At 72.1% G+C, this 115343-nt stretch carries 87 protein-coding genes and 3 pseudogenes (2 of these 90 cut by a window edge); 48 read left to right on the top strand and 42 right to left on the bottom strand.

What is annotated here, in order from left to right; translation table 11 throughout:
• Positions 1-1105, top strand: partial view of a non-reducing end alpha-L-arabinofuranosidase family hydrolase gene (locus tag P8T65_RS41630; protein ID WP_316730629.1) — the 3' portion only. Its footprint begins 371 nt before the window's first position; only the last 1105 of its 1476 coding nucleotides appear in the window; the start codon falls outside the window, past its left edge; the stop codon is at positions 1103-1105.
• A 211-nt stretch (positions 1106-1316) separates the two neighbouring features.
• On the opposite strand, the gene P8T65_RS41625 is transcribed toward P8T65_RS41630, so the two are convergent.
• Positions 1317-2534, bottom strand: coding sequence for an acyl-CoA dehydrogenase family protein (locus tag P8T65_RS41625; protein ID WP_316730627.1), 1218 nt, complete (start codon positions 2532-2534; stop codon positions 1317-1319).
• 119 nt (positions 2535-2653) lie between these two features.
• Between P8T65_RS41625 and P8T65_RS41620 the strand changes: the two genes are divergently transcribed.
• The 7 genes from P8T65_RS41620 (at position 2654) to P8T65_RS41590 (ending at position 10264) form a co-directional block, all read left to right on the top strand.
• Entirely contained in the window at positions 2654-3490 is an 837-nt protein-coding gene (locus P8T65_RS41620) for an enoyl-CoA hydratase/isomerase family protein (RefSeq protein ID WP_316730625.1), read from the top strand.
• A gap of 109 nt (positions 3491-3599) precedes the next feature.
• Positions 3600-4217 carry a hypothetical protein gene (locus P8T65_RS41615; protein WP_220650333.1) on the top strand — a complete coding sequence of 206 codons (618 nt, stop codon included), beginning with the start codon at positions 3600-3602 and terminating at the stop codon, positions 4215-4217.
• Positions 4214-6823 carry a putative PEP-binding protein gene (locus P8T65_RS41610; RefSeq protein WP_316730624.1) on the top strand — a complete coding sequence of 870 codons (2610 nt, stop codon included), beginning with the start codon at positions 4214-4216 and terminating at the stop codon, positions 6821-6823. The genes P8T65_RS41615 and P8T65_RS41610 overlap by 4 nt, the downstream gene beginning before the upstream one ends.
• Positions 6820-7938, top strand: a complete 1119-nt coding sequence (locus P8T65_RS41605; protein ID WP_316730623.1) for an acyl-CoA dehydrogenase family protein — start codon at positions 6820-6822, stop codon at positions 7936-7938. The genes P8T65_RS41610 and P8T65_RS41605 overlap by 4 nt, the downstream gene beginning before the upstream one ends.
• An 18-nt stretch (positions 7939-7956) precedes the next feature.
• Complete coding sequence (locus P8T65_RS41600; RefSeq protein WP_220650330.1) at positions 7957-8391, top strand: Zn-ribbon domain-containing OB-fold protein; 435 nt, start codon at positions 7957-7959, stop codon at positions 8389-8391.
• Positions 8388-9542: a thiolase family protein gene (locus P8T65_RS41595; RefSeq protein WP_316730621.1), complete on the top strand. Its 1155-nt coding sequence runs from the start codon at positions 8388-8390 to the stop codon at positions 9540-9542. The genes P8T65_RS41600 and P8T65_RS41595 overlap by 4 nt, the downstream gene beginning before the upstream one ends.
• Positions 9539-10264 carry an SDR family NAD(P)-dependent oxidoreductase gene (locus P8T65_RS41590; RefSeq protein ID WP_316730620.1) on the top strand — a complete coding sequence of 242 codons (726 nt, stop codon included), beginning with the start codon at positions 9539-9541 and terminating at the stop codon, positions 10262-10264. The genes P8T65_RS41595 and P8T65_RS41590 overlap by 4 nt, the downstream gene beginning before the upstream one ends.
• A gap of 6 nt (positions 10265-10270) precedes the next feature.
• On the opposite strand, the gene P8T65_RS41585 is transcribed toward P8T65_RS41590, so the two are convergent.
• Positions 10271-10948, bottom strand: a complete 678-nt coding sequence (locus P8T65_RS41585) for a TetR/AcrR family transcriptional regulator (RefSeq protein WP_316730619.1) — start codon at positions 10946-10948, stop codon at positions 10271-10273.
• 140 nt (positions 10949-11088) lie between these two features.
• Here P8T65_RS41585 and P8T65_RS41580 point away from each other — a divergent pair, with 140 nt between their 5' ends.
• A complete protein-coding gene (locus tag P8T65_RS41580; protein ID WP_316730618.1) occupies positions 11089-11694 on the top strand; it encodes a helix-turn-helix domain-containing protein in 606 nt (201 codons plus the stop codon).
• A gap of 369 nt (positions 11695-12063) precedes the next feature.
• On the opposite strand, the gene P8T65_RS41575 is transcribed toward P8T65_RS41580, so the two are convergent.
• From P8T65_RS41575 to P8T65_RS41560, 4 genes are all read right to left on the bottom strand, one after another.
• Entirely contained in the window at positions 12064-13515 is a 1452-nt protein-coding gene (locus P8T65_RS41575; RefSeq protein WP_316730617.1) for a dihydrolipoamide acetyltransferase family protein, read from the bottom strand.
• 5 nt (positions 13516-13520) lie between these two features.
• The gene (locus P8T65_RS41570; protein ID WP_316730615.1) at positions 13521-14555 is read right to left on the bottom strand and encodes an alpha-ketoacid dehydrogenase subunit beta; all 1035 of its coding nucleotides are present in this window, start codon (positions 14553-14555) and stop codon (positions 13521-13523) included.
• A complete protein-coding gene (locus tag P8T65_RS41565) occupies positions 14552-15562 on the bottom strand; it encodes a thiamine pyrophosphate-dependent dehydrogenase E1 component subunit alpha (protein WP_316730612.1) in 1011 nt (336 codons plus the stop codon). The genes P8T65_RS41570 and P8T65_RS41565 overlap by 4 nt, the downstream gene beginning before the upstream one ends.
• Positions 15563-15644: 82 nt before the next feature.
• Positions 15645-16151: a VOC family protein gene (locus tag P8T65_RS41560; protein ID WP_316730611.1), complete on the bottom strand. Its 507-nt coding sequence runs from the start codon at positions 16149-16151 to the stop codon at positions 15645-15647.
• A gap of 293 nt (positions 16152-16444) precedes the next feature.
• On the opposite strand from P8T65_RS41560, the gene P8T65_RS41555 reads away from it, so the two are divergent.
• The 4 genes from P8T65_RS41555 (at position 16445) to P8T65_RS41540 (ending at position 20703) form a co-directional block, all read left to right on the top strand.
• Complete coding sequence (locus tag P8T65_RS41555; protein ID WP_316730610.1) at positions 16445-17710, top strand: aromatic ring-hydroxylating dioxygenase subunit alpha; 1266 nt, start codon at positions 16445-16447, stop codon at positions 17708-17710.
• A complete protein-coding gene (locus P8T65_RS41550; RefSeq protein WP_316730609.1) occupies positions 17707-18531 on the top strand; it encodes an SDR family NAD(P)-dependent oxidoreductase in 825 nt (274 codons plus the stop codon). Before P8T65_RS41555 ends, P8T65_RS41550 begins: the two co-directional genes overlap by 4 nt.
• A gap of 32 nt (positions 18532-18563) precedes the next feature.
• Positions 18564-20300: a PEP-utilizing enzyme gene (locus P8T65_RS41545; protein ID WP_316730607.1), complete on the top strand. Its 1737-nt coding sequence runs from the start codon at positions 18564-18566 to the stop codon at positions 20298-20300.
• 88 nt (positions 20301-20388) lie between these two features.
• Complete coding sequence (locus tag P8T65_RS41540; RefSeq protein ID WP_316730606.1) at positions 20389-20703, top strand: putative quinol monooxygenase; 315 nt, start codon at positions 20389-20391, stop codon at positions 20701-20703.
• A gap of 142 nt (positions 20704-20845) precedes the next feature.
• Here P8T65_RS41540 and P8T65_RS41535 read toward each other — a convergent pair whose 3' ends face one another.
• Genes P8T65_RS41535 through P8T65_RS41520 form a run of 4 tightly spaced genes read right to left on the bottom strand, consistent with a single transcriptional unit; the run spans position 20846 to position 23818 of the window.
• The gene (locus P8T65_RS41535) at positions 20846-21871 is read right to left on the bottom strand and encodes an NADP-dependent oxidoreductase (RefSeq protein WP_316730604.1); all 1026 of its coding nucleotides are present in this window, start codon (positions 21869-21871) and stop codon (positions 20846-20848) included.
• A 4-nt stretch (positions 21872-21875) separates the two neighbouring features.
• Positions 21876-22091 (bottom strand): transposase, encoded by a 216-nt coding sequence (locus P8T65_RS41530; RefSeq protein ID WP_316730603.1) that lies wholly within the window; start codon positions 22089-22091, stop codon positions 21876-21878.
• A gap of 6 nt (positions 22092-22097) precedes the next feature.
• Positions 22098-22424, bottom strand: coding sequence for a 2Fe-2S iron-sulfur cluster binding domain-containing protein (locus P8T65_RS41525; protein WP_316730602.1), 327 nt, complete (start codon positions 22422-22424; stop codon positions 22098-22100).
• Positions 22409-23818 (bottom strand): aromatic ring-hydroxylating dioxygenase subunit alpha, encoded by a 1410-nt coding sequence (locus P8T65_RS41520; protein WP_316730601.1) that lies wholly within the window; start codon positions 23816-23818, stop codon positions 22409-22411. Before P8T65_RS41520 ends, P8T65_RS41525 begins: the two co-directional genes overlap by 16 nt.
• Positions 23819-24187: 369 nt before the next feature.
• On the opposite strand from P8T65_RS41520, the gene P8T65_RS41515 reads away from it, so the two are divergent.
• From P8T65_RS41515 to P8T65_RS41500, 4 genes are read left to right on the top strand one after another with little or no spacing between them, the layout of a single operon-like run.
• Positions 24188-25330, top strand: a complete 1143-nt coding sequence (locus P8T65_RS41515) for a substrate-binding domain-containing protein (RefSeq protein WP_316730599.1) — start codon at positions 24188-24190, stop codon at positions 25328-25330.
• Complete coding sequence (locus P8T65_RS41510) at positions 25327-26838, top strand: sugar ABC transporter ATP-binding protein (protein ID WP_316730598.1); 1512 nt, start codon at positions 25327-25329, stop codon at positions 26836-26838. The genes P8T65_RS41515 and P8T65_RS41510 overlap by 4 nt, the downstream gene beginning before the upstream one ends.
• Before the next feature lie 27 nt (positions 26839-26865).
• Entirely contained in the window at positions 26866-27966 is a 1101-nt protein-coding gene (locus tag P8T65_RS41505) for an ABC transporter permease (protein ID WP_316730597.1), read from the top strand.
• Entirely contained in the window at positions 27963-29027 is a 1065-nt protein-coding gene (locus tag P8T65_RS41500; protein ID WP_316730596.1) for an NAD(P)-dependent alcohol dehydrogenase, read from the top strand. Before P8T65_RS41505 ends, P8T65_RS41500 begins: the two co-directional genes overlap by 4 nt.
• Before the next feature lie 107 nt (positions 29028-29134).
• Here the strand turns inward: P8T65_RS41500 and P8T65_RS41495 are convergent, their stop codons facing one another.
• From P8T65_RS41495 to P8T65_RS41485, 3 genes are all read right to left on the bottom strand, one after another.
• Positions 29135-29920 carry a ThuA domain-containing protein gene (locus P8T65_RS41495; protein ID WP_316730595.1) on the bottom strand — a complete coding sequence of 262 codons (786 nt, stop codon included), beginning with the start codon at positions 29918-29920 and terminating at the stop codon, positions 29135-29137.
• A gap of 3 nt (positions 29921-29923) precedes the next feature.
• Positions 29924-30688: an SDR family oxidoreductase gene (locus P8T65_RS41490; RefSeq protein WP_316730594.1), complete on the bottom strand. Its 765-nt coding sequence runs from the start codon at positions 30686-30688 to the stop codon at positions 29924-29926.
• Between the two features lie 89 nt (positions 30689-30777).
• Positions 30778-32016, bottom strand: a complete 1239-nt coding sequence (locus tag P8T65_RS41485) for an acyl-CoA dehydrogenase family protein (RefSeq protein WP_316730593.1) — start codon at positions 32014-32016, stop codon at positions 30778-30780.
• Between the two features lie 195 nt (positions 32017-32211).
• Here P8T65_RS41485 and P8T65_RS41480 point away from each other — a divergent pair, with 195 nt between their 5' ends.
• The 6 genes from P8T65_RS41480 (at position 32212) to P8T65_RS41455 (ending at position 40912) form a co-directional block, all read left to right on the top strand.
• Entirely contained in the window at positions 32212-33750 is a 1539-nt protein-coding gene (locus P8T65_RS41480) for an AMP-binding protein (protein ID WP_316730592.1), read from the top strand.
• 89 nt (positions 33751-33839) lie between these two features.
• On the top strand, positions 33840-34454 hold the full coding sequence (locus P8T65_RS41475; RefSeq protein WP_316730591.1) for a histidine phosphatase family protein: 615 nt from the start codon (positions 33840-33842) through the stop codon (positions 34452-34454).
• A gap of 21 nt (positions 34455-34475) precedes the next feature.
• Positions 34476-35666, top strand: coding sequence for an acetyl-CoA C-acyltransferase (locus P8T65_RS41470; RefSeq protein ID WP_316730590.1), 1191 nt, complete (start codon positions 34476-34478; stop codon positions 35664-35666).
• Positions 35667-35685: 19 nt separating this feature from the next.
• Complete coding sequence (locus tag P8T65_RS41465; RefSeq protein ID WP_316730589.1) at positions 35686-36684, top strand: PDR/VanB family oxidoreductase; 999 nt, start codon at positions 35686-35688, stop codon at positions 36682-36684.
• 92 nt (positions 36685-36776) lie between these two features.
• Entirely contained in the window at positions 36777-40007 is a 3231-nt protein-coding gene (icmF, locus tag P8T65_RS41460; RefSeq protein WP_316730588.1) for a fused isobutyryl-CoA mutase/GTPase IcmF, read from the top strand.
• Between the two features lie 44 nt (positions 40008-40051).
• Positions 40052-40912: a 3-hydroxybutyryl-CoA dehydrogenase gene (locus P8T65_RS41455; protein WP_316730587.1), complete on the top strand. Its 861-nt coding sequence runs from the start codon at positions 40052-40054 to the stop codon at positions 40910-40912.
• A gap of 56 nt (positions 40913-40968) precedes the next feature.
• On the opposite strand, the gene P8T65_RS41450 is transcribed toward P8T65_RS41455, so the two are convergent.
• The 6 genes from P8T65_RS41450 to P8T65_RS41425 form a co-directional block, all read right to left on the bottom strand.
• Positions 40969-43509, bottom strand: coding sequence for a tryptophanase (locus P8T65_RS41450; RefSeq protein ID WP_316730585.1), 2541 nt, complete (start codon positions 43507-43509; stop codon positions 40969-40971).
• Positions 43510-43843: 334 nt separating this feature from the next.
• Positions 43844-45184, bottom strand: coding sequence for a cytochrome P450 (locus tag P8T65_RS41445; RefSeq protein WP_184897000.1), 1341 nt, complete (start codon positions 45182-45184; stop codon positions 43844-43846).
• Positions 45185-45197: 13 nt separating this feature from the next.
• Positions 45198-45791 (bottom strand): ATP/GTP-binding protein, encoded by a 594-nt coding sequence (locus tag P8T65_RS41440; RefSeq protein WP_013005331.1) that lies wholly within the window; start codon positions 45789-45791, stop codon positions 45198-45200.
• Positions 45766-46143: a DUF742 domain-containing protein gene (locus tag P8T65_RS41435; protein WP_184896998.1), complete on the bottom strand. Its 378-nt coding sequence runs from the start codon at positions 46141-46143 to the stop codon at positions 45766-45768. The genes P8T65_RS41440 and P8T65_RS41435 overlap by 26 nt, the downstream gene beginning before the upstream one ends.
• The gene (locus P8T65_RS41430; RefSeq protein ID WP_316730580.1) at positions 46140-46541 is read right to left on the bottom strand and encodes a roadblock/LC7 domain-containing protein; all 402 of its coding nucleotides are present in this window, start codon (positions 46539-46541) and stop codon (positions 46140-46142) included. Before P8T65_RS41430 ends, P8T65_RS41435 begins: the two co-directional genes overlap by 4 nt.
• A complete protein-coding gene (locus tag P8T65_RS41425; RefSeq protein ID WP_316730579.1) occupies positions 46538-47743 on the bottom strand; it encodes an ATP-binding protein in 1206 nt (401 codons plus the stop codon). Before P8T65_RS41425 ends, P8T65_RS41430 begins: the two co-directional genes overlap by 4 nt.
• Positions 47744-48275: 532 nt before the next feature.
• On the opposite strand from P8T65_RS41425, the gene P8T65_RS41420 reads away from it, so the two are divergent.
• Both P8T65_RS41420 and P8T65_RS41415 read left to right on the top strand, forming a co-directional pair.
• Complete coding sequence (locus tag P8T65_RS41420; RefSeq protein ID WP_316730577.1) at positions 48276-49772, top strand: FAD-binding protein; 1497 nt, start codon at positions 48276-48278, stop codon at positions 49770-49772.
• Between the two features lie 200 nt (positions 49773-49972).
• Positions 49973-51235, top strand: coding sequence for a SpoIIE family protein phosphatase (locus P8T65_RS41415; protein WP_316730575.1), 1263 nt, complete (start codon positions 49973-49975; stop codon positions 51233-51235).
• Between the two features lie 52 nt (positions 51236-51287).
• Here P8T65_RS41415 and P8T65_RS41410 read toward each other — a convergent pair whose 3' ends face one another.
• From P8T65_RS41410 to P8T65_RS41385, 6 genes and pseudogenes are all read right to left on the bottom strand, one after another.
• Positions 51288-52457 (bottom strand): substrate-binding domain-containing protein, encoded by a 1170-nt coding sequence (locus P8T65_RS41410; protein ID WP_316730574.1) that lies wholly within the window; start codon positions 52455-52457, stop codon positions 51288-51290.
• Between the two features lie 397 nt (positions 52458-52854).
• Positions 52855-53979 carry an ABC transporter permease gene (locus P8T65_RS41405; RefSeq protein ID WP_316730572.1) on the bottom strand — a complete coding sequence of 375 codons (1125 nt, stop codon included), beginning with the start codon at positions 53977-53979 and terminating at the stop codon, positions 52855-52857.
• Positions 53976-55559, bottom strand: a complete 1584-nt coding sequence (locus tag P8T65_RS41400) for a sugar ABC transporter ATP-binding protein (RefSeq protein ID WP_316730571.1) — start codon at positions 55557-55559, stop codon at positions 53976-53978. The genes P8T65_RS41405 and P8T65_RS41400 overlap by 4 nt, the downstream gene beginning before the upstream one ends.
• A 181-nt stretch (positions 55560-55740) precedes the next feature.
• Positions 55741-58788 carry a SpoIIE family protein phosphatase gene (locus tag P8T65_RS41395; protein WP_316730569.1) on the bottom strand — a complete coding sequence of 1016 codons (3048 nt, stop codon included), beginning with the start codon at positions 58786-58788 and terminating at the stop codon, positions 55741-55743.
• Between the two features lie 124 nt (positions 58789-58912).
• Positions 58913-59836 (bottom strand): cyclase family protein, encoded by a 924-nt coding sequence (locus P8T65_RS41390; protein WP_316730568.1) that lies wholly within the window; start codon positions 59834-59836, stop codon positions 58913-58915.
• Positions 59837-59944: 108 nt separating this feature from the next.
• A pseudogene (locus P8T65_RS41385) lies at positions 59945-60322 on the bottom strand (MarR family winged helix-turn-helix transcriptional regulator); the annotation flags it as partial.
• A gap of 210 nt (positions 60323-60532) precedes the next feature.
• Here P8T65_RS41385 and P8T65_RS41380 point away from each other — a divergent pair.
• Complete coding sequence (locus P8T65_RS41380) at positions 60533-63667, top strand: beta-N-acetylglucosaminidase domain-containing protein (protein WP_316730566.1); 3135 nt, start codon at positions 60533-60535, stop codon at positions 63665-63667.
• Positions 63668-63681: 14 nt separating this feature from the next.
• Here P8T65_RS41380 and P8T65_RS41375 read toward each other — a convergent pair whose 3' ends face one another.
• Positions 63682-64470 (bottom strand): SIS domain-containing protein, encoded by a 789-nt coding sequence (locus tag P8T65_RS41375; protein ID WP_316730564.1) that lies wholly within the window; start codon positions 64468-64470, stop codon positions 63682-63684.
• A 170-nt stretch (positions 64471-64640) separates the two neighbouring features.
• On the opposite strand from P8T65_RS41375, the gene P8T65_RS41370 reads away from it, so the two are divergent.
• From P8T65_RS41370 to P8T65_RS41345, 6 genes are all read left to right on the top strand, one after another.
• Entirely contained in the window at positions 64641-65525 is an 885-nt protein-coding gene (locus P8T65_RS41370) for a MurR/RpiR family transcriptional regulator (RefSeq protein ID WP_184896979.1), read from the top strand.
• Positions 65526-65654: 129 nt separating this feature from the next.
• The gene (locus P8T65_RS41365; protein WP_316730561.1) at positions 65655-70043 is read left to right on the top strand and encodes an NEW3 domain-containing protein; all 4389 of its coding nucleotides are present in this window, start codon (positions 65655-65657) and stop codon (positions 70041-70043) included.
• Entirely contained in the window at positions 70040-70684 is a 645-nt protein-coding gene (locus P8T65_RS41360; protein WP_316730560.1) for a peptidyl-prolyl cis-trans isomerase, read from the top strand. The genes P8T65_RS41365 and P8T65_RS41360 overlap by 4 nt, the downstream gene beginning before the upstream one ends.
• A gap of 181 nt (positions 70685-70865) precedes the next feature.
• Positions 70866-72239 carry an extracellular solute-binding protein gene (locus tag P8T65_RS41355; RefSeq protein WP_316730559.1) on the top strand — a complete coding sequence of 458 codons (1374 nt, stop codon included), beginning with the start codon at positions 70866-70868 and terminating at the stop codon, positions 72237-72239.
• 2 nt (positions 72240-72241) lie between these two features.
• Positions 72242-73261 carry a sugar ABC transporter permease gene (locus P8T65_RS41350; protein ID WP_316730557.1) on the top strand — a complete coding sequence of 340 codons (1020 nt, stop codon included), beginning with the start codon at positions 72242-72244 and terminating at the stop codon, positions 73259-73261.
• On the top strand, positions 73258-74169 hold the full coding sequence (locus P8T65_RS41345; RefSeq protein ID WP_399102312.1) for a carbohydrate ABC transporter permease: 912 nt from the start codon (positions 73258-73260) through the stop codon (positions 74167-74169). Before P8T65_RS41350 ends, P8T65_RS41345 begins: the two co-directional genes overlap by 4 nt.
• Here P8T65_RS41345 and P8T65_RS41340 read toward each other — a convergent pair.
• Together P8T65_RS41340 and P8T65_RS41335 are read right to left on the bottom strand one after the other, a co-directional pair.
• Positions 74159-76504, bottom strand: a complete 2346-nt coding sequence (locus tag P8T65_RS41340; protein WP_316730556.1) for a glycoside hydrolase family 3 N-terminal domain-containing protein — start codon at positions 76502-76504, stop codon at positions 74159-74161. The two genes, P8T65_RS41345 and P8T65_RS41340, sit on opposite strands and share 11 nt — an antisense overlap.
• 96 nt (positions 76505-76600) lie before the next feature.
• Positions 76601-77749, bottom strand: coding sequence for a BadF/BadG/BcrA/BcrD ATPase family protein (locus P8T65_RS41335; RefSeq protein WP_316730554.1), 1149 nt, complete (start codon positions 77747-77749; stop codon positions 76601-76603).
• 298 nt (positions 77750-78047) lie between these two features.
• Between P8T65_RS41335 and P8T65_RS41330 the strand changes: the two genes are divergently transcribed.
• The gene (locus P8T65_RS41330) at positions 78048-79328 is read left to right on the top strand and encodes a glycosyl hydrolase (RefSeq protein ID WP_399103371.1); all 1281 of its coding nucleotides are present in this window, start codon (positions 78048-78050) and stop codon (positions 79326-79328) included.
• Positions 79329-79708: 380 nt separating this feature from the next.
• Here P8T65_RS41330 and P8T65_RS41325 read toward each other — a convergent pair whose 3' ends face one another.
• From P8T65_RS41325 to P8T65_RS41315, 3 genes are all read right to left on the bottom strand, one after another.
• On the bottom strand, positions 79709-81202 hold the full coding sequence (locus P8T65_RS41325; RefSeq protein ID WP_316730553.1) for a glycoside hydrolase family 3 N-terminal domain-containing protein: 1494 nt from the start codon (positions 81200-81202) through the stop codon (positions 79709-79711).
• Positions 81203-81299: 97 nt separating this feature from the next.
• On the bottom strand, positions 81300-81938 hold the full coding sequence (locus tag P8T65_RS41320) for a DUF6629 family protein (protein WP_316730551.1): 639 nt from the start codon (positions 81936-81938) through the stop codon (positions 81300-81302).
• Between the two features lie 43 nt (positions 81939-81981).
• Complete coding sequence (locus P8T65_RS41315; RefSeq protein WP_316730549.1) at positions 81982-83250, bottom strand: transposase; 1269 nt, start codon at positions 83248-83250, stop codon at positions 81982-81984.
• Between the two features lie 194 nt (positions 83251-83444).
• Here P8T65_RS41315 and P8T65_RS41310 point away from each other — a divergent pair, with 194 nt between their 5' ends.
• Positions 83445-83825, top strand: a complete 381-nt coding sequence (locus P8T65_RS41310; RefSeq protein WP_316730548.1) for a hypothetical protein — start codon at positions 83445-83447, stop codon at positions 83823-83825.
• A gap of 346 nt (positions 83826-84171) precedes the next feature.
• The gene (locus P8T65_RS41305; RefSeq protein WP_316731883.1) at positions 84172-85269 is read left to right on the top strand and encodes an SGNH/GDSL hydrolase family protein; all 1098 of its coding nucleotides are present in this window, start codon (positions 84172-84174) and stop codon (positions 85267-85269) included.
• Positions 85270-85316: 47 nt separating this feature from the next.
• Here the strand turns inward: P8T65_RS41305 and P8T65_RS41300 are convergent, their stop codons facing one another.
• Positions 85317-85838, bottom strand: coding sequence for a hypothetical protein (locus P8T65_RS41300; protein ID WP_316730547.1), 522 nt, complete (start codon positions 85836-85838; stop codon positions 85317-85319).
• A gap of 226 nt (positions 85839-86064) precedes the next feature.
• Here P8T65_RS41300 and P8T65_RS41295 point away from each other — a divergent pair, with 226 nt between their 5' ends.
• On the top strand, positions 86065-86628 hold the full coding sequence (locus tag P8T65_RS41295; RefSeq protein WP_316730546.1) for a hemerythrin domain-containing protein: 564 nt from the start codon (positions 86065-86067) through the stop codon (positions 86626-86628).
• A gap of 31 nt (positions 86629-86659) precedes the next feature.
• A complete protein-coding gene (locus P8T65_RS41290; RefSeq protein ID WP_316730545.1) occupies positions 86660-87511 on the top strand; it encodes a sugar nucleotide-binding protein in 852 nt (283 codons plus the stop codon).
• Between the two features lie 29 nt (positions 87512-87540).
• Here the strand turns inward: P8T65_RS41290 and P8T65_RS41285 are convergent, their stop codons facing one another.
• The gene (locus P8T65_RS41285) at positions 87541-88722 is read right to left on the bottom strand and encodes an aminotransferase class V-fold PLP-dependent enzyme (protein ID WP_316730544.1); all 1182 of its coding nucleotides are present in this window, start codon (positions 88720-88722) and stop codon (positions 87541-87543) included.
• A 20-nt stretch (positions 88723-88742) separates the two neighbouring features.
• The gene (locus P8T65_RS41280; RefSeq protein WP_316730543.1) at positions 88743-88883 is read right to left on the bottom strand and encodes a hypothetical protein; all 141 of its coding nucleotides are present in this window, start codon (positions 88881-88883) and stop codon (positions 88743-88745) included.
• A gap of 166 nt (positions 88884-89049) precedes the next feature.
• On the opposite strand from P8T65_RS41280, the gene P8T65_RS41275 reads away from it, so the two are divergent.
• The 6 genes from P8T65_RS41275 to P8T65_RS41250 all read left to right on the top strand — a co-directional run bounded on the left by P8T65_RS41275 (position 89050) and on the right by P8T65_RS41250 (position 100255).
• On the top strand, positions 89050-90612 hold the full coding sequence (locus tag P8T65_RS41275; RefSeq protein WP_316730541.1) for an acyl-CoA carboxylase subunit beta: 1563 nt from the start codon (positions 89050-89052) through the stop codon (positions 90610-90612).
• 151 nt (positions 90613-90763) lie between these two features.
• Positions 90764-92515 carry a fatty acyl-AMP ligase gene (locus P8T65_RS41270; RefSeq protein ID WP_316730539.1) on the top strand — a complete coding sequence of 584 codons (1752 nt, stop codon included), beginning with the start codon at positions 90764-90766 and terminating at the stop codon, positions 92513-92515.
• Positions 92512-97005 carry a type I polyketide synthase gene (locus P8T65_RS41265; protein WP_316730538.1) on the top strand — a complete coding sequence of 1498 codons (4494 nt, stop codon included), beginning with the start codon at positions 92512-92514 and terminating at the stop codon, positions 97003-97005. Before P8T65_RS41270 ends, P8T65_RS41265 begins: the two co-directional genes overlap by 4 nt.
• 21 nt (positions 97006-97026) lie before the next feature.
• The gene (locus tag P8T65_RS41260) at positions 97027-98079 is read left to right on the top strand and encodes an alpha/beta hydrolase family protein (RefSeq protein ID WP_316730537.1); all 1053 of its coding nucleotides are present in this window, start codon (positions 97027-97029) and stop codon (positions 98077-98079) included.
• 122 nt (positions 98080-98201) lie between these two features.
• The gene (locus tag P8T65_RS41255; RefSeq protein ID WP_316730536.1) at positions 98202-99434 is read left to right on the top strand and encodes a helix-turn-helix domain-containing protein; all 1233 of its coding nucleotides are present in this window, start codon (positions 98202-98204) and stop codon (positions 99432-99434) included.
• Between the two features lie 176 nt (positions 99435-99610).
• Positions 99611-100255 carry a cutinase family protein gene (locus tag P8T65_RS41250; protein ID WP_316730535.1) on the top strand — a complete coding sequence of 215 codons (645 nt, stop codon included), beginning with the start codon at positions 99611-99613 and terminating at the stop codon, positions 100253-100255.
• Between the two features lie 90 nt (positions 100256-100345).
• Here the strand turns inward: P8T65_RS41250 and P8T65_RS41245 are convergent, their stop codons facing one another.
• The 3 genes and pseudogenes from P8T65_RS41245 to P8T65_RS41235 form a co-directional block, all read right to left on the bottom strand.
• Positions 100346-101650 carry a hypothetical protein gene (locus P8T65_RS41245; RefSeq protein ID WP_316730534.1) on the bottom strand — a complete coding sequence of 435 codons (1305 nt, stop codon included), beginning with the start codon at positions 101648-101650 and terminating at the stop codon, positions 100346-100348.
• 190 nt (positions 101651-101840) lie between these two features.
• Entirely contained in the window at positions 101841-103571 is a 1731-nt protein-coding gene (locus P8T65_RS41240; RefSeq protein WP_316730533.1) for a hypothetical protein, read from the bottom strand.
• 111 nt (positions 103572-103682) lie between these two features.
• A pseudogene (locus P8T65_RS41235) lies at positions 103683-103867 on the bottom strand (hypothetical protein); the annotation flags it as partial.
• A gap of 141 nt (positions 103868-104008) precedes the next feature.
• On the opposite strand from P8T65_RS41235, the gene P8T65_RS41230 reads away from it, so the two are divergent.
• Together P8T65_RS41230 and P8T65_RS41225 are read left to right on the top strand one after the other, a co-directional pair.
• Positions 104009-107191, top strand: a complete 3183-nt coding sequence (locus P8T65_RS41230; protein ID WP_316730532.1) for a glycoside hydrolase — start codon at positions 104009-104011, stop codon at positions 107189-107191.
• A gap of 1 nt (position 107192) precedes the next feature.
• Positions 107193-107321, top strand: a complete 129-nt coding sequence (locus tag P8T65_RS41225; RefSeq protein WP_316730531.1) for a hypothetical protein — start codon at positions 107193-107195, stop codon at positions 107319-107321.
• Here P8T65_RS41225 and P8T65_RS41220 read toward each other — a convergent pair.
• Complete coding sequence (locus tag P8T65_RS41220; protein ID WP_316730529.1) at positions 107314-108987, bottom strand: cellulase family glycosylhydrolase; 1674 nt, start codon at positions 108985-108987, stop codon at positions 107314-107316. The two genes, P8T65_RS41225 and P8T65_RS41220, sit on opposite strands and share 8 nt — an antisense overlap.
• A 285-nt stretch (positions 108988-109272) precedes the next feature.
• On the opposite strand from P8T65_RS41220, the pseudogene P8T65_RS41215 reads away from it, so the two are divergent.
• From P8T65_RS41215 to P8T65_RS41205, 3 genes and pseudogenes are all read left to right on the top strand, one after another.
• A pseudogene (locus P8T65_RS41215) lies at positions 109273-109473 on the top strand (substrate-binding domain-containing protein); the annotation flags it as partial.
• 355 nt (positions 109474-109828) lie between these two features.
• On the top strand, positions 109829-111889 hold the full coding sequence (locus P8T65_RS41210; protein WP_316730527.1) for a discoidin domain-containing protein: 2061 nt from the start codon (positions 109829-109831) through the stop codon (positions 111887-111889).
• A gap of 31 nt (positions 111890-111920) precedes the next feature.
• A complete protein-coding gene (locus P8T65_RS41205) occupies positions 111921-112526 on the top strand; it encodes a TetR/AcrR family transcriptional regulator (protein ID WP_230224601.1) in 606 nt (201 codons plus the stop codon).
• A gap of 383 nt (positions 112527-112909) precedes the next feature.
• Here the strand turns inward: P8T65_RS41205 and P8T65_RS41200 are convergent, their stop codons facing one another.
• The 4 genes in view from P8T65_RS41200 to P8T65_RS41185 are tightly spaced (at most 48 nt apart) and all read right to left on the bottom strand, a layout consistent with a single transcriptional unit that may run on beyond the window.
• Positions 112910-113491, bottom strand: a complete 582-nt coding sequence (locus tag P8T65_RS41200) for an ATP/GTP-binding protein (RefSeq protein WP_184896929.1) — start codon at positions 113489-113491, stop codon at positions 112910-112912.
• Positions 113478-113834 carry a DUF742 domain-containing protein gene (locus P8T65_RS41195; RefSeq protein WP_230224600.1) on the bottom strand — a complete coding sequence of 119 codons (357 nt, stop codon included), beginning with the start codon at positions 113832-113834 and terminating at the stop codon, positions 113478-113480. The genes P8T65_RS41200 and P8T65_RS41195 overlap by 14 nt, the downstream gene beginning before the upstream one ends.
• 1 nt (position 113835) lies before the next feature.
• Complete coding sequence (locus P8T65_RS41190) at positions 113836-114264, bottom strand: roadblock/LC7 domain-containing protein (RefSeq protein ID WP_020114533.1); 429 nt, start codon at positions 114262-114264, stop codon at positions 113836-113838.
• Positions 114265-114312: 48 nt separating this feature from the next.
• On the bottom strand, positions 114313-115343 hold the 3' portion of the coding sequence (locus P8T65_RS41185; protein WP_316730520.1) for a nitrate- and nitrite sensing domain-containing protein. The gene runs 1396 nt beyond the window's last position; the window shows 1031 of its 2427 coding nt (coding positions 1397-2427); its start codon lies off the right edge, out of view; it ends in the stop codon at positions 114313-114315.

Below are 115343 nucleotides of genomic sequence, written 5' to 3'. Positions count from 1 at the left end.
CAACCAGCAGTGGCGGCTGGCCGACAGCTCGGACGGCTACGTCCGGCTCATCTCGCGCCACAGCAACAAGGCCCTCGAAGTGCAGGGCTCCTCCACCGCGGACAACGCCAACATCGTCCAGTACGACGACTGGGGCGGCACCAACCAGCAGTGGCAGCTCGTCAAGGTCGGTGCCGGCACCCCCGGCCAGTGCGACCTTCCGTCGTCGTACCGCTGGTCGTCGACGGGCGCGCTGGCCCAGCCCAAGGCCGGGTGGGCCTCACTCAAGGACTTCACCGTCGCCCCCTACAACGGCAAGCAGCTCGTCTATGCGACGACACACGGCGCCGCGGGAACGGGAAGGGCCTGGGGCTCGATGAACTTCACCCCGTTCACCAACTGGTCGGAGATGGCCTCGGCCAGCCAGAACACGATGTCGACTTCCACCGTCGCACCCACGCTCTTCTACTTCGCGCCGAAGAACATCTGGGTGCTCGCCTACCAGTGGGGCAGGACCGCCTTCTCCTACCGGACGTCGAGCGACCCGACCAACCCCAACGGCTGGTCCGCCGAGCAGCCGCTCTTCACCGGAAGCATCTCCGGCTCCGGAACCGGCCCCATCGACCAGACGCTCATCGCCGACGGGACGAACATGTACCTGTTCTTCGCCGGCGACAACGGCAAGATCTACCGGGCCAGTATGCCGATCGGGAACTTCCCGGGCAGCTTCGGATCCTCGTACACGACGATCATGAGCGACACGACGAACAACCTGTTCGAGGCCCCGCAGGTCTACAAGCTCCAGGGCCAGAACCGCTACCTCATGATCGTCGAGGCGATCGGCTCGCAGGGCCGGTACTTCCGCTCGTTCACGGCCACCAGTCTGAACGGCTCCTGGACACCCCAGGCCGCGACCGAGAGCAACCCCTTCGCCGGCAAGGCCAACAGTGGCGCCACCTGGACCAACGACATCAGCCATGGCGAACTGATCCGCACCAGCGCCGACCAGACCATGACCGTCGATCCCTGCAATCTGCAGTTGCTCTACCAGGGGCGCAACCCCAACTCCGGCGGCGACTACGGCCTCCTGCCCTACCGTCCGGGTCTGCTGACACTGCAGCGCTGACGGCGTGACACGAGTCCGGCTCCGGGAGGAGGGAGCCGGCGTGGCGGGCTCGGTGGAAGGCCGAGCCCGCCCGGGTCACGCGACCACGTCAGCGCTCCAGGCGCACCGGGTCACCTGGTGCGCCACGGCGGACGAGCCGGGCTTCGGTGATGCGGGGAAACATCACCTCGGTCGACCGGGCAAAGCTCCCGTCAGGCGCCCCGCGGCACGGTCAGCCGTCGGCGGTGGTCGGGCGTGGCTGTCGGTAGGGCCGTACCGCGCGGCGCGCGATGGCGAAACGGTGGGTCTCCGAGGGGCCGTCGTAGATCCGGAACGGCCGGACCTCCCTGTAGAGGCGGGCCAGCGGGGCGTCGGCGGCCGAGATGCCGAGCGCTCCGCAGATCTGCACCGCCCGGTCCACCACCCGGTTCACCGCCTCCGCCACGAAGGTCTTGGACACCGAGGTCAGCTGAGAGGCGGCGGCGGAGCCGGTGTCCAGTTCCCAGGCGGTGCGCAGGATCAGTGCGCGGCTCGCCTCGATGTCGATCTCGGAGTCGGCCAGCATCTGCTGGACCATGCCGAGGTCTCCCAGCGCCGAGCCGAAGGCCATCCGGCTGCCCGCCCGCTCCAGTGCGACGTCCTGGGCGCGGCGGGCGGCTCCCAGCCAGCGCATGCAGTGGGTCATCCGGGCGGGTCCGAGCCGGACCTGGGCGCCTTCGAAGCCGCGGTCCACCGCGCCGAGCACCTGGTCCTCCCCCACCACGCAGTCCTCGAAGAGGATCTCGCTGTGTCCGGCGAAGAGCGACTCGTCCAGGGTCTCGATGGACCGGACGAGACGCATGCCGGGGGTGTCCGCGTCGACCAGGAACATGGTGGCGCCGCCCGGGTCGCCGGGGCTGCCGGAGGTCCGGGCCATGACGATGGCGAAGTCGGCGCCGTGGGCACCGGTGATGAACCATTTGCGCCCGTCGATGCGCCAGCCGCCGGGCACCCGGGTCGCGGTGGTCCGCAGGGCGCGGGGATCGGCGCCGGCTCCCGGAGCGGGTTCGGTCATGGCGAAGCAGGAGCGGGTCTCGCCCGCGGCGAGCGGAGCCAGATACCTCTGCTTCTGCTCGTCGGTGGCCACCTTCTCCAACAGGTGCATGTTGCCCTCGTCGGGGGCCGCGCAGTTCAGCGCCAGCGGTCCGAGCAGCGAGTAGCCCGCCGCTTCGAACACCACTGCCTGGCCGCGCAGGTCGAGCCCGTGTCCGCCCCAGCGCGTGGGTACGTGCGGAGCGAACACTCCCGCCTCCCGGGCGGCTTTCTGCAGAGTTTCGCGCAGTGCCTCGGGGGCGTCGTGCACGGACCCGCCGCACTCGCGCTCGGCCGGAATGACGACCTCGCGCACGAACTCGGCGGTGGACGCGGCGAGATGCGCGACAGCCGGATCGATATCGAACTGGATGGGCACGTGGCCTCCCGCCGACGGGCGTACGGGCATCGGTGCCCGCCGCGTCCTGGAAACTGTATAGCGTCTTCAGTATCTTGCCGGGAAGCACCCGGCGACGGGAAGACGGCAGGAGAAGCGTGATGAGCGTCCCAGCGAGTACCGAGCCGGTCCGGATCGTCCGGCACCCCGACGGGGTCGTGGAGTTGAGGCTGGACGATCCCGGCCGGGGAAACGCCCTGGATCTGGGGACGGCCGAGGCGCTGCGGGACACGGCCGCCGAGGTGGCCGCGGACCCGGGCGGCGCGGTCCTGCTGCGGTCGACGGGCGGCAGCTTCTGCGTGGGCGGTGACCTGCGCGCCTTCGCCGGTCTCGGTGCGGGGACCGGCGCCTACGTGCACGCCGTGGCGAGCGCCGCGCACGCCGCGATACAGGCCCTGTACGAACTGCCGGTGCCGCTGGTGACGGCGGTGCGCGGAGCGGCCGCGGGCGGGGGGATCGGCCTCGCCGTGGTGGGTGACATCGTTCTGGCGGCTCGCTCGGCACGGTTCCGGCTGGCGTACACGGCGATCGGACTCACACCGGACTGCGGGGCCTCGTGGCTCCTGCCACGGCTGCTGGGCCCCCGCAGGGCGGCGGACCTGATCCTGACCAATCGCGTCCTGACCGGCGACGACGCCGAACTCTGGGGCCTGGTCTCCCGGTCGGTGGACGACGGGGAACTGGACGACGCGGCGCATCGGATCGCGGCCGATCTGGCCGCCGGCGCCGGGGACGCGCTGCGGGCCTCGAAGGGCCTGTTGCGCGTCGGCACCGGCGAGGAGCTGCGCCGCCACCTCGCCGAGGAGGCAAGGCTGATCGCCGCCCTCGCCGACGGCCGTCAGGCGCAGGACCGCATGGCGGCGTTCCTCGCCGCGGGCAGCCGCCCGAAGGCCGCTGACGGCCGGGCCGGGACCAGGCAAGCGGAAAGTGTTTCTTGAGTCCCTCTTCACTAACGGGCCCGCCGGGGCGTAACCTCCGGGCAACACAGGACCGAGGAACCGGTCACCACAGAACCGGGGAAATGGTGTGGCGATGCAATCTGCTGCCGTGGACGTTCCGGACGCATTCGACGAGACCCTCACCGAAGGCGCCGTCGACCTCGTTCTGCGCGGTATGTGGCGTGGCCGGCCGGAGTCCGAGCACCGCCCGCTGGTCGACGCCGGACTGGCGATGGTGAAGGGGCCGGTGGTGCTGCCGACCGAGCGCGCCAAGACCGTCGCCGCGCGGATCCTGCGGGTCCCCCCGGGCTCCGAGCAGGAGGGCCGGATCACCGCGGCGTACGAGGCGTTCCTGCCGGTCAACCGCAAGATCCGCGACGTCTGCACGGCCTGGCAGTGCCGCCCCGACGGCTCGGTCAACGACCACTCCGACGAGGTGTACGACGCCGGGGTGCGCGAGTCGCTGGAAGACGTGCACGAGGCGATCCAGCCCGTGCTGCGCAGGCTGGACCCGGTGCTCGCCGGCAGCGGACGGTACCTGACGGCCCTGGAGGAGGCCCTCGACCGCTTCGACGACGGCGCGCCGCAGTGGCTGGCCTCGCCGCTGTGCGACTCGTACCACACCGTGTGGATGCGGCTGCACCAGGAGCTGCTGCTCGTCCTGGGCATCAGCAGGGCCGAGGACGAGGCTCTCGAAGAGGAGCTTGTCACAAGGAGCAGAGGGTGAGCGTCACCGACCGCGAAGTAGGGCCGCTCGCACAGTCCCGGATGTCCGTCGCGCCGTCCGGAACCCCCGGCCGGCTCATGGTGCCCTACGGACAGGGACGCACCCGGGGCCTCGAAGCCGACGAACTGGGCGCGCACGGGGCGGCGGTGGACGGCCTGGTGGCCCTCGGTCTGCCGGTCGTGCCGGGGCTCACCGTGCCCGCCGGCGCCGCCGCGTCGCTGTGCGATCCCGACACCGCCCAGGCCGCCGTGGACCTGGTCGAACAGCTCTCGGGCCGGCGTATCGAGGACGCGGCCCGGCCGCTGCTGCTGCGCCTGTCGGCGAGCGCGCCGACCGAGATCGCCGGACTGCCGCCCGACCTGGCCTGTCTCGGCGTCACTCCCGCCCGTGCCGACGACCTGTGCGCCCTCATCGGGCGTGCGGACGCGCTGTACGAGGTGTGGGCCGCCACCGTACGCATGATCGCCGAGTACGCCCTGGACGTGCCCGGCGCGGTGCTCGACGACGCCCTCCTGGACACGCCGACGCCACGGGTACGGGTGGAGGCACTGCTGTCGCTGACGGCGGAACACGGCTCCGGCCCCTTCCCCGACGAGCCGGCGCAGCAGCTCGCGCTGGCCGCCCGTGCCCTCCTCGCCCGGTGGGACTCGCCGCGTGCGAGAAGATCCCGCCGCGCCCAGCGGCTCCCCGCCGACCTGGCCGTCGCCCTGCATGTCCAGGCCCTGCGCATCGGCCCGGCCGACCACTCCGGCTACGGCACGGCGACCAGCCGCGACCCCGAGACCGGGCGTCTCTCCCCGCAGGGCTCCTTCTTCCGAGGAGTGCGCCGCAGCGCCCCGCCGCCGAACACCGGAGAACCACTGGACCGGCTCGCGGGTGGCACCGCACTCCTTGAGCACTCCCTGCTCACCCTGGAGCGGCATCTGCGCGCGCCGGTGTCGGTCGACTTCGAGGTGCGCGACGACGAGATCTCCCTGCTCGCCGCCTCGCCGCAATCCCGCCCGCCGCTCCGGGCCTCGGTGTGCCTGGCCACGGACCTGGCCCGGGACGGGGCGCTCGGCCGCGAGGAGGCCGTCCGGCGGATCACGCCCGCGCAGGTGCAGGAACTGCTGCACCCCCAACTACGGCTGACCGGTGGGGAGGAGCTCCTGGCGAAGGGGCTGCCCGCGTCCCCGGGGGCGGCGACCGGCGCGGTCGTGCTGTCCAGTGAACGTGCCCTCGAACTGGCCGCGGACGGCACGCGGGTCGTGCTCGTGGCCGGTGAGACGACCCCGGCGGACGTCCCCGGGATGCTGGTCTCCGCCGCCGTGCTGACCGGCAGTGGCGGTATCGCCTCGCATGCCGCCGTCGTGGCGCGGGGAGCCGGCACGCCCGCGGTGTGCGGCGCGGAGGGGCTGCGCGTGGACCTCGCCGCCGGGACGGTCCGCATCGGGGAGCGGGTACTGCGTGAGGGCGACCCGATCTCGCTGGACGGCCGCAGCGGCGCCGTGTACGCGGGGACGCTGCGAGTCAGTGTGGCCGGACCGCCACCCGAACTGTCCACCTTGCTGGAGTGGGCGGACGGCATGCGCCGACTGGGCGTGCGGGTCAACGCCGACACGGCCGCCGAGGTGGACACGGCCCTGGCCCTGGGCGCGGAGGGTGTGGGGCTGTGCCGTACGGAGCACCAGTTCCTCGGCGAGCGGCTGCCGCTGATCAGGCGAGTGCTCCTGGCCGCCGACCCGGCCGCCCGCGACGAGGCGCTGACGGCGCTGGAGCGCGCCCAGCACGAGGACTTCCGCGCGCTGCTGGCCGCGGTCGGGAACCGCCCGGTGACCGTGCGCCTGCTGGATGCCCCGCTGCACGAGTTCCTGCCCGCCCCCGGGCAGGCCCTGGACGCGGCCGAGGAGCAGCGGGCCGCCGCGCTGCGCGAGGCGAACCCGATGCTCGGGCTGCGCGGTGTGCGGCTGGCACTGCTGCACGAGAGGCTCTACCCGGCGCAGGCCGAGGCCCTCTTCGCCGCCTGGGCGGATGTCGCCGCCACCGGGGTCCGGCCGGAGCTGGAGGTGATGATCCCGCTCGTCAGCCTGCCGGAGGAACTGGCGGCCGCCGCCGCGTACGTACGGGATGCCGCCGACACGGTCGCCGCCCGCACCGGGGTGCGGGTCCCGTACCGGCTCGGCACGATGATCGAGACTCCGCGCGCCGCACTCCTGGCCGGTGAACTCGCCGAGCACGCCGAGTTCTTCTCCTTCGGCACCAACGACCTCACGCAGCTCACCTACGGGTTCTCCCGGGACGACGTCGAACGGCAGGTGCTCGTGTCGTACCAGGAACGCGGGCTCCTGACCGCCAGCCCGTTCGCGCGGCTCGACCCGCACGGGGTGGGGGCCCTGATCCGCCTGGCCGCCGAGCAGGCACGGGACGTGCGGCCCGGTATCAAGCTTGGCGTGTGCGGTGAGCACGGTGGGGATCCGGAGTCGATCGCGTTCTGCGACGACCTCGGCCTCGACTACGTCTCCTGTTCCGCGCACCGCGTGCCGGTGGCCCGGATGGCGGCCGCGCACAGTGCCCTGGGCCGACGGCAGGACGCCGAGCGGCGCGACGAGAGCGGGAGCACACGATGACGAGCACCATGACCGAGACCACGGCCCTGTCGGAGACCGAGCTGGCGGACCTGCGCGAGACCGTTCGCTCGGTGTGCGCGGATACCGGCGGCACCGCCGCGGTACGCCGGCTGTCCGAGGACGCGCCCGGCATCGACGCCGAGTTGTGGGACACCCTCGGCCGACAGGTCGGCCTCGCGGCCCTCGGCCTGCCCGAGTCGGCCGGAGGCATCGGCGGCCTCGCCGAGATCGCCGCCGTCTGCGAGGAGTTGGGCAGGACACTGGCACCCGTACCGCTGCTGTCCTCCACCGTGCTGGCCGGGCAGGTGCTGGCCGGCTGCGGCACCGCCGACGAGGCGTCGGCCGCGCTGGCCGAGGGCACCGTGCACGCGCTGGCGGTGGCCGCGCCCGACGGGGCGTGGCGGGCGGACGCCGTGCCGGTGGCCGTCTCCTGGCGGGGCGGCGTCCCGCTGCTGGACGGCACCGCGCCGTTCGTCCTCGACGGCGCCGACGCCGAGGCGCTGGTGGTGGCCGCGGCCGGGCCCGACGGTGTGGACGTGTTCCTGGCCGACCCGCGTGAGCCGGGAGTCACCGTGCGCCGGGTGCCCACTCTGGACCTCAGCCGGGGCCAGGCGGTGATCACCTTCTCCGCTGCCCGGGCACGGCCGCTGACCGTCGGCGGCGAGGGGGCGGACATCGTCTCCCGCGCCCTGGACGTGGCCCTGGTGGCTCTGGCCGCCGAGCAACTGGGCGGAGCGCAGGCCGCCTTGGACATGACGGTGGCCCATGTGCGCGAGCGGACCCAGTTCGGCAGGGCGATCGGCGGCTTCCAGGCCGTCAAGCACGCCTGCGCCGACATGCTGCTCCAGGTCGAGGCCGCCCGGTCCGCCGTGGTCCGCGCGGTCCGGGCGGACGGATCGCCGGTGGCGCTGGCCGAGGCGGCAGCAGTGGCACAGGCGTGGTGCGGCGAGGCGTTCGTCTCCGTCGCCGCCGAGTGCGTGCAGTTCCACGGCGGGATGGGCTTCACCTGGGAGCACGACGCGCACCTGTACTTCCGGCGCGCCCAGTCGGACGCGGTCCTGCTGGGCGGCGCCGCACACCATCGGGAACGGCTGGCCGGGCTGCTCGGCTGGTGACATGGAAGGCGGGACGGCATGGCCACCAGACTCATCGACGAGTCCCTGTTCGAGAACGGGGAGTACGGCGACGGGGATCCACCGCGTCTCGTGGGCGCCCGCTGCTCCGGCTGCGCCACCGTGGTCTTCCCCCGGCAGGACTCGTGCCCCAGGTGTTCGGAGGGGACGATGACGCCGCGGGTACTGCCGGTGAGCGGGCGGGTGTGGTCGTGGACGCTTCAGGCGTTCCCGCCGAAGTCGCCGTACCGGGTGCCGGCCGGCGGCCACCGGCCGTACCACGTGGGCTATGTGGACCTCGGTGAGGTGCTGGTCGAAGCGCGGCTCGCGGTGCCCCGCGCGGAGATCCGGATCGGCCTGCCGGTCCGGCTCACCACCATGCCCGCCTACCAGGACGAGGACGGAACCGAGGTGGTGACCTTCGCGTTCCGCCCGGAACGGGACGGGGAGCGATGAGCGGGTCGAACGACGTGTACGTGGTCGGATGCGGGATGCATGCCTTCGGCCGCGACGAGAGCGTCACCGGAATGGACATGGCCGAGCACGCGGTGCGAGAGGCGCTGGCCGACGCGGGCGTCGCCTGGGAGGACATCGGCTACGCGGCCGGCGGCTCCGACGTGTCCGGCAAGCCCGACACGTTGGTGGGCCGTCTGGGCCTGACCGGAGTGCCGTTCGTCAACGTGCAGAACGGCTGCGCGACCGGCGCCTCCACCGTGCTCACGGTGGCGAACGCGCTGCGCGCGGGCGAGGCCTCGCTGGGGCTCGCGGTGGGGTTCGACAAGCACGAGCGAGGCGCGTTCCACGTCTCCGCGGCCCGCTACGGACTGGGCGACTGGTACGCCGAGACCGGCATGATGCTCACCACCCAGTTCTTCGCGCTGAAGACCCAGCGGTACCTGTACGAGCACGGGATCTCTGAGCGGGCGCTGGCGATGGTCGCCGCGCGAGCCTTCCGCAACGGCTCGCACCATCCCCTGGCCTGGCGGCGCAAGCCGTTGACCGAGCAGGAGATCCTGGACTCCGCCGAGGTCAGTCCCCCGCTCACCCAGTACATGTTCTGTTCCCCCGGACAGGGCGCGGCGGCCTTGGTCCTGGCCCTCGGCGACCGTGCGTTCGACCTGTGCGAGCGACCGGTCAGGCTGGCGTCACTGGCCTTCCGGACCAGGCGGTTCGGTTCCTTCGAGGTGTTCTCGCCCTGGCTGCCGCCGGGGCCGCACCGCAGCCCCAGCGTCGACGCCGCGGAGGCGGTCTTCCGCACGGCGGGGGTGCGGCCCGCCGACGTGGGTGTCGCCCAGTTGCAGGACACCGACAGCGGCTCGGAACTGATCCACCTGGCGGAGACCGGGCTGTGCGCCCATGGCGAGCAGGAGGCGTTGCTGGCCGCCGGGGCCACCGAAGCCACGGGCCGGATACCGGTCAACACCGACGGCGGATGCCTGGCCGGCGGGGAGCCCGTCGGCGCCTCCGGGCTACGGCAGTTCCACGAGGTCGTACGACAGTTGCAGGGCCGGGCACCCGGTGTGCAGGTGCCGGGCGCCCCCCGGGTGGGCTTCACCCATGTGTACGGGGCGCCCGGAATCAGCGCCTGCTCGATCCTGACGGTGTGAGAGGCGGCCCGCACATCATGGGGCACGACGGCAGAACAGCGCTGGTGACCGGCGGGGCACGCGGCATCGGCCTGGAGATCGGCCGACAGCTCGCGGACCGGGGGCTACGGGTCCTGGTCGGGGCGCGGCAACGGGCGGCGGCTGAGGAGGCGTGCCGCGCCATCGGCCGGTCGGCGCTGCCCCTGGCGCTGGACGTGACCTCCGCGAAGAGCGTCACCGAAGCGGTGCGGGAGGCACGGGAGCTGACCGGCGGGATCGACGTCCTGGTGAACAACGCGGGAGTGTCTCTCGACGGGGAACTGCGGCCCCCGTACATCGACGAGGACATTCTGCGTTCGACCCTGGACACGAACCTCACGGGCGCCTGGCGCGTGGCGGAGGCTGTCGTCCCGGGCATGGTGGAGGCCGGCTACGGCCGGGTCGTGAACGTGACCAGCTCGTACGGTTCACTGGCGCTGATGGACTCCGGCCGGCACCCCGCCTACCGCATCTCCAAGACGGCGCTCAACGCCCTGACCCGGATGCTCGCAGCCGAACTGGCCGGCACGGGTGTCCTGGTCAACGCCGCCGACCCCGGCTGGACCCGCAGCGGCATGGGCGGCCCGTCCGCTCCGCGCGGGCCGGAGGAGGGTGCGGACACCACGGTCTGGCTGGCGACCCTTCCCGAGGGCGACCTGACGACGGGCGGGCTGTTCGCCGAGCGCCGGCCACTGCCCTGGTGAACCGCCTCAGCTCGGTGACGTCGCCGGAGCCGACGCTGTCTTCGCCGGGTTCCGTTCGGTGGCGACGATACGCAGTGCCAGCTCCCTGACCGCCTCCAGCACGGACCGGGAGGGCAACTGGGACAGCGGGCCGCCCTCCGCCCGCAGCGCGGTGACGAGCATGGTCGTACTGATCAGTGTGCGGACCGCGAGCGCCTGTGCCGCGTGCCGGGTCTTCGCCGCCCGGGGGCTGCGGGTGGTGCTCTCCGGCAGATAGTCGTAGCCGCGCTGGATGTGCCGCTGTTCGAACTCGTCCCGCAGCACCTTGACACTGCCGTTGGCCGAGGCGACCTGGACCTGGTACAGGCGGGCCTCGTCCGGGTTCTTCTCCACCCAGTCCCACACGGCGTCGATGACGCGGACCAGACCCTCCGCGTCACCCGGCTCGGACTCCGGCCGGGCCGCCTCCACGACCGCGTTGAGCTGGTCGAAGACCCGGCGCATGGCGAGTTCGAGCAGCTCCTCCTTGCCGTCGAAGTGGTAGTAGACGGCCGTCGGCACCACCTGCGCCTCGTCCGCGATGTCCTGGATGCTGGTCTCAGCGAATCCGTTGCGGCCGAACACCCGGACGGCGGCGGTGATGATGTGCTGCCGTCGCGAGGGCCGGTGGGCGGGCTGCTTGCCGTTTTTCGTGGTGGCCATCATGCTCCCTGCCGACTGCCGTGAACCCGCGTCCGTGGGCCCTGCGTACTGACCATTCTATGCAGTAACTAGCACCGCTGGTTGACATAATTCCTGCTGATTATGGGGCTCCGGGACCTTCGGATCCCGGCATACTTGACACCATGACGACCTCCCGGACCCGAGCCGCTCATCGTCCGTCGCGCAAGCAGTGGGTGATCGAAGCAGCCACCGAGTTGTTCGCCACCCAGCCGCCCGACGAGGTGACGGTGGCCGACATCGCCGCTCGCGCCGAGATGACCTCGGCAGCGGTGTACTACCACTTCTCCTCCAAGGACCAGGTCCTGGCAGAGGGGATGCGGGCGTTCGCCACAGCGCTGCGTGAGCAGTTGCGGGCACTCACGGAGGCACACGAACCCGGCTCGGACATCGCGGCGGCGGTCACCGTGCTGCTGGCCTGGATGGGCGAGCACCGATCCGCCGCCACCGTGTTCTTCGTGTCGTCGGCCGGCATGAGCCAGGACGCGGAGGCACTGCGCCAGGAAAGCCGCGCCGAGCTGCTCCAGGAGGTGATGCGGTTGATCCGCAAGGCCCGCGAGTCCGTCTCCGACGCCGAGGCGGCGGTGATCGGCCTGGGCCTGCTGGCGCTCCTGGAGACGGCGGCGATCTCACAGGTCCGGGGCGACGACGTCTACCGGTCGCTGGGGCACCGCTCGTTCGTCCGCGAGGTCGCCGCGCTGGCAGAACGCATCGCCGACCCGACCGCCTAGAGAGCGTCCGCAGCAAGGGCGCGGGCATGGGGAGAGGCCCCTCGCACTCAAGTGGGAGGGGCCTCTCGCCCGGACGGAGTCAGGGTCACGGCAACGACACGGCACTGTAGTCGTCGCCTCGCCACAGGGCGCACAGCAGCGCAACGGCGCGTGGGCATATCGGCCGCGATGCCGTCCCGCGATCAGCGGGAGGCCGGGAACGTGCCTGGCCGACCAGTGGGTGACTGCGCTCGTCGGCGAGGCCCCGCATCGTGTTCGGCATGGGTGGTGCGCCCGCGCGTGCGGGCACCGACCGCGACAGGCGGTCCCGGTGCGCAGTCCTCGCATCGGCTTCCCACGGCCGCGGTCGAGCCACCCCGCCCCGACGGCTCACACCAGGAGACGGAGCGGCTTGCGCAGCAACTCACCGACCGTGCGCAGATACTCGGCGGCGGGAGCCCCGTCGACGGCACGGTGGTCGAAGGTGAGGCTCAGGGTGAGCACCCGTGTCCGCAGCGGCCGGTCGTCGTCCCACTCCACGCCGTCCCTGAGCCTGCCCACCCCGAGGATCGCGACATTGCCGGGGTTGATCACGGGGGTGAAGAAGTCCACGCCGTATCCGCCGAGGGAGGTGACGGTGAAGGTGGCCCCTTCCAGCTGGGCGGGGGAGATCCGCCCCTCGCGCGCGGCCTCGGCCAGAGTCCTCGACCGGCGCGCGATCTCGGGCAGCGGCAGTGTCACCGCGTCCTCGATCACGGGCACCATCAGGCCGCCCGGGACGGCCACCGCGAAGCCCAGGTGGATGCCGTCGAGCAGATGGATGCCGTCCTCCCGCACCGTCGCGTTGAGCAGCGGGTGCTCACGCAGGGCCAGGGCGGCGGCCTTCAGCAGGAAGTCGTTGAGGCTGGGCACCGGCAGGTCGCTGTCGGCCCACTCCTGTCTGAGCCGCTCCCGCAGGGACACCACGGCGTCCATCCGCACCTCGTAGCCGTGCGTCAGCTGCGCCATCTCCTGGAGGCTGGCGTGCATCCTGCGCGCGATGGTGCCGCGCATCCCGGTGAGGGGAATGACGTCGCCGGGCCGGGGGACCGCGTTCCGGCGAGCAGGCGCGGGAGCGACGGCGTCGAGGTCGGAGCGGCGGACCCGGCCGCCGAGGCCGGTGCCGTTCACCTCGGAGAGGTCGATGCCCCGCTCCTTGGCGAGCTTGCGGACCAGGGGCGAGGAAGGGGCGCCGACCGGCGCGGCCGACGTGACGAGGTCGTCGGCGAGGGCGGTGAGGAACTCCTCCACGTCCTCGGAGACGATCCGGCCGCCCGGCCCCGTACCGCGTACGGCGGTGAGGTCCACGTCGGCGTCGGCGGCGACCCTTCGAGCGTTCGGTGAGGACGGCAGCCGGTCGCCGGTGCCGTTGGCGGAGGGCACCCCGGCGTCGAGGGCCGCGGCGGTGCCGGTGAGCGCCGACTGGACGGCCCGAGCCGCACCGCCGGCGGGAGCGGGCACGAGGGTCGTTGCCGCGCCGCCGTCCAGGGCGGGCACGACCGCCACACCTGCGCCGGATCCGGACCCGGGAGTCATCGGCGTACCCCCCGGGTCCGGTGGCTGCTCGCCCTCGGCGAGCAGCCAGCCGATGAGGGCTCCGGCGGGGACGGTGGTCCCGGCCGGGACCACCGGGTGGAACAGTCCCCCGGCCTCCGCCTCGACGTCCACGTCGACCTTGTCGGTGGCCAGCCGCAGCAGTGCGTCGCCCTCCGCGACGGCCGCGCCGGTGGCCACCAGCCATTCGTCGATCGTGCCTTCCTGCATGGTCAGGCCGATCTTCGGCAGCAGAACCTCGACCGCCACGTCCGTCACGACCTTTCGAGGAGACGCCGGCAGCCCTGGGCGATACGGGCGCGATCGGGCACGTACGCCTTCTCCAGGACCGGTGAGAAGGGAACCGGGGAGAAGGGGGCGCCGATGCGCAGGACCGGCGCGTCCAGATAGTCGAAGACGACGTCCTGGATCTGGGCGGCGATCTCCGCTCCGAGGCCCCCGAAGGTGACGGCCTCGTGCACCACGAGCACCCGGTTGGTGCGGCGGACGGAGGCGAACATCGTCTCGGTGTCCAGGGGCTGCACGGTGCGGGGGTCGATCACCTCGATCTCCACGCCCTCGGCGGCGAGTTCGTCGGCGGCCGCGAGGGCCTCCCCCACCATGCGGCCGAGAGCGATCACGGTGACGTCGGAGCCCTGTCGCGCGGTGTGCGCCTGGCCCAGCGGGATGCCGTAGATCTCCTCGGGCACTTCGCTGGTGCTGCCGAGCAGGACCTTGTTGAGCATGACGACGACCGGGTTGTCGTCCCGGATGGCCGAGACGGTCAGGCCTTTGGCGGTGTAGGCGTCACTCGGCATGACCACCTTGAGGCCGGGCACGTGGGCCAGCCAGGCCTCCAGGCTCTGGCTGTGCTGTGCGGCGGCACCGAGGCCGGCGCCGGAGGCGGTGGTGATGGTCAGCGGCACGGACAACCCGCCGCCGAACATGTACTTCATCTTGGCTGCCTGGTTGACGATCTGGTCGAGGCAGACGCCGATGAAGTCCATGAACATCAGGTCGACGACGGGGCGCAGACCCCGGGCGGCGGCGCCCACCCCCAGGCCGACCAGGGCGGCTTCGGAGATCGGGGTGTCGATCATGCGGCGGGGGCCGAACTCGTCGAGCAGGTTGTCGAACATGCGGAACACGCCGCCGTATCCGGCCACGTCCTCGCCGGCGACGAAGACGTTCTCGTCCTCGCGCATGACCTGCGCGAGGCCTTCGTTGAAGGCCTTGACGTAGGACAGTCTGCGGGCGGCTGCGACCGGGACGCCGGCCGGTGCTTCGGTGGTGAGGGTCATGGCGGTCATCCCGAATAGACGTTGAGGAGCATGTCGGCGGGGTCGGGCAGCGGACTCGACTCGGCGTACACGATGGCCTCGGCGATCTCGTCGCGCGTGCGCTGCCACACCTCGTCCAGCTCCGCACGGGTGGCGGTGCCGTCGGCGACGGCCCGGGCCTCGATCAGGTCGATGGGGTCGCGCGACTTCCACTCGGCGACCTCCTCGTCCGAGCGGTAGGGGTGCCGCAGGCCCTTGACGCCCTGGTGGTCGAAGTAGCGGTAGGTCTTGGCCTCGATCATCATCGGGCCCGCGCCGGACCGGGCCCGTTCGACGGCCTCGGTGGCGGCCCGGTGGACGGCGACGGCGTCCATGCCGTCGACGATCACGCTCGGCATGCCGTAGGCGGCGGCCCGGTCCGCGACGTCGGTGATCAGCATGTGAGCGGACTGCGGGGTGAACTCCGCGTAGCCGTTGTTCTCGCAGACGAAGACCACGGGCAGGTCCAGGATCGCGGCCATGTTGGCGCCCTCGTGCCAGGCGCCGATGTTGGTGGCGCCGTCCCCGAAGAAGGTCACCGCGATGTTGTCCTCGCCCTTGTACCGGGCGGCGAAGGCCGCGCCGACGGCGATCGGGACGCCGGCCCCGACGATGCCGTTGGCGCCTAGCATGCCGCGGGTGAGGTCGTTGATGTGCATGCTCCCGCCGCGGCCGAGGCAGGCGCCGGTGACCCGGCCGTACAGCTCGGAGTACATCTCGCGGAAGCCGACGCCCTTGGCCACGGCGTGCCCGTGGCCTCGGTGGGTGGAGGTGATCTGGTCGTCGTCGCGCAGAGCCGCCATCACGCCTGCGGCCACGGCTTCCTGGCCGACGTAGAGGTGCAGGAAGCCGGGCAGCTTCCCGGCCTCCATAAGTTTTCCCGCCTCGGTCTCGAACAGCCTGATGCGCACCATGCGTTCGTGCAGGTCCTTGATGACCTGCGCGGATGCTGGGTGTGTGGTCTTCGCGGCCGACTTCCGCGGTGCCTTTTGAACCATCGTCCGCCCCTTCGCCCCGTTGCGAGGTTTCCAACCGATCGGACTTTCTATTGCCGGTCTACAGTAACCAGCAGGGCGCACCTTACTGAAGAGGTTCTCTAATTACTATGGGCCGGGTCCAACGGGTCTCCTGGTCACCGCCTCGCCGGTCCACCAGTTCGAGGACGTTGCCCTCCGGATCCGCCCAGAAGCTGATCCGCCGGTCCCGCGCCACCACGACGACCGGGGACGACAGCGGCCGGGCGCCGGCGGCCGACAGGGCGGCGACGACCGGCACGATGTCGTCGAAGTGAAAGGTGACATAGGACAAGCCGCGGCGTGCGGCCAGCGGTGCGGCGCACGGCCGCGCCTCAGCATCCGCATCCGCATCCGCATCCGCATCCGCCTGAAGTCGTATCAGCTTGATCCGGCCCCCGGACGGCACCTGAAGCCAGACGACCGACAGGGGCCCACCCAATCCGGCCGGGCCGCCGATGGTGTCCGGGATGTGCGAGCGGTGCACCGGAACGCAGCCGAGCACCTCGCGATAGAAGCGCTCCGACACCTCCAGGTCGCGCACCACGACACCGACCTCGAAGGGCTGGGTCATCGCCACTTCTCGGGCCACCCGAGCCGGCTCGGCCATCTCATCGACCACTGGACCCCTTCCGCCCACTCACCACCCGCACCCACCCTTCAGCTGGAGCCGATCCCCAGAAAGATCGACCTGAGCGGCGGTTACCCTCGCAACGGAAAGCGAAGGTGACCTGCGCAATGCCGCACATCCAAACTTCGCGACTTTCTATTGACACACAACACTAACTCCTGTTGTTGTGGCGGTCACAGCGGAGCTGAAGCACAGGCACCCTTCACCAGCTCGCGACTGGGAGGATTGAGGACATCGTGGTCCAGATCTCACCGGAGACCCGAGCGGCAGGCGACGAGCGCCCCTTGCCGCCCCCCGCCCCGGAATACCACTCATGGATCGGCCAGGACCGCTCCAGCGATGACGCGGGCAAGGCGATGCGGCAGGATGCGGCCGACCTTGCCGAGCGTGTCATCGAGCACTACCGGAACAACACGACGCATGAGGCCGAGGAGCAGTGGACGGAACCCGTCGACAACTACCTCGACGTCGACCGCTGGCTGCGTGAGATGGACGCCGTCCACCGGAGCGTCCCGCTGCCGCTCGCCATGTCGTCCGAGCTCCCCAAGCCCGGGACCTACAAGGCACTGGACGTGCTCGGCATCCCCATCCTGATCACGCGGGACCGCCAGGGCGCAGTCCACGCGATGATCAACGCCTGCCGGCACCGTGGCGCCGAGCTGGTCGAGCCGGGCTGCGGCGTGGCGAAGCGGATCACCTGCCCGTACCACGCCTGGTCCTACGACCTGTCGGGGGAACTGCGCGGCGTGTACGCCGAGAAGACCTTCGGCGACGTACCACGCGAGAAGCGCGGCCTGATCCAGCTCCCCGTCGGTGAGCGCGCCGGCATCGTCTTCGTATCGCTCGATCCGAACGCCGAGCACGACCTGGACGCCTGGCTGGGAGATCTGCAGCCACTGCTGGAGGGGCTCCGCTTCGCGGACTGCCACCACTACGCGACCCGGGAGCTGACCAGCCCGAACTGGAAGGTCACCCTGGACGGGTACCTGGAGACGTACCACTTCGCCTCGCTGCACACGAAGACGGTCTTCGAGACGAACTTCTCCAACATGATGGCCCACGACACCTGGGGGCCCCACCAGCGTCTCGCGGCGGCCCTGCGGCCCGTCGCCGACTTGGTGGACCTGCCCGCGGACAAGCGTGACCCCGGCGACATCGTCGGAGCCATCTACTGGCTCTTCCCCGGCCTGGCCATCGCCGGCACCTGGCGCAACAAGATCGCCGTCTCCATCGTGATCCCCCGTACGGCCACGGAATCAGTCACCCAGCAGATCATCCTGCTGCGCGAACCGGCCGTCACCGAGGAGGAGCGCCACGCCGCCGACCAGTTCGGCGAGTGGTTCTACGAGGTGGTCCGCGACGAGGACTACGCGACCACCTACGGAGTCCAACGGGGGCTGAAGGCCCTCGCCGGGACCGACTTCGTCTTCGGACGCAACGAACCCGGACTGCAGCACTTCCACCGCACCATCCACCGCCTCCTGGACGAAGCGTCCAGATGACGAACCCTCAGAAACCGCAGGAGAACAACATGGTGGCTACGGGCAGCCTCGACGGACGTGTCGCGGTGATCACGGGCAGCACGCGCAGTATCGGCCGCGCCATCGCCGAGGCCTTCCTGGCCGACGGAGCCACGGTCGTGCTCAGCGGCCGCTCCGAGATCAAGGGCAAGCAGGCCCTGGAAGAACTCCAGGCCGGCGACAAGGCCGTCTTCCACGCCTGCGACTCGAGCCGCCAGTCGGACATCGAGGCGCTGGTCGACTGGACGGTCGAGCGCTTCGGTCGACTGGACGTCATGGTCAACAACGTCGGAGGCACCGAGGGCTTCGCCCCGGTCCACGAGCTGAGTGACGAGGCGTGGCACAAAGCGCTCGACCTCAATCTGAACGCCTACTTCTACGGCACCCGCCGTGCGCTGAGGCCCATGCTGGAAGGTGGCTGGGGCCGGGTCATCAACATCTCCTCGGTCGAGGGCAAGCAGGCCAACAAGCCCGCGATCAGCCACTACATCACCAACAAGCACGCCATCCACGGTCTGACCAAGGCGACCGCCTTCGAGTACGGCACCATGGGCATCACCTGCAACGCGATCTGCCCCGGCGCCGTCGACACCGACCTGATGCGGGCCGCCGGGCCTGCCGCGGCCGAGGCCGAGGGCATCTCGTACGAGGAGTGGCTGGCCCGGTTCGCCGAGCACGCCGCTACCAAGAAGATCACCACCGTGGAACAGATCGCGAGCGTCGCCTCGCTGCTCGCGAGCGACGCCGGCGCGGGCATCACGGGCACGCTGATCAGCGTCGACGGCGGAACGGCGCAGTGGTGAGCGCCGGAGCGGACGGAGGGAACCCCCTCGCCATGAAACACTGGATCACCGACTGGCAGCGCAGCGAGCGACTGCCCCACTACACCCGGGCCAACGCGGGCGAAACCCTGCCGGAGCCGGCCAGCCCGCTGGGCTGGACCCTGGTATGGGGGCGCGGCCTGCAGGGCTGGCGTCGCGGTTTCGTCGAGTTCGGCATCTACCGCGAGGACGAGATCAGCGGCCCTCGCCCTCCGTTCGTCGGAATCTTCGGCGGTTACTTCTACCTCAACCTGTCGCACCTGCGGCTGTTCGGCATCCGCATGGGGCAGACCGCGGACCAGATCGACACCGCCTTCGTGGGCCAGCGCTCCGACACGCCGGTGTACGTGCCGCACCCCGACGACCTGGACGCGGAACTGACGGCCAAGGCCACAGCGACGCTGCAGGGGATGCTCGGTCAGGCCGGCTACCCGGAGGGCGACGCCGACCATGAGCGGCTGCGCCGTATCAAGCGCGAGCGACCCGACCTGGCGTCCCTGTCCGACGTCGAGTTGGTGGCCTACGCCCGCTCGTTGCTGGCCGACGTGGAGACGACCTTCCAACGGCATGTCGAGTCCTCGCTGCCCGCGTCCGTCGGGCCGGCGATCCTCGGACCGCTGTGCGCGAGCGTCGACCGTCCCGGCGCGATGCTCGACCTCATCGGCGGGCTGGGAGGCGTGGACTCCGCCTCTCCGTCAACCGGGCTGTGGACGCTGTCCCGCCAGGTGGTCGCCTCGGCGGAGCTGACAGCTCTGTTCGACCGGGGTCCGGCCGCAGTGCAGCAGGCTCTCGAAGGGGCGACCGGAGACGTCAAGGCGTTCCGTGACTCCTTCGACGAGTTCATCGCCGAGTCCGGCGACCGCGGCCCCAACGAGTGGGACATCCACGCGCTGTCCTGGGAGGCGGCGCCGGTCCAGGCGCTGGCTCTGGTCGATCGGATCCGGCACACCTCCGACGACAACTCTCCGGCCGCGCGTCACCGCAGGCTGACCGAGCGCCGCGAACAACTCGCGGCGGAGATCCGAGCGGCCCTCCCCGAGGACACTCGGCCGATGTTCGACGCCGGCATGCACGCTTCCCAGGTGTGGATCCCGGCACGTGAGCGGACCAAGGCCAACTGTGTGACCGTCATCAACGAAATCCGTATGACGGTGAGGGAGCTGGGTCGTCGCGGAGTCGAGGCGGGACGCTTCGCCGAGCCCGAGGACGTGATGATGCTGCTGGAGACGGAGCTCGACGACTATGTCGCCGACCCGGGCGGCTTCGAGCCCGTCATCGCCCAGCGGCTTCAGGAATACGCCGGGCTGCGCGAGCTGGAACCTCCGTTCTTCGTCGCACAGGACGCACAGACCGAGATCGACGGCTGGCCGCGGCGCAGCGAGGATGACGTCGCGACCGCCGCGGAGGGCGATGTGCTGACCGGCGTCGGCGGAAGCCACGGCGCCTACACCGGCAGGGTGCGGGTGGTCACCGACCCGGCCTCGTGCGAGGCGCTGGAGCCGGGCGAGGTGCTGGTGGCACCGATCACGGACGCGGCCTGGACCCCGCTGTTCCTCGTGGCAGGAGCAGCCGTCGTGGACGTGGGGGCGCTCAACAGCCACGCCGTCGTGGTCTGCCGCGAACTCGGCATCCCGGCCGTCATCTCCGTCGAGGGCGGTACACGGCGGCTGCGGGACGGCATGGTGATCACGGTCGACGGCGAGAAGGGCACGGTCACCGTGGACGGCGTCCCGGCGGCACCCGGCATCTGAGCAACCATGGGCCCGTCGCTCCTTCCTGGCAGAGGGGCGGCGGGCCCACGGTCATGAGCCATGACCGTGGAAGGGGAAAGGGACCACCGTGTCAGAGGAAATCATCGTCGCCGGCTGGATGGACTACGAGCCCGCGGACCGCGACACGATGCTCAGGCACCTCGTCGAAGTCGGGAAGCGCACCCGCGAGGAAGAGCCCGGCTGCCTGGACTACGCCATGACGGCGGACCCCACGGACGGCCGCCGGATCCGGGTGTTCGAGCGGTGGGTGTCCCAGCAGGCCCTCGACGAGCACTTCGCCACCCCGCACATCAAGGACTTCCGGACCGCCGTGTCCGGACTGACCCGGTTGGGGGTCTCCCTGCAGGCACATACGGTCGCCGCGTCGCGACCCATGCGCTGACCGCGGTCCCGGCCCGTGCGACGAACGGCGCCCGCGTCGCGGGCGTCGTTCGTCGTTCGTCGTTCGTCGTTCGTCGTTCGTCGTTCGTCGTTCGTCGTTCGTCGTTCAGTAGTCAGTCACGCAGTAGTCAGCAATTCAGTCGTCAGTCATGCAGTCGGACCAGCATCTTGCCGATGTTGCCGCCCCGCAGCAGGGACAGCAGGGCTTGTGCCGCGTTGTCCAGACCGTCCACGACCGTCTCGCGCGCGGTGATCCGGCCCTCGGCGAGCCAGCCCGCGACCCGCTGCTCGAACTCCGGCCGCAGGTCGTCGTGGTCGCGGACGATGAAACCGCGCAGGGTCAGCCGCTTGAGGACCGCCTGGATCAGCTGGTTGATGTCCGCGGACCGCCCGTCGCCGCCGAACTGCGACATCATGCCGCACAGCGCGACCCGGCCACCGGTGCGCAGCGCGTGCAGCGCGGCGGCGAGCTGTTCCCCGCCGACGTTGTCGAAGTAGACGTCGATGCCGTCGGGCGCCAGCCGGGCCAGTGCGTCGCGCACCGGCTCGGCACGGTAGTCCGCGGCCGCGTCGTAGCCGAACTCCTTCACCAGCAGGGCGCACTTGTCCGGCCCTCCGGCGGTCCCGATGACGCGGTCCGCGCCCAGCAGGCGCGCGAACTGACCGGCGGCGCTGCCGACCGCGCCGGCCGCCGCCGACACGAGGACGGTGTCGCCCGGACGCAGCTGCGCGATCCGGGTCAGGCCGACGTAGGCGGTGAACCCGGTCTGGCCGAGCAGGCCCAACCAGGTGGGCAGCGGGGCGAGTTCCGGGTCGATGCGACCGGCGCCGTCCACGGCCCTTTCGTCGAGCACCGCCCGCTCCCGCCAGCCGAGTTGGTGGCGTACGTAGGTGCCCGGCGGCACGGAGGCACAGCGGCTCTCCTCCACGACGCCGAGGGCGCGGCCGTCGAGCGGGGCGCCCGGGGTGAAGTTGTGCGTGTAGTGCTTCTCGGTGCTCTCCAGGCGGCCGCGCATGGACGGGTCGACGCTCATGTAGAGGTTGCGCACGAGCAGCTGCCCCTCCTCCAGGAGCGGCAGCGGGCGTTCCTCGACGGCGAAGTCACCGGGAAGCGGCTCACCGTCCGGTCGGCGCACCAGACAGACCGCCCGGGTGGTGCGGGGCGTCACCGGGTCACTCCTCGGGCTGCGGCGTCGTGCGCCGCTGGGCGAGGCGGCCGACCCAGCCGGCCATCTGGAGGTCGGCGTGGCGCAGTTCGCCCGACTGCCACCGGGCCTGGAAGTCGAAGACGCCCTGCGCCCCCGTCCCGGGGTCGGTCACCTCGACCAGCCCGTCCTCGGTGAGCCGGTACACATGCCCGGTCAGTGGGTGGATCACTTGCTTGGACATGGGGCCTCACTCCTGCGCTCGGCGGCGCACGCCGCTCTTGGTCACGGTCACCGGGCCCTCGACCAGGAGCCGGCAGGCGAGTCTGGTCGAGCCGTCCACCGGCCGGCGCAGGGACTCGATGCCCTCGCGCTCCAGCAGGCCCACGGGCGAGCAGTTCTCGGCGCCCTCCTCGACCCGGACGAAGCAGATGCGGCAGGTGCCCTTGCCGCCGCAGACGGTGGGCCAGCGGTAGCCGAGTCGGCGGGCGGCGGTGAACAGGTCCTCGCCGTCGCGGACTTCGAGCTCGACGCCGGAGGGTCTGACCGACACTCGGTGGATCACTTGTCCATCCACCGGTCGAGGGTCCGGTTGAAGTGGCGGATGCGGCTCTCCTGGTAGTTGGCCAGGGTGATGCCCGGCTTGCGCATGGCCTTCAGGCCCTGCTGGACGTAGGGCAGGTTCTCGCAGTCCTGGTCGAAGACGGGGCCGAGCACGCCGAGTTCGGGGATGTCGGCGAAGAGCATGTCCTCGGGCACCCAGCGGATCTTCGCCGGTGGCGGCAGCTCGCCGGGCTCTTTCGGGGACGACATGAAGATGATCTCGGCGGTGCAGGAGTCGGGGTCGAGGCCGTGGGGCCGGAACCGGTAGATGATGTTCGACTTGGCGCCGCCCCAGGGGTTGAAGTTGGGGAACAGCAGGTAGTTGATGGCGTCCAGCAGTTCGGTGTCGGGGGTGTTCGAGAAGTCCTGCCGCGAGGTGGCCGCCAGTTGCGCCCGCATGCGCTCGGCGAGGACCTGGCGGGCGGTGCCGCCGGGCGGGATCGCCGGCAGCTCGTCGCCCTCCTGCCGTACCAGGTCACGGCCCTGGGCGGCGGAGTAGAACGCGCGCGAGTCGTAGAAGGTCTCCAGGACGTCCTCCTCCGTGACGGAGTCCGCCACGTGCGGACTGGGCGCGCCCTGGATGTTGATCATCCGGCTCCAGTTCGGCTGGTCCGCCATGACGTCGTACTGCGAGTTGGCGTCGGCGAGCCACGGCAGCATCTGCGGGTGGGTGGCGATCACATGGAAGGACTCGATGAACGCGTCCTGGGCGACCTTCCAGTTGCAGGGCAGCACTTTGCCGATGTGCAGCGACTTGTAGCGGTTCTCCAGCGGCCAGATGTAGTAGTCGTCGAAGGTGCCGCGGTAGCTGTCGAAGGACTCGGCGTACGGGTCCATGTTGATGAAGACGAAGCCGCGCCAGGTGGCCACCCGGGCCTCGGGGAGGGCGAACTTCTCCGGGCTGACGTGCGGGAAGTCCCAGGCGCACGGCGGGGTCCGCATCGTGCCGTCGAGGTTCCAGGTGAAGCCGTGGAACGAGCAGCGGAACTCGCCGACGTTGCCGCCGCCGGTGCGCAGTTTGCGTCCGCGGTGCAGGCAGACGTTGACGAAGGCGCGGATCTCCTCGGGCGCCGTGCGGACGACGATGAGCGAGTCGTCGCCGATCTCGTAGACCTCGTGGTCGCCGACCTCGGGGATCTCGCTCTCCAGGCAGGCGAACTGCCACACGCGCCGCCAGACCTGCCGCATCTCCCGTTCGGCCCACTCGCGGGAGGTGAAGCGGGCGGTGTCGACGTCCTCGCTGCCGAGGTGGTCGTTCCGCTCGAACCTGAGGGCGGGGGGAACGGGTCGGCTGTCCTGGTCGAGGTAGTCCTGGACGCTGGGCCCGGGGCACCGCGCGGCGCCCAGCTCCGATGTTTCGTCCATCATCTCTCCTCCGGCAGAAACTTTAGAGTGAGTGTAGTTACGGGTGGCGGCGTGGAGCAACACTCGTACCAGTGGATGGACTCTCACGATTTCCTCGCCCACCACGATGTTCGCCGCTGGTACCGGAATTTCTTGTGGCGGACCTCTCCCCAAGACCGCTGGGACATGTCACACTCCGACCCACTTGAGGCTGTAGTTCCTCAAAAGTTTCTCCATTGCCGGACGGTCTTTGCCGTCCCGGCCCCAGCGCCGCGGCGTCCTCGCCCCGGGGCAACACGGAATCGATCCGCCTGACCGGAGCCCGACCACCGCGGACGCGGGAGCGACGTGGGTCGCGGCAGCGCAGGCGACACCTCTCGGGAGTACTCAACGATGAGTTCCAGACCCCGTCGCACGGTCCGCCGTGCCCTCACCGCCACCGTCTCCGTCGCCTCACTGCTCGCCCTGGCGGCGTGCGGCGGCGGCAGCACTCCCGCCACCGACTCCACGCAGGCGGCCGCGCCGGGCTCCCCCGGCCTGACGGCGGCCCGCGAGGCCCTGGCGAAGTACTCCGAGCGCCCGACCGCGATCTCCGTGACCGAGCCCGTCGGCAAGAAGATCCCCAAGGGCAAGAAGATCGACTTCATCCTCTGCGGCGTCCAGTCCTGCAAGGACCTCGCCGACTTCTTCACCGAGGCCGCCGAGGAACTCGGCTGGGAAGTGAAGCAGATCGCCACCCAGGGCACCCCGGAGTCCGTCCAGGCCGCCTACGAACAGGCCCTGCGCGACAAGCCGGACGCCGTCGTCGCCTCCGGATTCCCGCGCGCCGTCTACGCCAAGCAGCTGGCCCGGCTGAAGGCCGCCGAGATCCCCGTCATCCAGTCGAACGCCGACGACCTGCTGGGCGACGGCATCTCCCTGCTCAAGAACGGGCCGGACGACGTCGGCGTCCAGGGCGAGATGCTCGCCTCATGGGTGGTGTCGAACAGTGACGCCAAGGCGAACACCGTCTACTTCGACCTTCCGGCGTACACGATCCTCAAGCCCGTCAAGGACTCCTTCGCCGCCAAGTACAAGAAGTGGTGCGACGGTTGCGGGCTGGACAACGTCGATGTGCCGATCACCGCCGTGGGCAAGGACATGCCCGACCGCGTGGTGTCGTACCTCCGGTCGCACCCGAAGGTGACCCACGTCGTCTTCTCCCTGGGCCTGCTCAACGTGGGCGTGCCGACCGCGCTGAAGACCGCCGGCATCACCGGCAAGCGCATCGTCGTCAACGTCGGTGACGCGCAGAACTACCAGTACATCCAGAGCGGTCTCACCGACGGCGCGATGGCGCTCAACTCCCACGAGACGGCCTGGCTGCAGGCCGACGCACTGGCCCGGCACTTCACCGGCCAGCCCATGGACGTGGACCAGAAGGCCGCACTGCCCAACATGCTCGTCACCAAGGACAACCTGCCCTCGGCCGACGGCGACTTCCCGATCGTCGAGGACTACCAGGCGCAGTTCAAGGCGCTGTGGGGGCTGAGTTGACCGGGCCGGTGCTCCGGGTGGCCGCCCTGTCGAAGAGATTCGGCGGCACCCAGGCACTCGCGGACGTCGATCTGGAGGTCTCGCCGGGCGAGATCCACGCCCTGATCGGGCCCAACGGCTCCGGCAAGTCCACCCTCATCAAGATCCTCGCCGGCTACCACCACGCGGAGCCCGGCGCCGTGGCCGAACTCGACGGTGAGCCCTTCGACCTCGGCCAGGTCACGGCTTCCCGGCACGACCGGCTCCGCTTCGTCCACCAGGAGCTGGGGCTGGTGGGCGAGTTGAGCGCCATCGACAACCTCGCGCTCAGCCATGGCTTCGCCCGCACGGCCTTCGGCAACATCCGCTGGCCGGAGATGGAGCGGCGCACGAGCGCCCTCGTCGAGCGGTTCGGCCTCGGTATCGACGTACGCCGGCCGCTGGCGACGGCGACCCCCGTCCAGCGCACGGTGGTGGCCATCGCCGCCGCGCTGCAGGGCTGGGAGGGCCGGCGCGGTGTCCTGGTGCTCGACGAGCCGACCGCCGTACTGCCGCCCGGCGAGGTGGCCCGCCTCTTCGACATCGTGCGCGAGGTCCGCGACGCGGGCGCCGGCGTCCTGTACGTCTCGCACCGCATGGACGAGATCTTCGCGCTCGCCGACCGGGTCACCGTGATCCGCGGCGGACGCCGGATCGCCACCCGCCCGGTCGCCGAGCTCACCCCGCGTGCGCTGGCGGAGCTGATGGCGGGCGAGGAGATGGAGACCGACCACCGTCCCCCGCCCCCTTCGAGCCGCGCCGACCCGGTGCTGGAGGTCAGGGACCTGTGGGCCGGGCCCCTGCGGGGCGTCGGGTTCGACCTGGCCGGAGGCGAGCGTCTGGGCATCACCGGCCTGGCCGGCTCCGGCCACGAGATCGTGCCGTACGCGGTGTGCGGGGCCCATGCCGGGCGGGTGAGCGGCAGGCTGCGGCTGCCCCGGCGCTCCGAGGGGTGGACGCGGGCGCGCGACGCCGACGGTCTGGGCCTTCCCCTGGTTCCCGCGGACCGGGCGGGCGAGGGCGTGATCGGCGACTTCTCGGTCGGCGAGAACCTCACCCTGCCGCTCCTGGGCCGGTTGCGCGCCCGTTCCGGGCGGCTGCGCCGACGCCACGAGTCCGCCCTGGTGGAGGACTGGATCCGGCGGGTCGGTGTCCGGACGGCCGGCCGCGGGGCGCGGATCACCACGCTGAGCGGCGGCAACCAGCAGAAGGTCGTGATGGCCCGCTGTCTGGCACAGCGCCCGCCGGTGCTGGCGCTGTGCGAACCCACGGCGGGCGTGGACATCGCCACCCGTCTGCAGCTGTACGACCTGATAGAGCGGCAGGCCGGCGAGGGCATGGGCGTCATCGTGTCCTCCACCGACACACAGGACCTGCTCGCCCTGTGCACCCGCGTCCTGGTGGTGCGGGACGGCCGGATCGCACGGGAGATCAGCGGCCGGGACATCACCGAGTCCGCGCTCGTGCACGCCATGGAAGGAACCGAGTGACATGTGTCCTGGAAGGAACCGAGTGACATGACGTCCACCCCGACCCGGGCGGCGGGGCTCCCGCCGTCCGCACCGGAGAGATCCATGGTGTCCGTACCGGGGACAGCGGTCCGACGGGCGGTGGCCGCCCTGTCGTTCCGGAACATCGGCGCCGTGTACGTGTGGCTGGTCATCGTCGTGCTCTTCTCCGTGTGGGCGCCGGACACGTTCCCTACCGCCATCACGGTCAAGCAGGTGCTGAACGGCAACGCCGTGGCGGGCCTGGTGGCCCTCAGCGTCGTACCGCCGCTGGCCGCACGGGTCTTCGACCTCTCGATCGCCTACACCATGTCGCTCACCAGCGTGCTGACCGCCTATTTCATGGTCTCTGCCGGGCTCGGTCCCGGCACGGCCATCGCCCTGGCGATGACCGCCGCGCTGCTGATCGGGGTGGTCAACGGCATCGTGGTGGTGGTCCTGCGCGTCGACTCGTTCATCGCCACCCTGGCGACCGGCGCGCTGATCCAGTCCCTGATCACCATGGTCACCAATGACAGCTCGATCACCGGTGTGCAGCTGCTCGCCGAGCCGTTCGCGAGCATCGCCCAGCTGGACGCGGGCGGTATCACGCTGCCGGTCCTATATCTGCTGCTCGCCGCCGTCGCCATCTGGTTCCTGCTGGAACACACCGCCACCGGGCGCCGGTTGTACGCGACCGGTTTCAACGCGGACGCCGCCCGGCTGCAGGGGGTGCGCACGGACCGGCTGCGCTTCCTGACCCTGGTGGCCTCCGCGCTGCTCTCCGGCTTCGCCGGCGTCGTCTTCGCGTCCTCCGTCGGCTCCGGCTCGCCCACCGCGGGCACCCCGTACCTGCTGGCGGCGTACGCCGCCGCGTTCGTCGGGGCGACCCAGTTGCGGGCGGGCCGCTTCAACGCCTGGGGCACGGTCCTCGCGGTCCTCCTGCTCGGCACCGGCATCACCGGACTCGGGCTCGCCACCAGCGCGCAGTGGGCCGCGAGCCTGTTCACCGGCTCGGTCCTCATCGTGGCGCTGGTCCTCACGGGTGGCAGGGTCGCCCTGCCCGCCGTTCTGCGCCGCCGGACGGGGGCCCGTCAGGAGGAGACCACCAGCGAGGAGGTCCGACGATGAAAGCGGTTCAGTACCGACGGGTGGGGCACGCCCCCGAGGTGGTGGAGGTTCCGGTGCCGGAACCCGGCCCGGGCCAGGTGCTGCTGAAGGTGACGGCGGCGGGGCTGTGCCACTCCGACCTGGCGGTGATGGGCTGGCCCGAGGACCAGTTCCCCTACGCGCTGCCGATGACGCTCGGTCACGAGGGTGTCGGGACGGTGGCGGCGGTGGGCTCCGGAGTGACCGCCGTGGTGGAGGGCGAGGCGGTGGCGGTGTACGGGCCGTGGGGCTGCGGGCGCTGTCACAAGTGCGCCGAGGGCAAGGAGAACTGCTGCGCGTACGCCGCCGGGCTCGGCATCCTGCCGCCGGGTCTCGGCCGGCCCGGGGCCCTGGCGGAGTACATGCTGGTGGACTCGGTCCGCCACCTGATTCCGCTGGACGGGGTCGACCCCGTCCAGGCCGCGCCCCTCACCGACGCCGGGCTGACCCCGTACCACGCGATCCGCAGATCACTGCCGAAGCTGCTGCCCGGCAGCACGGCGGTGGTGATCGGCGTGGGCGGTCTGGGACATCTCGCCGTGCAGCTGTTGCGCGCGCTGACCCCGGCCCGGGTGGTCGCCCTCGACGTGAGCACGGAGAAGCTGGAGCTGGCACGCAAGGTCGGCGCCCATGAGGCACTGCTCTCCGACGGCGAGGCGGCCGCGCGGCTGCGGGAACTCACCGGCGGTACGGGAGCGGAGGTCGTCCTGGACTTCGTGGGAGCCGAGGCGACCCTGGCGGTGGCCGCCGCGTCGGTGGCGGTGGAGGGCGATGTCGCCGTCGTCGGCCTCGGCGGCGGCACGCTGGCCGTCGGCTTCGGCGGCGGGCTGCCGTTCGAGGTGTCGGCCGCCTTCCCCTACTGGGGCAGTCGGACGGAACTCATGGAGGTCCTGGAGCTCGCGCGGCAGGGTCTGGTGTCCTCGCACGTCGAGACCTTCACGCTCGACCAGGCACCCGAGGCGTACGAGCGTCTGCACGCCGGGGAGATCAGCGGCCGCGCGGTGGTACTGCCGCACGGCCCACTCAGCCCGTCCGGCGTGTGAGGACAGGGCACGTTCAGGGCCGGAGCGGGGGTCTGGGGACGCAGCCCCCAGGGACGGGAACGGGTAGGGGCGGCGGGGGCGAAATCCTCCGGCCGCCCCCGCCGCGCTCAACCGCCCGCCGCCCCCCGCACACCCACCGTCCGCTCCACGCACCGCCGCAGCACCGTCAGGAACTCCGGTGTCCGCCAGGGGCCCCGGTCCACGCTCCCCGTGTCGTCCACCCCGAGGTCCTGCACGTCGTAGCGCCCCCGGCAGTGGCCGAGGGTGAAGTAGCAGACCTCGCCCCGGCCGTGGCGCTTGAGGTACAGCACCGGGCGGGGCGCGTCGTCGAGGGCCGCCGAGTCGCCCTCGTCGAAACCGCGACACGGTCCCGTGTACTCGGCGTGCAGCAGTACCTCCAGCTCCCCGTGCAGCTCGCACACGTACAGCTCGTCGGTGACCGTGAACGGCCCGATCCCGGCGACCAGCGGATGGTCGGGCCGGGTCACCCGCACCTGGTACGGCTCGATCGGCGGGTGGGCCAGGAACTGGCTGCCGAGCACCTGCGCCAGTTCGCCGAGGAGCCGTGGCGTGGTGAACACCCGCGGCCCGGCGCCCGTCGACGGCTCGATCACCGCGTTGGTGCCGTGCAGGGCGAGCCAGCGCCCGCCCCGCTCGACGAACCGCGCCAGGGCGGCCCGCTGAGCCGGGCGGGGCCGGACGTCGCAGGTGTAGGTGACCAGCAGGTCGGCCGCGTCGAGGGCGGCCTCGCAGGCGTAGTCCTGGTACACCGTGGTGCGCACGCGGGGATGCTCACCGAGCAGTTCCAGCAGCCGCAGCCGCGCGTGGTCGAAGTCGTGCCATCGGCCGCCGCAGACCAGTACGGCGTCCAGGCGGCCGGCCGGGCCCGCCACGGCTCAGTACTGGACGCGGGTGAGCAGCCCGCCGTCCACCACGAGGTTGACCCCGACGCAGAAGGAGCCGCTCCGCCCGAGCAGGAACGCCACTGCCGCGGCCACGTCCTCCGCGGTGCCGTAACGGCCGATCGGCAGCTTGGCGAGGACCTCCTCGTACACCTCGGGGCGGCTGGTGCGGATGGTCTCCCAGGCGCCGCCGGGGAAGTCGATCGGGCCGGGCGAGACGGTGTTGACGCGGATGCCCTTCGGGGCGAGGGCGTGCGCGAGGGCCGAGGCGTGCTGGACGACGGCCGCCTTGAGCGCGGAGTAGGAGTTCGCTCCGGCCGGACGCGCGGTGTCGGAGGCGTTGGTGGTGCCGATGGCCACGACCGCGGCCCGGTCGGAGGCCTCCAGGTGCGGCAGCGCCGCCTCGACGAGTCCCGCGAACGGGATCAGGTCGCCGCGCAGGCTGGCCTCCCACGACTCGGGGCCCTTCATGTTGCCCGCCGACACGTTGGACACCAGCAGGTCCAGGCCGCCGAGTTCGGCGGCCGACCGCTCCACGAAGCCCGCGAGGGCGGCCGGGTCGGTGACATCCACCGCTTCCGCGAACACGGTGGCCCCCTCGGCCCGGAGTTCGGCGGCGGCCTTGGCCAGCCCCTCCTCGCCGCGGGCGCACAGCGCCAGCGAGCAGCCCTCGGCCGCCAGGGTGGCGGCGACAGCCCGGCCGATTCCCCGGCTCGCCCCGGTCACCAGCGCCTTCGCGCCCGTCAGTCCCAGATCCATCGATGTCACTCCTTTGTGATTGTGCGAACGAATCCCGGTCTCGCAGTCACCGGGACAGACCCCTCAGTCACCTCAGTCCCTCAGTCACCTCAGTCACCGGGCAGCTGCGAGAAGGGCGCCCGGTCCGCCCGCGGCTCCGGCGGCAGCTTCAGCACGCGCTCGCCGATCAGGTTGCGCTGGATCTGGTCGGTACCTCCGGCCAGCCGGTAGCCGGGGGCACCGAGCAGGTGCTGGGTCCAGGCGAAGGCGCCCGGTTCCCCGGTGTCGGCGCTGATCCGCGCTCCCATCAGCTCGGCGGCGACCTGTCCCGTGCGGGTCATGAGCTCGGAGGCCATGAGTTTGGTCAACGACGCCTCCGGGCCCGGCCGGCCGCCGGCGGCGCTCGTCCTGGCGACCCGGTCGACGGTTGCCGCCCTCAGAGCGGTACGTACGTACAGGTCGGCGAGGCGCTGGCGGACCAGCGGGTCCCCGCTGCGGCCGAGGGAGCGGGCGAGGGCGAGGACGTCCGGAAAGGTGCCGCCCTTGCGGCGGTTGCCGCTGCCGGAGGCGGTCCGCTCGAAGGCGAGGGTGGCGGTGGCGACCTCCCAGCCCTGGCCCGGTCGCCCGATCCGGAGCCGGTCCGGGACGCGTACGTCGGTCAGGAAGACCTCGTTGAAGGAGGCGCCGCCACTCATCTGACGGATGGGCCGCACCTCGACGCCGGGCGCGTCCAACGGGACCAGGAAGGCGGTGATGCCGGCCTGTTTGACGACGTCCGGTTCGGTGCGGGCGAGCAGCAGACCGTAGTCGGCGAACTGGGCGCCCGAGGTCCACACCTTCTGGCCGTCGACCACCCAGTCGTCGCCTTCCGCCCGAGCGCGGGTGCGCAGGGCGGCGAGGTCGGATCCGGCGGCGGGCTCGCTGAAGAGCTGGCAGGCCAGCAGGTCGGTGCGCAGGAAGGCGCGTGCGTAGTGGTCGCGCTGCTCGGCCGTGCCGAACAGGGAGACGGCCATCGCGACCAGGCGCACGGTGACGCTGATCAGCTCAGTGGACGGCGGCACCTCGAAGGCGGACTCCTCCTGGGCGAAGACCGCCGCGTGGGCGGCGGTCAGGCCCGCGCCGCCCTTGTCCGCGGGGAGCGTCAGCGCCTGGTAGCCGGCGTCGAAGCGGGCGCGCTGGTAGGCGCGGCAGCGTTCCAGCAGCAGGCGTTCCTCGTCCTCCGGGAGGTTGTGGAACACGGCGAGGTCGGCGGCCGATCCGGCGGACTGCGGCGTCCGCGCCGGTTCGAGCACGGTGGCCAGCCACTGCCGGACCTGTGTGCGCCAGGCGTCCGGATCGGGCTGTGACATGGCTCCTCCTCGGGCACTTACCAGACGAAAGATTGAGTAAGAGGGAGTGGAGCGTGGGCCGCACTCACGGTTAGAGCATGCGGTAATGGCTCCGTCTGGGATCAGAGTGTTCCGCACTTTCTTGATAAACGCTACAGTCTCGGCATCCGTCCTCCCCTCGAATCGGGAGAGGACCGAGGAGCCGCCGGAGGAGCCATGTCGCTGCTGCCACTCGACCACCGCGCCCAGGAGACACCGGACGAACCCGCCCTCGCGGACGACCTGAACGTGCTGTGCTGGTCCGGACTCGTCGACCAGGTCGCGCGAGCGGCGGCCCGGATGCTGGAGTTCGCGCCCGGCCCCGACGACCGGATCGCCGTCCTCGGCGACAACGCGATCCCGACGCTGGTGGCCCATCTCGCCGGCCTGCGGGCCGGGGTCGGGACCGTGGCCACGTCCCGGAACCTCACGTCGGGGGAGCTCGTCGACCAGATCATCGACGCGCGTGTGACCGGGATCATCGCCGGGCCCGCCGGCGCGGGCGCCGCCCTCGACGCGGCACGGGAACTGGGCCTGCCGCTGGTGACGCACGGGACCGCGCCGATCGGGCACGCCTTCGACTGGGACCTGTGGCTGGCGGCCGCACCCGCCGGACACGCCCTTCCCACGGACCGGCCCGCCCGGCCTCCGCTCGTCTACACCTCGGGCACCACCGGACGGGCGCGCGGCACCGAGGTGCGCTGGGTGAGCGGCCCGGTCGCCGACGCCTCCGCCTACCTCGCCGCTGTGTCCGCCCGGCCCGGGTTCCCTCCGGGACCCCACCTGGTGTGCGGCCCCCTGCAGCACAACGCGCCGCTGACCTCGCTGCGGCACCTGGCGGCGGGGCAGCCGGTGGTCGTCCTGGGCAGGTTCGGCGCGGAGGCGTTCCTCCACCGGGTGCAGAGGTGGGGGGTCTCCTCGACGGTGATGGTGCCCACCCACTTCCAACGGCTGCTCGCCCTTCCGGACGAGGTCCGCGCACGGTACGACGTCTCCAGCCTCCGGCAGGTCTCCCACACCGGCTCCGCGTGTCCACCGGACGTGAAGCGAGCCATGATCGACTGGTTCGGTCCGGTGCTGACGGAGTCGTACGGCGCGAGCGAGGCGGGAACCGTGGCGCGCATCAGCAGCACCGAATGGCTGGCCCACCCGGGATCCGTCGGACGCGTCCGGTCCCCGTTCGAGGTGCTGGTCACCGGTGACGACGGCCGGGTACTGCCGCCCGGCGAGCACGGGCTGCTCGCCTTCCGGGCGCCCGAGGACCAGGGCGTGCGCTATCACGCGGACCCGGACAAGACCAGGTCCGCCTACCTCTCCCCCGGCGTCTTCACACTCGGCGACATCGGCTTCGTCGACGCGGACGGCTACATCTTCATCACCGACCGCGCCGCCGACGTCGTCGTCTCCGGCGGGGTCAACCTCTACCCGGCGGAGAGCGAGGCGGTGCTGCGGCAGCACCCGGCGGTCGCCGAGGTCGCGGTCATCGGCGTGCCCGACCCGGACTTCGGTGAGTCCCTGCGGGCCCTGGTCGTGGCGGCGGCCGACGAGCCGCCGGCCGCCGAGCTGGACCTGTTCTGCCGCGAACGCCTCGCCGCCTACAAATGCCCGAAGTCCTACGAGTTCGTCCCCGAACTCCTGCGCAACGCCATGGGCAAGCTCGACAAACGCGCGATGCGCCGCCCCTACTGGGGCTCGGAACGGACCATCGCCGGCTGAACACGCCCGCCCCGTCGCCTTCCGGCCGGCCCGCCTCCCCCTTCCCGACCTTCCCGCTCTCCCGCCTTCTCTCGCACGAAGGATCACCCATGACCGAACTTCTCCTCGTCCGGCACGGCCTCCCGATGGCAGGCGTGTTCGACCCGGGGCTCTCGCCCGAGGGCACGGCCCAGGCCGAGCGCGCCGCCGCCTGGCTCGCGCACGAGCACCTCGACGCCCTCTACTCCAGTCCGTTCCGGCGCGCCCGCGAGACCGTGGCGCCCCTGGAACGGCTCACTGGCATGACCGCCACCGTCCTGGACGACCTGCGGGAGTGGGACACCGACGTCTCGCACCCCTACACGCCGCCCGAGCAGATACAGCGGGACGACCCCCGGTCGGTGGCGCTCTCCGAGGGACGGTACGAGGACTTCGTACCGGACCTGGACTGGGACGCCTTCCGCGCGCGTGCCGTACGCGCCACGGCCACCATTCTCGACGCGCACCCCGGCGAGCGGGTCGCCGCCGTGTGCCACGGCGGAATCATCAACACGTATCTCGCGACGATGCTCGGCCTGCCCACGATGTTCTGGTTCCACCCCGGCTACACCTCGGTCAGCCGCGTGCGGCGGATGCCGGGCGGACGCCTCGTCCTGCACTCGGTCAACGAGACGGCCCACCTGATCGCCGAGCGCGCCGTCGACGCGGCCGCCGGATCCCTCTGACCCACCCAAGGAGGTCCCGCCATGCCCGGATCCGTCATCGTCGCCGGAACCAGGACACCCATCGGCAAACTGATGGGCACCCTGAGCCCCCTGTCCGCGGTCGACCTCGGCGCCCACGCCATCGGCGCGGCCCTGTCCGCCGCCCACCTGGATCCGGCGGCCGTGGAGGCCGTCGTCATGGGCCATGTCGTGCAGGCGGGGGCCGGACCCAACTCGGCCCGGCAGGCCGCGATCCGCGCCGGCATCCCGTTCTCCGTCCCCGCGAGCACCGTCAACAAGCTCTGCCTGTCCGGTCTGCACGCCATCGCCCTGGCCGACCTCATGATCACCTCCGGACGTCATGAGGTCGTCGTCGCCGGTGGCATGGAGTCCATGTCCGGCGCCCCGCATCTGCTGCGCGGAGCCCGCACCGGCTGGAAGTACGGTTCGACGGCGGTGGAGGACGCCCTCGACCGCGACGCTCTCGTCTGCGCCTTCGACGGCGTCTCCATGGGCGCGGCCACCGAGCGCTACCAGCAGCCGTTCGCCCTGACCCGCGAGGAGCAGGACGAGTACAGCGCGCTGTCCCACCGAAGAGCCGCCCTCGCGCAGGAGTCGGGCGCGTTGTCCGAGGAGATCACCCCGGTCGTCGTGGCCGGACGCCGGGGAGAGACGGTGGTGGACACCGACGAGGGCGTACGGCCCGGGAGCACCGCCGAGGGGCTCGGGCGCCTGCGGCCGGCCTTCTCCGGCGCGGGCACCATCACGGCGGGCAACTCGTCCCAGCTCTCCGACGGCGCCGCGGCCGTCGTCGTGATGAGCGCGGAACGCGCCCGGTGGGAGGGCCTGACGCCGCTCGCCGAGATCGGCGCCTACGGCACGGTCGCGGGCCCGGATCCCTCGCTCCTGGTCCAGCCGGCGGGCGCGGTCCGCGACGCCCTGACCCGGGACGGCCGGCTGAAGGCCACCGATCTGGACCTGTTCGAGATCAACGAGGCGTTCGCGGGAGTGGCCCTGGCGTCGCTGCGGGAGCTGGACATCCCCCTGGACAAGGTGAACGTGGGCGGCGGAGCGATCGCGCTCGGGCACCCGGTCGGCATGACCGGAGCCCGGCTGGTGCTGACTCTCGCGGCGCAACTGCGCAGGCGCGGAGGCGGCAGCGGAGCGGCCGCCCTGTGCGGGGGCGGCGGCCAGGGCGACGCGCTGTTGCTGCATGTACCGACACCCGCCTGAGCCCCCGGAGCCGACCCCCATGAACGACCGACTGCCCCCGATCGACACGACCCTCACCGTGGCGAGCCGCAACATCGCCGCCGACGGCGTGGTCTGCCTCACCCTTCGCCGCCCCGACGGCGGTCCGCTGGCCTCCTGGACGCCGGGCGCCCATGTCGACGTATTCCTGAACAGCGAGAACGGCAAGTCCGGCGACGGTGACGGCCACGGCGGTCTGATCCGTCAGTACTCCCTGTGCGGGCACCCGGCCGAACGCGAGGCGTGGCAGATCGCCGTGCTGCGCGAGCCTCAGGGGCGCGGAGGCTCCGCGTACATCCACGACCACCTGCGCGAAGGCGACACCGTGCGGGTCCGCGGACCACGGAACAACTTCCCGCTGCGGCCCGCCGCACGCCATCTGTTCATCGCCGGCGGCGTCGGTATCACGCCCATCCTCCCCATGGTCGAGGCCGCGGCGGCCGCGGGGGCCGAATGGCGGCTGCTGTACGGGGGCCGCACCCGCACCTCGATGGCGTTCCTGGACCGCCTCGCCCCGTACGGGGACCGTGTGGTCATCCGTCCGCAGGACGAATACGGCCTGCTGGATCTCGCCGCCCACCTCGGCGAGCCCGAGGAGAACACCCTCGTGCACGCCTGCGGTCCCGAACCCCTGCTGCGGGCGGTGCGGGAGCAGTGCGCGGGCTGGCCGCCCGGCGCCCTGGGCGTCGAACGGTTCGCCCCGTCGGCACCGACGGCGGAAGCCGGCCCGGCCGAGGCCTTCGAGCTGGAACTCGCCCGTTCGGGGCTCACCCTCACCGTGCCCCCGGACCGCTCGGTGCTCGAAACCCTGGAGGAGGCCGGCGTCGCGGTCGACTTCTCCTGCCGGGAAGGCACCTGCGGCACCTGCGAGACCGATGTGCTCGACGGCACACCCGACCACCGCGACGCGCTGCTGACCGAGGAGGAGCGGGCCGCCGGGGACACCATGCTCATCTGCGTCTCCCGCTCGTGCGGGCCACGCCTCGTCCTCGATCTGTGACAGCGATCACCTCCGCAATTTACTAGGACGTCCTAGTATTTCTTCGTACCTCTTTCGTCCTGCAGCACCCCACCCTGCCCGGGAAGGCCCTCATGAGCGATCAGCATCGACCCGTGCACCCCGTCCGCCTGGTCACCGCTTCGGCTCTGTTCGACGGGCACGACGCGTCGATCAACATCATGAGGCGGATCTTCCAGTCCCAGGGCGCCGAGGTGATCCACCTCGGACACAACCGGTCGGTGCGGGAGGTCGTGGACGCGGCGCTGGAGGAGGACGCGCACGGTGTGGCGGTCTCCTCCTACCAGGGCGGGCACGTCGAGTACTTCGAGTACCTGGTCGAGTCGTTGCGCGCGCAGGGAGCGGAGCACATCCGGGTGGTGGGCGGCGGAGGCGGCGTCATCGTGCCCGCCGAGATCACCCGGTTGCGCGGGAGCGGGGTGACCATCTTCTCCCCGGAGGACGGGCAGCGGATGGGCCTGGCCGGGATGGTCAACTCGGTGGTGCGGGACTGCGACTTCGACCTCTGGGACGACAGGCCGGCCGACGCGGCCGCCGTGCTCGCCGGTGACCGGTTCGCGATCGCCCGCGCCATCACCGGCGCCGAACTCGGCAAGCTGCCTCCCGACTTCCTGGAGCGCCTGCGTGCCACCGCCGCGGCCCGGGTCGTGCCGGTGCTGGGCATCACCGGCACCGGCGGCTCGGGCAAGTCCTCGCTGACCGACGAGTTGGTGCGCCGCTTCCGTGTCGACCAGCGGGACAAGCTGCGGACCGCGGTGATCGCGGTCGACCCGACCCGTCGCCGTGGCGGCGGCGCGCTGCTCGGCGACCGGATCCGGATGAACTCCCTGGACGGGGACCGGGTGTTCTTCCGGAGTCTGGCCACCCGCGGCAGCCACGAGCTGCCCGAGCACCTGTCCGACGTGATCGACGTCGTGAAGGCCGCCGGGTTCGACCTGGTGATCGTCGAGACGCCGGGCATCGGCCAGGGCGACGCGGCGATCGTGCCGTTCGTGGACACCTCGCTGTACGTGATGACGCCGGAGTTCGGTGCCGCCTCGCAGCTGGAGAAGATCGACATGCTCGACTTCGCCGACGTCGTGGCGATCAACAAGTTCGAGCGGCGCGGCGCCAAGGACGCCCTGCGCGATGTCGGCCGCCAACTGGTCCGCAACCGGGAGGCGTTCGACAAGCGGCCCGAGGACATGCCGGTGTACGGCACCTCGGCGGCGACCTTCAACGACGACGGGGTCACCGCGCTCTACCAGCACCTGCGGACCGACCTGGCCGGGAAGGGGCTGCCGCTGTCGGAGGGCGCGCTGGCACCGGTCGACGTGCGCCACTCCTCGGGCATCCGCCAGGTGGTCCCGGCCGACCGGGTGCGCTATCTCGCCGAGATCACCGACACCGTCCGTACGTACCACGCGGACACCGGGAGGCTGGCCGAGGCGGCCCGGCGGGTGCAGCGACTGGAGGCGGTAGAGGCCGAGCTCGTCGAGGCGGGCGCCGACGCGGGGAACGTCCGGGCGCTGCTCGACGACGCCGTCAGGCGGCTCCCGCACGAGGTCAGGGAGCAGATCGGCGCATGGCCCGCCGTCATCGCCTCCTACTCCGGCGACGAGCAGGTGGTGAAGGTCCGGGACAAGGAGATCCGCACCCGGCTGACCCGCGAGTCCCTGTCGGGGAACAAGGTTCCTCGCGTCGCCCTGCCCCGGTTCTCCGACCACGGGGAGCTGGTGCGGTTCTGGCGCCGGGAGAACCTGCCGGGCTACTTCCCCTTCACGGCAGGGGTGTTCCCCTTCAAGCGCGACGGCGAGGACCCGGCGCGGATGTTCGCCGGCGAGGGCGATCCGTTCCGCACCAACCGCCGGTTCAAGCTGCTCTCCGAGGGGCAGCCGGCCACCCGGCTGTCCACCGCCTTCGACTCGGTGACGCTCTACGGCCGCGACCCGGACGAACGTCCCGACATCTACGGCAAGGTCGGCACCTCCGGTGTGTCGGTGGCCACGCTGGACGACATGAAGGCGCTCTACGACGGCTTCGACCTCGTCGCTCCGACCACGTCGGTCTCCATGACCATCAACGGACCCGCGCCGACCATCCTGGCGTTCTTCCTCAACACCGTCATCGACCAACAGGCCGACAGGTTCCGTGCCGCCGAGGGCCGTGATCCGTCGCCGGACGAGGCGGCCGAGCTGCGCGCGCACGCGCTGGCGAACGTCCGCGGCACGGTGCAGGCCGACATCCTCAAGGAGGACCAGGGCCAGAACACCTGCCTGTTCTCCACCGAGTTCTCGCTGCGGATGATGGCCGACATCCAGGAGTGGTTCATCACGAACCGCGTCCGCAACTTCTACTCGGTGTCGATCTCCGGCTACCACATCGCCGAGGCCGGGGCGAACCCCATCAGCCAGCTGGCGTTCACCCTGGCCAACGGGTTCACCTACGTCGAGGCCTACCTCGCCCGGGGCATGGACATCGACGACTTCGCCCCGAACCTGTCGTTCTTCTTCTCCAACGGCATGGACCCCGAGTACTCCGTCCTCGGCCGGGTCGCCCGCCGTATCTGGGCCGTCGCGATGAAGGACAAGTACGGGGCCAACGAGCGCTCCCAGAAGCTGAAGTACCACGTGCAGACCTCCGGCCGCTCCCTGCACGCCCAGGAGATGAACTTCAACGACATCCGCACGACGCTGCAGGCACTCATCGCGATCTACGACAACTGCAACAGCCTGCACACCAACGCCTACGACGAGGCGGTCACCACCCCCACCGAGGACTCGGTCCGCAGGGCCCTGGCCATCCAGCTGATCATCAACCGGGAGTGGGGCCTGGCCATGAACGAGAACCCGCTGCAGGGTTCGTTCGTCATCGACGAGCTCACCGACCTGGTCGAGGAAGCGGTGCTCCTGGAGTTCGAGCGGATCAGCGAGCGCGGCGGCGTCCTCGGTGCCATGGAGACCGGCTACCAGAGGGGCCGTATCCAGGACGAGTCGATGCTCTACGAGCAGCGCAAGCACGACGGCACCCTGCCCATCATCGGCGTCAACACCTTCCGCAACGCCCACGCCGACACGGCCGAGCCGGGTGTCATCGAGCTGGCGCGCGCGACCGAGGACGAGAAGCAGTCCCAGCTGCGACGCGTGCGCACCTGTCAGTCGCGCCATCGCGACGACGCTCACACGGCCCTGACCGCCCTCAAGGACGCGGCCATGGACGGCCGCAACGTCTTCGCCGTACTCATGGACGCCGCCAGGGTCTGCTCGCTCCAGCAGATCACCGAGGCCTTCTTCGAGGTCGGCGGCCAGTACCGCCGCAACGTGTGATCCATCCCGTGGACCACGTAGCGGCTCATCAGAGAGGACCTCAGATGGATCCCGTCACCCGGCTCGGCGTCGTCGGATGCGGCCTCATGGGCTCCGGCATCGCCGAAGTCGCCGCCCGCGTCGGCATCGACGTCCGTGTGGCCGAGGCCACACCGGACGCGCTAGAGGCAGGCCGCCGCCGACTCACCGCCTCCCTGGACCGAGGCGTACGGCGCGGCAAGCTCGGCGAGGAGCAGCGAGACCAGGCCCTCGCCCGGCTGTCCTTCACCCATGACCTCAGCGACATGGCCGACCGCCAGTTCGTCATCGAGGCCGTCGCCGAGAACCGCGACATCAAGGCCGACGTCCTGCGCACCCTGGACAAAGCGGTCGAGGACCCCGCGGCGGTCCTGGCCACCAACACCTCCTCGATCCCCGTCGTCGATCTCGCGGTCGTCACCCAGCGACCCGCGCAGGTCATCGGCATGCACTTCTTCAACCCCGTGCCCGTACAGCGGTTGGTCGAGCTCATTCCCGCTCTCACCACAGGCGCGGACACCGTGCGGCGCACCCGCGGCCTGGCCGAGCAGTTGGGGAAACAGGCCATCCAGGCGCCCGACCGCTCCGGCTTCGTGGTCAACGCCCTCCTGGTGCCGTACCTGCTCAGCGCGGTACGGATGGTGGAGTCGGGTGCCGCGCGGCCGGAGGACATCGACCGGGGCATGGAACTCGGATGCGCCCACCCCATGGGGCCGTTGCGCCTGCTCGACCTCATCGGCCTCGACACGGCGCAGTCCGTGGCGGAGTCGATGTACGAGGAGTTCAAGGAGCCGCTTTACGCGCCTCCGGCCCTCCTGCGCCGCATGGTGGCCGCCGGCCACCTCGGCCGCAAGAGCGGACGCGGTTTCCACATCTACGACGCCTGACGCCTGGTGGCCCGACGGTGGTCGCCCCGCACGGGCGCGGGGCGACCACCGTCGGCTCAGCCGGTCACCGGCTGCAGTTTGGCGCGGAAGTGCCGCAGGATCGGGGACTGCTCGACGATGCGGTAGCCGTGGACGGACTCGCTCTCCTTGGCGATGCGTTCCAGGGTCCTGCCGACGTGGTCGTAGTGGCTGCGGGTGTAGACCCGGCGCGGGAGCGCGAGCCGGACCAGTTCGTACGGGGCGCTCTTGACGGGGTTGCCGTCCTCGTCCTCCTCGCCGAGGTAGAGGGAACCGAGCTCGGCCGAGCGGATGCCGCCTTCGAGGTAGAGGCGGCAGGCGAGGGCGTGGCCCGGGTAGTGGTGGGGCGGTATGTGCGGGAGCAGACGGCCCGCGTTGAGGTAGAGGGCGTGCAGGCCGGGGGGTTCGAGCAGGTCGACGCCCGCCGCGCGGACGCGGTCGGCGAGATGGGAGGCGACGTCGGCGCGCTCGGCGAGGTAGGCGGGCTCGGTGACCTCCAGCAGACCGGTGGCCATCATGTCGAGGTCGCGGCCGGCGAGACCGCCGTAGGTGGCGAAGCCCTCGGTGGCGATGAGGAGGCGTTCGCATTTCTCGGCGAGTTCGGGGTCGTTGAGCCCGATGAAGCCGCCGATGTGGACGATGCCGTCCTTCTTGGCGCTCATCACACAGCCGTCGGCGAGACGGAAGGCTTCTTCGGCGACCTGGCGCGGGGTGTGCCCCCGGTAGGCCTCCTCGTGACGGGTCACCAGCCAGGCGTTCTCGGCGAACCTGGCGGCGTCCAGGATCATCGGGACACCGTGCCGGCGGCAGATCTCGGCGGTCTGTTTGAGGTTCTCCATGGAGACCGGCTGGCCTCCGCCGCCGTTGTTGGTGATCGTCATGATCACCACGCGGACCCGGGAGCCGTCCGGGCCCTCCAGCGTCTGCCGGAGCCTGTCCAGGTCGATGTTGCCCTTGAACGGCACCTCGCTGTCCAGGTCGCGGGCCTCCACGCACGGGATGTCATGGGCCTGACACCCGGAAAGCTCGACATTGGCCCGGGTCGTGTCGAAGTGCGTGTTGGCCAGGACGATGCCGCCCGGCTCCAGGAGCGTGTTGAACAGGATGCGTTCGGCGGCGCGCCCTTGATGTGCGGGCAGGATGTGCCGGTAGCCGGTCAGTTCCGTCACGGTCTCGTGGAAGCGGTAGAAGGAGCGCGAGCCCGCGTACGACTCGTCGCCCTCCATGCCCGCGGCCAGCTGGGCGGCCGAGATGGCGCCGGTGCCCGAGTCGCTGAGCAGGTCGATGGTCACCTCCTCGGCGCGCAGGTCGAAGAGGTTGTAGTGCACCCGTTCCAGCGCCGCCTCACGCTGTTCCCGCGTGGTGAGCGCGATGGGCTCGACGACCTTGATGCGGTAGGGCTCCATAGGGGTTCTTGCTCCTGACGTGGTGCTGAATGGTTCGTGATCGTTGTACGGGCGGCCGTTCGGCGGGCGGACGGCGTAGGCCTCCGAGGAGATGTACGCGGTCACCCGGGCCGGTTTGTGCTGCTCGTGGGCGAGGGCCACGTACGCGACGAGCCCCACCCCGTCCGTCAGCGGGCGTCCGGTGACGGCGGCCAGCGGCCGGTCGAGCGCGCCGGGGTCGATCCCGTGGCGGCCGAGGACGGCCCCGGCGCGGCGCAGTGCCTCCGCGTCGTCGCGGGCGTAGTCCCTGACCGGGACATGGAGGGTGAAGCCGGTGGGCCCTCCGGTCGTCCGGGTGAAGGAATGGCAGGACAGGACGGGCCGCCGGTCGAACCGGGCCTCCGGCCGGGCCCGGTAGCCGTCCCTTCCCTCCTCGAAGCCGCCCACCGTGCGCAGGAACTCCTCCAACGTCGTACGGTCGGGGCCGGATTCCATCCGGCACAGCCCGCCGACGTCCCTCACCGCCAGGTCGCGGTGAGCGGTGTAGATCTTCACGCGGGGTGCCGCCCAGTCCCCCAGGTCGAGCGCGAAGAACGGGTAGCCGTCGGCCGGCGGCAGCGCGTCGAAGGCGTGCCGGTGGCCCAGCCGGTCCAGGGCCGTCCGCACCGTCTCGGCGGCCCGTTCCTCGCCGGACGCCGACGGGTTCAGGTACACCTTGATCTTGGGGACGCCACCGGGACGCAGCTCCAGCGCGATCCACAGCGCCAGGAGGCCCTGCGGGTCGGTGGGGAGGAACAGGTCCTCCAGCACGTCGAGTTGGTCGGTGGCGAAGCCCCAGCGCCGTGCCATCGCACGGACGGCGCGCAGACCTTCGAGACCGTTGTCCCGCAGACCGCCGGCCCCGCATCCCGGTTCCAGCAGCACCCTGATCGCCGGGTGCGCGTCCGGTGTGAGGGAGAGCGAGAACTCCACCGGGGTGGAGTCGTCGGACAGGAAACTGAGGGACGGGGGCGGCAGGTCGAGGGGCCGTTCGGCCACCGCCCCCAGCGAATCGGTCAGTAGACGCGCGTAGTTCCGCGCGTCGCCGCTGCCGAGCCCCGACGCCTCGCACAGCCGCAGCAGTTGGCCGGACACCAGAGCGCCGAGCGTCCGGTCCCCGGGGGCGTCCCCGGAGCCGGATCCGAGGGGGCTCACCACGTCTCCCGCCGCTGCTCGGAGTACGCGGGCGCGGCCGTTGTCCCCCGGCGGCGGAGGGTGTGCGGGGACACAGAAAGATACCCGCCGGCCTGGGCGGGTATCTCGTGTCGCGGCGACTGGTGGCGGGTCACGCCCCTGGTCTCCGCGCGGTGTAAGTCGATGTCTCGCTGGGAGCGGCGGATCAGATCCGGATGTCGAGCAGAAGCGGCGTCGATGGATATGTGGTCCACGACACCTCCCTTTGTTCAATGGTCACCACGAATGCCGCCGCGTTACTACCCCTTTGGTTGAACACTCATGCAGTACCAGCTGTCGCAGACTGTTGTCTGCGTCACCCCTTCAACCACTGCAGGAAGGAGCCCCATACGCCACGCTCCGCCTTCCGGCCCGCCGGGGCGTTCTCCTCGCGTGCGGAGGGTTCCGTCGCGCGGGGCGGGACCGGGCGCTGGACGACCTGCGGGGTGAAGCGGCAGGGTAGCGCAGCCAGTGCGCGGTGGAAGGGGCCCGGACGCCAGGTCAGGCTGTCCTCGGGGACCGCGAGTTCGATGTCGTGCAGGCGGTTCAGCAGGTTCTCGATGGCCACCATGGTGACGAGCCGGGCGAGTTCCTTGGAGGGGCAGGCGTGCGGGCCGGCGCTCCAGGACAGGTGGGCCCGCCTGCCGCCGGTCTGACCGGCCGCCACAAGTGCCGGGTCGGTGTTGGCGGCCGTCATGCTGACCAGGACGAGATCGCCCGCCCGCAGCTCGGTACCGCCGAACTCCATGTCGGCCGCGGGGTAGTGCGGCGCGTAGTTCGCCATGGGCGGGTTCTCCCACAGCGTGTCGTCGATGGCCTCCTCGATCAGCCCGCCGTCGGCGTACCGGTCGTGCAGGAGCAGCCGGTGCAGGGTGTTGCCGATGAGGTTGCGCAGCGGCTCGGCGCCCGCACCGAGGAGCAGGATCAGCTGGTGGACCAGCTCCTCGTCGGTCAGGCGCGCCTCGTGCCGCATCAGGTACGAGGTGACGTCGTCGGCCGGGCGGGCGCGCTTGAGGGCCACCAGCTCGAACACGGCCTGGCCCAGCACCTGGTTGGCCTTCTCGGCGTTGACGCCCTCGAAGACTCCGGAGATGCCGAAGACGACCCGGTCGCCGATGTCCGCCGGGCAGCCGAAGAGCTCGTTGAACACGAGCAGCGGCAACTGCTTGACGTAGTCGTTCATCAGGTCGATGGAGCCGCGGCCGGAGACCTGGGAGAGGAGGTAGTCGGAGGCCCGCTTGGTCATGTCGCTGATCCGGCGGGAGTCGACCTTGGCCAGGCTGTCGGTGATCGCCTGCCGGAGCCGCGCGTGCTCGGCGCCGTCGGTGAACATCGCGTTGGGACGGTAGCCCAGCATCGGGACGACCGGGCTCTCCGGGCCGACCTTGCCTTCGGCGACGTCTCGCCAACGGCGTGCGTCCTTGCGGAAGTTGCCGGGGTCCTGCAGCAGCTTCAGCGCGGTCGCGTGGTCGGTGACGAGGGTCGCGTCGACGCCGGGCGCGATCTCGACGGGCGCGCTCGGTCCGTAGTGCCGCATGTACGCGTAGTACGCCTGCGGATCGGCCGCGTACTCCGGTCCGTACAGCGGGATGCGCCGTCCGCTGTCGTGGGCCGGGCAGCCGGGCGGGGGTGAGGGAAGGGTGGGGTCGGGGGTCATGTCTGCTCTGCTCCTATCGGGCGCGGTCCATCAAGTAGCGGACGAGCGTGATCAGAGCCTCGGCCGACGACCGTTCGTCCCGCGCGTCGCAGGTGACGATGGGGGTGTCGTCGAGGAGATCCAGCGCTTCGCGCAGCGCCCTCGCGTCACGTATCGACGTACCGTCGAAATGGTTGACCGCGATCGCGTAGTCGAGTCCGTACTGCTCGATCAGGTCGATCACGGCGAAGGAGTCGGCCAGCCGCTCGGGGTCGACCAGCACCAGCGCCCCGAGGGCGCCGCGTGCCATGTCCTCCCACATCTGTACGAAGCGCTGCTGGCCGGGTGTGCCGAAGAGATACAGCACGACACGGTCGCTGACGGTGAGGCGGCCGAAGTCCATGGCGACCGTGGTGGTGGTCTTGCCCTGGACGCCCTTGAGGTCGTCGATCGCCTCGCCCGCCTGCGTCATCGTCTCCTCGGTGGAGAGCGGCGAGATCTCGGAGATCGACCCGATGAACGTGGTCTTGCCCACCGCGAAGTGCCCGACGACCAGGATCTTCACGGCGGTCTGCGTCTCTCCGCCCGGGACGTACGCCCGTTCATCCAAACTTGGACTGGAGACCATTGAGCACCTCCTCGAGAATCTTCAGGTTGGCGACGGGAGCACGGGTCTCCGGCGGACGGGTGACGAGATAGCCGGCCTCGGAGAGCGCGGCCAGCAGGATCTTCACCACTCCCACCGGCAGTTGGATGTGCCCCGCGATCTCGGCGACGGAGAGGTAACCGCCGACACACATGCGCAGCAGGTCCTGCTCCTCGGGCGAGAGGCGCGCGGGTCGCTGCTGCTGGTCGGCGACCGCCGTGACCAGGGTGATCAGGGAGAACTGACTCTCGCCGGGGAGGCTGCGGCCACCGGTGATGACATACGGCCGTACTAACTCGGCGGCCTCGTGCTCATGCCTGTCGGAATCGGTCATGGCCCTATCACGCTGCTCTCCCTGGGCGGAGCGGTCATGACCTTGCCCAGCTGTCCGACGAGCTGCTGCATCCGGAAGGTGATGTCGGCCATGTCGACGTCGGAGGAGGCAGACACCGCGAGGTAGGCGCCGTCCCCGGCCGAGATCAGGAAGATCCAGCCGCCGTCGAACTCGACCAGGGTCTGCTGCCAGCGCAGATCCGAGCGGGAGCAGAAGAACGCGAGTGACCGGCTCAGCGACTGCATACCGCTCATCGCGGCGGCGGCCTTGTCCGCGTCGTCCTTGCCCACTCCCTTCGAACGGGCCCTCAGCAACCCGTCGGAGGAGACCAGAACCGCGTGGAGAGCTCCGGGGATCTCCAGGGCGCTGTCAAGCATCCATGAAAGATCGTTGTTCATTGGACCTCGTGCCCTTCGCTGCTTGCGTCATGGGGGCCGCTCGACCGCTCCCCCGCCTCCGGGTGAGTGGCGCGACCGGCGTCCGTGCCCTGCTTGAAGGCGGCCATGATCGCTGCCGTGTCCTCGCTGCGGCGCCGCGGAGCCGGGGCGGCGGACGGGCCGTTGGAGACCAGGGCCATCGGCCGCTTGCGACGCCGCTTGGGCAGACCGTCCTCGGTCGTGCCCACGGGCAGCGAGGACTCGGAGGCGGTGTCGTACACGGACGGCCCGACCTCCACGGGAGCCGGGACCTCCCGCGGCGGGGCCGAATCCACCGGCACCGCGGGCTGCTTGGGCTCCGGCATCGCGGTGAGCAGCTCGTCGGGCAGCAGCACGACCGCCCGCACACCTCCGTAGGGGGAGGTGGAGTCCACCGACACCGTGAAGCCGAACCGCTCGCAGAGCACACCGATCACCGCGAAACCGAACTGCGGAGGGTTACCGAGCCCCGAGACACCCGTGACGCGCTCGCTCGTCAGGAGCTTCTCGGCCCTCGCCTTCTCCTCCTCGTTCATGCCGACACCGGCGTCGTCCACGATGATGCAGACGCCCTTGGGCACGGAGCGGACGTTGATCTCGACGACGGTGTCCGGGCTGGAGTAGCTGGTCGCGTTGTCGAGGAGCTCCGCGAGGGCCAGCGCCACCGGTTCGACGGCCCGGCTGGTGACGCCGAAGTCGACCTTGGACAGGATGTGGGCCCGCTGGAAGTGGCGGATCCTGCCCTGGGCGCTGCGGACCACGTCGTAGACCGAGGCCACGTCGCGGTGGCGGCCGAGCCAGCCCTCGCACAGCACGGCGATGGACTGGGCACGCCGGCCGAACTGCGCGTTCATGTGGTCGATCTCCAGGAGGTCCTGGAGCATGACGGAGTCGCCGTACTTGCGCTGCAGCCCGGAGATGATGCGCTGCTGCTCCGCGGCGAGACCCTGCAGGGTCCGCATCGCGGACTTCAGGGCCGTCCTCGTCTCACCTTCGGCTTCCTGCTGGGCCGCGCGGACGGAGTCCGAGTATTGGCTCTCCAATTCACCGTAGTGATTTCTGAGCCCTGCGATCTCCTGTCGTAATGCTCGCGCCGCCCGTCGCTGACGAATGATCAGGGCGACGGCGGCAAGGGTTACGACAATGAGTGCCCAGAGCGCCGGATTTTGTATGTATTGCGTCATGAGACCCTCTTCAGGCGGCCGATGGCCAGCTACTGAATTTCCGTCAATTCACACAGACCGAAGGCCAGCCACTCCGGGGTTGCCACCCAGGCCTCCACGAATGGCGAGAGGTGCTCCTTTTGCACCTATCCGTCCGTTCGGTAAGTGCGGTGATCGTATCATCACTCAACCTGGTGACGGGCCGTCAACCTGGGCCGTCCTTGAGCAGGTTGAGCCCCGCGACGCTCACACGAGTAAGGCCGAATAGGGCTTTCTGTCGCGCCTCGCGCCAAATCCACTTCTGCGAGCACTCCCACCGCCCCGGCGAGCGCCTCCGGCTCGCCTGATCCCATCGCGCGAGGGGCCTGCGAGAAGTCATGATGAGCCGTAAGCGGATTGTCAGGGGGAGATCGCTCTTGGTGATGAGGATCACGGAGGGTCAGCGCGCCGGTTCGGTCGAGCACCGGTCGCGCACCGACTCCCGCCCCCGGCAGGACGACAGACCCGGCGCGGCGTGCCGACGATCCGCCGCGTCGACATCACGGAGGCTGTCATGACAGAAAGACCTAGCGGTTCCGTCGGCAGACGGCAGTTCCTGGCCAGGTTCGGAGCCGGAACCCTGGCACTCGTGGCCGGTTTTGATCTGCTCACCCGGCAGTGGGTGACCGAGGCCGCGGCAGCGGACGGCACGTCCTTCGCCGCCGCCCCGTCCCTCGACGGGACGCTCGTCTTCGACGCGGAGTCGCTCGCGGCGAACGCGCACGACCAGGGCAACATCGTGTTCCGGACACCGTGCGCGGTGCTGCGGCCCGGATCGGTGCGCGACATCAGGAAGATGGTCGGTTTCTGTGCCGATCACGGCATCCCGGTCGCCCCGGCCGGTGCCCACCACGCGATGTTCGGCCAACCCCTCGTGAGCGGGGGCCTGGTCGTCGAGATGCGGTCACTGGACACGATCCACTCGATCGGCCCGGACGGCGCCGACGTCGACGCCGGTGTGCTGTGGAAGGACCTGATCGAGGCCGCGTACGAGGAGGGCCTCACCCCGGCGTCGATCACCAGCTACACCAAGACGACGATCGGCGGGACCCTGTCCATGGGCGGCATCGGGATGATGTCGTCCTACCGGGTCGGCGCGCAGGTCGATCACACCCGGCGGCTCCAGGTGGTCACGGGCGACGGCCGGTCGAGGTGGTGCACCGACACGCAGAACAGCGACCTGTTCGAGGCGGCACTCGCCGGACTCGGACAGTGCGGCGTCATCACCCGGGCCACCGTCGGCCTGGTGCCGGCCAAGCGGCTGGCCCGCACCTACCGGATCGGCTACCCCGACATCCCGACCTTCTTCCAGGACATCCGAGTCCTGGCGAACCGGGGCGAGTTCGACTCGCTCGGCAGCATTCCGCAGCCCGGCACGGCGCAGCCCCTGGTCCTGTGGGCCACCGTCTTCCACAACCCCGGCGACACCCCCGACGCGTCCCACCTCCTGCGCGGGCTCAGCCCCGCCGCGGCCTTGGCCGCCTTCGAGGACTACACCTATCTCGAGTACATATCCCTGGTCACCGACATGTACGACGCGTTCGCGGCGAACCTGGACTGGGACGCGAAGGTCAAGCCCTGGTCGGACCTCTTCCTGCCGGACGACGCCGTCGAGGAGTACGTCGCGTCGGTGTTCCCGTCGCTGACCGCCGAGGACCTCGGCCCGACCGGCTTCGGCCTCGTCTTCCCGATGCTGCGCGCGAGCTACGGCCGACCGCTGCTGCGGCTGCCCGACGACACCGGCGGCCCCTGGGTCTGGCTGGTCAGCGTGCTCACCGACGCCGCCCGGTCCGGCCCCGACCCCGACTTCGCCTCCCGGATGACGGACCGCAACTACCGCTTCTACCAGGATGCGGCGGCCGTCGGCGGAGTGCGCTACCCGCACGGCGCGTGCGCGTTCACGGCGGCCGACTGGCGGGCGCACTACGGCGCGGACTGGGAGCGGTTCGCGTCGTGGAAGACCCGCTTCGACCCGCGGGGCGTGCTGACTCCCGGCCCGGGCGTCTTCTGACGGGCCGGACCGGCCCGATCCGCCGCCCGGGCAGGCGAGCGGATCGGGCCGGTCCGCGGCGCGCACCACTCTTTCGTGGGACCCCCACGTGGCGGATCGGGAAGGTTCCGGTACCTGTGCCGCCGACTGGCGGGTCCGGCGGCCGGTTCGCGCCTATCGTGGAACGACACACCGACGCTCGGCGCCAAGGCAGGCTGGACATGAGGGAACCGCATATCGACTATGCGGAGGTCTTCCGGGCCCTGCCCGGCATGGTGGCGCTGCTCACGCCCGATCTGGTGTACGCCGACGCCAACGACGACTTCCTTCGGCTGGCCGGCCGCAGCCGCGAGCAGCTGCTCGGGCGCTACATCTTCGACGTCTTCCCCGAGAACCCGAACGAACCGGCCGCCGCCGGCATGCGGGAGACGGAGGCGTCGATGCTGCGCACCGTGGCCACCGGGGAGCGCGACACGATGGCGCTGCTCCGTTACGACATCGAGGACCCGCAGCGGCCCGGCCTCTGGCAGGAGCACTACTGGAGCCCCGTCAACGCCCCTGTCCTGGGCTCCGACGGCAAGGTGGTCCTGATCGTGCACCGCGTGGAGGAGGTCACCGAACTCATCCGCGCCCGGGGCGGCGCCGGCGGTGACGTTCGGGGCGGTTCCCTCGGTCCGGGCGAGGACGGCCGGGCCCGGGTGCTGGAGGCCGAGCTCTACACCCGCGCCCGCGAACTGCAGGAGGTCAACGAACGTCTGCGCACGGCGCACGCCCATGAGCGCGAGGTGGCGCTGGCGCTGCAGGCGGCGATGCTGCCCCCGCCCGGCCCCACCGGGTCGCACGACGCCGCCGTGCGCTACCGGCCCGCCATCGGCGCGCTGAACGTGTGTGGCGACTGGTACGACCTGGTCGGGCTGGACGGCGAGGGTCTCGCGGTGGCCGTCGGTGACGTCGTCGGCCACGGTCTGGCCGCCGCCTGTGCCATGGGGCAGTTGCGCAGCGCCCTGAGCGGGGCCACGCGTGTCGCGGACGGTCCGGCCCAGGCCCTGGAGGCCCTCGACCGTTACGCCCGCTCCGTCGACGGCGCCGAGTCGACCACCGTCGTGACGACCTTCATCGACTGGACCGACCACACCATCACCTACAGCTGCGCGGGCCATCCGCCGCCCGCGCTGGTGCGTCCCGACGGCACCGTCACCTTCCTCGACGGCGCCACCGACCCGCCGCTCGCCGCCCGCCCCGTCCAGGTCCCGCGGCCCCAGGCCCGCATGTCCTTCGTCGAGGGCTCCACCCTGGTGCTGTACACGGACGGACTGATCGAGCGCCGTACGGAGAGCATCGACAGCGGTCTGGAACGCCTCGCGGCCTCCCTGGCCCACCACCGCGAGAAGGACCCGGAGACGCTGGCCGACGCCCTGCTGGCGGATCTGCTGCCGTCGGCCGGCACCACCGATGACACCGCGCTGATCGTCCTGCGGCTGTGACCGGCGGGCCGCCACGGTCCGCCCGGCGCCCTGCCGACGGGTCTCGGCGGCGTCACCTGCCCCAGATCTTGCGGTACCCCTCCCGGTAGCCCGACGGGTTCCAGCTCGTGGCGCCGTCACTGTTGTCGGCCGTGCTGATGTGGACGGGCGCCACATAGCCGCTGGCGGGGCTGCCGGAGAAGGCGCGGTTGAACTCGTCGACGATCTGCCAGCCCTGCAGGGTGAGCGGTTCGGGGACGGTGGCCGCCTGGTACTGGTCGCTGTCGACACGCTGGAAGGCGGAGGGGTCGCCGTCCCCGGCACCGATGTTGAACGGCGGGCCCGAGCCGTCCTTGCCGGCCGCGCGGAAGGCAGGGGCCGCGTCGGCGAAGTACAGGTCGTTGATGGCGACCGAGTGGGTCCAGCGGTCCTGGAACCGGGAGAGCAGCGAGGAGACCTCGCGGGGCGTGCGGCTGCTGGCGTCGGGGATCGGGATGTTCACGTAGGCCAGGAGGTCCACGCCCGAGCAGGTGGCCAGTTCCTTCCTGATCAGCTCCGACTTGTTCTTGGCGAAGGGGATGGAGGCGTCGGTGAAGATCACGGCCCCCGCGTCGCCGTTCGAGGTCGAGATGACCCAGCGGGCGCTGATCCGCGCGACGTCCTCGACCTGGGTGGTGATGTTGGTGAAGAGAGCGGGGCGTTCGCTGGGGCCCGGGGCGGCGACCGCGTGCCAGCCGATGAGCGGGATGCCGGCCTGCTCGGCCCGCGTGATCTGCTGCGAGGTCGAGTTGGGGTCGAAGCCGCCGATGACGATGCCGGAGGGGCGGAGCGCCACGGCCTCGCTCATCGCGGCCTGGATGCCGGCGGGCGTGCCTCCGCCGTCGATCACCCGCAGGTCCCAGCCGACGACCCCCGCGGCCTCCCGTACGCCCGCGGCGGCGCCCGCGACTCCCGGGTTGGTCATGGTCTGGGCGACGTAGACGAGGGTTCTGCCGGTCACGGCCCTGGGCCCGGTGGTCGGGCCGTTCCAGGGGACGTCGTCGCGCTCCGCCCGTTCGACGGCGGCCTCGGCCCTCGCCTGCACCGCGGGGCAGCCGCTCGTGCCGGTGGCGGAGGACTCCGGGTCGCCGGACGATCCGCGTTCGCAGCCGCCGAGCACGGCGGTGGCCGCCGCGGTCAGCAGGGCGGCCGCCGTACGACGGGCCCGGAGGGTACCGGAGCAGGCCTTGCGGTTGTGGTGCACGGGGACTCCTCGCGGAGGGACGAGCGGGAACGCTGCCGGGGTCTGTGGCCGGGGTGATCCGGGGCCTGGACGGTCCGGGCCTGGGTCAGGGGCGGTCCGGGGCCGGAGTCAGGGGTGGTCCGCACCTCGCGGCCTGGCTGAGGCCGGAGCCCGGGGCCTTGGTCGACGTCCGCGGGCTCTGGGCCTCGGTCGTCCCGACCTCCGGTCGGCGGCGGGGCGGTGGCCGGGACGGGGCGCGGGCCGAGGGCTTGGCAGGGGACCAGAGCCCCGGGACCTCGGTCGCGGTCCGCGCCCCGGACCTCGGCCGGGGAGTCCCGACCTCCGATCGGCGACGGCGTCGGCCCCTCGCACGCCCGGTCCGTCGGCGGCGGTGCGGGGGCGCGGGAGTGGAGGGAGTTCATCGGCCCCCGTCCTTCGAGGTGCCGTCCGGAGGCGGTGCCGGCGGCGCTTCCGGTGGTGCGGCGGGGGCGGTGCGGGACGTGAAGGCGCCGGTGCGTAGTCGGCGGCGGGCGGTGTAGCCGGCCAGGCCGACGGCGAGGAGCAGGGTGCCGCCGTGGAAGAGCGGCACCGTCCAGAAGTCGGCGCCCATCTGGGCGATGCCGGTGAGGCCGACGGCGAGGACGGCGACGGCCACGAGGGTCCCGAGGGCGTTGGGACGGCCCGGTCTGATGGCGGTGGAGCCGAGGAGGGCTCCGACGAAGGCGGGCAGCAGATAGTCGAGGCCGACGCTCGGATTGCCGATCTGCTGCTGGGCCGCGAGGAGCACCCCCGCGAAGCCGACGATCAGGCCGGACGTGGCGAAGGCGCAGACGGTGTAGGTGCGGACGGGGATGCCGACGAGGTCGGCAGCGCGCGGGTTGGAGCCGACGACGTACAGGTACCGCCCGATCGGCAGCCGCTCCAGCACCAGCCAGAGGGCGACCGTGAGCGCCAGCACGTAGAAGGCGGGGACCGGAAGCCCGAGGAAGGTGGAGGTGTAGAGGTCGGTGAAGGCGGGCGGCAGGCCCTGGGGGCCCGGGACGATCCGGCCGCCGTCGGTGATCCAGCCGGTGACGGCGTACATCATGCTGCCGGTGCCGAGGGTGGCGATGAAGGAGTCGATCCGGCCGAACTCGACGATGACGCCGTTGAGGACGCCCGCGACCGTCCCTCCGACGACCACGGCGAGGCAGGCGAGCGGCCAGGGCCAGTCGGCCTCGACGACGAGGTACAGCACCATGACGTGCGCCAGTCCGAGGCCGTAGCCGATGGAGAGGTCGAACGCGCCGGTCACGATGGGAACCATGGCGGCGAGCGCGAGGACGGCCGGGATCGACTGGGTGGAGAGGATCGCGTCGAGGGTGTCCAGGGTGGGGAAGGTGCGCGGCAGGGTCAGGGAGAAGACCAGGACGAGCAGGACGGTCAGGCCGAGGAGACCGTAGGCGCCGACGAGGTGCCCGCCGGGGCCGCCTCGGGCGCCGAGCCGGTGCGAGGAGTGCGGGCGGCGCGGGCGCGGTGCGGGCTGGGGCGGCGGGGCGGTCACGGGTGCGTCGCGGTGCCGGAGGGGGGCATGGCCGAGGCCGCCCGGGTCAGGCCCGCGACCGTGAGGGCGGGGCCGCTCAGCTCGGCGGTCGCCGCTCCCCGGACGAAGACCAGGGCGCGCCCGCACATGCCCGCCACCTCCTCGAAGTCGGTGGAGATGAGCAGGACCGCGAGGCCCCCGGCCCGTGCCTCGTCCAGGAGGCTGTGGATCGCGGCCTTGGCCCCGACGTCGACGCTCGCGGTGGGTTCCTCCAGGATCAGCAGGCGCAGTCCGGTCCGGAGCCAGCGGCCGATCATGACCTTCTGCTGGTTCCCGCCGGACAGGGTGGTGATGGTCGTCTCGCTGTCACGGGGGCGCACCGAGAACCGTTCGGTCAGGGCGGCGGCCGCGGCGCGTTCCCTGCGGGGGGCGATCCAGTGGGGTGGGGGCCCGTCCCCCGCGCGGGGGTTGGCCAGGAAGTTCTCCCGTACGGTCAGTTCGGGCAGGCAGCCCTCCCGTTGCCGGTCGCCGGGGACGAGGGCGACACCGCGGGCGACGGCGTCGGTGACGGTTCGCGGCCGGTAGGGGCTGCCGTCGAGCAGGACCTGTCCGCCGAGGAGGGGGCGGGCCCCGGCGAGGGCTCGGCCGAGCTCCGTGTGTCCGGCGCCCGAGAGCCCGACCAGGGCCAGGGCCTCCCCGGCACGCAGCTCCAGGTCGACGGGTCCGGCGCCGGAGGTCCGTACGCCGTCGAGGGCGAGCACCACCGGGGCGGCGAGCGGTACCGGGGGGCGCCCGGGTGCCGGGGGGCGCCCGGGTGCCGGGCCGGGGCGTGGGCCCGCCGGTTCCTCACCGGTGATGTCGCGCACCAGCCGCAGCGGGCTGTGACCCGCCGTCGCGCCCTGGCTGACGAGACGGCCGTCGCGCAGGACGGCGAAGGAGTCGGCGACCTCGTACACCTCGTCCAGGCGGTGGCTGACGTAGAGGATGCCGTGGCCTCGGTCGCGCAGGGCGCGCAGGACGCGGAAGAGGCGGGCGCAGTCCGTGGCGGGGAGGCGGGCGGTCGGCTCGTCGAGCACGATGAGCCCGGCCCGGGTGGCCAGGGCGCGGGCGATGGCGACCAGCGACCGTTCGGCGGGGCCCAGGCGGGCGACCGGCGCGTCGGGATCGACGGCGCCGCCGACGAGCGCCAGGGCCTCGGCGCAGCGGTCCCGGGTGCGCCGCCAGGAGATCAGTCCGGCGCGGCGCGCGTACCCGGTGCTCAGGGCGATGTTCTCGGCGACCGTCATCCACTCCACGAGGCCGAGGTCCTGGTGGATGAAGGACATGCGGTGGGCGGCGGCGTGGGTACCGAGCGGGTGTCCGTCCACGGTGATCCGGCCCGAGTCGGCGTGGTGGACTCCGGCGAGGATCTTGATGAGGGTGGATTTCCCGGCTCCGTTGGGGCCGAGGAGCGCGAGGACGCTGCCCGCGTGGACGTCGAGGTCGACCCCGGCGAGTGCGAGGGTGCCGCCGAAACGTTTCGTGAGGCCACGGACACGCACCAGCGGCTCCGCCCCGCCGGGCGGGGTCGGCTGCGCAGAGGTGTCGTGAGCGTCGTGCACGGACAGCTCCGGGGGTCGGCCTGGCGAGTTCTTCCGACTTCGACTTGCGCGAGCGATGCTAACTGCCTATTTCGCTTTATTCACGCCTTTCACACCATTAGAGACATCTGGTGCCGTCGCCGACCCCGACGGGGAGGAGGTCGGGCCGCCCCGACTGGTCGTGGATGCCGGGCCCCTCGCCTCAGGCGCTGTCGAGCCCGCATTCGGCCCAGATGACCTTGCCCTCCGCCGTGTAGCGCGTGCCCCAGCTCTGCGAGAGCTGGGCGACCAGGAACAGCCCGCGTCCGCCCTCGTCGGTGGTGGCCGCCCGGCGCAGGTGCGGGGCGGTGCTGCTGGTGTCGGCGACCTCGCAGATCAGGGCGCGGTCCCGGAGCAGCCGTACGCGGATGGGCCCGGCACCGTGCCGGATCGCGTTGGTGATCAGCTCGCTGAGCACCAGTTCGGCGGCGAACGCGGCGTCGTCCAGGCCCCAGTCGGCCAGTTGCCGCAGGGCCGCGGCGCGGACCTCGCTGACGCGGGCCGGGTCGGCGGGCAGCTCCCAGGTGGCGACGCGGCGCGGGTCGAAGGCGTGGGTGCGGGCGACGAGCAGGGCGATGTCGTCGCCGGGGTGGGGGGGCGCGACGGTGTCCAGAACCACCCGGCAGGTCTCCTCCGGGGTGCGCTCGGGGTGGGCGAGGGCCGCGCGCAGCTGGTCCAGGACCACGTCGACGTCGCGTTCGCGGTCCTCGATGAGGCCGTCGGTGTAGAGGACGAGGGTGCTGCCCTCGGGCAGATGGACGTCGACGGCTTCGAAGGGCAGACCTCCGAGGCCGAGCGGGGGCCCGGCAGGCAGCTCGGGGAACGTCACGGTGCCGTCGGGACCCACCAGGGCGGGCGGCGGGTGGCCGGCGCGGGCCAGGGTGCACTGCTGCGAGGTCGGGTCGTAGACGGCGTACAGGCAGGTCGCGCCGATGATGCCGCCGCCGTCGGAGACGGGGTCCTCCCGGTCCAGTCGTCCCACGAGGTTGTCCAGGTGGGTGAGGACCTCGTCGGGCGGGAAGTCGAGTTCGGCGAAGCTGCGGGCGGCGGTGCGGACGCGGCCCATCATGGCGGCGGACAGCATGCCGTGGCCGACGACGTCGCCGACGAAGAGGCCGATCCTGGTCCCGGAGAGCGGGATGACGTCGTACCAGTCGCCGCCGACGTCGGACTCGGCGGGCAGATACCGGTGGGCGACCTCCACGGAGTCCCGGTCGGGCAGTCCCTGCGGGAGCAGGCTGCGCTGCAGGGCCAGGACCATGGTGCGTTCGCGGGTGTAGCGCCGGGCGTTGTCGATGGACAGGGCGGCCCGGGTGGCGAGTTCCTGGGCCAGTGAGCGGTCGTCGTCGCCGAAGGGGGCGGGGTCCTGGGCACGGTAGAAGGCGGCGACGCCGAGGACGACACCCCGGGCGACCAGGGGCACCGCGATGAGGGAGTGGACGTGGGCCAGCAGCCGCTCGGTGTGCTCGGGGTCCTGCGCGAGCCAGCCCGCCGCCGTCCTCAGGTCCGGTTCCAGGACGGCCTCGCCGCTGTTCAGACAGCGCAGTTGCGGGACGGTCGGGCCGTAGTCGACCTGTTTGCCGACCGGGCTGAAGGGGAGGTCGTCGCGGATGCCGTGGACCACCGTCCGCCGCAGATCACTGCGTGGGTCGGCGGCCTCCTCGCCCCGCAGCACGGGCTCGGCCAGGTCGATGGTGACGAAGTCGGCGACGCGCGGGACCGCCGTCTCGGCGAGTTCCTGGGCGGTGCGGCGCACGTCCAGCGTGGTGCCGATCCGGGCGCTGGCCTCGGACAGCAGTTCCAGCCGACGGCGCGCGGCCAGGGCGTAGCCACCGACGTGGGGCTCCCCCAGCATCAGCAGACCGCGCTCCGGCGCCGGGGGACCGGAACGGTCGCCCGGCAGGCCGTCGATGGAAGGCGAGGGGACGGAGGTGTGCGGGGCCGCGGGGGTGTGCGGCAGGCCGTCGGCGGCAGGACGAGGGCCCTCCGCGGTGAGCGGGGTGCCGGGGGCGAGGGCTTCTGCGGGGGTGTCGGGGGTGCGGCCCTCGGGTGTGCCGCCGTCGATGCCCGTCGTGGCGGCGCCGGCGGGGGGTGGGACCTCGCGCAGCTGACCGGGGCCCATGACGACGGTGAGTGCGCCGGAGGCCGCGGCGAGCGGGGCGTCGCGGACGCGGAGGACGATCGAGGGGTCGACGGGCGCGAGCGGAGTGAGGGGGCTCGCGGGTCCGGTGGTGAGGCTCGGCACCGGCTCGACCCCGCGTGGGGCGGTGAGGGCCTCCGACGGGGAGGAGACGTGCAGGACTGCCTCGACGGCGATGCCCTCCACCCCGGAGGCGCTGGTCATCGGGCGGCTGACGAGCGTGACACGGCGGCCGTCCGTGAGGGAGACCTCGACGGCCGCCCGCTGGGCGCGCGAGATCAGCTCGGCGGCCTTCTTCAGGAGGGCCGCCCGGTCGACGGGGCGCAGCCCGAGGGCCAGTTCGTCGACACCGACGACGCGGTGCGGGCCCGCGTCGGCCTCGACCCCCGCGTCCAGATACGCCCGCAGCAGGGAGCGTTCACGTGCGGAGCTCTGCCCGAGGAGCCGCCGCTCGATGGCGGCGGCCGCCTTGCGGATCACGGTGGTGAGCGCCGGGTTCTCGAAGTCGCGCGGATATCCGAAGCACAGGACGCCCTCGATCCGGCCGCTGAGCGGGTCGCGCACGGGAAGCGCGCGGCAGGCGCTGCCCTGGGAGCGATCGGCGAAGTGCTCGGCGCCGTAGACCCGGATGAGCCGCCGTTCCGCGAGGGCCAGCCCGATGCCGTTGGTGCCGGCGAACCGCTCGGCGAACACGAACCCCGGCACGGTCTGGATGTCCGGGAGCCCTCGGGCCAGCGACGCCTCGCCGAAGCGGCGTAGCAGCACCGTGCCGTCCGCGTCGGCGACGGAGATGTTCATGGCGCTGCCGGCGAACGTGGACTCCAGCCGGTCGAGGACCGGTGCGGCGGCACGGGCGACCGGGTCCTCGCGGTCGAAGTCGTCGCGGAAGGGGAGGTCGGAGCGTTCCGGGGAGAGCCCCAGGGACCGGCAGCGCCGCCAGGAGTCGAGGATCGTGGCGCGCACACCCGACTCCAGCGGCTCCCCCTGCAGAAACCGCTCACGGAAAAGGGTGGGGCCCGTGCCGTCTGTCGCACGCCCTGTGGGTATCGGCTCGCCGTCGGACCGCACCACGCTGGCCTCACTCGCGCCCTGGACAATCCGCTTATCGGAAATATCTGGCATTGACGAGGATACGGGCATCAGCAACACGAGTCACGGCTCACCGACCTCGTCACGCTCGGTGACCGGGCCGGCGTCACAGGACGGCGACCGGGTTGACCGGGGAACCCGTGCCGCCCGGGACGTTCAGCGGGGCCACGACGAGCAGGAACTCGTACCGTCCCGCCTCGGCGGTCGCGGCGGCGAGCGCCTCCAGGTCAAGGTTGTCCAGCAGCGGCACCCCCATCGCGGCCACCGCCAGGGCGTGCACCGGCGAGTGCACGTCCGCCACGGGCGACGGCCTGACGTCGCTGTCCCCGTCCCCGCCGAGCAGCGCGATGCCCCGTTCGGCCAGCAGGGGTACGGCGTCCACATGGAACCCCGCGCTCGCCGCACCGGGGTCCCAGGCGCCGAGCTCCGCGCGGCGGCGTACGTGCCCGGAGCGCAGCAGCACCGCGTCCCCCTCGCCGATCGTCACGCCGAGCGCCTCCTCGGCGGCAAGGACGTCCCGGGCGCGCACCGCGTGCCCCGGCTCCAGCCAGGGGACGCCGAGCACGGCGGGGAGGTCCAGGAGGATCCCTCTCGTGACGAGGGGGCCGAGCGCCGCCACCGCGCCGAAGCGGGCGCCCGCGGCGTCGACGTTCTCGCGGGCCGGCCTGCCGTCGTAGAGGAGTCCCGCGTAGGCGATGTGGCTCAGGGCGTCGAGATGGGTGACCGCCTTGCCGTGGTAGTCGGCGGCGATGAAGTCCTTGTGGGTCGTGGGCTCCGGGCCCTCCACGTCGCCGAGGTCGGTCATGTGGTGCAGGGCGGGCTTGAGGTTGTCCGGACCCGACCGGGTGTTCCAGGGCAGTGCCATCGGGACGACCACGCCGGACCGCACTCCCGCCACGGCCCGCCGCACATGGTCCTCGGTCACCCGGTTCCACGCGCCACGATCGGCCGGGTCCCAGCGACCCCAGGTACGGACCGCCGCGAAGAGTGCGTCGAACTCCTCACGGGAGACGGCGGGATGCGCGCTCATACGTCCACGTCCTCACGGTTCGGGGCGACACCGGACAGGGAGGGCGAGGACACGGCGCCCCGAAAGCACCTTATGGCCGTTTCGCGCGCCGCGTCGGCTTCCTCCGCCCACCCCGGAGTCCACCCGGCCGAGCGGGTACGGCTCGGCGTCGTCCGTCGCCGGGGCCACGGGCTCCCCGCCCGCCGCGTCGAACGCGGTCAACGCGTCGACCAGCGCCGTCCGTTGCCTCGGGGCGAGGCGCTCGACGACCGTGGCGAGTTCGATGCGCCGTCGGGCCGTGACCTCCTCGACGGCGCGCCGGCCCTCGTCGGTGAGCCGGAGCAGGGTCTCGCGGCGGTTGTCGGGGTTGGTCTGCCGGTCGGCGAGCCCGGCGGCGATCAGCCGGTCGACCATGCGCATCGCGGTGGACGGGGCGACCTGGAGCTGATCGGCGAGGACGACGAGCTTCGTGGCGCCCCGCACCGACAGCACCACCAGCATCCGGAACACTCCACGCCGTGCCCTGCGGTCCGTCGGCGGATCCACACAGGTTCTCGCCCCTCATGCCCGAGGCGGCGCGGTCGAGCCGGCGTGCTGGGCCACGGGTACGCCCAGAATTCGCGCCTTCCATCCGGACACCCAGCGCCCGCGCCCTGTCGACGTTCTCCTCGCCGCGGCACCCTTGAATGCTTGATTCAGCAGCCCTAGCCTCTTTCGATGGCTTCAATCACCTCTTTCCTCCCACGCCCCCGGCGTCTCCTCTGGGCGCTGTTGCTGGCCCTGAGTCTGAGCCTCCCGTCGTTCCCGGCGGACGCCGCCCCACCGTCCGCACCGTCCACGCCGTCCGCACCGTCTTCCGCGAAGCGCCCGTCGGTGCCCGAGGTGTGGCCGACGCCCCGTCACATCGAGTACGACGGACGTCGACTCGCCGTTCCCGACCGGGTGGTGGCGGTGGTCGGGCCCCGCACCGACCCCTCCGCGCGGCGGATCGTCGAGACCGCGCTGCGGGCCGCCGGAGCCGACCGGATCGTCACCGTGCCGGCCGGGCAACGTCCGCCCGCCGCAGGGCTCACCGTGTACGTCGGCGGGCCCGACGAGAACCCGGCGACCGCGGGCGCGCTGCGGCGGCTCGGCGTCGGATCCCCGGCCGGGCTGCCCGCCGAGGGATACGTCCTGGCCTCCGGACGCGGCTCCGGCCGTACCCTGCTCGCCCTCTCCGGCGTCGACACCACCGGCACGTACTACGCCGCCCAGACCCTCCGCCAACTTCTCACCGGCCGGCACCTGCCCGAGGTGACCGTCCGGGACTGGCCCACGGCCGCACTGCGCGGTGTCGTCGAGGGTTTCTACGGCACCCCCTGGTCCCACGCCGAACGGCTGAGCCAACTCGACTTCTACGGCCGCACCAAGCAGAACGTGTACGTCTACTCCCCCAAGGACGACCCGTATCTGCGGGAGCGGTGGCGCGACGAGTACCCGGCCGACCGACTCGCCCAGGTGCGCGAACTCGTCGATCGGGCCGCCGCCAACCACGTCCGCTTCACCTACGCCCTCTCGCCCGGTCTGTCGGTCTGCTACTCCTCGGACGGTGACATCACCGCCCTGGTCCGCAAGTTCGCCTCGCTGTACGACATCGGGGTGCGGTCCTTCGCGATCCCGCTGGACGACATCAGCTACACCAAGTGGAACTGCGCGGCGGACGAGGAGCGCTTCGGCAGCGGGGGCGGCGCCGCCGGCGAGGCTCAGGCGCATCTGCTGAACCGGGTGTGGGAGGAGTTCTCCGCCGGGCGCACCGGGCTCGACCCGCTGGAGATGGTCCCCACCGAGTACTCGGACCTAGCGGACACCCCGTACAAGAAGGCACTGCGCGAGCGGTTGGACGCGGACGTGGTCGTGGAGTGGACCGGTGTCGGGGTGATCGCGCCGACGATCACCGCCGCGCAGCTGCGGCAGGCCCGTGCGGTCTACGGCCATCCGATCCTGGTCTGGGACAACTACCCGGTCAACGACTACGTCACCAGCCGCCTCCTGCTCGGCCCCTACACGGGCCGGGAGGCCGGGGTGGCGGGTGAGTCCGTCGGTGTCACCGCCAACCCGATGGTGCAGGCGGAGGCGAGCAAGCTCGCGCTGTTCACGTCGGCGGCCTATCTGTGGAACGCGGAGGCGTACGACCCCCGGGCCGCCTTCCTCGCCTCCGTGCGGGACCTGGCGGGGCCGGGCGCGGCGCCATGGCTGCGGATCTTCGCCGAGAACAGCTACTCCTCCCAGCTCGACGCCACCGAGGCCCCCACACTGGCCGAACTGCTCGCCGCGTTCCAGAAGGCGTACGAGGAGGGCAGTGGCCTCGACGAGGCGGCGGCCGCGCTGCGGTCGTACTTCACGGACATGGCCGCCACGCCCGCGAAGCTGCGCGCACGTCTCGCCAACCCCGGCTTCCTGAGGGAGACTTCGCCCTGGCTGGACAAGCTCGGCTCCTACGGCACCGCCGGACTGACGGCCGTGGACCTGTTGCTGGCCGGTGAGCGGGGTGACGCGGACGCGGTGTCGAGGTACTGGAACCGGCTGCGGAGCGAGCGCAAGGCGCTGGACGCGATACCGCAGCAGGTGTCGCCGGGGGTGATGGACCAGTTCCTGTACCAGGCGATGCTCCGGCACGCGCCGGACCCCGGCGTCGACGCCTCCTTCGCGCCGGGCTCGCTCTCCTTGAAACCGGGGGCCTCCGGGTCGGTGGCCCTCCGTTTCTCCTCCGCGGCCGAGGCACGGACGGTGACCTGGAAACTCGACGTACCGGGCGGGGTGACCGCCTCGCCCGCCGAGGGGACCGTCACCGTCCCGGCCGGGGGCGGTGCCTCGGCCGAGGTCACCCTCACCGGGGTCACCGAGGGCGTGCACTCCGTCGTGGTGTCCGGCTCGGGCGTCCTCGACCGGGCGATCCCGGTCCGGGTCACCGACGGGGGCGGGGCATCGAGAGCACTGACAGCCAACTTCAGCGGGGCCACGGTGAGTTCCATCGACCTCTCGTCCGGGAGGAGCACGGACATCGCCGTGGGCGCGAACCCCGGTGAGGTGGTCGTGAGCGCCGACGGCCGGACCGCCTACGCCGCGAACCAGGGCTCGAACTCGGTAAGCGTCATCGACGTGGCGCGCGGCGAGGTCACCGCCACCGTGCGAGTGGGGCGGGTTCCCGCCGGGCTCGCGCTGACGCCGGACGGCGGCACCCTGTGGGTCGCCAACTACACCGACGGCACGGTGCAGCCGGTGGACACGGGCACGCTCCGGGCGGGCGCGACCGTCACGGTCGGGTCGGGACCGGAGAACATGGCGATCACCCCGGACGGACGGACGCTGTACGTGGCGAACATCCACGACAACACGGTCTCGCCGGTCGACCTGGGCACCGGGAGGGCCGGGGCGGCGATCCCGGTCGGCCCCCGCCCCTTCAACGTCGTGGCCGCGCCGGACGGGAAGACGGTGTACGTGTCCAACTCCGGTGGGTCGACGGTCACTCCGATCGACACCGCGAGCAACGACACCGAGCCGACGCTGCTCGTCTCCGGTCAGGCGTACGGGCTCGGGCTGTCACCGGACGGCCGGACGCTGTGGGTGAGCCCCAGCACCGGGGACCACGTCACACCGGTCGACACCGTGACGGGCGCGCCCGGCAGGAGGATCACCGTCGGGAGGTCCGCGTTCGACGTCGGCCTGGACTGGGACGGCGGCACGGCCTACGTCACCACGGCCGACGGGAACAGGCTGGTGCCGGTCGACACCGCGACCGGCACCGCGGGGGCGCCGCTGACGACCGGCGCCTATCCACTGGCGGTCGCGCTGACGCCCGTGCCGGTGCCCTAGGCGTCCGCGAGTGATCAGCTGGCGGTGCGCCGGATGCGGCCGGCGTACCGCTGCTCCAGTCCCAGGTTGCTCTCGAAGCCGCCGGGCACGTTGGCGGAGACGTAGACCGGGGGGTGGTCGCCGGAGGCGAGGAGCTGGGCGGCGGCCTCGGCGACGGTCATCTGGACGAGCATGACGCCGGTGAGGGTGGAGAGGGCGCAGATCGCACCGCCTCCCGGGAGTTCCAGCAGGGCGTCGCCGCGCGGGGCCGCGTTGTCGAGGACGACGTCGGCGAGGTCGGCGAGCTTCTTGCCGCTGGGGTGGGTGGCGGGCACGGAGTGGGTGTGGGCGAGGGAGGTGAGGGCGAGCAGGCGGTGTCCGCGCTCCTTGGCGTGCAGGGCCATCTCGACGATGACGTTGTTGACGCCGGAGTTGGAGATGACGACGAAGAGGTCCTGCGGCCGGGGGGCCGCCAGTTCGTAGAGGCGGACCGCTATGCCGGGCTCGCGTTCGAGCAGCGGATCGTCGAGGCCGCTGGGGTGGTCGCCGCCGAAGAGCACGAGGTCGGCCATCTGGATCCGGTTGGTGGGCACGAAGCCGCCGGCGCGGCCGGCGAGTTCGAGGACCATGGCCTGGGAGTGGCCGGTGCCGAAGGCCTGGACGACGCCGTCCTCGCGGACGCAGTCGGCGATCAGCGTGGCGGCGGCGCCCACGTCGGCGCGCGCGGACTCGGTGAGACGGTGCAGGACGGCCAGGCCCTCGCGCGCGAAGCGGTCGGCGCTCACCGGCTCGGTCACGGACTCGTTGGCGGACTCGACGGACACCTGAGACTCCCCACTGGTGGATTGAACCACCCCTTACACACCTATCAATGAATCACTGAATCACAGGCGCGGCATCCGGGGCAATGGCGCAGTTCACCCCCGAGTGCGGCCGCGAAGACCGGTCCTGGTATTCAGCCGATGCGCCAACGGGTGGCTGATACCTTCTCTGCATGCCCTCGACCGATGTCACCGCCCTGATCCGCACCGAGCTGCCCCGGCTGGCCGGCTCCCTGCGGAAGGTCGGCGAGCTGATCCTGGAGGATCCGGCCGCCGTCACCCACTGCTCGGCCGCGGAGCTGGGCCGGCGCACCGGCACCTCCCAGGCCACCGTGACCCGGTTCTGCCGGGCCATCGGCCTCGACTCCTATCAGCACCTGCTGATCGAGCTGGCCCAGGAGCGGGGCCGGGGCGAGTCCTCGGAGTGGGGTAGCGCCGAGATCGGCCCGGACATCTCCCCCGACGACAGCCTGGAGCGGGTCGTCCAGGTCGTCGGCACCGCCGATCTGCGGGCGATCCAGCAGACCATCGACCGGATCGACCTGGACTCCGTCGAGCGGGCTGCGCAGGCCGTGGCCCGCGCGCGGCGCACGGACGTGTACGGCGTCGGCGGCAGCGGCGCGGTCGCGCAGGAGACGGAGACCCGGCTGTTCCGCATCGGCTGCGCGGTGCGCGGCTGGACCGAGGTGCACGCGGCGACCACGTCGGCCGCCCTGCTGACCCCGGCGGACGTCGCGATCGGCATCTCCCACTCCGGCGCCACCCGGGAGGTGATCGAGCCGTTCGAGCTGGCCAGGGAGCGCGGCGCCACCACCATCGCCCTGACCGCCGATCCCCGCTCGCCGCTGGCCCGCGCCGCCGACATCCGGCTGATCGCGTCGTCGTCGGAGACCAGCTTCCGCACCGGCAGCATCGGCGCCCGTCACTCCGTGCTGATGCTCATCGACTGCCTCTACGTCCGCGTCGGCCAGCTCTCCTACCAGCGGGCGAGCGCCTCCCTGGCGCTGACCGACCACATCGCGGGCGCACACGCGGTGAAGTCCCGGCGCAGCCGCTGACCGGAGCACGGCGCGGCCGGGGCGGCGAGCGATTTTGCCTGGTTGAATCAACCAATATTCCGATGCATGGTTGATTGAACCACCCCTCGCTGCCAGGATGGGGCTCCCCCGAGCACTCGTAGGAGCCCCATGCGCGTCATCTCTGTCGAGTCGACCGAGCTCTTCGTCGGGACGGAGGACCAGCCGCAGCAGGTGGTCGCCGTGGACGTCGAGCACGACGCGGGCCGGCCGGTCCGGCTGAGCGTGGAAGGCCCCGGTGTCCGCACGGTCGGGCAGGCCGTCGTCACCGTCGGCGAGGACGGCACCGTACGCGCCGAGATACCCGTGGTCACGGACGGTCTCGCCCCCGGCGACCACCGGGAGATCACCGTCACGGCCGTCGACGGGGAGCTGGTGGCCCGGCGAACCGCCGGATTCACCGTCGCCGAGCCCGGCTGGACCATGTTCATGGTCAGCCACTTCCACTACGACCCCGTCTGGTGGAACACCCAGGCCGCCTACACCGAGACCTGGGACGTCGCCGACGACCCGGCCGTCACCGGCCTGCCCGCGCGGACCTTCGACTCGCGCGGCCAGTCCGGCATGAGTCTCGTCCGCGCCCACTGCGATCTGGCCCGGCGCGATCCGGCGTACACCTTCGTGCTCGCCGAGGTCGACTACCTCAAGCCGTACTGGGACGCGTTCCCCGAGGAGCGGGCCTTCCTGCGGCAGCTGATCCGCGCCGGCCGCGTCGAGATCATGGGCGGCACCTACAACGAGCCCAACACCAACCTCACCGGCGCCGAGGCGACCGTGCGCAACGCGCTGTACGGCGACGGCTTCCAGCGCGGGATCATGGGGGCCTCGCCGGAGACCGCCTGGCAGCTGGACGCCTTCGGGCACGACCCGCAGTTCCCGGGGCTGATGGCGGACGCGGGGGTCACGTCGAGTTCCTGGGCGCGCGGCCCCTTCCACCAGTGGGGGCCGACCCTGTCGGTCTTCGGGGAGGAGCCGCGCGATCCGCGGCGGATGCAGTTCCCGGCGGAGTTCAGCTGGATCGCTCCCTCCGGACGCGGCCTGCTGACCGCGTACATGGTCAACCACTACGGCGCCGGCTGGGCCATCGACAACGCGCCGACGCTCCCCGAGGCCGAGGCCGCCGCGCTCAAGCTCTTCCGGGGCCTGAAGAAGGTCGCGCTCACCCGGAACGTGCTGCTGCCGGTCGGCGGCGACTACGCGCCGCCCTGCCGCTGGGTGATGGGCATCCACCGGGACTGGAACGAGCGGTACGTCTGGCCCCGGTTCGTCAGCGGCGTCCCCCGGGACTTCTTCGCCGCCGTCCGCGCCGAGCTGGAGCGGGAGGGGCGCGCGGCCTCCCCGCAGACCCGGGACATGAACCCGGTCTACACCGGCAAGGACGTCTCCTACATCGACACCAAGCAGGCCCAGCGGTACGGCGAGGCGCTCCTCGCCGACGCCGAGGCCTGGGCGACCCTCGCCTCCCTCACCACCGGGCACCCCTACCCGGACGCGGCCCTCGACAAGGCGTGGCGGCAGTTGATCTACGGCGCCCACCACGACGCCATCACCGGCTCCGAGTCGGACCAGGTGTACATCGATCTGCTCACCGGCTGGCGGGAGTTGTACGACCTGGCGCGGGAGGTGCACGCCGACGCCACCCAGGCGCTCGCCGACCGGGTCGCGCCGCTGCCGGGCGACGGGGCGGACCTGATCGTCCTCAACTCCGCGACCTGGCGGCGCAGGGACGTGCTGACCGTCGCCGACCCGGGCCGGATCCCGCTGGACCACACCGGCCTGCCGCTGCCCGCCGTGTCCGAGGACGGCGAACTGAGCGTCGTCGTGACGGACGTGCCCGGCATGGGCCTCAAGGCGCTCTCGCTGGCGGACGGTTCGGTGCCCGGCTGGACGCCCGGCGACGGGACGACGATCCGCAATGAGTTCTACGAGGTGACCGTCGACCCCGCGCGGGGCGGCGGCGTCAGCAGTCTGCGCGCGCTCGCCGGAGCCGGGGGCGGCCGGGAGCTGCTGCGGCCCGGAGACATCGGCAACGAGCTGGTGGTGCAGGAGGAGTACCCGAGGCACCCGCGCTTCGGCGAGGGCCCCTGGCACCTCACCCCGACCGGCACCACAGCCGCCCGGAGCCGGGACGTGACCGCTGACATCGATGTCGAGCACTCGCCCGCCGGCTCCCGCATCACCGTCCGCGCCGACCTGGGCCTCTTCCGGTACACCCAGCGGCTCACCCTCTGGGCGGGCGTCGACCGGCTGGACGTGACGACGACCGTCGACGGCTACGACGGTGCCGACCGGCTGATCCGTGTGCGCTGGCCCTCGGACGTGCGCGGCGGGCTGCCGGTGCACGAGGTCGCGGACGCGGTCGTCGGACGCGGCTTCGGGTTCGTCGAGGTGGACAGCGAGCGGTTCCCGTGGACGCTCGACAACCCGGCCAACACCTGGTTCGGGCTCGGCTCCACGGCCCGCGTCGCCGTCCACGACGACACCGGCGCCCTGCTCGGCCACCGGTCCATCGGCGTCGCCGAACTGGTCTTCGGCGACTGGGACGCCGCCGGTGAACTGGGCACGCCGCTCGCCGCGGCCCTGGTCCGCACCGGTGTCACGGCCACCTCGACGATCGCGGGCGGCCCCCGCTACGGCGATCTGGAGGTCGACTCCAACCTGCCGGACATCCGGATCGCCGTCGGCGGCCCCGAGCGCAACGCCCTGGTCGCCGAGGTCCTCGGCTGGGACCCGGCGGCGGCCCGCGAACTGCGCCGCCGACTCGCCGAGGACGGTCTGGCGGCGGTGTGGGTGGCGCCCCGCGCCTCCCTGCGCGAGGAGTGGGTGCCCGGCGCCGACCTGCGGGACCTGGAACGGCTGCCGCTGCTCGTGGTGGCGGGCGCCCGCCCCGAGGACGACGCGAAGGCCGTGGACGCGCTGATCGCCGACCTCGACGACGCGACCGTACGGGCCGTCGCGGCCGGGGGCGGCGAGGCGCTGCCGCCGGGCGACGCGTGGGACGGGCGGGGCTTCGCGATCCTGAACCGGGGCACCCCGGGCTGTGTCGTCACCTCCTCCGGCGACCTCCACATGTCACTGATGCGCTCCTGCACCGGCTGGCCCTCCGGCATCTGGGTCGACCCGCCCCGCCGCACCACGCCCGACGGCTCCGGCTTCCAGCTCCAGCGCTGGTCGCACACCTTCGCGTACGCGGTCGTCGCGGGCGAGGGCGACTGGCGCGACCTTGGCTGGCCGCGCGCGGGCCACGCCTTCAACCATCCGCTCACGGGGCGGTTGCGCACGCCCGAGCATCCGCTCACGGCACGGCTGCGGGAGCCTGCCCAGGCGGCGGCCGGTCTGCCGAGGACCGTGACCCTGCTGGCGCTGGAGCCCGAGGGCCGGGTCGTCCTGGACGCGTTGAAGCCGGCCGGGTCGCCGCTGGCCCGGGGCGGCACCACGCCCGTGGACCCGGCGCGCGAGGTCGTCGTACGGGCGCACGAGGTGGACGGGCGGCCGGTGCGGGCACGGGTGACAGGGCCTGCGGCGTGGGCCGCAGGCCGACGGGCGGACGTCCTGGAGCGGCCCGGTGAGGCGCTGGCCCCTGGCGCGGACGGGGCGTTGGAGCTGGACCTCACCGGGTTCCAGGTGGCCACCGTGCTGGCCTCGCCGGTGGCCGCCGCGCCGCCCGTACGGGCCTGCGGGACCACCTCCGGCGCCCCCGGCGACGGAAGCCCCACCGAGCAGCTCTCGCCCTCCTGCGCGCTCCCCGGCGAAGGTGCCGGTGTCGCCGCGCACGAGCCCGCCCAGCCCGTGCACACCCGCTACTGGCTGCACAACTCCGGTCCGGCGCCCCGGGGCAACATGCCCGTGGCCGTCTACCTCTCGCCGGCCGCGCTGACCGCCGACGGCCCGGTGACGGCGACGGTGCGGATCTCCTCCGAGCTCACCGACGCGCCGGTCTCGGGCACGGTCGCCCTGGAGGTGCCGCCCGGCTGGAGCGCCGAGCCCGCCGAACTGCCGTACGCCCTCGGCACGGGCGGCTTCTCGCTCACCGAGGTCACCGTGACACCCCCGCCGGGGGCGGTGCCCGGCCGTTACGCGCTGGCCGCGCGGCTCACCCACGGCGGGCAGACGTTCGAGGACGTGGTCGCCCTGGACGTGCCCGGCGCGGCGGTCCGGGGCGAGCCGGACGGGCGGACCGGGCCGAGTCTGGTGATGGATCTGGGCGTCGACCGGGTCGAGGTGCGCCGGGGCGAGCGGGCGCGCATGCCGGTGCGCCTGCGGAACACCACCCGGGGGCCGGTGGGCGGAGCGCTCTGGGCGGTGTCCTCGTGGGGGACGTGGGCCGGCGTGGCACCGGGCCTCCAGGGCTTCGCCCTGGCCCCCGGGGAGAGCACGGAGTACGCGATCGAGATCGACGGCTCGGCGGTGCCCGTGGGGTCGTACTGGCTGATGGCGAAGGCCGGTTGGCACGGCTGCGTGGCCTACTCGGAAGCGGTCGCCCTGGAGGTGGGGCCGTGAACGGACGGACGGCGGACAGCGTGCCCGCCGCGCTCGTCGGTGGTGTGCCGGTCGCCCGGGAGCGGGTGGACGTCGTACTGGCGATGGTGCCCGCGCGGGACCGGGAGGTCCGGCCGGAGGGGCAGGCGCGGGCGGAGCGACAGCGGCGGCGGTGGGCCACGCAGGTGGTCGTCGCCGACGAGCTGGCCCGGCGGGCGTGCGCCGCGCGCGGGCTCGCGCCACCGCCCCGCGAGGCACCGGCCCGCCCGCCGGCGGTGTCCGGCACCGAGGTCGCCGACCTGGGCAGCATCATCGCGGTGACGCTCGCCCACTCCCCCGCCGCGCGCACCCTGCTGGCGGCGCTGGAGGCCGAGCAGAGGGTGCCGGAGGAGGCCGTACGGGAGTACTACGACCGCAATCCGGACCGCTTCCTCACCCCGGAGGCGCTGCGGCGTGGCGTCGACCCGTACGGCGGGGCGGAGCCGGGCGACTTCCTGCCGTACGACGCGGTCCATGACGTCGTCGTACGGGAGTTGCGGCGGGCCCTGGGCCGACAGGCCTTCTTCGACTGGCTGGACCGGGCGCGGGCCGACGTGGAGTACATGCCGGGGCACGAGCACCCGGGCGACCCCTCGCACCCCGACCACGAGCACCGGCACTGAACACATCCACCGGCGCCGGACCCGTCGGAAGCGCCCTGGAACCGAAAAGCAACACGGCCAGGCATTGACCTCCGATGAATTCTGGTCCACCTTTTCATCAATTGAAGTCCAAGTTGGTGATTTGAACCAGCAACTCCATCCAGCAGCTCGACCCAGCAGCTGACTGATCGCAGGAGGCGACATGCGCGCGAGAAGACTGACCGGATGTGTGGTGGGTGTCATCGCCCTCACCCTGACCGCCGCGGGCTGCGGCCTGTCGGGCGGGGGATCCGACAGCGGGGACGCCACCGCCGGCGGCTGCAAGGTCGACCAGGGCAATGTCGGGTCCGGGAAGCTGACCGGAGACGTCAAGGGCACGATCACCTTCCAGACGACGAATCTGAAGAAGGACTTCGGCGGCTACTTCAACGGGGTCATCAAGGCCTTCGAGCAGGCCCACCCGGACACCACCGTGAAGTGGGTCGACGACCCGGGCGACGCCACCTTCACCCAGCGCCTGGTCGCGGACGCGCAGGGCTGCACCCTGCCGGACGTCGTGAACATCAACGTCAACACGGCGATCGCGCTCACCAAGACCGGCTATCTGCTCGACCTGGACAAGAAGGCCCCGGACGCGGGCGAGCCGTTCGTGCCCAACCTGTGGAAGTCGAGCATGTACGCCGACGCCTCCGGCACCAAGGTGCACAGCGTGCTCCCCTGGTACTCCGGCGGCATCGTGCAGACCTTCAACACCGACCTGATGAAGAAGGCGGGCCTCGATCCGGCCAAACCTCCGACGACCGTGCTCGGTCTGTTCGAGGACGCGCAGAAGATAGCCGAGGTCTCGGACGGCAAGTACTACGCCTTCCTCGCCAACCCGCAGCTGCGCATCCCCGCCGACTGGCAGCAGATGGACATCAAGGTCCTCTCCTCCGACGGCAAGAAGTTCACCTTCGCCGACGACCCGAAGACCGCGCAGTGGGTGGAGGCGATGACGAAGCTCTACAAGTCCGGCGGCATGCCGAGGGACTCGCTCTCCTCCACCCAGGACCCGGCCAACGTCTACGGCCAGGGCAAGCTGGTCTACGGCCCGACGAACCCCAACTTCCTTCGCTTCATCCAGCAGAACAACCCGAGCGTCTACAAGAAGACGGGTGTCGCCCGCTTCATGCTGGACGACCTCGGCCACACCGTCGGCGCCCCGCAGTACATCGGTGTCGCGTCCACCAGCAAGAACGCGGCGACCGCGCTGTCCTTCGCGCGGTTCCTGACCAACGCGAAGAACCAGCTGGAGTGGGCGAAGGACCCGAACGTCGTCATCTTCCCCTCCACCACGGCCTCCCTGGACGACCCGTTCTTCCAGTCGGTCAAGGGTGACGACCCGTTCGCCGAGGCCCGCAAGATCGTCGCGAGCGACCGCAAGACCTCCACGGCCGACGAGATCGCCCTGACCCCCGGTGAGCTGAACGCCATCACGGCCCAGATCCAGCTGGCCATGCAGGGCAAGAAGAGCGCCCAGGACGCCGTGGACGAGGCCCAGAAGAAGGCCAATGCGCTGATCGAGCAGGGCAGCTGAGTATGACCACCCTCTCTCCCCCCACCGAAGGAGCGGGGGTCGCGGTCTCCTCCCGCGACCCCCGCTCCGGGGAACCGACCGGCCGGCGCCGCCTGTTGCGGGCCCTCAAACCGGGTCCCGGCGCCGACGCGGGCGGCGCCGCGCTGTACCGCCGCTGGTGGCTGCCGTGGCTGTGGATGTCCCCCGCGATCATCGGCATCAGCGTCTTCGGCCTGTACCCGTTCCTGAACACGCTCCTGCTGTCGTTCACCGACGCCAAACCGCTCGGCGGCGCCGCCTCGTTCGTGGGCCTGGACAACTACACCCGGATGCTGGGCGACTCCGACTTCTGGCTCGCCACCCGCAACAGCGTGCTGTACGCGCTGATCGTGGTCCCGCTGATGGTGCTGCTCCCGCTGATGCTGGCCGTGCTGGTGGAGAAGAACCTGCCCGGCATCGGCTTCTTCCGCTCCGCGTTCTACACCCCGGTCCTCGCCTCCAGCGTGGTCGTGGGCCTCAGCTGGCAGTGGCTGCTCAGCGACCAGGGCCTGGTCAACACCTGGCTGCAGAAGGCTCACATCATCCGGTCGGCGATCCCGTTCCTGTCGGACTCCTGGCTGATCCTGCTGTGCGCGATGGGGCTCACCCTGTGGAAGGGCCTCGGCTGGTACATGATCTTCTACCTGGCCGCGCTGGGGAACGTGCCCAAGGAACTGCACGAGGCCGCCGCCGTGGACGGCGCGGGCGCGGTCCGCCGTTTCTGGCACGTCACCGTGCCGGGCGTGCGCACCTCGATGATGCTGGTCGGCACCCTCACCGGTATCGGCTCGCTGCGTGTGTTCACGGAGATCTACATGCTCGGCGGCGCGACCGGCGGCCCCGGCGGCGCCGACCGCACCCTCCCCTTCTACATCCGGGACGTCGCCCTCGACCCGCTCACCGGCAACGCCGGCTACGGCTCGGCCGTCAGCGTCGCCCTCTTCGTACTCACCCTGGGCCTCACACTGCTCGCACAGCGACTGACGAAGGAGGACGAGTCGTGACCACCGCCGTGAAGGAGCCGCGGACGGCCCCGGCCCCGGCCCCCGTCGGGAAGCCGCGGCTGATGCCGCGCTGGAGGGACTACGGCCGCCCCCGCGAACTCGTCGTCCGCTACCTGCTGTTGCTGTTCGTCCTCGGCATCACCGTGGGCCCGCTGCTGTGGCAGCTGCTGTCGTCGCTGAAGGGCGTCGGCGAGGACGTGTTCGGCGAGAACGCCTCCCTCTTCCCGCACGATCCGACGCTGCGCGCCTACCGCGAGGTGTTCGCGCAGGTCCCGGTCTGGACGTACATCCGCAACAGCCTGGTGGTCGTGGCCCTGTCCGTCACCAGCCAGCTGGTCTTCTCCACGCTCGCCGGCTACATGCTCTCCAAGCCGAGCTGGAAGGGCCGCAAGCTGGTCTGGGTGCTGCTGATGGCGTCCATGATGTTCCCCTTCGAGTCGATCATGGTGTCGCTGTTCCTGAGCATCCGTGACCTGGGGCTCGTCGACAACCTGGTGGGCGTCTGGCTGCCCGGTTTCGTCGCCGCCATCAACGTCCTCATCATGCGGGCCGCGTTCCTCGCCGTGCCGCGCGAGGTCGAGGACGCTGCGATGCTGGACGGGGCGGGCGAGTGGAAGCGGTTCCGGTACCTCTATCTGCCGTCCGCGTGGGGCGCGATCCTGGTCGTCACCATCAACACCTTCATCAGCGCCTGGGACGACTTCCTGTGGCCGCTGATCGTGCTGCGCACCGAGGACCACTTCACCCTGACACTCGGCCTGTCCCGCCTCACGTCCTCCTCCTTCGGCTACGACCAGCGGATGGTGATGGCGGGCTCGGTGATCTCCGTGATCCCGGTGCTGGTGCTGTTCGTCATCACCCAGCGGTGGTTCTACAAGGGCGTGTCCTCCGGGGCCGTCAAGCTCTGAGGTCCACGACGACGGGTGCCACGTCCAGCGCCTCCCGCGCGGACCGCGCGACCCGGAGCTCCACGGAGTCGGTCCCGGCGGGCACCTCGAACGCAAGGGAGACGGTACGGCTCTCGCCCGGCGCCAGGCCGACACCCTCGAACGCGCACAGTTCGAGAGTGCGCGGCCAGGTGCGGGTGATCAGCCTGCGCAGATACACCTGGACGACCGAACGCCCGTACCGGTTGCCGGTGTTGGTGACGTCCACCTCGACCGTGCGCCCGGACACCCGGGGCGCACCGTGGTCGAAGGTCGTGTACGACAGCCCGTGCCCGAAGGAGTAGGCCGGTTCCGCGCTCCCGTCGACGTATCCGCCGTACTCGGTGTCCTTGTGGTTGTAGTGGACGGGGAGCTGGGCGGCCGAGCGGGGGACGGAGACCGGGAGCCGGCCTGCGGGCTCGGCGAGACCGAGGAGCACCTCGGCGACCGCCTCGCCGCCCCACGGGCCCGGGTACCAGGCGGTGAGCAGTGCCGCGGCCGGGGTGTCGGGCAGCACGTGCGGGCGGCCCTGCATCAGGACGACCGCGGTGGGCGTGCCCGTCGCCACGACGGCGTCCAGCAGGGCCTCCTGCGCCGCGCCGAGCCGTAGACCCGCGAGGTCGACGCCCTCGCCGCAGGTCATCTCCGACACAACGGTCCGCGCGGCACCGTTGGCGTCGAACTCCGTGTCGGGGGTACGGGCGCTGCTGCCGCCCAGCACGAGCACGGCCAGGTCGGCCGCGGCGGCCTCGGCGATCGCGTCCGGGATTCCGGAGCGGTCGGCGCCGGTCAGGGCCGCGCCCTCGGTGTGACGGACGTCGGTGCCGGGCGGGGCCAGGCGGCGCAGGGCGTCGAGGACGCTCGTGCCGGTGCCGGGGCGCTGCGGGGCGGTGTAGTCGCCGAGGTGGTGACCGGTGGTGGCGGCGTGCGGGCCGAGCACGGCGATCCGGCGTGCCGAGGGGCCGAGAGGCAGGGTGCCTTCCGGGTTGCGCAGGAGGGTGACGCAGGCGCGGGCGAGGTCGGTGCTGCGGGCGCGGCCGGTGTGCTCGGGGATCGACGCGCGGCGAGTGTAGGGGTTCTCGAACAGGCCGAGGCGGAACTTCAGGCGCAGCACGCGGGCGACGGCGGTGTCCAGGGCGGCCTCGTCGACCAGGCCGCGCTCCACGGCCTCCTCCAGGTGCGTGAAGCCCTCGTCCCAGAGGCTGAGGTCGACGCCCGCGTCCAGGGCGAGGGCACCGGCGGAGACCTTGTCGCCGGTGATGCGGGCGAGGCGGTCGACGGCGAGGCCGTCGGCCATGACCAGGCCGTCGAAGCCCCAGTGTTCGCGGAGCAGCCCGGTCAGGAGGGCGCGGTTTCCGCAGCAGGGCAGGCCGTCGACCTCGTTGTAGGCGGCCATGACGGCGGCGGCGCCCGCGCGGACCCCGGCACGGGCGGCCGGGAAGTGGATCTCGTGCAGCTCGCGGGGGCCGAGTTCGGACTCGGCGGAGTTCCGGCCGCCGACGGTGGCGCCTTGGCCTGCGAAGTGCTTGAGGACGACGGGGGCGCGGTCGACGGCGAAGCGCTCCGGGACGGGCGCCGGGATGGGCGCCGTGTGCGGGCCCGGGGGCGGTTGAGCGCCGGGGGTCTGCTGAGCGCCGGGCGCCGCCTGTGCACCCGGCGGTCCCTGCATGCCTCTGACCAGGGCCTCGGTCAGGCGGGCCGCGAGGTGGGGGTCCTCGGTGAAGCATTCCTCGGTACGGCCCCAGCGCGGGTCCCTGGCGATGTCGAGCGCGGAGACGAGGGCCACGTGGCCGCCACGGGCGCGGAGTTCGGCGGCGGCGTGCGCGGCGGCCCGCTCGTGGAGGTCGGGGTCCCAGGTGGCGCCGACGGCCAGGTTGACGGGCAGGACCGTGCCGTCGAGGGCCATGTGGCCGTGCGGGACCTCCTCGACGAAGAGGGTGGGGATCCCGAGCCGGCTGCGCCCCAGGACGTGCCGCTGGACCAGGTCGGCGAGGTCGGCGCTGTCCGCGGCACCGGGCCCGTCGCCGTGGCCGACGCCGGACCAGGCGTCGGCCCGCATCAGACCGTAGAGCGCGCCGAGCCCCGCGAAGCGCTCGGTCTCGGCGGACAGGGCCTCGGTGAGTTCGAAGTTCCCGGCCGGGGTGCGGCGGTACGCGTCCCAGCCGTACATCCGCTGGTTGAGCTGCCCGACCTTCTCGCGCCGGGTCATCCGGGAGAGAAGGTCGGCGACCCTCGCCTCGACGGGCGCGGAAGGGTCGCGGTACGGCGGCAGCGCGGGTGCGGCGGCCGGGGCGAGCGGCTGGTCCTGTGCGGGCATGGGGTGGTCCTTGTCGGCGAGGGGGCTTGGGGCCGAGGGAGGTGTGCGGCCCGGGGGTGGGAACCCCGCGCGGGCCCGGGGCAGGTGCCCGTCCGGTCAGTCGCTCCGGCCGTGGGCGAGGCGGGCGAGGGCGACGGCGCCCGGGGAACCGTCCGCGACCGGGGTGACGGTGAGTCCGAGGGGGGCGAGGCGTTCGGTCAGCGGCGGCAGCAGGGGGCCGTCGGGGGCGAGCAGACCGCCGGTGGCGACGAGGGGTTCGCCGGGGCGGGGCGCCAAGGCGGCGACGGTGTCGACCAGGCGGCGCGCGGCCTCCTGGAGGATCCCGACGGCCACGGCGTCCTTCTCCTCGGCGGTGCGCACCACCACGGGCGCGTGGTCGGCGAGCCGGACGGGCGCTCGGTCCATGACGGTGGGCAGCAACCTGGCCCGGTAGGCGGTCCGCTGCTCGGCACTCCACACGGCGGCCCCGCTCGCCCCGTAGTCCTCCGGCGGGAGCACCTCCGCCGGCAGCCCCAGATCCCGGCCCAGGGCGAGGACGAGCGCGGTGGGCCGGCCGCGGCCGTCGGCCGCGCGCAGGGCCGCCCGTACGGCCGCGCGGCCGATCCAGAAGCCACCGCCGTCGTCCCCGAGGAGCCAGCCGTCGCCGCCCGAGGTCGCGGTCGGCACCCGGCCTTTCATCCGGGCCGCGACCGCGCCGGTACCGGCCACCAGGACCAGCCCGTCGGCGGGATGACCGGGAGCCGCGGCGAACGTCGTCTCGATGTCGCTGTGGACGCCGACCGACGCGGCGGTGACACCGAGCCGGGCGAGCGCGGCCGACAGGGCGGCCCGGGCCCGCAGCCGACCGGGCTCGTCGGCGCCCTGTCCCTGGTGGCCGGCCCCGGCGAACCCGCCCGCCACCGCCACCACCCGTCCGCGCAGTGCCTCCGGCACGGCTCGCGCGACGGCCTCGACCAGGTGGTCGGCGAGCAGCGGCCCGGGCACCGTCAACGAGTTGCCCGGCCCCGCCGCCCCCTCCCCGATCACCGCCCCGCCGCCGAGCTCCGCCAGAACGGCACGCGTACGGGTGCCTCCGGCGTCGATACCGACCACGTAGACGGGGGCGGGCGTGGCAGGGGGCGGGGCGGAGTGGTCGGTGGAGGTGGGGGTGGGCGCGGCGGCGCCCGGGGATCCGTGGGCGGTCGGGGCGGGCCCGGCGGCCGCAGCCGCGTCGGCGGCGCGGGCCGTACCGGCAGCGCGGGCCATGCCGGCAGTCGACCGCCCATCGGCCGCGGGTGCCGCAGCAGTGGCCGACCGCGCATGGGGGGTCGGCCCCGCATCGACCGCCGACGACCGACCGGGCGCCGATGATCTGTCGACCACCGACCACCCGTCGGCTTCCGACCACGCGCCCGGCGCCGACCGCTCATCCGCCACCGGCCCGGGACCGGCCACCGACCGGGGGTCGCGTGCCGGGTGAGTCCCGGAGGCTTGGTTCTCGAAGGCCAGGCCCCCGGAGGCTTGGTTCAAATCACTATTCATTGCCGTCCATGGTGGTTGATACATTCGCCGGAGACAAGGTCCGTCTCTTGAGGAGGACGCCATCAGCACGCCACCTTCGCCCGCGCCCGCACTCCGCTTCGGAGTGAACTACACCCCACGCAAGGGCTGGTTCCACGCCTGGCACGACTTCGACCCCGGGCTCGCGCGCGAGGACCTGGCCCAGATCGCCGGGCTGGGCCTGGACCACGTCCGGGTCTTCCTCCTGTGGCCCCTGCTCCAGCCGAACCGCACCCTGGTCCGGCCCTCGGCCGTGGACCAGCTCGTCCGGCTGGTGGACCTGGCGGGCGAGTGCGGCCTCGACGTCCTCGTGGACGGCGTCCAGGGCCACCTGTCGAGCTTCGACTTCTACCCCGAGTGGACCCGCAGCTGGCACCACCGCAACGTCTTCACCGACCCCGAGGCGATCGAGGCCCAGGCACTGCTGCTGCGCACGCTCGGCCGCGCCCTCTCCGGCCACCCCCGCCTCATCGGCCTCCAACTGGGCAACGAGCTCAACAACCTGGTCGAGCACAACCCGGTGACCGCGGCCGAGGTCGACCACTACCTCGACACCCTCCTCGGCGCCGCCCGGGACGGGCTCGGCGAGGCAGGGGGCCTGGTCACCCACTCGGCGTACGACGCCGCCTGGTACGGCGACGACCACCCGTTCACCCCCGAGGCCTCGGCCCGCAAGGGCGACCTCACCACGGTCCACCCCTGGGTCTTCTCCGCGGACTGCGCCCGGCGTTACGGCCCGCGCTCACCCGAGGTGCACCACCTGGCGGAGTACGGCACGGAGCTGGCCGCCGCCTACGCCACCGACCCGGCCCGCCCGGTCTGGGTCCAGGAGACCGGCGCCCCCGAGCCGCACATCCCGGCCGCCGACGCCCCCGACTTCGCCCGCGCGACCCTGCTGAACGCGGCGGGCTGCACCCACCTGTGGGGCGTCACCTGGTGGTGCTCCCACGACGTCGACCGCACGTTGGCCGACTTCCCCGAACTGGAGTACACGCTCGGTCTGTTCGACTCCACCGGGCGCCCCAAACCGATCGCGGAGGCCCTGTCCACGACGGTGGCCGAGCTGCGCGCCGCCTCCGCCTCGCCCGCGCCCCGTACGACAGCCCTGGTCCTGCACTGCACCCCGTCCACCCGCTCCGTCTCCGGCCCGGGCGGCGCGTTCTTCGACACCTGGATGCGTCTACGACAGGAGGGGGCCCGCCCGGCGGTGGTCCTGGCGGAGCACGCGGAGGACACCGCGTACCTGGCGGCACGGGGAATCACGGAGTTGATCGAGGGGAAGTGAGAGCGGCGGCCGGGCGCAGCGCCCGGCGCCGCCCACGGGACCGGCCGCGCGGGCGGGATGGCAGGCCGGCCGAGGCAGGCATGCCGACGGGGCCGGGGCCGAGCGTGCAGGCCCACAAGCGAAACCGGCGAGGGAACGGGGCGGCAGGCGTGCCGGACCCCGAGCCGACAGGAGAGCCGACGACCTGCGAACCGGCAAACCGACAAACCGGCGGGCAGGCGAGCCGGGGAGAGCCGGGGCGGGGCGGGATGTCCGGGGCGGGGCGGGATGTCCGGACGCCGCACACCCGCTCACGCCCCGCGCCGGTGCACCCGCGCCCGCCGCACCCCGCACACCCGCGCACCCCCTCCGGCCATCGGTGCCCGGAGGGACACCGCCCCTCAGAACGTCCGGCCCGTGATGATCTCGGCCGCCGCCCGCAGATTCACCCGTCCCCTGCCGTGCGCGGCCACCGCGTCACCCGCCTCCGGCAACCCGGTCGAGACCACGAGCGCGTCCGGCCGGGCGGTCAGCAACAGGTCGCGGAGGCGGACCTGCCAGGGGTACAGCTCGGCGTCGCACAGGGCGAGGACCAGCGGACGCGCCCCGGCGGCCCGCAGCGCCTCCCCCGCGACGGCCGAGAGATCGTCCGGCTCCCCGGCGACCGCCGTCCCCGTGGCGGTGGGGTCGAGCGCGCGGACCTCGGTCAGCAGATCCTCGCCGCCCCAGTTGAGGGCGGGGTGCGGAGGTGGGAAGCAGTCGACGACATGGGCGCCCGGCACCGGCCGGGGCAACGGGCCCCCGCTCCGTACGGCCCGCCGCGCCGTCGTCAGCCCGGCGTGCGCGTCCCACGCGGCCACGGCACCCGGCCGGTACGGCACCGCGTACCGCAGCGCGAGCCGGCGTACCCGCTCCGCGGCCTCGGTCACCCGCTCCTCCGCGAGGTCGCCCGCTCCGAGCGCGTCGAGCACGGCGTCCCGGCAGGCGAGGCTGACCTCCAGATCCGGCACGGCGACGATGACCTGGTCGGCTCCGGCCGCGAGCGCGAGACGGGCGCCGGCCGCCTCGCCGTAGCGGTCGGCGATGGCCTTCATCTCCAGCGCGTCGCTGACGAGGACGCCGTCGAAGCCGAGTTCGCCACGCAGCAGGTCGGAGAGGATCCTCGGGCTGAGGGTGGCGGGCAGCTCCGGGTCGAGGGCCGGGAAGACCACATGGGCGCTCATCAGCATGGGCACGCCCGTGTGGACGGCGGCCCGGAAGGGCACGAGGTCGAGTCGCTCGTACGGCCGCGGGTCCACCGCCAGTTCGTGGTGGCTGTCGGTGACGGTCCCGCCGTGGCCGGGGAAGTGCTTGGCGCAGGAGGCCACGCCGCGCGCCTCGGTGGCCTCGATCCAGGCGCGCAGATGCCGGGAGACCAGCTCTGGGTCGCCGCCGAAGGCGCGGGTGCGCACGATCGGGTTCTCGGGCCGGCTCTGGACGTCGGCGACGGGGGCGTACAAGACGGTGATCCCGAGCGAGAGCAGGTGTCCGGCGAGGGCGTCGGCGCACGCGGCGGTCAGGCCGGGATCGTCGGCGGCACCGAGCGCCCATGAGCCGGGTACCTCGGGGGCGCCCGCGGCGACCAGGTGGCCGATGCCGCCGCCCTCGTTGTCGATGGCGATCAGCAGGTCCGGCCGCAACGTCCGCAGGGTGGCGGTGAGTTCGCTGACCTGGTCGGCGTCACGGATGTTGCGGGTGAACAGGATGACCCCGCCCAGGCCGCGGTCGATCAGCCGTTTCAGGGTGTCGGGGACGGTCGTCGTACCGTCGAAGCCCGCGACGAGGCAGCGGTGGGCCGCCTCGTCGAGGGCCGCGGGGAGAACCGGGCCGAGGGGCCCGGCGGCGGAGTGTGTCACCTCCGAAATCCTCTGGCTGATCGAGCCGAAAGTCAACAGTTCGATGGATGATTGATTCACCAAGAGCCGTCGAGGGCCCCGCCCAGGTCGGGTCAGGTCAGGCGCTGCGGTGCGTTCGCGAGGGCGCTCTCGCGCGGGCGCGTACCCAGCCGAGCAGCACCACCGAGCACACGGCCGCGAAGGCGCACCAGGTGGAGATGAACTCCAGCCGCCACAGGGCCCAGCAGACCACGGCTCCGACGCCGGCCAGGGCGCCGAGCACGACGAGCCGCCGGTCGCCGGAGAGGAGCAGGGAGCCGACGGTTGCGAGGAGGTAGCAGGCGACCAGGAGTGCCGGGTGGGCGAGGTCGATCGTGTAGCCGACGGTGTGGCCGCGGATCTCGGCGGTCACCGGGCCGGTGGCGAGGGCCCGAGCGAGCGGCACGGCGGTCGCGACGCCGACGGCGAGCGGGACGACCAGCCGGGGACGGGCTCGCGCCGGGGCCGCGCACCACACGCCCGCCGGCACCCACACGGCCAGCAGCGGCAGGGCGACGACGGCCCAGGCGACGGTCGCCGGCCCGCTGCCGCCGCCCGAGGACCAGACCACCGACTCCACGATCTGGTGGGCGCCGAGCAGCAACGGCAGCGCGGCGAGCGGCAGATCCCGCCGGTCGCGCGCCAGCACCACACCGGTCACCCCGACCGCGGCGACACCGGCACCCGCCACGAGATCGGCCGTCGCGCTCCAGCACATCCCGCCGCCTCCGGCTCGACCGCCACCTGCCCGGTCGCCCACGCTACGTCGCCTGCGGCGCCCGGCCAGGTGACGACACGGACCCGCCGCGCCCGGCGCCTCTCGCTCCTGTACCCCTCCCCGAGGGCGTTCCATCAGCGCCAACCGGGTTGAGACCTGCCCGGACGAGCATGACGCGTGCGGAGTTCTTGTCCCGTGGGGACGCGGTTCCGCACGCGGTGCAGGTGTAGGTGCGCTCACCCAGCGGCAGGCGATGCTTGGCTCTCGCATCGCAGAGCGCGCAGTCCATCGTGGTGTACGCGGGGTGGACGAGGCGGATGTCCCGCCCGTGCTTGCGGCTCATCTCGATCAGAGCGGCCTTGGTGGCGCCGATGGCGGCGTCGGCGGCCTTGCGGGCCATGGTGGTCCTGGCCAGGAACTTCGGGCGGAAGTCCTCGACGGCGATGGCGTCGTGGTCGCGGACCACCTTCTTGGCCCACTTACGAGCGGTGTCCTCTCGCTGCCTGGCGACCTTCTTGTGCGCCTTCGCCCGCAGTCTCTTCGCCTCGCGGTAGCCCTTCGATCCCGGTTGCCCCTTCTTCGGCCTGCGGCGGGCCATCATCCGGTCGTACCGGGTCAGGTGGACCTTGGCTTTCCTGCCGTGCCCGACGTGGGGGAGGTCGTGCGCGTCGGAGGTGGTGGTCGCGGTCTCCTTCACGCCCCAGTCGACGCCGAGTGCGCGGCCGGTCTCCGGCAGGGGCTGGACCTGGGCGGGAACAACGAACGAGCCGTACCAGTGCCCGAGGCTGTCCTGGTACACGCGCACCGAGGACGGCTCGGCCGGCAGGTCCCGCGACCACACCACGCCTGCGACGATGCCGCCCGCCAGATGAAGCCGCCCGTCCTTCAGCCGGAACCCGCGCCGCGTGTAGTTGAGGGTCGCCAGCGCCTCGCGCTTGAACTTCCACTTCGGCATCCCCGCCCGACGCGCCATGGGCAGGCACGCTTCGATGTCCTTGTGCGCCTTGGCGCGGGAGCGGCCGAAGTCGCGGATGGCCTGCTGCTGAACCACCGACGAGCCCTCGCGCAGCCACGGCGTACGGGCGCGGGCCTCGGTCAGCATCCTGTCGAGCTGAGCCGGGCCGCACGTCGCCTTCTCACCGGTGGCCTTGTTGTGCAGGTGGACGGCCCTGGACTTGGCGACGCATTCGTTCCACACCCAGCGGCACCGGTCCCATTCCGCCGCCAGTGCGGTGCGGGCGGTGGACGACACGCGCAGCCGGTACGTGTACCGGGCATGCACGGTCTCCGCAGCCGCCGCCACCTGCGCCATCTCGCCCCCTCAGGCACCCGGCCGGAACATCGTGTCGTCCCGAACCCCGTGAAGGACCATAGGTACGACAGCCGTACAAACGCCCCCCGATCCCGCAGCCACCACCCCGACCAGCAATGACAGGCACACGCGTTCGCATCACTTCCGCGATACCAATAGCGGCACGGGGACCGGTGCTCGCCGCCCTGGCGACCGTGGCACTGTTCGACATCGAGGTGCACGTCACCCAGCACGGGCGCCACCGCTTCGATCCGTACGTGGAGCGCACGCGGGGCAATGCCTTCGCGGGGAACGCCTGGCGCGTGCGCGCCGTCCCCGACCGGCTGCGGGCGCAGCTCGCGGCCGCGGACGAGGACACCTACCGTGCCGTGGTCGCGGCCCTGGCCGACCTGCGGAGCAGCGCCCGCCGACGGATCGTCGCGTCCTACCTCGTCCCCAGCGAGACGGCATGGCTCGCCGAATGCGCGGGCGGCCCCGAGGCGGACCGCCACGCGACCGCGTCCTGCGCTCGATGCTGCTGGGCTCGCTCAACGACCCCCAGCAGAGCCGGCAGCTGGGTGGGGTGGCCGCGCTGAGCCACGACGGATGGTCGACGCCGACGGTCGCCACCGTCGCCGAGGGCATCGGCACGGCGGGTGGCGCCCCTGGTGGCGGAACAGTTGCGGAGCTCGTACGTCACGTCGCGTTTCGGCGAGATCGACCGGTGGCCGTCTCCGAACTGCTGGCGGACCTTACGGAGTTGACGACGTCCTGACGACCTGCGGGCGCACCGGTCGGCTGTGTGACGGATGTCGTCACGACGGTTGACGGTGGCCCACGGGGCGGCCACCTTCGATAGCGCTCGCACCATGGGAGCGCTCCCAGACCCCTGTCGAAGGGACGGCCATGCAGACGACACCGCGCCCCTTGTCCCGACGGACGATGGTCGCCGCAGCGGCGGCGGGCCTCGTCTCCACCGTCGTGTCCCCAACCGTGTCCTCCGCGCGGGCCGCCGATGCCCCGGCGGCCCGTTTCCAGACGGTGGGCCGGGTCAGGCGAGCCGCCGACGGCACCGTCCGGTACAGCTGGCCCGGCATCTCCTTCGAGGGACGCTTTCACGGCACCGGCGTCGGGGTGGTCCTCGATGACGCCGACAACGACTACGACGTCCAGGTCGACGGGGCGACCGTCGCCACGCTCGTCACCCCGGGCCGTACCGTCTCATGGGTCGACGGGCTCGCCGACGGCGTCCATCGCGTTCGGGTCGTGAAGCGCACGGAGAGCCCGTGGGCGGCCGGCCGGTTCGGCGGGTTCGTCGCGGCTCCCGGCGGCGGGATCCTCCCGAGACCCCCGGCGCGGCGACGGCAGATCGAGTTCATCGGCGACTCGTACACCGCCGGTTACGGCAATGTCTCCGAGATCCGGGACTGTTCCGGCACCGGCGGGGTCAACCGGAACAGCAATGCCGATCTCGCCTTCGGCGCGCTCACCGCGCGGAGGTTGGACGCCGATTTCCAGACCAACGCCTTCTCCGGGCGCGGCATGGTCCGCAATTACAACGGCGGAGAGCCCGGAACCGACTTCCGTACGTACTACGACCGGGCGCTGCTGAACGTCGAGGGCGACGTCTGGCGGAAGCCGCGCGGCTGGCGTCCGCAGGTGGTCGTGGTCGGGCTCGGTATCAACGACTTCTCGACGCCCCTGAACCCCGGGGAGCGCTGGAGCACGACGGCCGAATTGGTCGCCGCCTACGAGAGCGCCTACCACGGGTTCCTCGACAAACTGCGCGCCCGGTACGGGCGCGGGACGTTCCTCGTGGTCGCCGCCCCCCGCCTGTGGAACACCACGGCGCTGGCGGACGCCACCGCGCGGATCGTCGAGGAGCGGGGCCGGCGGGGCGACGGCCGGGTGAGCCACTGGTACTACGACGATCCGGGCCTGGACTTCCTGGGCTGTGACTGGCATCCCTCGCTCCACGACCACCGGATCATCTCCGGCCTCCTGGACACCCACCTGGCGGAGCTGCCGCTGCGCTGGTGACGCGCGCCCCGAGGCGGGGGCGACGGGACTGCCGAGTGCGGCCGGGCTCAGGCCGACACGGCCCGGCCCGGTCGCAGCGCGTCGAGCAGGCCCGAGTGGTGCAGGGTCGCGATGGGCGCGAGCAGGTCGGGGTGGCGCAGGAGCGCGGCGGCCCGCCGGTCGAGGTCGTCCGGGGTGAGGAGGCGGCGGAAGGCGGCGGGCGGGCCGACCGCGTGCGGAGATCCGTCGAGGGCGTCCACGGCGGCGTGGGCCAGCTCGGCATCGGCCAGGAGGCAGGCCGCCCAGCTGGCCACGACCTCGTCGACCCAGGTCCGCCAGGCGTACTCGTCGGGGGCCGGGGTCTCGTCGTGGCCCGTGATCCAGTCGAGCCGGGCGGAGCCGCCCGGTCCGGCCATGCCGACGAGGGCCACGTCCATCGGTGTGGGATAGCGGAGCCAGGCGGCGACGGTGACGGCCTGCCGGGCCTGTGCCTCGCAGAGCGCGCCGTCCAGCGCGCCGCCGCCCGCCGGGTAGGCGCGCGTCAGCCACTGGGTGGTCGCCGCTATGAGAGGGGAGAGATCTGCGAGCACGCTGGGCCATCCGTGGGTACTGGGGAACGCGTGGCAAAACGTAGTCGTGCGCCGGTCTCCCTGAAATGGCGCAGGCCACGGAATGGACGTGTCCTGGGCCACACCTGTGCGCCGCACTGACTCACCGGACGTCAATACGACGCATTCGGGACGGTGAGGGTTTCACTGACCTCCACAGGTCCGGACCGGGACGAACGCCGGGACGCGCAGGCAAGGAGCGACGGAAATGGCACACGGCGGAGACGTGATCGAGGAACTGAAGGCGGACCACCGGGAGGTGGCGGAACTCTTCGGCAAAATCGAGGAATTGCCTTCCGGGGACCCGAAGCGCAAGGAATTCGTCGATCTGGTCACCATCGAGTTGGTACGACATGCCGTCGCGGAGGAGGCCTACCTCTACCCGGCGGTCCGCGAGCACCTGAGCAACGGGGACGCGGTCGCCGACCGGGAGTTGGCGGATCACTCCGCCGCCGAGCGCACCATGAAGGACCTGGAGCGGCGCGCCGCCGACGACCCCGAGTTCGACCGGCTGGTCACGCAGTTGATGGCCGAGGTCCGCCACCATGTGCGGGACGAGGAGAGCAATCTCTTCCCGCAGTTGGCGAAGGCCTGTTCCGACTCGGTGCTGAACGACCTCGGTGACAAGGTCCGCCGCGCCAAGAAGCTGGCGCCGACCCGCCCCCACCCGGCCGCCCCGGTCAAGCCTCCGGCCAACAAGATCCTGGCGCCGGGCCTCGGCCTCGTCGACCGGATGCGCGACGCGCTGAGCGGCCGCGGCAAGGAGTCCTGAGGGACTTCTGGGGGGCATACCGTTGCCCGCCATGAGGCTTCTGATCATCGGCGGCAGCGGTTTCCTGGGCGGCGAGTTGGCGCGCCGGGCCGTGGCGGCGGGACACGAGACGTGCGCGACCTACGCCGCCCGCCCGCCGGACACCCGTCGAAACGTCCCACCGGACGTCTCCTGGCACGCCCTCGACCTCCGGGACCCCGCGCGGCCGGCCGAGGTGATGGCGCGGGTTGCTCCCTCGGTCGTCGTCAACGCGTCGAGCGGCGGCCCGGACTGGGAGGTCACCGCCGAGGGCGGGGTCCGAGTGGCGGCGGCCGTGGCCGCGCGGGGCTGCCGGCTGGTCCATGTGTCGAGCGACGCCGTGTTCTCGGGTGACGCGGGCCGCTACGACGAGACGTGTCTCCCGGATCCCGTCACCCCGTACGGCGCCGCGAAGGCGGCGGCGGAGACCGGCGTCCGGCTGCTGGCACCGGACGCCGTCGTGGTGCGGACCTCGCTGATCATCGGGGACGGCCGCTCGCTGTCCGTGCACGAACAGCATGTGCACGATCTCGTGGCGGGTGCCCGCGACGGTGTGCTCTTCACCGATGTGGTGCGCTGTCCGGTGCAGGTGGCCGACCTGGCCGCCGCGCTCCTGGAACTGGCCGCGTCCGAGGTGGTCGGCGTGCGGCACGTCGCCGGGCCGGACGCCCTCACCCGGCACGAGCTGGGCGTCCTCGTCGCCCGCCGCGACGGCCTCGATCCGGCCCGGCTGCCCGCCGGACGCCAGGTCGACGGCGCCCGGCGGGGAGCCCTCGACGTCCGGCTGGACAGCCGGGTCACCCGCCGGGGTCTGCGCACCCGGCTGCGCGGCGCCCGGGAGTTCCTCGCGGAGCCGCCGACCTGACGGACGGCGGCCCGTCGGTCGGTCGGGTGTCAGCGTGCGGTGCGGGCGAGGTCGGCCATGACCTCGACGGTGCGGTCGAGTTCGGCCTCGGTGTTGTAGTAGTGCGGGGAGAGCCGCACCAGGGGGTGCACGCCCCGGTGTTCGGTGTCGAACTGGGTGTGCTCCGGGAAGGTGGTGGTGACGTTGATCCCGTGCCGGGCGAGACCGGCGGCGACCTCGGTCGCGGCCAGGCCGTCGACCTTGGCGGTCACGATGGCGCAGCGGTGTTCGCCGAGGTCGTGGGTGGTGACGCCGGGCAGGGCGTCGAGCCGGTCGCGCAGGTACGCGCCCAGGGCCAGGGCGCGGTCGCCGATGCGGTCCAGGCCCAGGTCGAGGGCCTGGCGCACGGCCGTGTCGAGGCCCAGGACACTGGCGTAGCCGGTCTCCCAGGTCTCGAAGCGGCGGGCGCCGGGCTGCCAGGTGAAGCCGCGTCCGCCGTCCCAGGTCGCCGAGTGGATCTCGATGACGTTCGGGTCGAGGTACTCCAGCGCCTCGGTGCGCACCCAGAGGAAGCCCGTGCCGCGCGGGCCGCGCAGGAACTTGCGGCCGGTGGCGCTGAGCATGTCGCAGCCGATGGTCTCGACGTCCACCGGGAACTGGCCCACGGACTGGGTGGCGTCGAGGAGGTAGGGGACCCCGGCGGCGCGGGTGATCCGGCCGATCTCGGCCGCCGGGTTGATCAGGCCGCCGCTGGTGGGGATGTGGCTGATTCCGACCAGTCGGGTGCGTTCGTCGATCAGGTCGGCGAGGGCGGCGGTGTCGAGCTGTCCGGACGGATCGTCGGGGACGACGACGATCTCCGCGCCGGTGCGCCGGGCGGCCTGGAGGTAGGCGAGCACATTGCTGCCGTACTCGGCCCGGCCGGTGAGGATGCGGTCGCCCGGCTTGAAGGTGAGCGCGTAGAACGCGGCGCTCCAGGCGTGGGTGGAGTTGTCGAACAGGGCGATCTCGTCGGGGCGTCCGCCGATCAGGCGGGCGAGGTCGGTGTAGGTGGCGTCGATGCGGTCCTGCTCCTGCCGTGCCGCCTCGTAGCCGCCGATGGTCGCCTCCAGTTCCAGGTGGGCGGTGACGGCGTCCAGGGTCTGCCGGGAGACCAGGGCCGCTCCGGCGTTGTTGAGATGGATTCGGTGGGCGGTGCCGGGGGTGTCCCGGCGCAGTGCGTCGATGTCCATGCCCTCACCCTTCCCACGGGTCAGCGCTCGGTGAACTGGGTGCGGCCCGGCTGGTCGACGTTCGGGGTGACGGTGATACCGGTGTCGGTGAGGGTCTGCCCGCGCAGGCGTAGGTGACACCGGGCCTGACACAGGAGTCGCGCCGGACCCTTGTCACCCACGGACGAACCCGGGCCCCGAAGGACTCATCTCCCGCAAACAGAACGGGGATCGGTCCGGTCGCCCCCTCCTTCGCTGCCATATTCGTAAGCCACTTCGGAGGTGGCTGTGACGCTAGAGGTGACGACATCCCGGACGAGGCAGGTGGCGGAACGTGCGCCCGGCCGCGTGTCCGCGCCGGTCGCCCAGCCGGTCCCTGAGCCCGCCCGCGACCGAACCGCCGACCGCATCGCGGAGTTGGAGGGCCGCCGGACGCGGGCCCTCCTGCCGGTCGGGCCCAGGAGACGCGGGGAGCACGGGGCCCGCGAGCGGATCGATCTGCTGCTGGACGCCGGCTCGTTCACGGAGACGGGCCTGTTCGTGCGGGCACGGCCCACCGGGGACGGCGTCCGGCGCCCCTACGGCGACGGGGTGGTCACCGGCCACGGCACGATCGACGGCCGTCAGGTCTGCGTCTTCGCCCAGGACGCCACGGTGTACGGCGGCAGCATGGGCGAGGCCTTCGGGGAGAAGACGCTCGCGCTGATGGACCTCGCCCTGAAGACCGGCTGTCCGGTCATCGGGCTCAACGACGGCGGCGGCGCCCGCATCCAGGAGGGCGTCACCTCCCTCGCCCTCTACGCCGAACTGGTGCGCCGCAACGTCCAGGCGTCCGGAGTGATCCCGCAGATCTCGGTCGTGCTGGGCCCCTGCGCGGGCGGGGCCGCGTACTCCCCGGCCATCACCGACTTCACCGTGATGGTGGACGGCGCCTCGCACATGTTCGTCACCGGACCCGACGTCATCGAGACCGTCACCGGCGAACGCACCAGCGCCGAGGAGCTGGGCGGCGCCCGCGCCAGCAACACCGTCAACGGCAACGCCCACTTCCTCGCCGCCGACGAGGTCGACGCCCTCGACACCGTACGCGACCTGCTGTCGTACCTGCCCGCCAACAACCTGGAGCGGCCCCCGCAGTACGCGCCGGGTGCCGCGCCGGCGGGGCCGTGCCTCGACACGGTGGTGCCGGACCGGCCCGGCCAGGCGTACGACATGCGGGACGTGCTGCGCGCGGTCGTCGACGACGGTGAACTCCTGGAGATCCAGGCGCTGTTCGCGCCGAACATCATCTGCGCGCTGGCTCTCGTCGAGGGCGCCTCGGTCGGTGTCGTCGCCAACCAGCCGCTGCGCTCGGCCGGGGTCCTCGACATCGACGCCTCCGAGAAGGCCGCGCGGTTCGTGCGGTTCTGCGACGCGTTCGGCATCCCCCTGCTGACCTTCGCCGACGTCCCCGGCTATCTCTCGGGCGTCCGCCAGGAGCAGGCCGGCATCATCCGGCGCGGCGCCAAACTGCTGTACGCCTACGCCGAGGCGACCGTCCCCAAAGTCACGGTGGTGGTGCGCAAGGCGTACGGCGGCGGATACGCGGTGATGGGCTCCAAGCACCTCGGCGCCGACATCAACCTCGCCTGGCCCACCGCCCGGATCGCCGTCATGGGCGCCGAGGGCGCGGTGGGGGTCCTGCACCGCCGCGAACTCGCCGCCGCGGAGGACCCCGAGGCGCTGCGGGCCCGCCTGGTCACCGCGTACGAGAGCACGTACGGGACGCCGTACCTCGCCGCCGAGCACGGGTACGTGGACGCCGTCATCGCCCCGCACGACACCCGTGCCCACATCTGCCGCGCCCTGCGCGCCCTGCGCGGCAAGCGGGCCCCGATGCCGGAACGGCGCCACGGCAACATCCCGCTCTGAGCGCGCCTCCGCCCGTGCGCGCCCCGTCGTGCGCGCCGAGTCCCGCGCCCGGCGCCGCCATCAGCCGAACCCCCGCCACGGCCGTCACCGCCGTCTTCCGCCGTGGCCGCCGCGACCGCAAGCCGTCCCGCGCCGTGAGGAGCCATGCCCGATGGACAGCCGCCGCCCCCCGCTCGCGCCCGCGTTCCGGAGTCTGCCGGAGTATGTGCGCCACTGGGCCGAGACCACTCCCGACCGCCGGGCGTTCACCTTCGTCGACCATCCCGCGCCGCAGTCGCGCGGCGTCCACCGCACCCTGACCTGGCGTCGGCTGGATCTGCGGGTGCGGGCCGCGGCCGCCCGGCTCGCGGCGGAGGCCGAGCCCGGGGAGCGGGTCGCGGTGCTGTGCCCGCAGGGGACGGAGTACGTCACCGCCTTCCTCGGGGCGCTCGCCGCCCGCCTGGTCGCCGTACCGCTGTATCCGCCCGGTCTGCCCGGGCAGGGCGACCGGCTCTCGGCGGTGCTGGCCGACGCGTCCCCGGCGGTCGTCGTCACGACGAGCCAAGTCCTGGCGGAGGTCGAGGAGTTGTGCGAGGGCCGGGCGGTCCGGGTCGTCGCCGTGGACCGGATCCCGGACTCGGCCGCCGATGACGAACGGCCGCCGTCCACGCCCGATGCCACCGCCGTCGCGTACCTCCAGTACACCTCCGGCTCCACCCGGACCCCGGCGGGAGTCGAGATCACCCATGCCAATGTCGTCGCCAACGCCCGCCAGGCGCTGTCCGCCTACGGTGCCGACGCCCGCCCGGCGACCTGTGTGGGCTGGCTGCCGCTCTACCACGACATGGGGCTGGTGCTGAGTGTGGCGGCGCCTGTGGTGCGGGGGCTGTTGTCGGTGCTCATGGACCCGGTGGCGTTCCTGCACGAGCCGGTGCGCTGGCTGCGGCTGCTGGCCGCGTACCCGAGCGCCCTGAGCGCGGCGCCCAACTTCGCCTACGACTACTGCGCCTCGGCGGTCACCGAGGCGCAGAAGGCGGGGCTGCGCCTGGACGGGGTGCTGGCGCTGATCAACGGCAGCGAGCCGGTCCGTCCCGGCACCGCCGACCGCTTCCACGCGGCGTTCGCCGCGCAGGGCCTCGTCCCGGAGACGCACTGTCCGTCGTACGGCCTGGCCGAGGCGACCGTCTTCGTCAGCGCGGCCCGGCCCGGTGAGCCGTTGCGCGGATTCGCGCTCGACCGGGACGCGCTGGCCGCCGGCAAGGCCCTGCCCGCGCGCCCCGAGGACCCGAGGGCCGTGCTGCTGGCCGGCTGCGGTGCGCCGGCGGGCCAGCGGGTCCGGATCGCCGACCCGGTGTCCCGGGTCGCGCCGGCCGAGGGCGAGGTCGGCGAGATCTGGGTGCAGGGCCCCAATGTCGGCCGGGGCTACCGGAATCGGGACCGGCAGACCCGGCAGGTCTTCGGCGCCGTGCTCGCGGACACCGCGTCCGGTCCGGGCGCATGGCTGCGGACCGGCGACCTGGGGACGGTCCTGGAGGGGCAACTGATCGTCACCGGGCGACTGAAGGACCTCATCGTCGTCGACGGGCGCAACCACTACCCGCAGGACGTGGAGGCCACGGCCCAGGAGGCGCACCCTGCCGTACGGCGCGACCGGCTCGCCGCGTTCGGTGTACCGGGCGGTGCCGGGGAGCGGGTGGTCGTCGTCGCGGAGCACGCGCGGACGGTGCCGCTCGCCGACATCGACGTGCCCGCCCTCGTGCGGACCGTGCGCGCGGCCGTCTCCGCCCGGCACGGGTTGCGGCTCGCCGACGTCGTCCTCGTCCCGCCGGGGGCGGTGCCCCGGACGTCCAGCGGAAAGGTCTCGCGGACGTCGACCCGTGAGCGCTACCTGGCGGGTGCCTACGCGGTGGAGAGCGAGGGATGAGGGTCGTGGGCGAGGGTGGGGTCGACGGCGACAGCCCCGACGGGCGCGGAAGAGGGGGCGCGGAGGCCGGCGGGGGCGGTCCGCGCCGGCTGTCCGCCGACGGCGGGGAAGGTGCGGTCCGGCGGCTGGTCGCGGCGCGGGTGGCCGACTGGAGCGGCCTGGCCACCGAGGAGGTTCCGATTGACCGGCCGCTCGCGGATCTCGGGATGTCCTCCCGGGACGCGGTCGTCCTGGCCGGGGAACTGTCCCGGGCGACGGGCCGGGAACTACCGGCGACGCTGCTGTGGGAGGCGCCCACCGGGGACGCGCTGGTGGCACGGGTGTGCGCCACGGAGGCGCGGCCGGTTCCGGTGCCGGACGCAGTCCCGGCCGCGAACTTCGCTCCGACGGCCCCGGACCCCGCTCCGAGAGCCCCGGCACGGCGGGCGCCCGCATCCGGTGAGCCGGTCGCGGTCGTCGGGGTCGGGTGCCGGCTGCCGGGCGGGGTGCACGGACCGGCGGAGTACTGGCGATCGCTCCTCGACGGTGTCGACGCGATCCGGCGGGTCCCGGACGACCGGTGGCGGGACTTCACGCCGTACCCGCCCGCCGACGCACTCCCGTACGGCGGCTACCTCGACGACATCGCCGGGTTCGACGCCGACTTCTTCCGTACCACCCCGCGCGAGGCCGCGGTGATGGACCCGCAGCAGCGGATCCTGCTGGAGGTCGTGCGGGAGACCCTCGACCACGCCGCCGTCCCCGCCGATTCCCTCGCGGGCAGCGCCACCGGCATCTTCGTCGGTGTCTCCGCGCCCGAGTACGGGCAGCTCACCGGCGCCGACCCGGCCACCGTCGCCCCCTGGGCACCGGCCGGCGGGGCGCTGAGCGTGACGGCGGGCCGACTGGCGTACGTCCTGGACACCAGGGGGCCGAGCATGGCCGTCGACACCGCGTGTTCGTCGTCGCTGGTGGCCGTGCACCACGCGTGCGTCAGTCTGCGCACGGGCGAGAGCGACCTCGCGATCGCCGCCGGGGTGAACCTGCTGCTCTCCCCGACCGTCACCGTCGCGTTCCGGCGGGCGGGCGCCCTCGCGCAGGACGGCCGGTGCAAGCCGTTCTCCAAGGCGGCCGACGGCATCGGCCGGGGCGAGGGCTGCGCCGCCGTCCTGATGAGACGCCTGTCCGACGCCGAACGGGACGGCGACCGGATCCTCGCCGTGGTCCGGGCCACCGCCGTCAACTCCGACGGCCACTCCAACGGCCTCCTGGCCCCCAACCCGGCCGCCCAGCAGGACCTGTTGCGGACCGCCTACGCGCGAGCCGGGCTCTCCCCCGCGCACATCGACCACGTCGAGGCGCACGGCACCGGCACACCCCTCGGCGACCCTATCGAGGCGGGCGCGCTGGGCGCCGTCCTCGGTACGGGCCGCGACCCCGGCCAGCCCCTGCTCCTCGGCTCGGTCAAGGGCAACCTGGGTCACCTGGAGTCCGCCGCGGGCATCGCCGGGCTGGTGAAGACCGTGCTCGCGCTCCACCACGACCTGATCCCGCCCTCGCTGCACTGCGCCGAGGGCAGCGCCCTGGACGGCGACGAACGGCTGCGGGTCGTGACCGAGGCCGAGCCGTGGCCCCGGTACGGCGGCACGGCCACCGCCGGGGTCTCCGGGTTCGGGTTCGGCGGCACCAACGCCCATGCCGTACTGGAGGAATGGCGGCCCGGCGCCCCGCTCCCGCCTCCGGCCGAGGAAGCCCCGGCCCGGCTCCACCTCCTCTCCGACGTCGACGCCGACCGGGTCCGCGACACCGCCGCCCGGCTCGCCGACTGGGCGGACACGCCCGAGGGCGCCGCCGCGCACCCCGCAGACGTGGCCAGAACCCTCGCCGGACGGGCGGGACGAGGGCCGGTGCGGGCGGCGGTCGTCGCCGCCGACCGGGCCGAACTGACCGACGGACTGCGGGCGTTGGCGGCGGGGCGACCCCATGCGCGGGTGCTGGTGGGCGACCGTGACGTCGTCGGGCGCGGGCCCGTGTGGGTGTTCTCCGGGTACGGCAGCCAGTGGACCGGCATGGGACGCCGGCTCCTCACCGAGGAGCCCGCCTTCACCGCGGTCGTGGAGAAACTGGACGGGCTGCTGGCCCCCGAATGCGGGCTCTCCCTCTACGACCACCTGGCCTCCGGCGGCGACCTCGACCGACTGGCGGTGGCCCAACCCGTCCTCCTGGGTGTGCAGTTGGCCCTGGCGGAGCTGTGGCGCGCGCACGGTGTCGAGCCCGCCGCCGTCATCGGGCACTCCCTGGGCGAGGTCGCCGCGGCGGTGTGCGCGGGCGCGCTCGAGGTGTCGGACGCGGCCCGGGTGGTGGCCGTACGGGCCCGGCTGCTCAGCGGGCTGCGGGGCGGGGCGATGGCGGTGGTCGACCTCGACGACAGCGAACTCCCTCTGCTGGCAAGGGACTTCCCGGGAGTCCAGGTCGCCGTGCACTCCTCTCCCTGCCAGAAGGTGGTGACCGGGGACGGGGAGTCGGTCACCCGGCTGGTGGGGCGGCTGGAGAAGGAGGGGCGGGCGGCGCGGGCGATGAGGGTGGTCGGGGCGGGTCACTCGGCCCAGGTGGACCCGCTGCTCCCGGAGTTGACGGCCGAGCTGGCCCACGTCCGGGGCGCGCTCCCCCGCATCCCGGTCTACTCCACCGTGCTGGACGATCCGCGCGGCGACTGCCTGTTCGACGCGGCGCACTGGGCCGCCAATCTGCGGCGGCCCGTCCGTCTCGACCGCGCGGTCGCCGCGGCCGCCGCCGACGGCCACACCGTGTTCGTCGAACTCTCCCCCCACCCGGTCCTGACCCGGGCGATCACGGACAACGCGCCCGGCGCCCTCGCCCTCGGCACGCTCCACCGGGACGCCGACACCTCCGCCGACTTCCTGACCCGCCTGGCCGCCCTGCACACGGCCGGAGCGCGGCTCCCACGCCCTCCGGGCCGCGTCATCGACCTGCCGGCGCCGCGCTGGCGGCACACACGGCACTGGTGGACGGACGGCCGAGCGGGAGGCGCGGGAACGGGCTGGGGAACCGCAGAGGGCACCGGGGGCCGAGAGTTCGGCGGGGTGCGGGTGACCGTGGAGAACCGTGGGGTCCCCGGTCGCCGCGTCCGGGGCTCGGACGGCTCGGCGGGTGAGGGCCGTGCCGCGGAGGGGGGATCCGGAGGGCCGATGTCCCGGGGCGCCGGGCCGGAGTTCGGCGCCCCGCGCGCCGTCCCCTCGCCGGACGGCGACCGGCAGCCGGACGGACACCTCGGTCCCGGCCCGCACACCGCCCTCGGGCCAACGGCGTGGCTCGCCGAGGAAGACACCTCCGTCACCGCCCGCCTCTGCCACCACATCAGCGCCGTCACCGGGTACCCGCCGGCCCGCATCACCCCCGCCACCGCCTTCGCCGAACTGGGCCTGGACTCCCTGATGGCCGTCCGCGTCCGCACCGCCCTGGAGCGCGAGTTCGACATAGAGCTCCCCCTGCGGGACCTGCTGGGCGCCGGCACGGTCGAGGCCACGGCGTCCCGCATCCAACGGGCGCTGCCGGCGGAGGCGGCAGCGGACGGGGAGGTCCAGCGGCAGACACCGCCGCACACCGCCGCCGGCTCCCCTGTGCCGCCTCAGCCACTCCGCCCCCTCGCCCTTCCCCTGCGCTCCCCCGCCACGGCCCACCCCCTCCTCCGCCCCCTCCACACCTCCGGCTCCCACCCCCCGTTCTTCCTCGTGCACGCCGCCGGAGGGACCACCGACGTCTACCGGGGTCTCGTCGAGCGGCTCGGCGGGGAGCGGCCGGTGTTCGGGTTGGAGCGGGTCGACGAGGCTCGTACGGTCGCCGAGAAGGCCCGGCGGTACGCCGAGGCCGTGGCCGCCGTGCACCCCGACGGCCCGTGCCTGCTGGGCGGTTGGTCGTTCGGCGGCTTCGTCGCGCAGGAGACGGCACGGCAGCTCACGGCCGCCGGACGGGACGTACGCCTGGTGGTGCTCATCGACTCCGTACGCCCGCTCCCCCGCCCCGAGGAGACGCCGGCCGCACGGATCCGCGCCCACCTCACCGGTTTCGCCCGCCATGTCGCCGACACCTACGGGGTCGAACTGCGGCTTCCGTACGCGGAGTTGGCCGTGACACAGGACGACGGCGCGCGGATCGACACCGTGCTGGAGGCCCTGCGCGAGGCCGTCGACGTGCCGCGCGCGGCCCTCGAGCACCAGCGGACCTCCTATGTGGACCTGCGGATCGGCGAGGCCCACAGCCCGGGCCGCCACGACGGACGGGTGGTGCTGTACCGGGCGACCGAGCCCGCCCCGCACACCGTGCGCGACCCCGCGTACGTGCGGGACGACGAGGCGCTCGGCTGGGACGAGCTGTGCCGGCGGCTGACCGTCGTCCGGGTCACGGGGCACCATCTGTCGCTGCTCGACCCCCCGCACGTCGACGAGATCGCCGCCCATCTGCGGTGGGAGCTCGCCGACGACCACCCCTGAACCGAGCCGAGGAGAGCCGCCGTGCCCGAGCCCATCGACCCCAGCGACCGGACCGACCGCACCGCCGCGCCGTCCCGTCGCACCGTCACCAGAGCGGCCGCCGTGACCGGACTGGCCGCCCTCCTCGGTGCCGCGACCACCGGTACCGCCGGGGCGACCGTGTCCCGGCCCCTCGCCCGGCGCACCGGCCGGACGGCCCCCGGGACCACCGCCCCCACCGCCGTCCCCGGCCCCGCCACCGTCACGCGCCTCGGCCCCCGGACGCTCGACGTCTCCCTCCCCTCCGCCGCCCTGGGCCGCAGCGCCCCGGTGCGGCTGATCCTCCCCACTTCCTTCGACGCGCGGCCCACCCGGACGTATCCCGTGCTGTACCTCCTCCACGGCGCGCACGACGACCACACGTCATGGACCCGGGAAACGGACATCGAGGCGTTCACGGCAGGCCGTGAGCTGATCGTGGCCATGCCGGACGCGGGCCCGACCGGCATCCCCACCGCCTGGCGCAGCGGCCCGGACTACGAGACCTTCCAGGTCGGGGAGGTCCCGGCGCTGCTCGCCCGGCAGTACCGGGCGTCCGGGGTCCGGGTCGTCGCCGGTGTCTCGACGGGCGGCTACGGGGCCATGGCGCACGCGGCACGGCACCCGGGGGTCTTCGCCGCGGCGGCCTCGTACAGCGGCATCCTCGACACGACGGCCCCCGGCGTGCCGACCCTGATGGGCGCCATCGTGGCCCGCGAGGGACTCGCGCCCCTGTCGCTGTGGGGCAACCACCTCCAGAACGTGCTCACCTGGCGGGACTTCAACCCGCGTTCGCGCGCGGCGGGGCTGCGCGGCACCGCCCTGTACGTGTCGAGCGGCAGCGGAGTGGTCGGCGGCGTCGGCGACTGGCTCCCCGAGGCACTCGAGAGCGCGCTGTGGCCGTCCGCCCACGCGTTCACGGACAGGCTGGCGCTGCTACGGATCCCGGTGACGACCCATTTCTACGCGGGCGGAGGACACAGCTGGGCGTACTGGAAGCGGGAGTTCACGGCGTCGTGGCCGATGCTCGCCGGTGCGCTGGGAGTGCCCGCGTGAGGCCGCTGCCGTCGGGGCACGGAACGGAGCGCAGGGAGCGTCCGTCCAACCCAGGACTTGCCCCTCGCCCCACGGGCACCGGCCCGCGGGTGAGCCGCCTCCGGGCGAAAGGAGGGTCCGCCGTGGCTGCCCCCACCCCGCCGCACGGTCCACCGGACGGTCCCGGTGCCGCCCCCGTGCCGCCCGAGCTCGCCAGGCTGCTGCGCGGCCAGTTGGAGGCCGTCGCCGACGAGGTGGAGGAGGAGGTGCGCCGGCAGGTCCCGGAGTACGCCCAGCCCGCGGACGGGGAGTTCCGCGCGCATCTCCGCTCGGGGGTCGTGCAGGCGCTGACGCTGTTCGTGGACCACATCGCCGATCCGCACGGACAGGGGGCGGCCATCACGGCGACGTACTACGCGCTGGGGCGCGGCGTGGCGTTGGAGGGCCGTGGCCTGGACTCGTTGCAGTCGGCGCTGCGGGTGGGGGGCCTGCACGCGTGGCGGCTGATGGGCCGTTCGGCGGAGCAACTGGGCCTGGATTCCTCGGTGGTGGCGGCGCTGGGCGAGCTGGCGTTCCGGACCGTGCACGAGGTCGCCGAGGCGGCGGCCGCCGGCTACTCGGAGGCGCAGCTGCGCAGCACGGACGAGCTGGAGCGGCGGCGCAGGCGGCTGCTCGACGTCCTGCTCGGCGAGGGGCCGGTGGCCCCGGAGGCGGTGCGGGACCTGGCGCACGCCGCCCGGTGGACGGTGCCGCGGCAGGTCGCGGTCGTGGCGTTGGCGGCCACCCCGGACCGGCGGGAGGCGGAACGGCCGCTCGCGGCGGCGGGCGCGCTGGTGGACATGGGCTCCCGGCCACCCCGGATGCTGGTGCCCGACCCGGAGGGTTCCGGCCGTTTCGGGGGCCGGGCGTTCACGCTGGCGCTGCGCGGCAGGCCCGCCGCGATCGGCCCGACGGTCCCGCTCGCCGACGCGTCCCGTTCTCTGCACTGGGCCGCCCGCGCACTCGGTCTGATGGGGCGCGGGATCCTGCCCCGGCAGGGGGTGGTGCGCTGCGCCGACCATCTGTCGACGCTTCTGCTGTACGGCGACGAACCGATGCTCGCGCAGCTCCGGTCACGGGCGCTGGCCCCGCTGGACGCGGTGGCGGAAGGCCCCCGGGGCCGACTGGCCGAGACCCTCCTGGCGTGGCTGCTCAGCGGCAGCAACGTGCCCGATGTCGCCGCCCGCCTCCACATCCATCCGCAGACGGTCCGCTACCGCCTGCGGCAGCTGGAGAAGCTCTTCGGCGACGCCCTGCACGACTCCGGCACCCGCCTGGACCTGATCCTCGCCCTGCGCGCGGAGGCACTGCGCGAGGACGACACGTTCACCGCGTAGCGAGATCGAGAGGACGAAACGTCGGCGCACGAGACGGACTCACCACGGACTCATCCCGGCGCAAAAAGAAAAGCGATTACTGAATTCCCGTCCATAACACTCGGCCCGACCCAGCGAATAACTTCGGGAAGTCCTTTCCGCAGGCGCTCCACGCGCCCCACCCTCAAAGGATCCCCATGCGTATCCGCTTGTGTCTCGCCGCACTCTCGCTGGTCGGCGGGGCCGGACTGGCCACCGCCTCGGCACCCGCCGCCACCGCCGCCGCGGCCTGCACGGACATCGACGTCGTCGCCGCTCGCGGCACCTTCGAGCCGGGCACGCTCGGCTTCATCGTCGGCGACCCCGTGTATTCCGCGCTGAAGAAGAAAATCACCGGAAAATCTTTGTCCAGCTACAAGGTGAACTACCCCGCGGACCTTTCTCTCACATCGGCCGCGCAGGGCAACACGGATCTGGTGAACCACGTCAGGAGCCAGGCTGCGTCCTGCCCGAGCCAGCGTTTCATCCTGGTCGGCTATTCGCAGGGCGCGAACGTCGTCGACAATTCCATCGGCATCAGCAGCGCGGGCGCGGTCGTCGGCAGCCCCATCGTGGCCACCATCCCCGCCGCGCTCGAACCGAGGGTCTCGGCGGTCCTGCTGTTCGGCAACCCGATCCGGGCCATCGGCAAGAGCGTCACCGGCACCTACCAGAGCCGCACCATCGACTTCTGCGCGACCGGAGACCCCGTGTGCGAGAACGGCGGCGGTGACGTGGGCGCCCACCTCGGCTACTCCGCGAACGCCGACGCGGCGGCAGCCTTCGCCGCGACGAAGGTCTGAGGCCCCCGCCACAGCCGACGGTCACAGCCGGAGCGAAGGCCCAAGAGGAGTGAATCCTCCTGGGCCTTCCACACGGCGGCGCGCTCGCGCCTACGCGGCCAGCACGGGGAACACGAGCACCGAGCCGTCCTTGTCGCGGGCGATGTCGATCGCCATGTCCGTCGTGCGGCTGTTGAGCGTGACGCCGTCGCCCAGCTGATGAATGCGGTGGGCGGCACTCATGAGGCGATCGACGTCACCTGTCGTGAAGACCGGTCGCTTCTTCGGTCGGCCCAGTTCCAGTGCCGACAGGCGTACCAGGACACCGGCGATGCCCGACTCCAACTCGTCGAGGCGCTGCTGATCGTGCTTGAGCGCACGGGTGAAGTTCTCGAAAGGATTGCCGGGTTCGCCCTGGGCGTGCTCGACGGCCTGGAGGACCACGACCCGCCGCATCAGCGCGATCGCCAGGGAGGCGAGTTCGAGGTGGGTGCGGAACGCGCCGCCCTGGTCCTCGACGCCGGGGAACGACCCGGTCAGCGTGCCGAGTTCGACGGCCTCACCCTCGGGCAGCCTGTCGAGCGCACTCCGCCATCGGGACAGACGGAGGTCGGCTTTGCTCAGCGCCGTGTCGATGGTGTGCACCGCCGAGTCGAGTCCCAGCGAGACACCGAGCCTGCCCTGGTCGAGCAGGATGGCCGTGGCCTTGTCGATGGCGGCACGGCAGCCGTTGAGCGCACTGTGCTCGTCGTCGAGCTTGTCCTGCTGAAGCTGCTCCAGCAGTTCCGTGATGCGGCCGATGGCCTGCTGACGCTTCTGGTCGGCGTGCGCGCTCACCCCCACCGCCACAGCCATGAGCACGAGCGGAGCGGCCACGGTGAGCGCCGTGCCACCGGCGGCCACGGCACCGGCGGTCGCACCGGCCCCGCCGGCCGTGCCGGCCGCCGCAGCTCCTCCGACCGGTACGAACGTCGCATTGGCGGCGATGCCCTTGGCGTTCATCAGTGCGCCGTGGATACCACCGGCCGCCGCCTTGGAGGGCATCGAACGAACGAGGCCCCGCCCGAACTGGGCGGCGACCTTCGCCGGGACCACCATGCGGTACAGGTTCTCGCCGGAAGTGGTCGCCCTGGCCGCCGTGAGGGAGCTACGCGCCGATTGGGTGATGAACTGCGAGAGGTGCTGCGCCAAGGGGCTCGCGGCGTCGAGCGGGATGCCACGGCCGCGGTCGATCTTGTCGGGCAGCGGATGCACCTCGAGAGTGACGATCGGCTCGTCGGCCAGGACGGCCAGCACTCCGCGCAGTTCAGCCAGCCGCTCGGCCGTCATCGACTCGCCCGCGGTCAACCCCGGCACCCGGACGTCAGCGGTCGCCAGCGTCCACACGGGCACGGTCGTCTTGCGGTCGTCGGTCATCGTCTCCCCTTGCCTTCCAACATGCTCGTAGCCCCAGAATCATGACGTAGTGGGTCATGCGCAGGGGAGTTGTTGCGGGGAAGACGGCGGATCGGACTCGACGTCGAAGACGGCGAGGGTATGGAGGTCAAAGACGGCAAGCGGGCAGGACCTGTCCGTGACGGCATCCTGCCCGCTGGAACACGGGGGACTACGCGGGGTTCCTCGCGAACTCCGTCAGGCTGGTGGAGACGGGCTCGGAGCGGCCGTTGTTCTGGACAGGTGCCGCGGTGAGCACGTCGAGGTGCTGGTAGCCGTCGGCGACGACGGGGTCGAGGTCGGCCGGGACGCGGCCCGCGAGCAGGCCGTCGCCCGCGAGGACGGTGAGCGTCGGGTCGGCGGTGAGGCCGTCCGGGTGGACGACGAGGCGCTTCACCTGGGGCGAGGTGGCGAGTTGGAGGTCGGTGACGAGCTTGGTGGGGAAGTACTGCTCGGTGAAGTCCAGCGGTTGCTGTGCCATGCTGCGGGCCAACTCCTGGATGTCGGTGACCTCCTTGCCCGCGTCGGTGAACGGGGTGCCGTCGGCCGACCGGTACCCGGGGTCGTCGGGGTCGCCGACCCGGTCGTAGTCGCGCCAGGTGTAGAGGGGGCCGCCCGGCCGGTCGGGGATGGCTTTGTACTCGCTGCCGAACAGCGCCGGTTCAGCGGAACTCCCGTTGGCGACGGGGAAGTTCTTGTCGGCGATCGGCCCGCCGTCGAAGAAGCCCACGCTGCTCTGGAGGAACGCCAGCGGTACGGAGTGGTCGTCCATCAGCGCGCCGAGGATCGCCTCGTTGGTGAGCCGGAAGTCCCGCACCGCCGGTGAGCCGGAGAGGAAGGTGGCGGTGTCCTCGGAGAACAGGAAGCGGTTGGTGACCTCGATGTTGGTGTTGAGGGGCAGGTACCGGGGCAGGGTGGCCTCTCCGTCCAGGTCCTGCAGCGCGCCGAGGCCGGCGATGGCCAGCAGGGTCATCATCTCGGGGTTGAGGAGCACCGGCGCGGACAGCGTGCGGGAGAGGATTCCGCTGTCGAGCCCGGCCTGCACGGCGCCGTAGCCGAGGCCGATGTCGGGCAGGTTGGTGTCGTCGGGGATGCTGCCGCTGAGGTCGGCGAGCGAGGTGGAGACGGTGGTGTCGAGCGCGAAGTAGCCGGCGCACTGGCGGTGCCCGGCGTCGGCCGTGGTGGTCCGGTCGCCGTCGAAGTCGGCGGTCGCGAAGTACCCGGTGATGACTCCGCCGAGCGAGTGCCCGCCGCACAGCACCTTCTCCTCGCGCACCCGCTGGTCGGGCAGTTCGGCGGTGAGCAGGTCGTACTGGTCGCGGACGGTCCGCTCGATCCCGAGCTTCGCCGTCCAGCCCAGGTCGGCGTTGCCGACGTAGCCGTCGAAGGTGCGGCCGTCGACCCGCTTGTCCCGGTAGTAGTAGTCGACGGCCGTGTGCTGGTCGCCGGAGGCGACGCCGGTGCGGTCCTCCAGGCAGTTGGAGCGTCGGTCCAGGGCCCAGAACTCGATGTGCCGGCCCCGTGCGGCGGCGCGGGCGACGGTGTTGCGGGCGACGCTGTCGAAGGCTCCGGCGCCTTCCAGGATGCCCGGCTGGGCGACGAGGATCCGGTCCGCGTCCGCCGAGGCCGCGGGCCCGTCGGCGGATCGGTAGCGCAGGTACGACAGCCAGTCGCACGCCGCCGGCCGCGCTCCGAAGGACGCCGGCAGGGGTGCCCGCACCCGGACCAGGGTCTCGGTCACGTCGTCGACGGGGCTCGTCGACGCGACGGCCGTCTCGGTGCGCGCGCTCTCGCCCCGGGCGTCCGGGGCGGCGCCGGTGACCGCCCCGACGGTCAGCAGCACCGCCAGCGCGGCGCTGCGCAGTGGTCGTGAGGTCTTTCCTCTGCTGTGAGTCGTGTTCATGCTGGGGACGGTAGGACCGCGAGCGCGGCCCGACCGCCCCGTGCTCACAACAACGCAGCCACCGTCCGTGCCTTTGTCACCGGGCACCAACCGCCGCTGCCGTCACGGGAGTCAGAGCCCGTCGCTGACCATCGCGGAGACGATCCGGACGTGCCGGTCGGCCGCCGTGCCGGAGAACTCGTTGTCGCAGTTGAGCCCGTACGGCCAGAAATGGCCGACCCCGGTGGAGACTTCGCGTTCGCCCCGTCGTACTGCCGGACCAGGGCGGCGGCCCGCGTGCCGGTCCAGGTGCCGCTGGGGACGTTCCGGGTCAGGCGAATTCGCGTGAATCCGTGCACACAAGGGCTAGAAAGCGCTTTCAGTTTCCTGAATGCCAAGCACGTGTTTTGGGCATGCCAACGAGATCGCGTTCGCCTCTGTGTTGTGGAAGGAGTGTCGTGACCCCACGACATCGCATCGCCCGGGCCCTGGCAGCCACGGCCCCCCTGGTCCTCGGCGCGAGCCTCGTGTCCGCGCCCCCGGCGAGCGCGGACACGTCGGCCCCGGTGACGTCGAGCGCGGTCACCGTGCGGATCGACCCGTCGTACCGGCAGCAGGAGTTCGAGGGCTGGGGCACCAGCCTCGTCTGGTTCGCCAACGCCACGGGGAACTACCCGGAACCCGTCCGAAGACGGCTCGTCGACATGCTGTTCGGCGAGGACGGCCTCGGTCTCACCATCGCGCGCTACAACATCGGCGGCGGCAACGCCCCGGACGTCCGCAAGGACTACATGAAGGCCGGCGCGACCATGGACGGTTTCTGGAAGGCCCCCGAGGGCACCACCCGTCAGGACATGGAGTGGTGGGACCCGAACAACCCCGACCACTGGGACTGGGACGCCGACTCGGGCCAGCGCTGGTGGGTCGACCAGATCAAGGACAAGGTCGACACCTGGGAGGCGTTCAGCAACTCGCCGCCCTGGTTCCAGACCGTCAGCGGCTATGTCTCCGGCGGCTTCGACGCGAACACGGACCAGATCCGGGCCGACCGCGTCGACGAGTTCGCCACGTATCTGGTGCGCGTCACCGAGGAGTTGGAGAAGCGGCACGGCATCGACTTCGACACCATCGCGCCGCTGAACGAGCCCAACACCAACTACTGGGGCACCCAGATCGGCGCGAACGGCCAACCCACCGGAGGCCGCCAGGAGGGCGCGCACGCCGGCCCCGCGCTCCAGCAGAAGGTCGTCCTCGCGCTCGACAAGGCGCTCCAGGCAGCGGCGACCGACGCCGAGATCTCGGCGATGGACGAGACCAACCCCACGATCTTCACCCAGAACTGGAACGCGTACGACGCCTCCGCGCGGGCGGCGGTCCTCCAGCTGAACGTGCACACCTACGGCACCGGCATGCGCACCAGCGCCCGTGACATCGCCAAGGGCGCCGACAAGAAGCTCTGGATGAGCGAGGTCGAGGGCACCTGGGGCACCGGCACCGACTTCACGAGCATGGAACCGGGGCTCGGGATCGCGACCCGCATGGTCGACGACATGCGGGAACTGGAGCCCTCCGCCTGGGTGTTCTGGCAGCCGATCGAGGACTCGATCCCGCAGGCCGCCGCCGGCAAGAACTGGGGCAGCATCCATGTGCCGTTCAACTGCACGGCCACGGACACCCTGGAGACCTGCCCGGTCCGGGCCAACTCCAAGTTCCACACCATTCGCAACTTCACCCACCACATCCGTCCCGGCGACCGCTTCGTGAAGGTCGACGACCCCTCCAGCGTCGCCGCCGTCAGGAAGTCCGGCCGCGCGGCCTCCGTGGTCCACGTCAACAGCGGCACGACCGGGCGCTCGGTGACCCTGGACCTCTCGCGCTTCGGCAAGGTCTCCTCCCGCGCCACCGTCACCCCCGTCGTGACGAGCGCCGACGGGGCCCTCGTCGAGGGCACACCGGTCCGGGTGAAGGACCGTGCCGCCACCCTCGACGTGCCGGCCAAGTCCGTCACCACCTTCCTCGTCGACGGCGTCAGCGGGGTGGCGAAGGACGCCGCCCTCGTCCAGCCCGACCACGTGTACCGGCTCCAGGGCGCACAGAGCGGCAAGTCGCTGACCCCGTCGGAGGACGGCACCGGCGTCGTCATCCGCACCACCGACGCCGCGAGCGCCCGGCAGCTGTGGTCGGTGGAGAAGTTGACCCCCGGCCGCGACAACCGCGAGCGGTACGCCCTCACCAACGCCGGCACCGGCGGGCAGCTCGCGGTCCGTGACAACCAGGCCGTTCTGGAGGACCCGGCCGACGGCGAGGTCCCCGCGGCCGCCCAGTGGATCATGTCGACCACGGGCGACGGCAGTTGGACCTTCGTGAACGCCGCCACCGGCCGCCTCGTCGACGTCACCGGGCAGTCCTCGGCCGACGGCGCCAAGGTGTCGACGTACACCCCGACCTCCGCCGCCAACCAGCGCTGGACGGTGACCGACGAGACCGTGCTGCGCACCGAACGGGCCGAGGCGTTCACCGTCCCCGGGCTGCGGCCGAAGCTGCCGGAGACGGTGTCCCCGGTGTACCGGGACGGCGCCCGCGGCAGCCTGCCCGTCGTGTGGGAACTGCCGTCGGACCGGAAGTGGCGCAAGCCCGGGACGGTGCGGGTGACGGGTGAGGCGACCGACGCCCTCGGCAGGACGCACCCCGCGAAGGTCCTCGTCACCGTCGACACGATCGCCTCGACCCTGCCCGGCCGCGCCAAGACGTACGCGGGCGGCGTCCCGGAGCTGCCGTCCACGGTCGTCGGCGTCGGCCGGCACGGCGGCCGGACCACCCTCCCGGTGCGCTGGGACGCGGTACCCGAGGGGGCGTTCGACGAGGCGGGGGTGGTGACCTTGACGGGCAGCGCCGAGGTCGTCGGCGGCACCACCGCCGACGCCACCGTACGCGTCCAGGTCACCGAGGCGACGCAGAGCAACATCGCGACCGACCCGAAGGTCTCCGTGGGCGCCACCTACACCGAGAGCGGCTACTCCGCCGAGCGGCTGCGCAACGGCACCACTGCGGAGAAGGCCTGGTCCAACTGGCGGTCGGGCACCAAGAATCCGTCCGACACCATCACCTTCGGCCTCCCGAAGGCCCGCGACCTCACCCGGGTCGTCGCACACTTCCACCGGGACGGGACCAATGTCTCCTTCCCGGAGAGGCTGACGGTGCAGGTCCAGGCCGCGGAGAACGGGCCGTGGACCGACGCGGGCGACCCCGTCGCGGTCGGCACCGAGGGCACCCCGGTGATCGACGTCCCGCTCGACGCGGGCCCGGTGACCGGTGTGCGCGTGGTCATGACCGCGCGTCAGGGCGGCTACATCACCATGGGTGAGATCGAGGTGTTGGCCAAGAGCCCCGGCGTCTCCTCGGACCCCGCCGCCACCGCCGTCGAGGTCGACGGCCGGCCGATCGGGGCCTTCGACCCCGACACCACCGCCTACCGGGTGGCCGCCGACGACCCGGCCCGGGCGAAGGTCACCGCGACGCCGCGCGATCCGTACGCGACCGTCACGGTGGACCGCGTCGGCCGGACGACCGCCGTCGTCACGGTGAAGAGCGAGGACGGCTCACGGACCCGGACCTACCGGATCACGCTCGTACGGCGCTGACGTGACCGGCGCCGACGTGACCGGCGGGGGCCGCGAGCAGGCCCCCGCCGGTCACCTCGCGAGGGACGGCCACCTGGCAGGAACCGGCGCCTCGCAAGCACGGTCACCCGACCCGGGCGAGGTCAACTGATCGCGCAGCTCGCCCCGTTGAGCGTGAAGGCCGTCGGCGCGGTGTTGGTCGTGCCCTTGCTCCCGGTGAACCCGACCGTCACGGATCCCGCGGCCGGGACGGTGGAGGTGTAGGAGGCGGGCCTCACGCTCACCGCACCCCCGCTCTGTGCGGCGGTCCCGCCCCACATGTTGGTGATCTTCTGCCCGTCGGCGAAGGCGAAGGCCAGGGTCCAGCCGCTGACGGCGGTGGCGCCCGTGTTGCGGATGACGATCTCGCCCTGGAAGCCGCCCGGCCACTCGTTGGTGGCCCGGTAGGTCACGGAGCAGTTCCCGGCGGGGGTGTTGCCGCCCTCGTCCGTGGTGACGTTCACGGTCGCCGAGCGCGCCGACCGGTTCCCGGCGGCGTCCCGGGCGTAGACGGCGAAGGTGTACGCCGTGTCGGCGGTGAGGCCGGTGAGGGTGACGGAGTTGGTGGTGGAGGCCGCGAGCTTCGTCTCGGTGGAGCCGCTCACCCGGACGATGTCGTAGCCGGTGACGCCGACGTTGTCGGTGGCGGCGGTCCAGGAGAGCGTGGCGGAGGTCGCCGTCACCGCCGAGGCGGCCGGGGTGCCGGGGGTGCTCGGCGGCTGGGTGTCACCGGGGGTGCCGCCGCCGAAGACCGTGGCCTCCTTCGCCGTCTGCGCGATGCCGTTGGCGCCGTTGAAGATGCGCCGGCCCCAGGCGCTGAGCCGCGTCGGGTCGAAGCCGATCGACAGGTCGAGGATCGGATCGGTGTTGCCGCTCCAGGACCAGGCCAGATAGCCGAGGTCGAGCTGCTCGGCGGCGGCCATCATGGTGTCCTCGTCGGGGTCGCCCCACTGGTCGGCGGGTCCGCCGAACTCACCGATGAGCAGGGGCAGTCCGGCGTTCACGAAGGCGCCCAGGTAGTCGGTGATCTCGGCGGCCGTGTCGAAGACGCTGTACATGTGGATGGAGAAGATCAGGTTGCCGGTGGTGTCGGCGTCGTACACGGACTGCGCGTTGGCGCGCATGACGCCCTGCCAGTCCTGGCCCCAGTTCGGCGCGTCCACCATGATCGTGTGCTGGAAGCCGGCGGCCCGCAGCTTCTGCACGGCGGCCTTGGTGGGGGCGGTCCAGCCCTCGGGGTTGGTGTTGCCCCAGGGCTCGTTGCCGATGTTGACGATGACGTAGTCCTCCTCGCCGGCGAGGACGCCCTTGAGGCCGATCCAGTAGTCGGCAGCGTGGTCGAGCGTGCCGGCGGCGGCCTCCTCGCCGTATCCGGTGGTGTCGTGCACCTCCAGGACGCAGATGAGGCGGTTGGCCTTGCACTGGGCGACGACGTTCGCCACGTCGGCCGGGCTGTTCTTCGTCCAGCGGTGCCCGTCGGAGAGGACGACGCGGACGGTGTTGGCGCCCAGCGCCTTGACGTCGGCCAACGACTGCGTCTCGTTCGGGTACCAGGTGTGGGCGTGGTTGACGCCGCGCATCACGAAGTCGTTGCCGCCTGCCTCCAGCAGCCGGCCCTCGCTGATGTGCAGGCCGGTGGCCCGGACGCCGGGGGCCGGCTGTGCCAGGGCGACGGCCGGGGCGAGGACGCCGAGGAGGGTGAGCGCGACCAGGCTCGCGAGCCCGGCCAGGAGGCTGCCGAGGGGATTCCTGCGCTGGGTGCTGCTTGTCGGTCTCACTGCGGCTCCAGGTGGGGGTGAGCGCCGAGAGTGTCGGACGGCGGGTGTGTGGGTGGGGCGGTGGAGGGTGGCGGGGGGGGCCATGGGTTCATGGGAGCGCTCCCATACACCCATTTGAACGCGTACACGTCAAGTCATCGCGCGCGGACTGTGGCACAGGGGCTCCACGGTCCCGCTGTCGTGACGGCGCCGCGGCGGACGTGCGGCGCCGTCCAGCGAAGCGTCGCACTGATCGACGGCCCCGACAGAGAGGTCTCGGCAGAGCAGTACACGCCGGCTCGACGCCCCGGCGACGTCCCCCTGATCGGCTTCAACGACATCCCGTTCGCCGCCGACCCCTCCCCCACACTGACCACGGTCCGGGTGCCGTACGAGGATCCGGGGCTCACGGCGGTCCGGTTGGCGCTGAAGCACGAGGAGCGCCCGGGCGGCGACGACCACGTGGTGCTGAGCACGCAGCTGGTGATCCGGCAGTCGGTACGCCCGCCTTCCCGAGCGAGGACGCCCGTCGCCCAGGGCAAAGGTCAGCGACCACCTCGGACGGCCCCCGACTCCGCAGGGGAACTCCTGCACCGCCGCACGGCACTCCGCCGCCCCGCCCGGCAATCCCCCGCCCCCACACGGGAATTCGACGAAGCGCCACCCCCTCGTAGGGCCGAGGGCGCCTCCAGGTCAACCGTCCCGGACTATTGACTCGGATCACCGCAGTGGCGATTCTCGTCACATCGCTTGTGCCAGCCATGACAAACGCGCCCGGGCAGGCCTGAGGCGTCGTGAATGTTCACCGTGTCCCGGAACGGTCTGGCCGATCGACCGCGCACCCCCGACCGAGGACGTGAGTATGACCAGGACTCCACGCGCCCATCGCAGCCGCAGACCCCTCATGGTGCTGGCGCTGTTCCTGACCACGATGGGCATGCTGCTCAGCCCGTCGTCGAGTTCGGCCGCCACCGCCGAATGGTGGCTGCCCACCTCACGGCCGTCGCCCGACTCCCAGATCAACGTGACGGGCGAGCCGTTCAAGGGCACCGATGCGGCGGGGGACGTGCGCGGGTTCGTCGACGCGCACAACCACCTGTTCTCCAACGAGGCGTTCGGCGGCCGGCTCATCTGCGGCAAGGTGTTCTCGACGTCCGGTATCGCGGACGCGCTGAAGGACTGTCCCGAGCACTACCCTGACGGCTCCCTCGCGATCTTCGACTACATCACCCACGGCGGCGACGGCAAGCACGACCCGGTCGGCTACCCGACGTTCAAGGACTGGCCGGCGTACGACTCGATGACCCACCAGGCCAACTACTACGCCTGGATCGAGCGCGCCTGGCGCGGCGGCCAGCGGGTGCTGGTCAACGACCTGGTCACCAACGGGATGATCTGCTCGGTCTACCCGTTCAAGGACCGCAGCTGCGACGAGATGACCTCGATCCGGCTCCAGGCGAAGCTGACGTACGACCTCCAGGCGTACATCGACGCGCAGTACGGCGGCACCGGCAAGGGCTGGTTCCGGATCGTCACCGACAGCGCGCAGGCCCGTGAGGTGATCAAGCAGGGCAAGCTCGCCGTCGTCCTGGGCGTGGAGACCTCCGAGCCGTTCGGCTGCAAGCAGATCCTCGACATCCCGCAGTGCAGCAAGGAGGACATCGACAAGGGCCTCGACGAGCTGTACGACCTGGGTGTGCGCAGCATGTTCCTGTGCCACAAGTTCGACAACGCGCTGTGCGGCGTCCGCTTCGACGAGCACGGTCTCGGTACGGCGATCAACGTCGGCCAGTTCCTGTCGACGGGCACCTTCTGGCAGACGGAGAAGTGCAAGGGCCCGCAGAAGGACAACCCCATCGGTGGGGCGTCGACGGAGGCCGAGGAGGACCTGCCGGCGGGCACCGAGGTGCCGGAGTACGACGAGAACGCGCAGTGCAACGTACGGGGGCTGACCGATCTCGGTGAGTACGCCGTGCAGGGCATGATGAAGCGCAAGATGATGCTCGAGATCGACCACATGAGCGTCAAGGCCACCGGCCAGGTTCTGGACATGTTCGAGGCCGCGTCCTACCCGGGCGTGCTGTCCTCGCACAGCTGGATGGACCTGAACTGGACGGAGCGGGTCTACTCCCTCGGCGGTTTCGTCGCCCAGTACATGCACGGGTCGGCGGAGTTCAGCGAGGAGGCGAAGCGCACCGACGCGCTGCGGGCCAAGTACGACGTGGGCTACGGCTTCGGTACGGACTTCAACGGCATCGGTGACCACCCCGCCCCGCGCGGCGCGAACACCTCCAACCCGGTGACGTACCCCTTCAGGAGCGTCGACGGCGGCTCGACGATCGACAGGCAGACCACGGGTCAGCGCACCTGGAACTACAACACCGACGGTGCCGCCCATGTGGGCATGGTCCCGGACTGGATCGAGGACATCCGGCTCGTCGGCGGCCAGGGCGTGGTGGACGACCTCTTCAAGGGCGCCGAGTCCTACCTGGGCACCTGGGGTGCCTCCGAGGCCCACCGGGCGGGCGTGAACCTCGCCAAGGGTGCGTCGGCGACGGCCAGTTCGTCCGAGTCGAACCCCTTCACCAGCTACCAGCCCGGCCGGGCGGTGGACGGCGACGGCTCCACCCGCTGGGCGAGCGACTGGAGCGACAGCCAGTGGCTGCAGCTCGACCTCGGCTCCTCGCGCGTGATCAAGAAGGTCACGCTGGACTGGGAGCGGGCCTACGGCAAGGCATACCGGATCGAGGTCTCCACCGACGGCTCGACCTGGAAGACCGTATGGTCCACGACCTCCGGCGACGGCGGTCTGGACACGGCCGGGTTCACCGCCGTGCCGGCCAGATATGTTCGAATGCTCGGGACCGACCGCGGCACCGACTGGGGCTACTCCCTCTACGAGGTAGGCGTCTACAGCGGCTGATCGCGGACCACGGGGGAGATGAGGAACGCACATGGCACGCCTGCCGTCGGCCGAGCGGCGCAGACAGCTCACCGAGGCCGCGATCCGCGCGATGACCCGGGACGGCGTCCCCAGGACGACGACCCGGTCCATCGCGGCCGAGGCGGGCGTGTCACTGAGCGTCTTCCACTACTGCTTCGAGTCGAAGCAGGAACTGATCGAGTCCGTGATCACCACCATCACCGGGCACTACGTCACCCTCGTACGGGAGGCGATCCGGCCCCGGGACACCCTCAGGGAGACCGTCCGGGCCGGTTTCCAGGCCTACTGGGACCATGTCTCCGCCCACCCGGGCGAGCACATGCTGACCTACGAACTCACCCAGTACGCCCTGCGCGAGCCCGGCTTCGAACACCTGGCCCGGCGCCAGTACGAGATGTACCAGGTCACCTACGCCGACCTCATCGAACAGTTGCGCAGGTCGATGGGCTTCGAACTGACCGTGCCCGTACCGGTCCTGGCCCGTTACCTCGCCGCCATGACCGACGGCCTCACCCTGAACTTCCTGGTCCTCGGCGACGACGCGGCGTGGACGGACATCCTCGACACCATCACCGAGCACGTGGCCGGGATGGTGCGCGAGGAGGTCCGTCCCTAGGAGACCGCTGAAGATCTTGCTCTGGCCGCCCGACTCACCCTGGATTGCCGGTAAATGTCAATCGCCATCAAGTAGGGCAAGCCGGGCGCATTTTCAAGATCTTCAGGACGCTTCTAGGCCCTGTCGTCACATTCCCGTCGTCGCCCGAAGGGCGGCCCCGCGGCGTCGTGGGGGTACCTCCCGGTCGAGCGGAGCCGAGACCGGGGGAGCGTGCTCTCGGCGTGCCGGGCACTGACCCGCGTACCGGACGTACTCGGGTCGGTGCCCGGTGCGTCGAGAGCGCGTGCATGGCGTCGCGGGGCAGGCGGGAATGCGACGACAGGGCCTAGTAGGAGCACTCCTGCGCTCCTCCATGGCCCGTCCGGGGCGCCCGTGCCCACCGCTCAGCGGGCCGACGCCGCGATCAGTCGGTCCAGGAGGGCGATCAGGACGTCGCGGCACGAGGTGCGTTCGCGGGCGTCGAAGAGGAGGACCGGGGTGTTCTCGGGAAGGGCCAGGGACTCGCGGATGTCGTCGGGCTCGTAGGGGTGCTCGCCGTAGAAGCCGTTGACGCCGACGACGAAGGGGATCTTGCGGCGTTCGAAGAAGTCGATCGCGGCGAAGCTGGACTCGGGGCGGCGTACGTCGATGAGGACGACCGCGCCGAGGGCACCGATCGCGAGGTCGTTCCACATGAACCAGAACCGCTGCTGGCCGGGCGTGCCGAACAGATAGAGCACCAGGTCCTGGCCGATGCTGATCCGGCCGAAGTCGAGGGCCACCGTGGTGGCGTTCTTCTCGGGGATGCCGTCGAGGTCGTCGACCCCGAGCCCGGCGGTGGTGAGGGGTTCCTCGGTGCGCAGCGGGACGATCTCGCTGACCGACCCGACCATGGTCGTCTTTCCGACGCCGAAGCCGCCGGCGATGAGGATCTTCACCGTGTCGGGTGCGGCGGTGCCCTGTGCGGTGGGGTCAGAGCCGGCCAAGGCCGTCCCTCACTTTCTTCAGCAGGTCCAGGTCGGGGGCGCGGGCGATCAGGCGTGGCTGGCGGACGCTGATCCGGCCCGCCTCCAGCAGGTCGCAGAGCATGATGGCGACCACACTGACCGGGAGGTCGAGCTTGCTGGCCAGCTCCGCCACCACGATCGGCTTCGCGCACAGCTTGACGATCCGCGCGTGCTCCGGCTGCGGCCGGGTGCCCCCGGCCGGCTGCGGGTCCACGGCCGTCACCATGGTGATGAGGGTGAAGTCGCCACGGGCGGGCCGGGTCCGGCCGCCCGTCAGGGTGAACGGGCGAACCAGCCGGCCCGCCGCGTCGCCTCCGTTCACCTCACTCGCCGCTGTCGGCCGCGACGACACCGGCGCGCGGGGCCGCGCTGAGGTGCTCGCCGATCTTCTTCACCAGCATGTTCATCTGGTACGCGACCACGCCGACGTCGGCGCCCTGCCGGGTCAGCACGGCGAGGTTGGCGCCGGGTCCGGCGTTGGTGAGGATCAGGAAGGCGTTGCCCATCTCGATGAGCAACTGGCGGACGGGGCCGCCGCGAAAGTCCATGCTGACGCCCTTGCTGAGGCTCATCAGGCCGGACGCGGTCGCCGCCAGCCGTTCGGCGTCGTCGCGCAGGAACGCGGTGGACTTGCTGACGACCAGTCCGTCCTCGGAGAGCACGACGGCGTGGTCGACCTCGGCGACCCGGTCCACCAGTCCGGTGAGCAGCTGGTCGAGCTGGCTGTGGGTGGCGGGAATGGGGCGTGTCATCTGTGTGTCCTTCAATGAGCGGTCTGCGGGGAGGGAGTCGTGAGGACGTCAGGTGCCGGAGGCGGGGACTCGGTCTCCTGGGTCTTCGGATGCGCTGTCCTCCCCTGCTGGAAGATCCGGTTCCGTCTCGTCGTCACGTGCCTGGAGCGTTCCGCGCTGGAACCCGGCGAGCGAGGAGGCGGCCCGCTCGGCGGTGAAGTCGTCGGCGTCGTCGTCGGGGCAGGGCCCCGCCTCCTCCTTCAGCTCCGCCGCCAGACTGGTCTGCGGTATCCGGCGGGGCAACGGCATCAGGCCGCCCTTCTTCCCGGCCCGGGGCTTGTCCGCCCGCGGCTTGCCCGTGGGGGCCGGTCGTGTCCCGTTCGCCTCCTCGACGGTGTCGGCGGCCCGCGCGTGCGTGGCGGATCGTTCCTCCGGCGTACCGTCGGTGTCCTGCCGTACGGATTCGGGACGGGGCTCCGCCGTGGCGGCGGAGACGCGGGCCGCCACCAGCGAGGCACGGGACGGCGGTTCGACCGGGTCGGCGCCGTCCTCGTCGGGGGCGGGGGCCTCGCGCACCACGATCTCGTCCGGGATCAGCACGATCGCGGTGGTGCCGCCGTACGGCGAGGCGCGCAGGGTGACGGTGATGCCGTGCCGGTTGGCGAGCCGGGCGATGACGAACATGCCGAGCCGGAGGTCGTCGGCGAGCGCGACGACGTCGAACTGCGGGGGCACCGCCAGCTGGGCGTTGAACGCCGCGTAGTCCTCCTCGGACATGCCGAGCCCCCGGTCCTCCACCTCTAGGGCGAGGCCCTTGGCGACGATCGCGGCGCGGACGCCCACCGGGCTGGGCGCGGGCGAGTAGGAGGTGGCGTTGTCGATGAGTTCGGCGAGAAGGTGGATGACGTCGGCCACGGCGGGCGGGGCGATCCACACCTCGTCGTCGGTGTGCACCTCCACCCGCTGGTACTGGGCGACCTCGCCGACGGCGCTGCGCAGGATGTCGATCAGCGCGACCGGTTCGGTCCAGCTGCGGCCGGGGCGCTCGCCGCTGATGATGACCAGGTTCTCCTCGTAGCGGCGCAACTGGCTCGCGGTGG

This window comes from Streptomyces sp. 11x1 (genome assembly GCF_032598905.1).
Classification (GTDB): domain Bacteria; phylum Actinomycetota; class Actinomycetes; order Streptomycetales; family Streptomycetaceae; genus Streptomyces.
Note: the sequence above shows the minus strand (reverse complement) of the source record. Positions and strands in the feature narration are given on the sequence as shown.

Coding starts and splice junctions, on each gene's coding strand:
- P8T65_RS41500 (WP_316730596.1), top strand. CDS start 27,963: ATGAAAGCGGTTCAGTACCGACGGGTGGGGCACGCCCCCGAGGTGGTG.
- P8T65_RS41355 (WP_316730559.1), top strand. CDS start 70,866: ATGCGCGCGAGAAGACTGACCGGATGTGTGGTGGGTGTCATCGCCCTC.
- P8T65_RS41245 (WP_316730534.1), bottom strand. CDS start 101,650: ATGACCGACGACCGCAAGACGACCGTGCCCGTGTGGACGCTGGCGACC.
- P8T65_RS41620 (WP_316730625.1), top strand. CDS start 2,654: ATGAGCGTCCCAGCGAGTACCGAGCCGGTCCGGATCGTCCGGCACCCC.
- P8T65_RS41530 (WP_316730603.1), bottom strand. CDS start 22,091: ATGTCCAAGCAAGTGATCCACCCACTGACCGGGCATGTGTACCGGCTC.
- P8T65_RS41250 (WP_316730535.1), top strand. CDS start 99,611: ATGCGTATCCGCTTGTGTCTCGCCGCACTCTCGCTGGTCGGCGGGGCC.
- P8T65_RS41365 (WP_316730561.1), top strand. CDS start 65,655: ATGCGCGTCATCTCTGTCGAGTCGACCGAGCTCTTCGTCGGGACGGAG.
- P8T65_RS41350 (WP_316730557.1), top strand. CDS start 72,242: ATGACCACCCTCTCTCCCCCCACCGAAGGAGCGGGGGTCGCGGTCTCC.
- P8T65_RS41210 (WP_316730527.1), top strand. CDS start 109,829: ATGACCAGGACTCCACGCGCCCATCGCAGCCGCAGACCCCTCATGGTG.
- P8T65_RS41435 (WP_184896998.1), bottom strand. CDS start 46,143: ATGACCGATTCCGACAGGCATGAGCACGAGGCCGCCGAGTTAGTACGG.
- P8T65_RS41470 (WP_316730590.1), top strand. CDS start 34,476: ATGCCCGGATCCGTCATCGTCGCCGGAACCAGGACACCCATCGGCAAA.
- P8T65_RS41545 (WP_316730607.1), top strand. CDS start 18,564: ATGAAACACTGGATCACCGACTGGCAGCGCAGCGAGCGACTGCCCCAC.
- P8T65_RS41600 (WP_220650330.1), top strand. CDS start 7,957: ATGGCCACCAGACTCATCGACGAGTCCCTGTTCGAGAACGGGGAGTAC.
- P8T65_RS41270 (WP_316730539.1), top strand. CDS start 90,764: ATGGACAGCCGCCGCCCCCCGCTCGCGCCCGCGTTCCGGAGTCTGCCG.
- P8T65_RS41190 (WP_020114533.1), bottom strand. CDS start 114,264: ATGACACGCCCCATTCCCGCCACCCACAGCCAGCTCGACCAGCTGCTC.
- P8T65_RS41605 (WP_316730623.1), top strand. CDS start 6,820: ATGACGAGCACCATGACCGAGACCACGGCCCTGTCGGAGACCGAGCTG.
- P8T65_RS41290 (WP_316730545.1), top strand. CDS start 86,660: ATGAGGCTTCTGATCATCGGCGGCAGCGGTTTCCTGGGCGGCGAGTTG.
- P8T65_RS41285 (WP_316730544.1), bottom strand. CDS start 88,722: ATGGACATCGACGCACTGCGCCGGGACACCCCCGGCACCGCCCACCGA.
- P8T65_RS41445 (WP_184897000.1), bottom strand. CDS start 45,184: ATGACCCCCGACCCCACCCTTCCCTCACCCCCGCCCGGCTGCCCGGCC.
- P8T65_RS41240 (WP_316730533.1), bottom strand. CDS start 103,571: ATGAACACGACTCACAGCAGAGGAAAGACCTCACGACCACTGCGCAGC.
- P8T65_RS41295 (WP_316730546.1), top strand. CDS start 86,065: ATGGCACACGGCGGAGACGTGATCGAGGAACTGAAGGCGGACCACCGG.
- P8T65_RS41480 (WP_316730592.1), top strand. CDS start 32,212: ATGTCGCTGCTGCCACTCGACCACCGCGCCCAGGAGACACCGGACGAA.
- P8T65_RS41595 (WP_316730621.1), top strand. CDS start 8,388: ATGAGCGGGTCGAACGACGTGTACGTGGTCGGATGCGGGATGCATGCC.
- P8T65_RS41390 (WP_316730568.1), bottom strand. CDS start 59,836: ATGAGCGCGCATCCCGCCGTCTCCCGTGAGGAGTTCGACGCACTCTTC.
- P8T65_RS41505 (WP_316730597.1), top strand. CDS start 26,866: ATGACGTCCACCCCGACCCGGGCGGCGGGGCTCCCGCCGTCCGCACCG.
- P8T65_RS41265 (WP_316730538.1), top strand. CDS start 92,512: ATGAGGGTCGTGGGCGAGGGTGGGGTCGACGGCGACAGCCCCGACGGG.
- P8T65_RS41485 (WP_316730593.1), bottom strand. CDS start 32,016: ATGTCACAGCCCGATCCGGACGCCTGGCGCACACAGGTCCGGCAGTGG.
- P8T65_RS41565 (WP_316730612.1), bottom strand. CDS start 15,562: ATGGTTCAAAAGGCACCGCGGAAGTCGGCCGCGAAGACCACACACCCA.
- P8T65_RS41550 (WP_316730609.1), top strand. CDS start 17,707: ATGACGAACCCTCAGAAACCGCAGGAGAACAACATGGTGGCTACGGGC.
- P8T65_RS41520 (WP_316730601.1), bottom strand. CDS start 23,818: ATGATGGACGAAACATCGGAGCTGGGCGCCGCGCGGTGCCCCGGGCCC.
- P8T65_RS41585 (WP_316730619.1), bottom strand. CDS start 10,948: ATGATGGCCACCACGAAAAACGGCAAGCAGCCCGCCCACCGGCCCTCG.
- P8T65_RS41320 (WP_316730551.1), bottom strand. CDS start 81,938: ATGTGCTGGAGCGCGACGGCCGATCTCGTGGCGGGTGCCGGTGTCGCC.
- P8T65_RS41570 (WP_316730615.1), bottom strand. CDS start 14,555: ATGACCGCCATGACCCTCACCACCGAAGCACCGGCCGGCGTCCCGGTC.
- P8T65_RS41455 (WP_316730587.1), top strand. CDS start 40,052: ATGGATCCCGTCACCCGGCTCGGCGTCGTCGGATGCGGCCTCATGGGC.
- P8T65_RS41465 (WP_316730589.1), top strand. CDS start 35,686: ATGAACGACCGACTGCCCCCGATCGACACGACCCTCACCGTGGCGAGC.
- P8T65_RS41560 (WP_316730611.1), bottom strand. CDS start 16,151: ATGACCCAGCCCTTCGAGGTCGGTGTCGTGGTGCGCGACCTGGAGGTG.
- P8T65_RS41380 (WP_316730566.1), top strand. CDS start 60,533: ATGGCTTCAATCACCTCTTTCCTCCCACGCCCCCGGCGTCTCCTCTGG.
- P8T65_RS41335 (WP_316730554.1), bottom strand. CDS start 77,749: ATGGCCCGCGCTGCCGGTACGGCCCGCGCCGCCGACGCGGCTGCGGCC.
- P8T65_RS41580 (WP_316730618.1), top strand. CDS start 11,089: ATGACGACCTCCCGGACCCGAGCCGCTCATCGTCCGTCGCGCAAGCAG.
- P8T65_RS41440 (WP_013005331.1), bottom strand. CDS start 45,791: ATGGTCTCCAGTCCAAGTTTGGATGAACGGGCGTACGTCCCGGGCGGA.
- P8T65_RS41490 (WP_316730594.1), bottom strand. CDS start 30,688: ATGGATCTGGGACTGACGGGCGCGAAGGCGCTGGTGACCGGGGCGAGC.
- P8T65_RS41515 (WP_316730599.1), top strand. CDS start 24,188: ATGAGTTCCAGACCCCGTCGCACGGTCCGCCGTGCCCTCACCGCCACC.
- P8T65_RS41205 (WP_230224601.1), top strand. CDS start 111,921: ATGGCACGCCTGCCGTCGGCCGAGCGGCGCAGACAGCTCACCGAGGCC.
- P8T65_RS41315 (WP_316730549.1), bottom strand. CDS start 83,250: ATGGCGCAGGTGGCGGCGGCTGCGGAGACCGTGCATGCCCGGTACACG.
- P8T65_RS41475 (WP_316730591.1), top strand. CDS start 33,840: ATGACCGAACTTCTCCTCGTCCGGCACGGCCTCCCGATGGCAGGCGTG.
- P8T65_RS41340 (WP_316730556.1), bottom strand. CDS start 76,504: ATGCCCGCACAGGACCAGCCGCTCGCCCCGGCCGCCGCACCCGCGCTG.
- P8T65_RS41425 (WP_316730579.1), bottom strand. CDS start 47,743: ATGACGCAATACATACAAAATCCGGCGCTCTGGGCACTCATTGTCGTA.
- icmF (WP_316730588.1), top strand. CDS start 36,777: ATGAGCGATCAGCATCGACCCGTGCACCCCGTCCGCCTGGTCACCGCT.
- P8T65_RS41420 (WP_316730577.1), top strand. CDS start 48,276: ATGACAGAAAGACCTAGCGGTTCCGTCGGCAGACGGCAGTTCCTGGCC.
- P8T65_RS41415 (WP_316730575.1), top strand. CDS start 49,973: ATGAGGGAACCGCATATCGACTATGCGGAGGTCTTCCGGGCCCTGCCC.
- P8T65_RS41430 (WP_316730580.1), bottom strand. CDS start 46,541: ATGAACAACGATCTTTCATGGATGCTTGACAGCGCCCTGGAGATCCCC.
- P8T65_RS41370 (WP_184896979.1), top strand. CDS start 64,641: ATGCCCTCGACCGATGTCACCGCCCTGATCCGCACCGAGCTGCCCCGG.
- P8T65_RS41305 (WP_316731883.1), top strand. CDS start 84,172: ATGGTCGCCGCAGCGGCGGCGGGCCTCGTCTCCACCGTCGTGTCCCCA.